The organism is Labilibaculum euxinicum, from assembly GCF_009795715.1.
Lineage (GTDB): Bacteria > Bacteroidota > Bacteroidia > Bacteroidales > Marinifilaceae > Labilibaculum > Labilibaculum euxinus.
In genome coordinates this window covers 115343-230685 of sequence record NZ_WTCR01000008.1, presented here as the reverse complement: position 1 = coordinate 230685, position 115343 = coordinate 115343, and the positions used below count along the sequence as shown (strand labels likewise).

Genomic DNA, 115343 nt, shown 5'->3' with positions numbered 1-115343 from the left:
GCTCTATCCTCGAAGGCCAGTTTTTTAGCTTCAATAAAAGTATGCAGGTAATCACTGCTTCCAAATCCCATTTGTGCGATGTCATATTCTTCGAGAATATTTAGCATTTGAAGAGCCGCTGTGCCTTGTCCGTTGGGTGGTAGTTCCCAAATATCATATCCCCGGTAATTTATAGATATGGGATCAACCCATTCCGATTTGTGCGAGGCCAAATCATCGTAAGAAAGAAAGCCACCTTGCTCTTTCATATATTTTGCAATGGTTTTGGCAATATCACCTTTGTAGAATGCATCGCGGCCGTTTTTTGCTATTTTCTCCAATGTATTTGCCAAATATGGGTTCTTGAAGATGTCACCCTTTTCAGGCATTTTTCCATTTGGCATGTATGTTTCCGAAAATCCTTTGTATTTCATTAATCGATTGGCACTGGCATTCATATAGTAAGCAATAAGTTCGCTTACCGGAAAGCCATTTCTGGCATATTGAATTGCTGGATTTAGAATTTGTTCCATATCCATTTTCCCAAACCTGTTATGCACGGTAAACCATCCATCAACACAACCGGGAACTGAAACGGGCAAGGCTCCAAATGATGGGATAGCAGAGTAGTTATTTTCCTTGAAATATTCCAGACTTAGCGATTTTGGGGAACGTCCGCTTCCATTTAAACCATATAATTTTTTAGTTTTTGCATCCCATAAAATGATGAAAATATCCCCGCCAATTCCATTTCCGGTAGGCTCCATTAGTCCTAAAGTGGCATTGGCTGCAATCGCGGCATCAATTGCATTTCCTCCGGCTTTTAGTATATCGAGTGCAACTTGAGTGGCTAGTGGCTGACTGGTGCAGGCCATCCCGTTTTGTGCGATAACTTCAGATCTTGTTGCAAAATTAAGTCCGGTAACCCGGTCTTGAGAAAATATTGCCAATGCGAAGAGTGATAGTAAGCAGAGGAGAAAAGACTTTTTCATTTTACAGGGATTTTTATGGATTAGTTATTGCTTGAGAATACACTTAAAGATAGGAAAGATTATCTTTGAATAGGAATTATGGATATGGCAGGATGGTTTAAAATAGGTTTCGTAATTTTGTTTGCTTTTGCAGGTTCGGCATCAGCAAAGGAGTTGTGCAGTATTCGCTCATTTTCACAACAAGACACTGTCGTTTTCCTCGATACCAATTTGCATGTAAATCTCGACGAGGTTAAAATTTTGCGTTACAAAAAAAAGAGAAGAAAACACTATCAAAATACCCGGCAGTATTGGCGGATGGTTCGAAATATTCGTATCGTTTATCCTTATGCCGAGGCAGCCAATGAAACCATCGGGAAGCTTACCAAAGATCTAGAAGGAATTGACAACAAAAAAGAACGCCGTAAACTCATCCGAAAAGAATACAATGGCTTGATGAAAGATTACAAAAAACCTCTGATGAAACTCAAAATTTCGCAAGGCAAATTGTTGATGAAATTAATCGATCGGGAAACCGGAAACACCAGCTACAATCATTTAAAAGAGTTGAAAGGATCGTTTACAGCAATATTTTGGCAATCGGTGGCTGTGATGTTTGGTTCATCGCTAAAAGCAGAATACGATCCTTTTGGCAACGATTGGATGATTGAAGAAATACTCGACAGAATGAAACGCGGCGAATTGCTGCCTCCGGGAAAATTGCCTGTGAGGAGAATCAATTAAAATTAAAAACCTTCTGAAACCCCCGGGAAGAGCGTTTACTTTTGCGAAGGGAGGGTCACAGGGCCGAAGGGCGACTCACTTTTGCGAAGGGCGGGTCACAGGTGCGAAGATTTGGATAATTCTTCCGAAGGGCGGGTCACAGGCACGAAGGAAGGTCTGCTTTATGCGAAGGGAGCCTCACAGAGACGAAGGGCCAATAGAATGGCGATTCTTCGCAGTTAATACTCATGGTTTCGTGAATTGGAAGCAACCTTTTGTATGGTTCTGCATCAGACAATTAAAGCTTAATGTTATGAGAAAGAAAGTATTGAAGAAGTACAACAAATTAATTGCCGTTCTTTTATCCATTATGGGCATAGGGGGTACAATTTCCTTTACCGGATGCGATGGTGGTGGAAATGGTGCTGTTGAGTATGGAACTCCTCATGCAACCTTTAAAATTTACGGAACAGTTACTTCTGAAAGTAAGGTGGCGATACCTAATATTAAAGTGAAAATGCAGTACGATTCTACTTATACGGATGAAAAGGGAGAATACGCCATACAGGTTGTTGAATTTCCTCAGGATCAAAATTTCACAGTTCGGTACGAAGATATTGATGGCAGTACTAATGGCAGTTACCTTTTAAAAGACAGTATTGTAGAGTTTAAGGATCCTCAGTTTGAAAACAGTACAGGATCTTGGGATCTTGGGGAAACGAAAAAGGAAGTAAATATTGAACTATCAGAGGACAAATAATGAATTCGAAACTCTCGTTACGCAAAAAAATAGCTCTTGAACTTTTTAGAAAATACCGGGACAATGCAAAAAAGCTGCATCAGCTCAATTATATATTTTGGGAATGTACCTTGCGCTGCAATTTGAATTGTTTGCATTGCGGCAGCGATTGTAAAAAAGAAGCCTTGGTAAAAGATATGCCCATTTCCGATTTTATTGGTGCTATTGATGATGTATCCGGCATTGTAGAGCCAAATAAAACCATGATTGTTTTAACAGGTGGAGAACCGTTGGTTCGAACTGATTTGGAAATTTGTGGAAAACAATTGTATGAGAGGGGATTTCCTTGGGGAATGGTTTCCAATGGATTTCATCTTACTTCCAAAAGATTGCAATCTCTTTTGCAAGCTGGTTTGCGTGCCGTTACCATTAGTTTGGATGGATTGGAGAATTCGCACAATTGGTTGAGAGGGAATCCAAAAAGTTTTGAAAATGCAGTAAAGGCTATTGGGCTTTTGGCCGAAGCGGAAGATCTTAAATTTGATGTAGTTACCTGTGTGAATCAAAAGAATTTTAATGAGTTAGACCAGATCAAGGAGTTGCTTTTATCCAAAGGGGTTAAAGAATGGCGGCTATTCACGGTTTTCCCAATAGGGAGGGCAAAGGAAAATAGCGAATTGCAATTGAACCCGGTACAATTTAAAAGTTTGTTCGATTTTATTGCCAGGGAAAGAAAAAAAGGCGACATCAAATTGAACTACGGTTGCGAGGGTTTTTTGGGAAATTACGAAGGCGAAGTTCGGGACAACTTGTTTTTCTGCCGGGCGGGTATTAATGTAGCCTCTGTTCTGATAGACGGTTCTATCTCGGCATGTCCAAATCTTCGGGATAACTTTTCGCAGGGAAATATCTATCAAAATAGCTTTAAGACAACCTGGGAGAATGAATATTCTATCTACAGAGATAGAAGTTGGATGAAGACAGGCGAATGTTCCGATTGCAGTTCGTTTAAATATTGCGAAGGGAACGGTATGCACTTACGTGATGAAAAAACCGGGAAATTGTTATTCTGTCATTTAAATAGAATAAAAGAAGGCGAAGAAGCCTGTAAAATGTAGCTTTCCTTAACGTTTAGTGCTTAAATATTCCTCCATTCTGCGATCAAACATCTGGTTTTTCTCTAAGTAGTCAGCAAACTTATTGTGCCCCGATTCCTCGATAAACTTCTTTAAATCTTCAAAGGCTTGTTCTTTTTTTTCTTCGATATTCATTCTGTACAGGTTCATGTATTGCTCAGCCTTTCTTTCCCAGTTATATTTTTCAATGATGATTTTTTTGAGCAGGAAAGAAATTAACAGGCTTGAGATAAGTAAAATAAAGCTGGAGATTTCAGGAAAAAGAAGTACAGGCAGTATTAGGAAAAAAACCGGTAAAAAGGAGGCAATGCAAAATATCCCTATAATTATGTTGTTGTAGTACTCAGAAAAATGAATCAATTTCTTTTTTTGTGATGAATAGAAAATCAACCAATTGGTGAAGAGATTCAGAGCCATGCTGTACAAAAGAATTGCTGCCTCACCGGCAGAATTTAAGGAGAAGAAAATAGCAACAAAGAGGATTAAATTGGAAAGGATGAAAGGATAGATGTGATTTTCGGCTGCATCTTTGGTATTGCGATTTTTCATAGTAGGAAATATGATGTTGGCCAAAAGCTTGCCGCTATAAGCCAACACCTAATTTATAATGCCATAATTGTTTTCACTACATTGTCTGCTCCATCACCAATTTGAGCAATTGTTGCATCAAGCATATAGCAAGGAGTTGTCACAATTTTATTCTCTTTATCAAATACAATTTCACCGTGAGTTGTTGTAACATGAGTTGCCCCCATTTTAGAAATTGCTTCAGCAGTTCCTTCGTCTTCGCCAATGGTAACTTCTACATCTCCCAGAACTTTTACAATAAGGGCAGGAGAGATGCATAAGGCACCGATTGGCTTTTTTGCTTTGTGCATTGCCTTTATAGCCGATGCAACATCAGGATTTACCTCACATTCGGCACCCGCGAAAGCAAATGTGCATAAATTTTTTGCTACGCCAAATCCGCCGGGAAAAAGAATGGCATCAAACTCATCGGCTGAAAATTCTTTTAGATCTTTGATATTTCCCCGTGCAATTCGAGCAGCCTCGACCAATACATTTCTTGTTTCGGACATTTCTTTACCTGTAATATGGTTAATTACATGATATTGATTGACGTTTGGAGCAAAAATCTGGTAGCTTCCTCCGTTTTTTGAAATAGAATATAAGGCTAAGGTTGCTTCATGAATTTCAGAACCATCATAGACACCTGATCCTGCTAGAACAACTGCAAATTTTTTCTTTGAATTCATTTTTAGAAACTTTTAATTTTACGGTTTATGATGTTTGTTTTAAATAAACGAATATCTGTTCTTTATATTTCATTGCGGAATTAGCCTGAACTAATTCCATTTTTATAAATACAAATTATAAGAATGAAGACGAAACGTATATTTGTTGCAATAAAGATAGATAATACACATCAAATTAATGAGCTTTTTCGTCAAGTTGGAGTTGATTTAGATGAAGAAAGAATAAAATGGGTCGATAAAAACGGACTTCACATTACGCTTCTTTTTCTGGGAGAGACCGGTATGGAGGAAATGGCTGCGATTATGGATAAATTGAAGATGATTGGAGCTGATTTTGATGTTTTTAGGTTGAATTTAAAATCGCTCGGCGCTTTTCCTTCAATAGAGCACCCAAGAATTTTATGGGCTGGCATTAATTCGACTTCGAGCTTATATGAACTGCAAATGAAAATTTTAATTCAACTTAAAAATGAAAAAGTAACCGACGATTATAAATATACTCCTCATCTCACCATTGGCCGAATTAAAGGAGGAGTTGAAAATCCGGAAAGGATAAAAGAATGCTTACTGAAATGGAAAGATTGGCAGGATAGTGAGTTGCTAATTACTGAATTTGTTTTGATGGAAAGTCTTTTAACACAACAAGGACCTGTTTATAAGGTTTTGGAAATTTTTAGCTTGAAAAATCAGAATGTGTGAGTTGTTTTTCATTTGTAAAGTGTTGAAATAAATAATTACAAACGGCTTTTAAATTTTCCTTTCATCAGGATTTTTTAAATTAATGATTAAATGTAAATTTGGGCTACTTAAAAATATTCGAATATGATTACGATAGAAACATTGGTGTTTAATCACTGGCAGGAAAACACATACATATTGCATGATGAAACAGGGGAGGCAGTCTTGATTGACTGTGGTGTTTTTTTTAAAGACGAAGGCAGAAAGCTGATTGATTTTGTTGAAAAGAAAGGGCTGAAACTGGTAAAACAGTTGAATACACATTTGCATATCGATCATGTTTTGGGCAATCAATTTATGAAAGATCAGTTTGGATTACTTACTGAAGCTCATAAGGATGATGAATTTTTGTTGGCTGAAGCTCCTAATTACGGAGTTCGATTAGGATTGGAAAATGTGGTGGAGCCACCTCCTATTGGTAAGCTGATTAAGGAAGGTGACATTATTAAATTTGGAAATTCGGAGTTGAAAGTGATTCATGTTCCCGGACATTCGCCTGGTCATGTGGTGTTTTACAATGAGGAACAAAAATTTTTAATTGCGGGTGATGTTTTATTCCGCGAAAGTATTGGGCGAACAGATTTACCTTACGGAAATTACGAGCAATTAATTGAAGGAATCAGAACTAAACTTTTGGTTCTTGACGATGAAGTTTGTGTTTATCCCGGGCATGGGCCGGCAACTTCTATCGGACACGAGAGATCTAAGAATTTGTTTTTAAAAGGATTGAGTTAAATCAATTAAAATATTCTAAACCCCATTTTAATATGGGGTTTTTTTGTATCCAAAACAGACTTCGGAACAGGTTGTAAATGTGATAAAAATCATGTTTGTATCGTTCTATAAAACAATTTGTTAAGATGAATTGTTGTTGGATATGAGAATGTTGGATAACTGTGATTAAATTCAGGGTTCAACCTCCTCGTAAATTTAAATCTTTTACTACTTTTACGGACACAAATATTTTATAAACAACACCTAATTTAAACAACAATATGGCAACTGAAAAGTTTGTTTCCCGTCACATTGGACCTCGTAATGGCGATATTAAAACAATGTTGGAAACTGTTGGTGCTCCTTCTCTGGAAGCCCTGATTGATGAAACAATCCCTTCAGATATTCGTTTGGAAAAAGCATTAGACCTTCCAAAAGCATTATCAGAATACGAATATTTTTCGAAGATTAAAGGAATTGCTGCTAAAAACAAAGTATTCCGAACATTCATAGGACAAGGGTATTACGATACCATTACTCCGGCCGCTATTCAGCGAAATGTATTGGAAAATCCAGGATGGTATACCCCTTATACACCTTATCAGGCAGAAGTATCACAGGGTAGATTGGAAGCTTTATTGAACTTCCAGACTATGATTTTGGATTTAACCAAAATGGAACTGGCTAATAGTTCTCTTTTAGATGAAGCAACTGCTGTGGGAGAGTCAATGTATATGATGCAGGCTCTTCGTTCCCGCGCTAAGAAAAAGGCTGATTCAAATCAGTTTTTTGTTGATAAGAATGTTTTTGCTCATACTCTTGACGTTTTAACTACTCGTGCAACTCCTCTGGGAATAGAGCTTGTTGTTGGTGATTTCAATACATTTGAATTTACTGATCAGGTTTTTGGAGCCATAGTTCAATATCCGGCTTCAAACGGTAGTATTCAAGATTATGCAGCTTTTGTTGAGCGTGCTCATCAGGCTGAAGCATTGGTTGCTGTATCTGCTGATTTAATGAGTTTGGTGTTGCTAACACCTCCAGGTGAGTGGGGTGCTGATATTGTTGTCGGTTCATCTCAACGTTTTGGTGTTCCAATGGGATATGGCGGACCTCATGCAGCATATATGGCTTGCCGCGAAGCTTACAAAAGAAGTATTCCCGGACGTATTATTGGTGTAACCAAGGATGCTCAGGGAAACAATGCTTTGCGTTTGGCTTTGCAAACCCGCGAACAGCATATTAAACGTGAAAAAGCAACCTCTAATATCTGTACAGCGCAAGCCTTGTTAGCTACAATGGCTGGTTTTTATGGTGTTTATCACGGTCAGGAAGGTTTGAAGAGAATTGCAATGCACATTCATTCTGCTGCAGGCATTCTTTCCGAAGGATTAAAATCCTTGGGTTATCAACAAACTGTTGACAACTTCTTTGATACTTTGCAGGTTATAGTTCCTGCCGGGGTTTCTGTTGAGGAAATTCACAAAGCTGCATTGCAGGCCGAATTCAATTTCTATTACATTAACGATACCACAATTGGTATTTCAATTGACGAGAAAATTAGCGCAGAGGAATTAAGTGCTGTTCTTACCATTTTCTCAAAAGCAGCAGGTAAAAATGAAGTTGTTGTGGAGGGTATTGAAGATAAAATTTCATTCGATTCAAAATATGCAAGAACAAGTGAATTTCTAACTCTGGATGTATTTAAACGTTACCGTTCCGAAACCGCTTTGATGCGTTACATTAAAAGCTTGGAAAAGAAAGATATTGGACTGAATACATCTATGATTTCTTTGGGATCGTGTACAATGAAGCTGAATGCTGCAGTGGAAATGCTGCCAATTAGCTGGCCGGAGATTGGTGGAATTCATCCGTTTGTTCCTGCTGATCAGGCTTTGGGTTACAAGGAAATCATTGAAGATCTTGAAAAATGGCTTTCGGTTATTACCGGATTTGCAGGTTGTACTTTACAACCAAATTCAGGTGCTGCCGGTGAGTATACAGGATTAATGGTGATTCGCGAATATCATATATCAAGAGGTGAAGGCCATCGAAATGTGGTTTTAATTCCTTCATCAGCACATGGAACAAATCCTGCCTCGGTTACAATGGCTGGAATGAAAGTTGTGATTGTAAACTGCGATGAAAACGGAAACGTAGAATTTGAGGACTTAAAAGCGAAAGCAGAAAAGCATAAAGATGATTTGTGTGCATACATGATCACCTATCCGTCAACACATGGTGTGTTCGAAACAGGTATTAAGGCGATGATGAATCTGATTCATGAAAACGGAGGACAGGTTTACATGGATGGAGCGAATATGAATGCTCAGGTTGGTCTAACAAATCCGGGTACAATTGGTGCTGATGTTTGTCATTTAAATCTTCATAAAACATTTGCAATTCCTCATGGTGGCGGTGGACCTGGTGTTGGTCCAATAGCTGTGGCTGAACATTTGGTGCAATTCTTGCCTTCTCACAAATTTGTGAAAACCGGTGGCGAAAATGCAATTACTGCAGTGGCAGCAGCTCCGTTTGGATCTGCAAGTGTATTGCCAATTACCTATGGATACATTGCCATGTTAGGCGCTGAAGGCTTGGAGCAAGTTACAAAAACGGCAATTTTGAATGCCAATTACCTAGCTTCCTCTTTTGAGAAATTAGGTTTCAAAATTTTATATAAGGGAGCAAAAGGGCGCGTTGGTCATGAAATGATTTTTGACTGCCGCGAGTTCAATAAATCTGTAGGAATTACCGATACCGATATCGCTAAGCGATTGATGGATTATGGGTTTCACGCTCCAACATTATCTTTTCCTGTTCATGGTACATTAATGGTTGAACCAACCGAAAGTGAGCCATTGGAAGAGATGGATCGTTTCATTGAGGCATTGGCGAAAATCAATGAAGAAATGAAAGAGATTGAAGATGGTGTTGCTGATGTTTCTGACAATGTATTGAAAAATGCACCACACACACATAGGGTATTAACTGCTGATGAGTGGAATCATACATACAATCGTCAAAAAGCAGCTTATCCATTAAGTTGGGTTGCTGATAATAAATTTTGGCCTTCGGTTGCTCGTGTTGATGATGCTTTTGGCGATAGGAACCTAATGTGTACATGTGCACCATTAGAAGCTTATTTGGAAGAACATATCGATGTTGACTAAGTAATATCAGATAAATATTTTAAAATCCGGTGAGTTAATTTTCATCGGATTTTTTTTTATAATCAAGATCGAAATTTAGGGCACAAAAAAGGAGGCTGCCCCGGCCTCCTTTTTGTTCTATTACTAACCCTAAAATTTAACTATGAAAATAATGAATTGAATAAATTCATTAAATCTATGTGTGTTTACGTTAGGGTTTTGAAAAAGTTTTGGTTAGTAAGAGCTTAGAGTTTAAATTTTGTCTGATTGATTTTCATAAAAATGACTCTTTCCCTTTTGTTGCAAGTCTTTCCTTGAGACGGGAAAAAATGGAAAAAAAATGAAAAAAGGACAGTTTTCTCTTCATTTAACTAAATATTGTAATTGTCAGTAATTCAGATGTTTAAATTAATTTAAAATTCATTTTCAATCACCATACTCAAAATATCTTTTAAATCTATATTCATAGCGGCAACTTGTTGGGGTATAAAACTAGTTGCTGTCATTCCCGGAATAGTATTCGCTTCTAAAACGAAAATTTCATCTTTTCGAAGCATATAATCAACCCGAACAATCCCTTTGCACTTTAAAGCGTCATAAATTTCCGAAGATAAATTTTGTATTTGAAGTGTAAGCTCTTCTGAAATTCTCGCTGGCGTAATTTCATCAGCCATTGTGGGATCGTATTTGGCTTCGTAATCGAAGAATTCCTTTTTAGGCAATACCTCTGTTACTGGGAATACAAGGGATTCCTTTTTTGTCTTCACTAAACCACAGGTGAATTCCAATCCGTCTATAAATTCTTCGATGATAACTTCTTTTCCTTCACCAAAAGCTTTGGCAATGGCTTCATCCAGCTCATCAACTTTTTTAACTTTCGAAATGCCAAAACTAGAACCATCTGCATTTGGTTTCACAAAACAAGGCATGCCCAGATTTTCATTTATTGCTTGGGTCGAATAGTTTTGGTCTATTTTAAGAAGAATCGACTTGGCAACCTTAAAGCCCAACGATTTTAAATAGGAATTACAAGCATGCTTATTAAAACTAAGCGAACTGCTAAAAACATCGCAGGTTGAATGGGGAACAGCAAGTAATTTTAAATATCCCTGCAAAATTCCATTTTCACCGGGAGTTCCATGAATTCCAATATACGCGAAATCAAACTTTACCTTACCTTCTTCAGTGCTAAAACTAAAATCATTTTTATCGATCGGATAATATCGATCGTCGATTTTTACATTCCAATCTGTTCCTTTTAGTATTACTAAGTAAGGAGTGTATTTCTCAGCATCCAGACATGAGAAAATATGATTTGAAGTTTGCAGGGAGATTTCAAACTCAGCAGAATCTCCACCTGCAATTACAGCGATTGTTCTTTTCATTGGGTATCTATGGTTTTATTGTTCTTCTTCTTCCTCTATAGGTCTGTTAGAGGTGTAATCTCTCCATTTCTGGATTAAAGTGGCCATGTCATCAGGTATTTCCGAATCAAATGAGATATATTCTCCGGTTACGGGATGATTGAAGCCTAATGTTTTAGCATGTAAGGCTTGGCGCGGACAAATTTTAAAACAGTTCTGAACAAATTGTTTGTACTTGGTAAAGGTGGTTCCTTTTCTGATATCATCTCCTCCGTATTCAGCATCGTTGAATAGGGGATGACCAATACTTTTGAAGTGGGCACGGATTTGATGTGTTCTTCCGGTTTCTAAAATACATTCTACCAAATTTACATAGCCAAGTCTTTCCAAAACTCTGTAATGGGTTACAGCATGCTTTCCATGTTCACCATCAGGGAAAACATCCATAACTTTTCTGTTTTTAAGATTTCTTCCAACATGACCGGTTATTGTTCCTTCGTCGTTTTCAAGATTTCCCCAAACCAATGCTCTGTATTTACGGTCACTGGTTTTATTAAAAAACTGTAATCCCAGTTTGGTTTTAGCATCTTCGGTTTTGGCAATTACCAATATCCCGGATGTGTTTTTATCAATACGATGTACCAACCCCGGACGAGGATCTTTTGCATTAAATAAGGGAAGGTTTTGCAAATGAAAAGCCAAAGCATTAACCAATGTTCCCGAATAGTGCCCGTAGGAAGGATGTACAACCATTCCCGGTTCTTTATTAATGATTAAAAAAGCATCATCTTCATAAACAATATTTAAAGGAATATCCTGAGGAATAATTTCAATTTCTCTTGGCGGATAACTCAACACAACGGTGATTACATCCTTTGGTTTTACCTTGTAGTTACTCTTAACAGGTACACCGTTTACCAAAATGTTTCCATTGTCAGCAGCATCTTGAATTTTATTTCTCGATGAGTTTAACATTCGGTCAACTAAAAATTTGTCTATTCTAAGAGGATTTTGTCCAGGATCGGCCTCAAAACGAAAATGTTCGAATTGTTCCTGGTTTGCATCCAAATCTTCGTCAACATTGAAATTATCTAATGGTTCTTTTTCAGTCATTTTTTTCAGTTGTTTTAGTAAAGCAAGTTGCTTAAACTTAGTTGCAGCAGAGAATCAGCGCGTTGTAGTTTTACCGAATCCCGTGTTAGCCAGATATCAATTTTAGAACCAGGTTGAATCCTTTGATCATTATCAAAAGAAGGATATTGTTTCCAAACTTTGGATTGAATAGAATCAAAATGGTTGGTAATTGATTGATCGAATTGTATTCTTCCCAAATTCATATTGGATAGAATGATTTTTTCTTTTGCCTGAGATTTCGTTTTCCCAATTAAATTTGGAGCAATAGTTCCATTGTTATCCCCTTTTCCCAGAACTAAGTCTATGCTTGCGCCTTTATCAATCATACTGCCGGCAAATATTGTATCGCCGTTGTATTTTGGAAATAACACAAGGTTAAAAAATTGATTTTCGGCATATTCTAGTTTTCCAATCTGAAAACCATTGGTTATTAATAATTCATAGGCTTGCCGGAATGAATTATCGACCAAATTAGGGAAACGAACCTGTTCAGGTTTGTTGGCATTAATGGTTAAGAATAAACTTCTCTTTCTTTTTACAACCGCACCAGCTAAAGGTCTTTGGTCAAGAACCGTGCCCGGAGCAAATTTTGGGTTGTATATGGAATCGTAGATAGAGAAAACCAATTGTTCAGTTTCCAGTTTATTTCCGGCTTCTTCAATACTCATACCATATAAATCCGGAACTTCAAGTTCTTCTCCGTGATGGGTGTACCATCTTAAACTAATTAGAGTGATCCAAATTAGAACTATTGTAATTAATAAAGCGATTCCAATCTGTATTAGAAATAGCTTACTCTTAAAGAAATTTACTGATTTCATCCTCATTAGGGGCTTTAGTATTCTTTATAAACAACTACCTGCAAAAGAAAATATTGCTTGAATTACTTTTCTTTTGCTTTCTACAAAAATAGCAGAGATTTTTTAGATTATAGAAAAAAATGGAGCAAACCAGAACTAATTATTTGATTTGAGATTAATCCATAAAAAAAGAGCTCCCTCGGAACTCCATCTTCATCAATAATAGAATATTGTCTATTCTATAAAATACAAAAAAGTAAAGAATATAAAATCCTTTACTTTCTGTATATCGTCAACTTAATTTAAAAATTAAGCCTTGTGTTTGTGTTCACTAGAAACAGATAGTTTTTTTCTGCCTTTGGCTCTTCTACGAGATAATACAGCTCTACCGTTTACTGAAGCCATTCTCTCTCTGAATCCGTGCTTGTTTCTTCTCTTTCTATTTGAAGGTTGAAATGTTCTTTTCATCGCGAAAAATTTTTATCGAATAAAGTTATTATATGCGTTGATTTCGGATTGCAAAAATAGGGTTTTTTTTAATCTAACAAAAAGATCAGCCCTTTTATTTTCACTAAATATCAAGATGTACTACTTTTTTTGTCTCAAAGAACTCTTCCGAGAAATAATTTGAGCACTCGTAAACACTGATTCTACTTCCATATTCGGAGATTTCATCCTTAAAATCACCACCCTTTAAATAAATTATTCCATTGGGTAAACTATTTTGATCTTTCCCCTTACTATTTTTAAGAACCATGTTTACAAATTTTGGAAATGCCGTAACAGCTCTGCTTACAATAAAGTCAAATTTATTTTTAACCTGTTGTACGCGAATGTGTTCGGCCTTTACGTTGTTCAGCTTTAGAGCATTCGCAACTTCAGTTACAACTTTTATTTTTTTCCCGATCGAGTCGATTAAATAAAAACTGCATTCAGGAAATAAAATAGCCAGCGGAATTCCTGGAAAACCACCACCTGTTCCAACATCCATTATTTTTGTGCCGGGAGTAAATTGAATCACCTTGGCTATTGCTAAAGAATGTAAAACGTGATGTTCATAGAGTGAATCCATATCTTTTCTGGAAATAACATTAATTTGCTCATTCCAAAAAGTATATAATTCTTTTAATCTGAAGAATTTTTGTTCCTGTTCTTCAGTTAAATCGGGAAAGTATTTTTTGATGATTTCCATGCCAAATGTAAATTTAAACTTGGCAAATATAGACTAAATTTTGAAGATGCGAATGAAAAAGAAGTGCGGATTCTCTTTAGTTTTTTTTCTTATCAATCTTTATCTCAGTATCTTTTAGAGTGTTAAAAAGTAATTCCCGTGCTCTAAATAATTGTGCTTTTACAGTGCCAATAGGCAGATTTAATTCTTTCGCAATTTCCTCATAGGAAAATTCTTCAAAATAGCGCAGCTCTATTAACCTTCGGTAGCGTTCTTTTAAACGACCTACCTCGTTGCGCATTATTCGGGCTTTCTGATCCCTAATAAACTCTTGTTCCGGATTTAGTGTATTGGATTCCAGGGATATACTTCTCTCATTTTCAGAGTCATCTTTCCCATCAATAGAAATAGTATTGCCTTTCTTTTTTCGGAGAAAATCAATACAGTTATTGGACGCAATTTTAAACAGCCAGGTGCTGAATGCATATTTTGGAGAATACTGTTTGATGTTTCTAAATGCTTTCCCAAATGCTTCAAACGTTAAATCTTCTGCATCATTTTTGTTGTTCACCATTTTTAGCAACATGAAGAAGATCGCGTCTTTGTATCTTTTGAAAAGCTCCTCATATGCTTTTTGAGTACCATTAATAGCAGATAAAACAAGCCTGTAGTCGTATTGAGCTTTTTCCGAGAGGTTAGGATTTATTTCCATTGGTTGCTTTTACTGAGAATGAAATTTGTAGACAAAAAATATATTTTTGAAAATAACACAAAAATCTCATATAAGTACGAAGATAAAAATAAATTTTCTTCCTTCAAATGCCTGGTACTTATTTTAAATAAGGTTCCAATCAGTATTATTTTTGTTAAATATATAATTGCGACGAAAAAGTATAAGTGTGTAAAGAGTAACGCGTAAATACTGATACTATAAAAGATCATTTTGCTTATTGGTTCTAAGTCAGTAAGTAAACGAATTTTGAAGGGAAGGTATTTTCGGCATTTGTAATAATGCCTGTTGATTCTGATCCATTGGTCAAAAGCACAAATTGAAGACAGGTTAATTTTGGCTTCGGGTTGAAGACACACGGATGCTCCGGAAAGTTTAGCAAGTTGAAAAACCATTAGGTGATCATATCCGGCCTCAAAGTGGGAATGCTTTACAAAACCTTTGTTTGCAAAGAAATCGGATTTTTTGTATCCCAAATTATCACCATTTCCGGAATGAGCGTTTCCTGAAGAAGCAAAACCTGCACTTTTGATATTTTTTGAGAGTAAATCGAATTTCAGAAAATTATAAAAAAAGCCCTTTTTGTTCTCAAAATTAGCATAGCCTATGTGTACTCCTTTGTCCCATGAGTTTACGAATTCCTGCAGCCATTTGCTGCTTGAGGGTTTACTGTGGATATTGGTGAAAATTATTTTTTCATTCTTAGCGGCTTTAATCCCGATACTTAATGCCAGCTTTTTGTTGTGTTGAAATTTATCATCCAAAGGTATTTTTGTAGAGCGAAGATGAGGGTATCTTTTTTGAAACTCTTTAATTATTGTCTCGGTTTCATCTTCACTACCATCATTAACCAAAATTAACTCAAAGTCGGGATACTCCTGTTCCAGGAATAGTGAAAGGTTTTCTTGTAAATAACATCCCTCATTTTTCACGCATATAACAATAGAAACAGGTTCTGTTTTTATGTTGTGATTGGTTTTTTTCTCTTTTTTGAATAATTGGATGTAACGAAGTTGATATAACATCTGTACGCAAAAAGCAACCAAGAGAACAATGAGAATAGCCCATTGATTAAAAGAAGTCGGTAGAGTAATTATTGTTTCCAAATTTAGGCATGTTTTTGTGCCTCAAAAATAAGAGATTCTTATCGATAAAAAAATTTTGATATGCAGATTGATTTATGTTAGTAAAGACGACTTGTCTATGTATCTGATATTCTTGCTTTAGGAATCATCAGTTTACCTTCGGACAAGGTAAGTGATTCAGAAATAAGATTAATTAGTATCTTTGCTGCCTGATTTTTTTACGAATTGGTTGAGATACCTGATTGTAAGTAAATATAAATAGGTCATATGGATTTTAAATTACTGAATACAGATACTAAGTCTTCGGCGAGGACAGGGGAGTTAACTACGGATCATGGGAAAATTCAAACGCCCATTTTTATGCCGGTAGGAACACTTGGTTCTGTAAAAGGTGTACATCAGAGAGAGTTAAGAGATGATATTAATGCCGAAATAATTTTAGGTAATACCTATCATTTGTATTTGCGTCCTGGTTTGGATGTGTTGGAGAAGGCGGGTGGCTTGCATAAGTTTAATGGTTGGGATCGGCCTATTTTAACAGATAGTGGTGGATTTCAGGTGTTTTCTTTGGCTGAAAACAGGAAGTTATCAGAGGAAGGTGCAATGTTTCGTTCACACATTGATGGCTCGAAGCATTTCTTTACTCCCGAAAATGTGATGGATATCCAAAGAACCATTGGTGCTGATATTATTATGGCATTTGATGAATGTCCTCCCGGAACATCTACTTATGAGTATGCAAAAACTTCACTTGAGCTTACTCAAAGATGGTTAGAGCGTTGTGTGAAAAGATTTGATGAAACAGAATCAAAATATGGTTATTCGCAAACTTTATTTCCGATAATACAAGGTTGTGTTTACAACGATTTGCGGATTAAAGCAGCTGAACATGCAGCATCTCTAAATCGGGAAGGGTATGCAATTGGCGGTTTGGCAGTTGGTGAGCCGGTGGAAGATATGTATTCGATGATAGAGGTTGTTAATCAGATTCTGCCTAAAGATAAACCGAGATATTTGATGGGGGTTGGAACTCCTGTTAATATATTGGAAGCCATTTCGAGAGGTGTTGATATGTTTGATTGTGTAATGCCTACCAGAAATGGAAGAAATGGTATGATTTTCACAAGTGAAGGAATTATCAATATTAAAAACAAGAAATGGCATGATGATTTTTCACCAATAGATCCTAATGGAACATCATATGTGGATCAGGCCTATTCAAAAGCTTACGTTCGGCATTTGATTCATTCGGGGGAGTTGTTGGGTTCTCAAATTTGCAGTATTCACAATCTGGCTTTTTATTTATGGCTGGTACGCGAAGCAAGAGAGCATATTAATGCAGGAACTTTTGCATCATGGAAAGAAATCATGGTTAAGAAATTAGCTGCCCGTTTATAACTGTTAAAAAAGCTTACAATAGATTCAGCTCGATTGGTAATTGAAGAATAAGTTATACTTTTATTCCGAAATTTGTTATTCTGCAATTTTCGGGAAATAAGGAATTTAAAATTCAGGTTTTGAGAAAATTAGATTTATACATTATCCGAAAGTTTTTGGGAACTTTCTTTTTCGCTATTGTTCTGATAATAAGTATTTCGGTTATTTTCGATTTTTCGGAACATATCGATGAATACATCGATAAGGAAGCTCCTCTCAGGGCAATCATCTTCGATTATTATCTAAATTTCATTCCATATTTCGCCAATCTTTTTAGTGCGTTGTTTACTTTTATTGCAGTAATTTACTTTACCTCTAAAATGGCATATGACACTGAAATAATTGCCATTTTAAGCAGTGGGGTAAGCTTTCGCAGATTGATGTATCCTTACTTTATTTCAGCACTAATTATTGGAATATTTTCGTTTCTTCTAAGTAATTATATAATTCCTCCAGCCAATCAAAAAAGGCTGAATTTTACAGCGACCTATATCAGTAAGCAATTCAGAAATAACGAACGTAATATTCACAGACAAATAGAACCGGGTGTTTTTATTTACATGATTAATTACGAAACAGCCAGTAATACAGGATATAAGTTCGCGTTGGAGAAATTCGAAGGAAAGGAGCTGGTCTCTAAATTGACATCCAGATCGATTCGGTGGAATAAGGAGAAAAATAAATGGACTATAAATGATTATTTTATTCGAAGAATAGACGGGGATAAAGAGTCATTTGAAAATGGAAGGACGAAGGATACAACCTTTAACTTTGGACCGGAAGAGTTTGGCTCTAAAAAAAATATTGTTGAGGCAATGAATTTACCGCAATTGAACGCATACATTGAACAACAGTCCATGCGGGGTGACAGCAATATTGAAGCTTATAAGATTGAGAAATACAAGAGGATGGCGAATCCGTTTTCGACTTTTATTCTTACGCTTATTGGTGTATCACTTGCATCACGCAAAATTCGTGGAGGAATGGGTTTGCATTTAGGAATTGGACTACTGTTAAGTTTTTCATTTATACTTTTTATGCAGATATCTATTGTATTTGCAACAAACGGAAGTATGAATCCCATACTTGCTGTTTGGTTGCCTAATATTGTTTTTTCATTCATAGCGGTATATTTGTATCGAATCGCGCCAAAATAGAAAAAATCTAAATAGTTTTTTGTGAATTGATTTGATTATCAAGCTAAAGAGCTTATTTTATATGTGGCTAAATATGGGGTGGAGTTGAGTAGAGTTTTTTTCTACCCTAAAATTTAGTAATGTTGTATCTTGGAATTTCATGAACTGATGAAATTCAACATATATATGAAAGTATATATTTTCTAACTAAATGTACAAATTATGTCATTGAAACGAAACATTCTTGATCTTAGAAAGAGAAAAGAAAAAGTGCTTCAAGGTGGCGGGGAAAAAGCCATTCAGAAGCAAGTTGCGATGGGGAAATTGACTGCCAGAGAAAGAGTAACATCTATTTTAGATGAAGATTCTTTTCATGAATACGATATGTTTGTTGAGCACGAAGCTCGCGACTTTGGTATGGAAAAGAAAGAACTTCACGGTGATGGTGTTATTATTGGTACCGGTACTATTTATGGTGAGCCGGTGTGTATTTTCGCACAGGATTTTACCGTAGCCGGAGGTTCTCTGGGTCTGATGCATGCACGTAAAATTACGAAAATCATGGATCATGCATTAAAAATGCGTGTACCATTGATTGGTATTAATGATTCGGGGGGAGCCCGTATTCAGGAAGGTGTTAATTCGCTGGCAGGATATGGTGAAATCTTTTTCCGAAACACTCTTGCATCCGGAGTAATTCCTCAATTGTCAATTATTCTTGGTCCTTGTGCCGGAGGAGCTGTTTATTCTCCTGCACTTACCGATTTTGTGTTTGTGGTAGAGAACATTTCTAAAATGTTCATTACTGGTCCTGAGGTAATAAAAACAGTTTTGGGTGAGGAAATCACCATGGAAGAACTGGGTGGTGCTAAAGTTCATAGCGAAATCACTGGTAATGCTCATTTTTATGCTCTTAGCGAATACGAATGCTTCGAACAAATTAAGAAGCTGTTAACTTTCATTCCATGGAACAATACTAAAAAAGCTAAGGCATTTCCTCCTAAGCCACCAAGACCAGAATACAAAATTGAAGAAATTGTTCCTTCTGATCCTACTCAGCCATATGATATCCGAAACGTAATCAAATCTGTTGTTGATGATTCTGATTTCTTCGAAAGTATGGAGAATTTTGCACGAAACATTGTAGTTGGTTTCGGTAGAATGAATGGTGAAACAGTTGGTTTTGTTGCTAATCAGCCATTAGTGCTGGCAGGTGTATTGGATTGTGATTCTTCAGATAAAGCGGCACGTTTTATTCGTTACTGTAATGCTTTTAATATTCCAATTGTTACTCTAGAGGATATGCCGGGTTATTTACCAGGTGTAGATCAGGAGCATATGGGTGTTATTCGTCACGGAGCTAAGATTCTTTATGCGTACAGTGAAGCTACAGTACCTAAAATTACTGTAATCATCCGTAAAGCATACGGTGGAGGTTATATTGCAATGAACTCCCGCCATATGAAGGCTGATTTTATGTTTGCATGGCCAAATGCTGAAATTGCTGTTATGGGACCTGATGGAGCAGCTAACATTATCTTTAAAAAGGAGATTATGGCAGCTGCAGATCCTGAAGCTATGAGAAAAGAAAAAGTAGCTGAATACAGAGAGAAGTTTGCTAATCCTTATGTTGCAGCAGCCAAAGGTTATATCGATACAGTTATTGAACCACAGGAAACACGTAACATGTTGTTGCATTCAATTGAGGTTTCAAGCAATAAAGTTGATAGCAGACCTGCGAAAAAACACGGTATTCCTCCATTCTAAAAAGTATTCGATATGGGAAATTTAAAAGAATTCAACGTTGATGGTACTGTTTATACAACAGAACTAACCAAAAAGTTTGAGAATAGAAAGCCTTGGATTAGACCTAATCCGAAGCATATTAATTCATTCATTCCAGGTACAATTGTTGAGATTTTAGTTAAAGAAGGGCAGGAAGTTAAAGAAGGTGAAAACCTGATGATTCTTGAAGCTATGAAGATGAAGAATCAGATTAAAATGCCTTTTGATGGTAAAATTGCCAAGGTTTATGTAACTGAAGGAGAAAAGGTTCCCAACAGATTATTAATGGTGGAAATTGAGTAATCTTTCTGAATTGAAATAAAAATGAGCCTGTTCGTTATGAATAGGCTCATTCTGTTTTAAGGTTTTTACAGTCTGCTTTTCCAGCAAAAATATTCACTCCAGATTTCAGGGCACATGGGTTCAACTTTAAAAATTCCGAATAATGAAGATCCACTGCCCGACATTGAAGCATAAACTGCGCCCATGTTGTATAAATCATTTTTAATGTTTTCTAATTTGGGGTGATTTGGGAATATGCTGTTTTCAAAGTCATTAAAAATTAAGTTTTTCCAATTTTGGATGGGTTCAGTTATAAGTTCTTTTAATGATTTGTTGGGTTGAGAAGGTGTAACGCTCGAATAAGCTTCGGGTGTGCTGATGTGGATATTCGGTTTTACCAGAAGTATATGATATCCGGAAAGATCAATAAGTATCTCTGAGAAAACATCTCCTTTCCCTTCCGCGAAAACAGGTTTGTTGGCAATAAAAAAAGGACAGTCGCTGCCAAGTTGTCCTGCCAGATTTTTCATTTCATCAAATGAAAGTTCTAGTTTATATTTCTCATTTAGCATCTTAATCATGAAGGCGGCATCCGATGATCCTCCTCCTAATCCTGCACCAAATGGAATATTTTTGTGCAGATGAATATTGGTTGAAGGGATATTGTATTTCCTGTAAAGCAAGTCAAATGCTTTGCAGACAATGTTATCCTTATCGTCTATTTTTATTGGAATGCCTGATGAACTGAAGTTGTAGATTGTTTCCTTGTTCGAATCTGCAATTTCCAAACCATCTGTAAGAGGAATGGGGTAAAATATAGTTTCTATGTTGTGAAATCCGTCAGATCTTTTTTCAACTATATTTAATCCGAGATTGATTTTAGCATTTGGGAAGCGAAGCACAAGTAATAAGTTTTATGATTGAATGGTAAAAATACTTGATTTATAAGAGCAAAAAAAATCAATTTGTAGTATTTTTATTTTCTATCTTTGACACTGCATTCTATATTTTTTTTAGAACTTTTTTTGAGCTTGAAAAAATGCTTAGTGTGCTGATTTTAAAGGAAAAGTAAACTGTTAGAATTTAATATTTTATGGCTGGGGCAAATAAATATAACAATCAACCGAAGAATAAAGTAGATCTTGATTATGGGAAAGTTCCTCCGCAGGCATTAGAGCTTGAGGAAGCTGTTCTGGGAGCATTAATGCTTGAAAAAGATGCGATGATTTCGGTTGGGGATATTCTAAATGCTGATTCCTTTTACAAGGATGCTCACCAAAAAATATACAAAGCTATACTGTCGCTTTCAATTAACGAGGAACCTGTTGATATACTAACGGTTACTGAAGAGTTAAAGCGACATGGGAATTTGGATGCTGTGGGTGGGCCTTTTTACATTACCCAACTTACAAATAGGGTTGCATCTGCTGCTCACATCGAATTTCATGCGCGAATTATTGCTCAAAAGTTTATTCAGCGCGAATTAATTCGGGTTTCATCTGAAATTCAGACTCAGGCTTTTGATGAGAGTGTTGATGTTGCTGATTTGCTGGATAGGGCACAGCAAGATGTTTTTGAGATTGCAGAAGGAAATATCAAAAAAGAATCCTCGCATATTCGTCCATTGGCTGATGAGGTAATCAACCAAATTGTGGAAGCAGGGAAACGAACCGATGGTTTAAGTGGTGTTCCTTCCGGCTTTACTGCATTGGATCGAATTACATCCGGATGGCAAAAATCCGATTTAGTGATTATTGCGGCTCGGCCATCAATGGGAAAAACAGCATTTGTTTTGTCGATGGCTCGGAATATGGCGGTTGACCACAAAGCACCAATAGCTATTTTCTCACTCGAGATGGGTGGTGATCAGTTGGTGAAACGTTTAATATCAAGCGAAACAGAATTAGGTTCTGAAAAGTTGAGAAACGGGCGTTTGGAAGATTTTGAATGGGAACAGTTACATGTTAAAATTAAAGATCTGGTTGAAGCTCCAATATATGTGGATGACACACCTGGTTTGTCAATTTATGAGCTGCGATCTAAATGTCGTCGTTTAAAGGCGAAACATGATATTAGTTGTATTGTGATTGACTATTTGCAGTTGATGACAGCTGGTTCGGATATGCGTGGCAACCGAGAGCAGGAGGTGAGTTTAATATCACGGCAATTAAAGATCATCGCAAAGGAATTAAACGTTCCGGTAATTGCTCTTTCTCAGTTGAATCGTGGTGTTGAACAAAGAACAGGGGATGCAAAAAAACCAATGCTTTCCGATTTGCGTGAATCCGGTGCGATTGAGCAGGATGCCGATATGGTGTTGTTTATTCACCGTCCGGAAAGATATGGCATAACTGAGGATGCTGAAGGAAATTCATTAATTGGTATTGCCGATATTATTATTGCAAAACACCGTAATGGTGCTGTCGGAGAAATACAGCTTCGTTTCCGAAATCAGTTGGCCCGATTTACCGATTTGGAAGGTGAATCATTAAACCCATTCGCCACACCGGGTTTGGAGGATGTGAAAACATTCAGTTCCAGCATGAATCAGGAATCTTCCGGTTTTGATGATTTTAGTGCAGGATTTGGCGGTGGCAGTGATTTTGATGATGCTGCACCATTTTAATGACCTTATGAAACGTCTTCTCAAATAGAATTTGTTATTTTGTTTTTATGATAGAAGATAGATTGTTCCCGAAAATATTTTTTCGAAAAATAGTTATTTTACTGTTTTTCGCCTTATCTGCATATACATCCTTTTCTGCAAGTTTATTAATTCAGATGGATGATACTCAGAAGAATCATCTTAAAGCCTATGGTATTGCTTTTTGGACTCTGGAAAAGGATTATCAGATTCATTGGCTGTTGAATTATCGCGGAGGATCTTTTTTGCTTCCTTTCCAGAAAGAAATTCAGGATGAGTGTCAGATTCGAGGTGTCAGTTTTTCTGTTCTCAGCGATGTTTCTGCTCAGCAAATATTGACAGAAATATCAAGCGATGAGTTGAATATGGATGCCGTTAAACTGGAAAAATCACCTTTGATTGCAGTCTATTCACCAAAAGGGAAGAAGCCTTGGGACGATGCAGTAACCCTGGCACTTAGCTACGCCGAAATTCCTTACGATATTATTTATGATGATGAGGTGATGACCGGGAAGTTGTCGAAATATGATTGGCTGCATTTGCATCATGAAGATTTTACAGGGCAGTTTGGTAAATTTTATACCTCATACCGAAATATGAAATGGTATAAAGATGAGGTGCAGTCCAATATGGAGATGGCTAACCGATATGGTTTCCCGAAAGTTTCCGATTTAAAAAAAGCAATATCTGTTAAAATAAGAAATTTTGTTGAGGCTGGTGGATTTTTATTTGCAATGTGTTCTGCCACTGATACTTTTGATATAGCACTGGCCTCGGGAGAACATGATATTTGTGATGCTGTGTTCGATGGAGATCCTATTGAGCCGGATGTTCAGTCTCAACTGGATTTTTCAAAGACATTTGCCTTTCAGAATTTTACGCTTGAAAAAAATCCTAATGTATATGAGTTTTCGGATATTGATGTGACTTTAACAAGAAAGCTAAGGCAGGATGAAGATTATTTTTCTTTGTTTGAGTTTTCTGCAAAATGGGATCCGGTACCAACCATGTTGTGTCAAAATCACAAAAATTTGATAAAAGGTTTTATGGGACAAACCACTGCTTTTAAGTTGGAGTTGATAAAACCTAGTGTACTTATTATGGGAGAGAATAAAGCTGCTGGCGAGGCGCGGTACATTCATGGAAATTTTGGGAAGGGAACCTGGACTTTTTATGGGGGGCACGATCCTGAAGATTACCAGCACTTGGTTGGAGATCCGCCTACTGACCTTAATTTGAAAAAGAATTCGGCTGGTTATCGCCTAATACTGAATAATGTTTTGTTTCCGGCAGCAAAGAAGAAAAAGAGAAAAACCTAGGGAGAGTCGAAAAGTCTGAAAAGTTGAAAGGTCAAAAATTTGGGATCTTCTTTTTCCTGACCAAATCGAGTGGGTTCAGATAGAGTATAAAAAGAAAAGGCTGCGTCCCCTAAACGCAGCCTTCGTATTTCAACATCGGTTATATACCAGTTTCAATATATTATTAACCATTTGTAATCTATTAACCTTAGTAACTTCACTAACCCTTTAAAAGTATTTATGAATGTCACAGTACAAACCGATGTTGGCAACAAAACTTGTTTGCATATCAAGTTTTGCTGATTACCTCTGCAAATATAAATGATATTTGCTTACTATTGATCTGCTAATTGGTCTTTTTTATTGTGAATTGTTGAATAACATTAAAATTTGATTGCAGATTGTAATGCAAATATGTTGGTTAGCATGTTACAGTATCCTTTTGATTTCTGATAAATCATTGATTTCGAATGTTGGCTCGTCTTTGTGATTGATTTTGTGTGGGTTGAAATAAATTTGATCCATTTCAACCTTTTTTGCACCGGCAATGTCTGTAGAAAGATCATCCCCGATCATTATGCTGTTTTTTGCAAAAGCGCCGGCCCTGTTAAACGCATATTCAAATATTTGCTGGGTTGGTTTATTGGCACCGGCATCTTCCGAAGTTATAACCTCCAGGAAATAACTGTCCAGTTTTGAATTTTTTAGTTTCTTAGCCTGAACTTCAATAAAACCATTGGTAATAATATACAGTTGGTATCCTTTGTTTTTTAAATATTCAAGAATCTGATGCGCATTTGGGAAGGTAGCCGTTTGTAAAGGGCTAATTTCGATAAAATCATTTGCAATTTCTTTTGCCAAATCAAGATCATCAAGTCCTGCTTCTTTTAATGTCAGGTAAAATCTTCGGTACATCAAATCCTCTTTTTTTATTCTGTTTTGATAATAGGCATTCCACAATTTGCCGTTGTGATATTCATATCGTGATTTGAAAAACAGGAAACTTCCAAATATTGATTGCAATTGGTAATCCCTAAAGAGTAGATTTAGGCTTGCCTCGGAATTTTTATTAAAATCCCAAAGAGTGCGGTCAAGGTCGAAAAAAATATGTTGGTACTTTAAATTCATGTTTGATGATTTGTATGAACTACAAATATAGCAGGGGATTTTCAGATTGATTTGCTTTTAATTCAATACAAACAATTTTTATTGCTGTTTTTAATTGCTTGACAGTTTTAAAAATACTTTTAATGTAAAATAAGAAAAATATACCAGTCGTGTTTATCTTAGGGGTTTATAGTCTTGTAACTTTCTGTCAGTCAAATCAGATAAAATAATATGTAATGAGTATTGAAAACAGAATTAATCTTTAAATTGATGGTGTAAAACGTGAAGCCATCGAAACCGGGATTGCCGGTATAAAAACAGAATTAATGCCTTTGTTGGTTGCATTATCTGTTGAGAAAAAGCGAAATCTGCCAATTGTAGGCGAACGATTAATTACTTTTGTAGAGCGGGCAACGCAAAGGGTGAATCAAAACTTGAAATTTGTGCCTCCTTATTTAAATTTAGACGACGTTAAGGTTGATTTAGAGGCCTGGGTTTCTGAATAGTTTAAGTAAGGAATTGGAGAATTTACTGAGTATGTTAAATGATACTGTGGCCCTAAGTGACAGCGAGGCTTACATGGCAATGCTTTCCTATTACAATTTTCTTAAGCAGGCAACAAAAGATGCTGTGCCTGGTGCAAAGCCAATCTACGATAATTTGAAGCATCATTTCACTTCTGCTAAAAACAGTACCAGTACAAATATAAACGAAGATTAAAAATTAATAACCGGGTTTGACACATTAATGCAAAGAGGCTGTTTCGTAGTTATGAGACAGCCTCATTTTTATGCTCATATTACAGCTGTCCCACTATTTTTCAGTGTGCTTGTGTTCACTGTGTTAAAAAAAATGATCTAGAGTTCTAAATTCTATATTTGTTTGATGTGAAAATTCTTGACCACCGAATATACTGGTAATCACAGTGGAAATGAAAATGGATTGTTTCCTTACGTTATTTTTGTTCTTAAGCTCTTTTACTTACGGTCCTTTGCCTTCTTTTCGTTTACCTGCGTAATTGTTTTTTTTTCTTGGTGTAATTTTGTGCCCTTCGTGGTCAAATCTTTTTTTGATGTTCTTCGTACTTCGTTTTGCTAATGCTTTTTCCTCTTTGTACCCCTTTGCAGTTAATTCCTTATTTCTTTGTAGTTAAATTTTCGGGTACGGAATAGTGACGCAGGTCTTGTTAATAACAAGTGAGCCCTAAAATAGTTGAATTTGGACATTATTAGACCAAATTAGGGGTAAAATACCCCTCGCCCGGTATTTTTTATCTCATAGTTGGTATTTTTTACAGCTTGCTAGGGCAATTGTATAGCGGGCGAAGTATGTTTAAGCCTTTAATCGATCTTTTTATAGAAAAAAAACTGTCGTTTAATTTAAAATATAGAAATTAAGATTAAAAACTCTTCCTTTTTTCAATTCTGTTGAATACCTTTGCGTGCTTTGTACGGGCTTGTCAATGAGTTTTCTGGAGGAATAATGTGTTGAAATAAATCCACATTTTCTGTTATTGATTAATGACGATTAAATGATGTCTTAATTCTTGTTTTTTGTGATTAAAATAGTTTAAATTGGGATGGAGACTTGGTGTATAAGTCAAATTAAAGGTAATTGCAGCTCAAAATTTTCTTTTTTGTTAAAAAAAATACAACACTTTTTAACATTTGCCGTATCAGAGTTTATATTTCGGAAAAATTTATGTTTTTTATAACAGCTAAGTACTAATTGTGCATTAAACCCATACGTTTGATAAAACATTTACACATAAAATTCTTTTTACTACTATTTATTCTTTGTTCGCAGGGTGGTTCTCTCTTGGCAAAGGATATTCTAATGGGGAGTACTTCTTCTATTAATGTAAATACGGGAGATTATTTTTATGATGACGGTAAAAATAGGAATTATGCTAATGATAAAGACTATACTATCGTTTTAAAGTCCGCACCAGGAACTCAAATTCAAGTTGTTTTTGAGAGCTTTGATGTTGAAAGTGAAAGTAGTTGTGGTTATGATTGGTTAAATGCTTTTGACGGAAATGGTACTACCGCTAGTTCTTTAATTGGAAAATATTGTGGAACAACAAATCCTAGTCCTGTACTATCAACAGGAAGTGATTTGACATTTCAATTTCATTCAGATGGATCAGTTAAAAAGTCAGGATGGAAAGCTAGAATAGAGGTTGTTGTCCCAAGTGTTGTAGGTCAGGGCTTTTGGTTTAAAGCAGATGCTGGTGTCAACGGAAATGTTACGTCTTGGACAGATCAAAGTGGTAATGGACATACCGCCAACAATTCAGGAAATGTTTCGAAAATAAATAATCGTTTGAATTTTAATCCGATTCTAAACTTTAGTGGAGTAAACAGGCAATTTCCAGTTTCAGGTACAGCTTCGGTTCAAACTTTGCTTGTCGTGAATAAAACTCCTGCCACTAATAATGATTTGTCAGGATTAATTGGTGCGAACGGCGATAAGGGGGTGCGTTTGGCAATCCCTGGTCAGTCTTGGAAGGGGGATAATAATAGGGATGACTGGGTGAATACCACTCAAGTAGGGACGGGGCGAATCAATGGATTGTCTGATCGCAATATGGTTCATAATTCACAGTGGCACATCGCTGATCTTACTCGTTATCAGGCTTTGTCAGGCGATTATTATTTAGGTGGTTATTATAGCAATCGCCCATATTCTGGGGAGATTGCTGAAGTTTTGGCTGTTTCATCTGCTGTTACCAATCCAGTACAAATTGAAACTTATTTAGCCATTAAATATGGCATTACTTTAGGAAATACAACAAATCCGGTTGATTATGTGAATGCTTCCGGAGCAAAGGTTTGGAATGGATCTTCCAAGTATCAAAACAATATTGCTGGTATCGCTCGGGTCGATTCTCCTTATGCATTGCATCAAAAAGTATCTTCTACCAATAACACAGCATCCACGAGTGGTTCCAATGTTACGATGTCCACGATTAACGATTTCACAAAGTCGAATCAGGATGCTTCAAGAACGGACTTGGCAGATGGGGATTATTTACTATGGGGTGACGATGCAGGAGCAAGCGCTTCATGGCAGGATAATGGCGATTATCAAACTGTTGCGCGCAAATGGAAGTTGGAAGAGACAGGAAGTTTAGGGACTACTTATTTTCAAATTAATTTAAAATCTTACCCCAATGCTGTTGGTAATTATCTGTTGATCGTTGATAATGATCAGGATGTTGCGAATGGAATAATCAATAGCTATGTCCTAGCCAATACAACCGGCGATTTATATTCTACGTCTTTCACACCTCCTAATGGAACGAGTTATTTTACTATTGGATATTATTCCGGATCAAACATTACTGTTGCAGACTGTTTGGGGGCAAAAACTATTTGTGATGCAGTTTACGATGAACCCTCGCCTGAAATTGAGGGGCAAGGATTTGTTTTAAATGAACTTCCTGCTGTCACTAATACTTGTATGCCTGATGAGAAGAATGGTATTTGGTATTCTTTCACCCCTCAGAATGATGTGGATGCGGATTTGAAGTTTAGGATTACACCTAAACAGTTAAGCGATGATTATGATTGGGTGATTTTTGATGTGACCAATGTAAACTGTGAAGATTTGAGAGCCAGAGGAATGGATGCTGATGTTTTTGTAAGTGGAAATACCTATGGTTCAAATTGGAATAATGGAGCTACTGGGGCAGATAGTGATATGGGCGGTTCAGGAAATTGTAATGGGCCAGGAACTAATAATGGGCCAAAATGGAACAGTGATGTTAGGGTGAAACCGGATCATCATTATGTTCTTTATGTTTCGAATTGGTCTGAGAGTAATAATGGATATACAATAAGTTTTGATCAAGGAGGGTCGGCAATTATTTATGATGATATCCCGCCTGATTTGAGTGGTGTTGTGCAGGCATGTTATGGTACGAATGAGTTAAAAGTTGACTTTACAGAAATAATACCTTGTGGGAGTCTTGATAAAAATGATATTACTGTAACTATTGGAGGGGTATCTTATAACGTTATCGATGTAACTTCGGCAAATTGCGATTCAGGAGGAGTTGGAAGTACTTCGTATGTTTTTATTTTGGATCGGACAATCTTAGATGTTGGGGCATCAAGCCTTCAAATAGAAGCTTCGGGGATTGCAGATATGTGTGGGAATGTGAATTTGGTTACAAGTAATATGTCATTTAATGTTTATGAAGTTGTAGCGGCTCTTTCTTCAAATAAAAACCCAGTTTGTATTGGTGAGATAATTACTGTTACTGCTGATGCTTCAGGAGGGTCGGGAGCTTATACTTACGAATTTTACTTGAATGATAATCCTCTTGTAAGTAATGCCCAATATAGTATTTCTGACAATCAATTGTCGTCAGGTGCATTTGTTGATGGCGATGTTGTGAAAGTAAAAGTGACAGATGAGAATGGCTGTTTTGTAACAAGTGCGGAAATAAATTTGACGATTAATTCTTTGCCTGCAGAGCCAACGGGGGCTGGAGCTCAATCCTTATGCAGTACCAGTACTGTGACAGATTTAAGTGTAATACCGCCATCAGGAAGTACTATTAATTGGTATTCTGCAGCTAATGGAGGAACTGCTTTGGCTGATACCGAAGTTTTGGTTAACGGATCAACTTACTATGCCGAATCAGAAAATACGACAACAGGTTGTTTGAGCTCAAGTCGTCTGGCTGTAAGTGTAACGGTAACCGATAATGAAGATCCAACGGCAATTTGTAAAAATATAACGATTCAGTTAGATGCGAGTGGTAATGCTAGCATTACAGCAGCACAAATAGATAATGGATCAAGCGATAACTGTGGTATAGCGTCAATGTCATTATCAAAGACAGATTTTAATTGTGATGATGTTTCTACTAATCAGGTTGTAGCCTCAAGTAATGGTTATTCTGTTAATATAAAAGTGTGGCCTATTTCTGTTAATCCTGTTGGCACTACTTGTGATTATGGTTATAATTATACCGTAACACTTGGGTATGATATAAGCTTCTCAGGTTCAGGTATTCCAGTAGGGTTGTATACCCTACAAGGAACTTTGGGTTGCGGTGGTTTTTTTAGTTTGCCTAACGGTGGTGGAAGTGGAACAGTCGAGACAACAAATGCATGGAGGGGTGCTTCTGATTGCGCAACAATTACACCAGAGATTTTGGGTTGTACTGATGCTACCATAGTAATTGAAGGGCCAGGTATTCCTAATCAAAATATATCTTTACCATTATCATCTCCTAACACTGTTGAACTGACAGTTGTAGATAATTCAGGGAATACCTCAACATGTAGTGCAAATGTTTTTGTTGAAGATAATGCAGCACCAACAGCGATATGTAAGGATATTACAATTCAATTGGATGCAACAGGAAATGCAAGTATTGTAGCCAGTGATATTGATGGAGGATCAAGTGATGCCTGTGGAATATTAAGTATGACTGCAAGTATGACCTCATTCGGTGTGGCTAATGTTGGGGAAAATACGGTAACATTAACAGTGACGGATAATAACGGTAATGTATCTATTTGTGATGCAACAGTAACAGTTGAAGATGATGTAGCACCAACGGCAATCTGTAAAGATATTACGGTTCAGTTAGATGTAAGTGGTAATGCTAGTATTACAGCAGCACAAATAGATAATGGCTCAAGCGATGCTTCAGGGATTTCAGATTTAAGTGTAAGTCCAAGTACATTCAGTTGCTCAAATATTGGAGCTAACACAGTTACTTTAACGGTAACAGATAATAATTCTCAAGTATCAACATGCACAGCAACAGTGACGGTTCAAGATGTAACCAATCCATTAACCCCAACATTAGTGGATGTAACAGGAGAATGTGGTGCTACCGCAACGGTACCAACCACAACAGATGCATGTGCTGGGACAATTACAGGAACGACAAGTGATGCATTAACTTATAATACTCAGGGAACACACGTAATTGCTTGGACATTTGATGATGGCAATGGCAATTCAATTGTTGTGAATCAGAATGTAATCATTGCCGATAATAAAGCACCAGTTGCTGATTTGGCATCTTTGCCAAACGTAACAGCCCAGTGTGAAGTAACAAGTTTAACAGCACCAACAGCAACCGATAACTGTGACGGAGCAATCACCGGAACACATTCAGAAACGTTCCCGATTACAGCATCAAAAACTGTAGTTTGGACTTATACTGACGGATCAGGAAATACCAGTACACAGACTCAAAATGTAGTAATTAATGATACAACAGATCCTGTAGCTGACGCAGCAAGTTTATCAGATGTTACAGCTCAGTGTGAAGTAACAAGCTTAACAGCACCAACAGCAACCGATAACTGTGACGGAGCAATCACCGGAACACATTCAGAAACGTTTCCGATTACAGCATCAAAAACTGTAGTTTGGACTTATACTGACGGATCAGGAAATACCAGTACACAGACTCAAAATGTAGTAATTAATGATACAACAGATCCTGTAATTCCAATACTTTCAGATGTAATTGGAGAATGTACTGCAACAGCCATAGTACCGACTACGACAGATAATTGTGCAGGTGTTTTGACAGGAACAACAAGTGATCCTTTAACATACAATACTCAAGGAACTCATGTAATAGTATGGACTTTTGATGATGGAAATGGAAATTCAATTGTTGTGAATCAGAATGTAATAATTAATGATGTAACAAGTCCAATTTTAACTGATTTATCAGATCTAAATATTATCGATTGCGCAGAAGATGAAAGTGTAATTCCTCAAGTGAAATCATTTACAGGCTTAGATATACAAGCAACTAGATATTCAGATAATTGCACAACAAGTTTTACTGTTCAATATCGAATTCAATTACCGGATTCTTCATTTGCAAATGCGTTTGGTAGTGCAGCAACAGGAGCAGCTTCAGTTTCTGATCCATCCGGGTTTGAATTTCCTGAAGGAATCTCAACGATTAACTTTAGAGTATTGGATGCTAGTGGGAATATTTCAAATGTGAAATCATTTACGGTTACGGTTAATCATAAACCAATACCATCAGGAATAATTTATTAAATTTTAAATATAGTCAACATGAAAACAAATTTTACAAAACTATTTAGCGTATGTTTTTTCCTTTTTCTTGGATTTGCAGCTTCGGCGCAGACAGATACAAGAAGTGTTGGAGAAAGCAAAGCTTATACTGTTACTCCCGAAAGTGGAAGTAATGGTTTACTGTGGACCCTATCAGGTACCTCAGGAACAGATTGGAATATTACTGCAGGAGCATTGAATTCAGGCTCAATTACAGTTTTATGGATGAAGCCAGGTACTTACAATATGACTTTCACAGAAACAGAGAGCCATACAGGAGTTGATTGTTCTACAACAAAAACCTTAACAGTTACTGTTAACGCAGATTTTAGTGTTGCTATTGCAGATGCTTCAAGTGCTGCAAGTTGTGCTACAGGATCAACGGGAACAACAGATGTTACTTTTGTTCTTACGAAAACAAATGGATCAAATGATTGGACTTTCGACTATACAACTGTTGGTTTGACATCAGAAATTACAGGAAATGATGTTGCAGTATCCGGAGGAACACATAATCTGGTAATCTCTTTGGCTAATACAGCTGACGGTAGCGATCAAACATTTAAAGTTCAAATTTCTGACGTTAAGGATAGTTTTGGTAACCCAGCAGGTGATGATGATACAAATAATGTAACCATCTATGGTGTGCCAAATACGGGTAATATTTCATTTTAATTAGCATAAAATAAAACGATATGAAATCTCTTTTAAAACTTTTAATGGTTTTCGTAGGAGTATTATTAATTACTAATACTCAGGCACAAAATACGGGTACGACTCCATATGCTGGATCAACTCATACATATACTATTACAAAAAGTAGTATTGCAGGCACAACCTTAGCTTGGTCTGTAACTTCGGGTACTCCAGGAACAGAGTATAGCTTTATTGGCGCAACGGATGGTGTTACTGCAAATGTAGAGTGGAAACTAGCTGGTACATATATTTTACAAGTAGTTGAAACAAGAACAGATGTTACTCCGGCTTGTCCTACAACCCGTCAGATTTCAGTTACTGTAACTGCAAATACATTTGATGTTGTAGCTGCTTTAGTTACTTCTGCAACAGATTGTGCTACTGCATTTAACCCGGTTGTAGATGTTACTGCTGATGGCGATAATTCGAATGATGTATTTGGAACAACTTCAAGAGAATATACAGTTAGTATGACTGGTGGTGATATAGCTAAAACATGGTCGTTTGATTATGCAGTTAGCGATATTGCTACATCAGATAACGTAACTGGCGTTCTTGTAAATGGAGTTGCTGCTTTAACAGGTACAATTAATGTTCCTGCGAATACTGCATCTCAAACAATTACTGTTGAATACAATACCAATAAGAATACTGCTGGTGTGAATGGACAAGATCCAAATATCTCAATTGCTCTTACTATTTCTAATGGTAAAGATGAGTTAGGAACTCCTGACAGTAATGCAGCAAATGATGTAGCAACTTATACTGTAAATGCTGTTCCAGCAACTACAGGTATTATAACTGACTAATAGTAAACTCTGATAAAATTAATATATCATGAAAAGATTATTAAAAATAACTCTGGTTCTTGCAATTTCTTTAATTGCATTTGGAACATACGCACAAGATGCAACTCACGCGGTAGGTTCTATTCATAAGTTTAAAGTAAATGTTGATGGTAGTAATGTGCATCTGGCAGATCACGTTGGAAATACATACACCTGGGCTGTTTACCAAAACGATGGTACAACACCAGCCGTTAGTGGAACAGATTACTTATTCACGACTGCAGGTGCAGGTGCAGGTGTAGATGCGAATACTGTAAACATTCAATGGTTACAAGCTGAAACATATTTTGTAGAGGTTATGGAAGCTAATTTAGCTGGTTCCTGTACAACCTTAAGACGTTTGGAGATTTTGGTTTCAGCTGGTGCACTTGATTTAGCAGTTATTGCATCTGATAATGCAGGAGCTGTTATTACTGGTGGTGCTTTAACTGATTGTAATAGTGGTAGTGGGGCAATAATTGATAATGCAACGAATGATTTTGGTTCTACAACTCGTTACTTTACTGTTTCAATGGATACTGACGGACAGCCTTGGACAACTGGAGCATGGGGATTTGATTTCACAACTTCAGCAGCATCAACTGTTACTTCATCAGCTGGTGGTACTGTAACTGGTTCCAGCGTAGCCGTAGCATTGGGAACTTCTAAAGTTGTATTGACTGTTGTAACAGATAATACTCCGGGCGTTTCTCCAGCTAATGATATTAGCTTGAACATGGTTGCTTCAAATGCGTTTATTACAACGGGAGCCGGAAATACAAATGAGCCTGGTACTAATTTAACCAATAATACATCAGAATCGTTTGTTATTACAGCATCACCTGAAACTAGTGTGATTGCTATTGACTAAATATTGTAAAGTTTGTTGACTTACATATAGAATCCTTCCCGAACTAAGGTTCGGGAAGGTAATTCAAACATAAAAATAGAAAGATTTGTTTAAAGGTATACTACATAGAATTCTGATTGTCATTGTATTTACAATGATGGCTTTGGCTTCAGCTAAGGCACAGAGTCCGTATGTAATATTGCCTGGTAGTACGCATAAACTTACTATTACTGATCATGTTGGGAATACTTATGAATGGAATGTTTATAAGGTGAACAACTGGACAGATCAAAAAGACGCTTTATTGGCGGATAATGATGGATTGGGAGGAGATGATGACTTTTTATTTATTGGGGGAGAATTTGAAAAAGCAGAAGTTGACATTACCTTTTTTAATGAAGGAAAATATTACGCAATTGTGGAGGAATTTAATGCAGGAACTAATTTTTGTTCTTCTCGAAGAGCCATACCTGTTGAGGTATTTGGTACTGAAGCCACTATTGCCTTTAAAGATCTAACATCGGACGATTGTGCTGATTTAGATCCACAATTTGCTACAGAAATGGTAGCAATGTTCGGTTCAGGTACTCAATTGCCGGAATCACAATACCCGATTACAGTGAACTATCGCTTAGATGGGGATTCTGCTGATCGAACTGCAATTGTAAATTTTGCAGATAAAATGCTCCATGTAGCGGGTGTTATTGAAGATGAAAATATTGACACTATAAATACTATTACCATAAAGAGTGCAACCAATAAATATGGAGGTACGTTAAATGTGGTAACAGAAAAAGAAATTCATACAAGAACAATTAATAAGAAACCAAAAATATCGATCATAAATTTAAATTAAACTACTATGAAACTGACTAAAATATTTGGCTTGCTATTTATCAGCTTAATTGCATTTGCAGGAACTGTTAGTGCACAGGATCAAACTGTAACTATTAACACATCTCATACTTATAATGTTGATCCTGTTGCAGGAGTGACTTATACTTGGGCTACAACAGGTGGTACCAGCACTGATCTGGTTGCGCAAACAGGAAATTCTATGACACTGATTTGGGATGTTGCGGGAACATATGATGTAACAGTTTTTGGGACTGATGCAAATGGCTGTTTGACTGAAACAAGAACATCTCAGGTTTTAGTTGTTGGTGCAGCTTCTGTAATGTTTGCTAATTTACCTGCAAATGATGCAGTTGTAAGTTGTTCTCCATTATTGGGTGGTACTTTAACAGTTAGCGATTTCGATGTTGTATTCACCGGTGGTGTAGCTCCATTCGAATTGACATATGAGATTACTGCTATTGATAATTCAAAAGAAACTAAGGTGGTTACAATGGGTACTGCAGGTGACGCAACTCCTTTAACAGGACAATTGTCAATTTCAGATTTTGAAAATCTAACTGCTGGTGATCAAACAGTAAGCATTCAATTGATAAGTGCAAAAACTGCTGATAATGGAACTGTTGCTGTTGATACTGATCTTGCTGATAACACAAGAAGTGTTACTGTTCATGGTAAGCCAGTTATTTCAGGTACTATTACACTTAACTAGAGCTTAGTTTAGAAGTTTTATTTAAATAATTAAAAGAATAAAATTAGATGTTGAAAACCTTACTACATAAAACACTGCTTACTGCAATAGCCATCCTTTTGGGAGGATGGGCTGTTGTGGCACAGCAGTATGTGGTTAAGGGAACAACACTTAATTTTAAGGTGGATGAAGTTACTGGCTATGAATATCATTGGTCAGTAACACATACATCTAGCGGTTCAGTAGCATATCTTGCATCAAAAACATTTGAATCCGGTGATTATGTATTCGCTAACGAAGGTGATTATGAGGTGAAAGTATATCCGGAGGATTTAGGGACACATTGTTTTGGTGATCCTTTAACCATGATCGTGGTAGTTGATGGCGCAGCTCCAACCGCTGAGTTTGATGATTTAGAAGTACCCTATGTTTGTTCTGCAAATAATGGCGGAGATGCAAATGGGAAAGTGAATATTACCGTTAATTATAATGGTCCTAAACCATGGACATTTAAAATTTCAGTCGATCGTGCACCTGCAGTAATGCCTGTTGGAGCAGAGGAACTGTATGTGAATACTTTTGAGTTTGAACTTGAAATTCCAAATACAACGGGTAAAACACACAGAGCGGAGATTTTATTAGTTGAGGCGAAGACTTTATCAGGAATACCGGTAACAGAAGATCTTGCTAATCAAACTTTGGAGGTTGATGTAATGGCTTTACCAAATACTTTATTTGGTGATTATGCTCCGGTAATTCAGGCTGGAACAATTCAGTCTTATACTGCAACCATCGAGAAGAATGAAAATTATGAACTTTTTGTTCCAGGCGGAGCAACAGTCCTAAATGAAAAGACGAAGAAGCTAAGCGATAAGTTCCATAGTGAATTAAGTTTTGATGTTCAATGGGGAAATACGCCTGGAGATTATCAGATAAAATTGTTGGAGCGTACAGCTTTTGATTGTGCCGGAGATACAATTTATGCAGCTATTAGTGTTGTTGAATCTTTCGTAGTTAGTTTGGGTGGAGATATTCAAATTTGTGAAGGAGAGACTGCAGCTTTAACTCCGGCCATCGACTTTGATGGAACTTATACTTACCTATGGTCAGATGGATCAACAGGTTCTTCATTATCCGTAACTGAGACGGGAACATATTCTGTTACAGCAACTGATTCCGAAACAGGTAAATCATCATCGGCAACAGTAAATGTTAATGTGTTAACAGCTCCGGTTGTTGATTTGGGAGCGGATTACGAATTGGCTGATGCTGAAACAAAGGTGTTGGATGCAGGAAATCCGGGATTAACCTATTCTTGGTCGACAGGAGAGACAAGTCAGACCATAAGCGTGAATAACAGCAATACGTATAGTGTTAATGTAACCAGCTTAAATGGTTGTGTTGGAACTGATGAAATTATTATAAGCAGCGCAAGTGATGTATTTGCTATTGATTTGGGTGCCGACAAGAATATTTGTGATGGGGAAGAAGTGATTCTAAATCCAAATCCAAGCATCTCGCAAAACTATGCTTACCTATGGTCAAATGGAGCAGGAACCTCAACACTTACCGTGAGTGAGTCCGGAATTTACTCGGTAACGGTAAGAGATGATGAAGGCAATGAAAAAACCGATGAAATTGAAGTAATTGTGCATGCTTTACCAATTGTTGATTTAGGTGGAGATATCACATTATACGATGGTGAAACCACGACTTTGGATGCAGGAGTTTCAGGATCAGGTTTGGTTTACGAATGGAGTTCCGGAGAGTCAACCCAGACAATATCGGTAAGTGAGGAAAATGTATATTCTGTGAAGGTTACAGATGAATACTCATGTTATAATACAGATGATATTAGTGTTGTTAGAAAAGACGGTCATAAATTCTCTGTAGATTTAGGTGGTGATATTCAGATTTGTGAGGGTGACAGAGTGTATCTTGAACCAATTATTGATAGAACATTTACTTCTGATCCTATTTATAAATGGATACCGTCAGAGTCAACTGAAAAGGGAATCCTTGTCAATCAATCAGGTAAATATTGTGTTGATGTAACGGATCCATTTGGTAATACAGAAGGAGATTGTATCGAATTAACGGTTAATCCTTCTCCTATTGTGGATCTTGGTGAAGACCTTATTGTTCAAACCGGAGAAAATGTAACTCTTGATGCTGAAAATAATGGTAGTTTCTACCGTTGGTCAACAGATGATATTTCTCAGACTATAAATGTGAGTCAGGCCGGAGAATATTGGGTTGAAGTAACCAATCAACAGAGTTGTATGGGAAGGGATACGATAAATGTAATTTATCCGGAAGGTGATCAATTTGTTGGATTAGCCAGCGGATTCTCTCCAAATGGAGATGGTAAAAACGATGTTCTGTTTGTTCGGGGTAACAATATAGGTTCAATGAATTTGATTGTTTATAACCGATTAGGACATAAAATCTTTCAATCGAACAGACAAGATGTAGGATGGGATGGTACCTATCGTGGAGTAAAACAAGATATGGATGTTTATGTTTTCTTCCTGCAAGTGACCTTCCTTGATGGTAGTTCTGTACAAAAGCGCGGAAATGTTACACTACTGTACTAATATAGTTGATGAATAAAATGGATTATTACTGTTAAATTTCATCATATTAATTATATTTATGCCAAATAATTTGTCGCAAAAAAATAAATGTAATATAAAATATTTCACAGTGGGTAATAGGCTATTATTACCCATTTTTATATTTTTGCTTGGGGTATTTCGTTTTGCTGGTTGAAAATCTTTGCTAATCGGCTGAAAGACCCGTAAAATTGGATATGAGGAAGAGTTTAATTGTTTTTATACTGATATCGTTATTCGGGGTCTGTCAAGTCTTCGCACAGCGTGTGCACTCTTCTCAATTCTATTCTATACCATTATTGTTAAATCCAGCTCTTACAGGAAATTCTGATTATAATCTTAGGGGTGGGATGAATTATCGTAACCAGTGGAATAGTGTAACAACACCTTTTGTTTCTCAGGCAGTTTTTGTAGATGGTAAATTATCGACTCAACTATTGAGTTCTTCCTGGCTTGGTGTTGGAGGTATGATTTTCAATGATAAAGCGGGAGAAGGTAGTTTAAAAACTACTCAGGTTATGTTTTCCGGATCATTAAATAAAAGTCTGAATGCAGGGAATACATTGTTTTTACATGTGGGACTTGGTTTGGAATTAGTTAATAAATCGGTTGATTATAACAAATTGGTTTTTGATGATCAATGGGATGGCACACTTTTCGATCCAAATTATCAAACAGGAGAACCTTTAGGAACACAATCTTTATTTTATACTGACTTTTCTGCTGGTACTATGGTTACATTTTTTAAAGGGAAATCAAAATATTTTATGGGGATGGCAATTAGTCATATAAATCAACCCAATGAATCCTTTTACGCAATCACCAATAACCTTAAAAGACGATTTGCATGGCATGGAGGAGTAGAGTCCAGATTATCTTCGAGATTATATGTCAAGCCTGAAATTATGCATACTACCGAGAGTAGTTCAAACGAGTGGATTGCCGGAACCAATTTTATGATGTTGTATGGAGAAAAAGGCACCATTCTTCATTACGGATTATGGTATCGTTTTACTCAGGATATTATTCCAGCATTCGGATATGAGAAAAACCGCATGAAATTTATGATTAGCTACGATATTAATGTCTCTGATTTACAGGCTGCATCTTCTAACAGAGGTGGTTTGGAGATTTCTCTGACTTATAATTACAACTATTCCAATCCCAGGGAAATCCGAAAGTTGAAACGTCGTCAGAAAGTCAAAAAATTGGGTGATAAGGCAATCTCTTGTCCTAAATTCTCACACGAAGACTAATGACAGTTAAGAATTATAAATTCATAATGTAGTTCTTATAGCTAAATCATGAATGGGGAATTGCAAAGCTTTTAGCCTTTGTTTTACTGTCGGTCCTTTTTTATGTATTCTTTCTTCTTTTTCTCAACAAGCTTACCTCCAATAACAATTACAATTTCACCTTTCACAGTTTTCGAACTGAAATGAGCGATTAGTTCAGCGAGAGTGCCACGTACATTTTCTTCATATAGTTTGGTTAACTCACGGGATACAGATGCTTTTCTATCTTCTCCCATTACTTCAGCAAATTGCTCTAAGCTTTTCACCAGGCGGTGTGGAGATTCATAAAAAATCATTGTTCTTGATTCTTCCGCCAGTTCGTCTAATTTAGACTGACGCCCTTTTTTTTGCGGTAAAAATCCTTCGAAACAAAATTTTTCATTTGGCAACCCGGAATTCACTAAAGCAGGGACAAATGCTGTTGCTCCTGGTAAACATTCAACATCAATTCCATTATCAAGACAATGTTTCACCAAAAAGAACCCGGGATCTGAAATAGCCGGTGTTCCTGCATCAGATATTAAGGCAATGGTTTCACCGGCTTTAATTCGGTTAACGATGTTTTCGGCCGTTTTGTGTTCGTTAAATTTGTGATGAGAGTGTAAGGGTTTTGAAATTTCGAAATGTTTTAATAAAAACCCAGATGTTCTTGTGTCTTCAGCAAGAATTAAATCTACTTCTTTTAATATTCGTAAAGCTCTTAAGGTAATATCTTCTAAATTTCCAATTGGAGTTGGAACAAGGTATAGTTTCGACATGTTTAAAATTTTCTTTTGGTGATTTCGATGAATTGGGTTACGGTAGGATCCTCCAGATCCCACTCTTTTTCAGCTTTTATCCAATTCATAACAGATTCAAAAGTACCTGCTTTATTTATGAAGGAAATAGCTGTATTGTATTCATCTATATTGTTTTCGAAAAGCTCACGGGCAAACAAAAAGCGATCATTAATTCCAATAGCCGACTGAATATCTTTCAGTTTTTGAGATGGAAGTTTCTCGCCAATCAGTTGAATAGGTTCCGATTGAACGTTTTGGGTTACAATTTCTGATTCTATTTGTTCTTTTTCTTCAATTTCAGGTTTTTCAGGACTGATATTGTCAATTACCTGTTGTTTTTCAGAACTTGTATCAGAAAACTCAATTTCTTTTTTGATTGGTTCAGGCGAAGCAGAAATAATTTCTTCAGGAACATTTGGTGAAACAGTCTCTGTTGGTTTTAATTCACAATTCTTTTTCAGGATATTAAAATCCTGACTTAAACCCAGTATTCTGGAATCAAGTAACTCAATACTATCACTTAAATCCTCAGGCTTATTAGTGAAATGTTCCAGTAAGTTTTGAATTTCTTCGGTTTTACTTTTAAGCAGTTGAATGACTAGTTTATTATCCATAACCAGAATTTTAATATGCAACAGAATTCTATGTACTAATTTACAAAAGTAAAGCTAATTTTTTTTGTATTGATTGGTTGAGTGGTTTTTTCGGTTCAAACAAAATATTTTTTAGGGAGGTATTGTTTAAAAGTTTATTAGCTCAGTAATGCAAGTATGAAAGTGTTTTCCTATTTTTGTCTATCTATGTAAAATAACCTAAAGTTTATCACATGTTTCTTGAGAATGATATTAACAGAGCTGGCAGTAATGGTTGGATCGAAGTAATAGTTGGTTCTATGTTTTCGGGTAAAACCGAAGAATTGATTCGTCGGTTGAACCGGGCAAAAATTGCCCGTCAGAATGTTGAAATATTTAAACCTCATATTGATGTGAGATACTCTGAGGACGAAGTAGTATCGCACAATTCCAACTCCATTCGGTCAACCCCCGTTGAAACATCAGCAAATATATTGTTGCTTGCCAGTAATGTTGATGTGGTAGGTATTGATGAAGCTCAGTTTTTTGATGCCGGCTTGTCTGACGTTTGTAACGAATTGGCCAATCAGGGTATTCGGGTGATTGTTGCCGGCTTGGATATGGATTTTAAAGGCAATCCTTTTGGCCCGATTCCTAGTATTATGGCTACTGCAGAATATGTTACCAAAGTTCATGCAGTTTGTATGCGTTGTGGAAATCTGGCCAATTACTCACATCGTTTGGCCGAGGCTGATAAATTAGTGTTGTTAGGCGAAAAGAGTGAATATGAACCGCTTTGCCGAAATTGTTACCAGAAAATTTACAGAACATCTTCAACAAAATAAGTGGATGTATTATGACTGTTGCGCAATCATATACTATTGAATCGGTAGCTTCTATCACAGGAGGTGTTTGTTATGGGAAAGAAAATCTCATTGTTAAAACCCTTTCGATAGACAGCAGGTCGTTACAACTTCCGGGAGAAACACTTTTTTTTGCTTTAGTTGGTGCGCGGCACGATGGTCATTTATACATCAAAGATTTGTATCAAAAAGGGGTACGCGCATTTGTTGTGAGTAATTCTGAAAGTACAGATTTAAAACAGTATCCTGAGGCCGGCTTTGTTTTGGTTCACGACACGCTTATTGCCTTGCAGAATTTGGCCGAAAATCACCGAAAGAATTTCTCTTTTCCCGTAATAGGAATTACCGGCAGCAATGGAAAAACCATTGTAAAAGAGTGGCTGTATCAGTTGTTGAATGAATCGTATTCTATTGTTCGTAGTCCCAAAAGCTATAATTCTCAGGTGGGAGTTCCGCTTTCTGTCTGGAACATGAACAGTGAGGCCAATTTGGCTATTTTTGAGGCTGGTATTTCTCAACCGGGAGAAATGGATCAACTCTCAAAAATTATTCAACCTACCTATGGGATTTTTACTCATTTTGGGGATGCACATCGCGAGAATTTTAAGGATGAAGTTCAGAAATTAGAAGAGAAGATAAAATTATTCTCTTCCTGCGATTCGATTGTGTATTGTGCCGATAATAAACTTGTAGATGAATCTTTAAAGTCCCGGTATGGACAGAATAGAGAATTGATTTCCTGGTCAAGAAATCAGGCTGCCAATTTGATGGTTGTTTCGGAAGAAATAAAAGGGAACCGAACATTCATTAAAATCAAATATAAGAAGGAAACAAAAGAGATAAATTTGCCTTTTAGTGATAAAGCCTCAATTGATAATGCAATTACCTGCTGGCTCTGTTTGCTAAACCTGAATGTTGATGATGAAACCATAAAAGAACGATTCCCGAAATTAGAACCAGTTGCCATGCGATTGGAAATCAAAGAAGGAATAGGTGATTGTACACTAATTAATGATTATTACAATTCAGATTTGGGTTCGCTTGGAATTGCCTTGGATTTAATGAATCAGCAGCAAAAAGATAAGAGCAAAACCATTATTTTATCAGATATTTTTCAATCGGGTTATACAAATCATCAGCTTTACAAGGCGATATCCAAATTGCTCGAACAGAAGAAAATAAATCGTCTGATTGGTATTGGGGAAGGTATTTCGTCGCAATCTAAACTATTTACCTGCAATGCTTCTTTTTATCGCTCAACCGATGTATTTCTGGCAGATTTGAATCGAAATCAGTTTAAGGACGAAATTATTCTGATAAAAGGAGCAAGAAATTTTCATTTTGAGAGAATTTCAAATGCGCTTCAATACAAAGCACACCAAACGGTTCTGGAAGTGAACTTAAATGCCATGGTTCACAATCTGAACTACTTCCGTTCCTTATTAAAACCAAGTACCAAACTGGTGGTAATGGTGAAAGCTTTTTCTTACGGAAGCGGATCAACCGAAATTGCTAATTTACTGCAATATCACCGGGTTAATTATTTAGCCGTTGCCATAGCCGACGAAGGTGTTGAACTAAGAAACGCAGGAATCACGATCCCAATTATGGTGATGAATCCGGAGCCTCACAGTTTCGACACCATGATTGAGTATCGCCTTGAGCCAGAAATATACAATCAGACTATTTGTCTTGAATTTGAAAAAGCATTAAAGCGAAATGGAGTAAGAAACTATCCTATTCACATAAAACTGGATACAGGAATGAATCGTTTGGGTTTTGTTCATCACGATATTGATACTTTGTTGTCACTGATTGTGAACAATGATCATTTCTTTATCAGTTCTGTATTTTCCCATTTGGCGGGTGCAGATGAGCAGCAACACGATGATTTTACGACTAGGCAAATTGATTCGTTTACCCAATGGAGCGATCAAATATTGTCGCAGTTTTCGTATCCTATCGATCGGCATATTTTAAATTCAGCCGGTATCGAACGTTTTCCGCAAGCACAATTCAATATGGTTCGTTTGGGAATTGGTCTTTATGGAATCAGTGCCATACATCAGGAAAAACTGATGAATGTGAGTAGTTTAAAAACTACAATTTCGCAGATAAAAGAAGTGTCGAAAGAGAATACCGTAGGTTACGGACGAAAAGGGCAATTACAGACCGATACGCGCATTGGAGTTATCCCAATAGGTTATGCCGATGGTTTCAATCGTAAACTGAGCAACGGCCTTGGAAAAGTAATGGTGAATGGGCAATTGGTGCCCGTTGTTGGCAATATTTGCATGGATATGAGTATGATCGATTTGACCAATACCGATGCTAAAGAAGGAGATTCCGTTCTAATTTTTGGCGACGATTATTCGGTAAGTAAATTGGCCGAACAATTGGATACCATTCCCTACGAAATTCTCACCACCATTTCGCGACGGGTAAAACGTGTTTATTTTCAGGAATAAAAATATTTTGGGTGTTCCCCTCGTTCCTCGTGGCGGGCTTTTCACTCCTATTCCTCGCTCATTCTTCGCTGTGGGGTATCCGTTATAATCCCTAACACACAGGGTTCGAATATTTGTTCAGCTTTTGTTGCACCTGCTAATTACTACTGCAAAATAAAAGCCATCCCTAACGAGATGGCTTGCTATATTTTAAGAAGCAGCTCTTATCCAAGTTTACTAACCCGGTCTAATCTAACCTTATCTAAAATCTTAATTTTCCGGCCATCAATTGAAATGATTCCTTCGCTTGCAAAAGTGGAAAGTGTACGAATTGCATTTGATGTTGTCATATTCGATAGGTTAGCGATATCTTCTCTCGAAAGATAAACCTTAATGGTTGCTTCATCATCTTCAAAACCATAAGTATCACGAAGAAAAAGCAGCGATTCAGCCAATCTTCCTCGAATGTGTTTCTGAGTAAGGGTGATTGTTCTGTTGTTTGAAAATCCTAATTCGGTAGAAAGCGAACGTATAATGCACAAAGAAAGGTCAGAATTGGGTTTAATAAATTTCAGCATCAATTCGTAGCTAACTGTACAGGTTATAGAATCTTCAATTGCAACAGCCGAAGCAATGTTGTTTTCTTCGGCAAAAAGTGCACGGTATCCAATAAAACCAATAGGTTTTGCCATTCGAACAATTTGCTCGCGACCGCCTACGCCTTCTTTAAATATCTTTACTTTTCCTTCAGACAAACAAATAAGCCCAATTGGTCTTTCACCTTCTTTGTAAATGTATTCACCTTTCTTAAAAAAAGAACAGGTCATGTTCGCCATTAACTCTTCTTTTTCAGAAGGAGTTAGAACATTAAATACTGAACTCGAATTATTAATTACTTCCCCACAAATAATCTCTCTGGATTTTCTATCATTCTCAATCATATACAAGGTGGAATATGGATTTAAAATACGTTGTATGTTTTAAAACACTTCAAAAGTATATAAATGAAATGAAATGTGAAAATGAATACAGAAATAATTCATTATTTAAGTGATGTTCGACAACATGCTGTTAAGTAGGTGTTTATACCCATTAATTAGTGTTTTGCTACTAAGGGGATTTTCCGGCCAAAGCCAAAAGCCTTCGATGAAACGCGTAAAATAGGCGGAGTCTGGAATCTTTTGTATTCATTCATATTGACTAACCTAAGGGCTTTTTGAACCGTTGCTCTTTCAAAACCATCTTGAATAATTTCTTCTGAAGACATATTTTTTTCTATATATCGAAATAAAATGCCGTCTAACACATCGTAATCTGGTAAAGAATCCGAATCTTTTTGATCGGGACGTAATTCGGCTGATGGTGGTTTTACAATTGAGTTTTCTGGAATTACCTCTTTATCTTTATTGATGAACCAGGCCAATTTGAAAACATCGGTTTTGTAAACATCTCCAAGTACCGATAAGCCACCATTCATGTCTCCATACAATGTGCCGTATCCAACTGCCGATTCACTCTTATTTGATGTGTTTAGAAGGATGTGTCCAAATTTATTCGATAAGCCCATAACTAATGTTCCTCTTATGCGAGCCTGTATATTTTCTTCAGCAACATTAAAAGGGAGATCGCCGAATATTGGACCTAAGGATTTTTGAAATTCCTGAAAAATATTCTGAATTGGGACAATATCGTATTGAATGCCTAAGTTCTCTGCTAAATCTACCGCGTCTTTTATGGAGTGATCCGAAGAGAATTCGGAAGGCATCAGCAGAACCCGCACATTTTCTTTACCAAGAGCTCGTTCTGCCAAAACCACTGTTACTGCCGAATCAATTCCGCCTGAAAGCCCCAGTGTTGTTTTGGTGAATCCCATTTTTCCGAAATAATCTTTCAGACCTAAAACCAAGGCATCATGAATTTTTTCTATGTAATTTACATTTCTGGCTTCTGCTTTTTGATTTTCAATTGCTTCAAGATCAACTATCTGATAGTCTTCCTCGAAATAATTTAATCGTTTGGCTACTTCTCCCTTCGAATTCATAACCAAAGAGTCACCGTCAAAAATTAATTCGGTGTGCGCTCCAATCTGATTGACGTAGAATATTGGAAGTTGATATCTTTCCGAAGTTGCCTTCAAAATATTGGTTCGCAAATCCTGCTGATTATAGGAAAATGGCGATGCTGCAATGTTTACCACAAAATCAGGATTGAGTTTGCTTAGCTCTTCCATTGGTGAAATTGTGTACAATGCTGATTTTGCAAAGTTGTTGTCTACAGGTTGGGTTTCCCATAAATCTTCACAAATAGTGAGTGCAATTTTTTTTCCTTTCAATTCAACCAAAGAGAATTCTGTATTGGGTTCAAAGTACCTGTATTCGTCGAAAATATCGTAATTAGGCAACAGAGTTTTATTATGAATACTCTCAATTTTCCCGTTGGAAATGAAATAAGCAGAGTTGTATAAATTTTTCCCTTTCGGATGAGGATTTACTGATGGCCCTCCAATTACGGCAGCAATATCAATGCAATGCTCCGCTACTTTTTGAAGTGCCGATTTAGATTTCTCAACAAATTCCTTACGTTCCAGTAAATCTTTTGGCGGATATCCACAAATGGCTAACTCTGAAAACAGAACCAAATCTACGCCGCTTTTGCGTGACTTATTGATTGCTGAAATAATTTTTTCAGTGTTGCTCTCGAAATTACCAATATGATAGTTTAATTGGGCTAATGCTATTTTCATACTTAAAAGATATGATTCCCGAAATATTTCAGGATGAGAAGAAAGATCATTTAATCTGCTGTCTCATTTTAATAATTGAATACTTTAAAGCTGTATTTGTTTTCAGCTTAGCAAATTTAGTGATAAAAATATGGAATAGGTATTCCTTCTGTCAGCAAAAACAAAACCGTGGCAAAATTAATTAATCCTTGTATTTATTAAGGCATTGTAAGGAAAAACCAATTTTTGAACCGGGCTTAACTTATTTTTAATATTTTTGAGAAACACAAAAACAAATACCTACAATTAAATCATAAGAATGCAGTTAAATCACTACAAAAATACAAGTGCGAGTATTTTAATCTTGTTGCTGGGTTTTCTTTTTTCATGTAATTTGGACACTAAAAGTCCTGATGTTTCAAATATTGATTTGGAAGTGAAAATTCAAAGATTTGAGCAAGAGCTTTTCGCGGTAAAACAGGAATCAGATTTAAATAAGTTAAGACAGCAATATCCTGATGTATTGCAATTGTATAGTAATAAAGTGATTGGTCTGGGAGATTCAGATGATTCTGATTATATGGTTTATTTGAATAAGTTTTTAACTGATTCAACAATGAACCAGGTTGCTGATAGCGTTGCAAAAAAGTTTCCGACTCTGGATAAAGAAGAAAAGGAATTGACAAATGCTTTTAAATATTTAAAGTACTATTTTCCGGAAAAGCAGATCCCAAATTGTTATTCTCAAATTTCAGGATTTAATCAGTCGATTGTTGTTGCCCAAAATTTGATTGGAATAAGCTTGGATAAGTATTTGGGAAAAGATTGTGCATTTTATTCCTATTTGGGAACGCCAATGTATGCAAGAGAAAATATGATTCCTGAAAGAATTGTTCAGGATGTTGTGCTTGCTTACGCTTTAACTGAATTTCCTTTTACTCCGCTAAAAGATGATTTAATCAGCAATATGATTTATCAGGGAAAAATAAGATACTTTTTACAAGCCATGATGCCCCAAAAGAGTGAGGCCGATGTGATGAAATATTCGCAAAATGAATTGGAGTGGTGTGAGGAGAATGATGAGTTGATGTGGGGATATATTATTGAGCAAAAACATTTGTTTACAAGCGAATACCGCACAGTAATTAAGTATATAAACGATGGGCCTTTTACTCCGGGAATGCCACAGGAATCACCTTCCAGAACCGGTATTTGGATTGGATGGCAAATTGTAAAAGAATACATGGCAAAACATCCCGAGGTAACTATAAATCAGTTAATGACTAATAAAGATTATGCTGCAATCTTACGGGAATCTGCTTATCAGCCTTAAAATGATCAAAAATGAAAATAGCTTTGATTCAATTTGCACCTGTCTTTGGTGATCTGAAATCAACGATAGAGTCTTTAAAGGTATTGTTATTTAGAGCAAAAGAAGCCGATTTAGTTGTTCTTCCGGAACTGGCCAATACCGGCTATAATTTCGATTCGAAAGAAGAAGCTTTTGAGCTGTCGGAAACAGTAAATGACAGTGTTTTTCTTGATTTTATTCAGGAATCGTGCATGCAGTATAATTTTACCGTTGCCACTGGATTTTCTGAGAAGGATGGTGATCAATTGTATAATTCAGCTGTTTTGATGAATGCAACAGGGCTTGTTGGAACCTATCGGAAACTTCATTTGTTCATGAATGAAAAAAATATTTTCGAGAAAGGAAATTTAGGTCTTCCTGTTTTTATTGTTGATGATGTTAAAATAGGAATCCTGGTTTGTTTCGATTGGATGTTTCCTGAAGTTTGGCGTAAATTAGCTTTGCAGGGAGTCGATTTAATTCTTCATCCTTCAAATTTGGTATTGCCATATGCACAATCTGTAATTCCTTCCTATGCATTGGTGAACAGAATTTTTATTGCCACAGCAAATCGAATTGGAACGGAAAAAGAACTTTCTTTCACAGGTCAGTCTATTATTGTGAATCCAAGAGGAGAAGTTCTTGCTAAAGCTGATAAGCTGGAGCAGATTTTGTTTGTTGATATTGATCCGAAATTGTCCAGAGATAAAATGATTACGAAGAACAATGATGTTTTTAAAGATAGAAGAACTGATATTTATGAATAAGAGCCAGAAATGAGTGTGTTAAAACGAAATATTGAAGAGGAAAAAGCAAGAATCCGAAAGGAGATAAGAGCTGTAAAGCAAAATTATTCTTTTGAGCAGAAAAAAGAGTTGAGCTTACCTATTTTGAAACGTTTGGAACAGCTTCCGGAATTTATCCAAGCCAAAACAGTAATGCTTTACTGGTCGATGAAGGATGAGGTTTATACTCACGATTTTGTTTGCAAATGGGCCAACGAGAAAAAAGTGATTTTGCCTAGTGTAAAAGGAGAAACATTGGATTTGAAACTTTTTGAAGGAGCGGATCAGCTGATAGAAGGTGAACATTATGGGATTCCTGAACCTGAGGGGGCTGTGTTTATGAATGAGGACGAAATTGATCTGATTTTGATTCCTGGAATTGCTTTTGATCGGGAAAAGAATAGGATGGGTAGAGGAAAAGCCTATTACGACAGGTTGTTACAGTCGTTAAGTTCTTTTAAGGTTGGTATTTGTTTCGATTTCCAGATTTTGGATCATGTACCAATTGATGAGCATGATATTAAAATGGATGAAATTGTATTTCAATAAAAAAGCCAGTGATTATCTCACTGGCTTTTTAATATCGCTAAATTACGATTATTCTGCGTGAATAGCTTCCACAGGACAAGCGTCAACGCAAGTACCACAATCAGTACAAAGATCAGCGTCGATTACATAATGCTCATCACCCATAGAAATTGCTTCAACAGGACATTCTCCTTCGCAAGAACCGCAAGAAATACAGTCGTCGTTAATTACGTAAGCCATTTTCTTTAAATTTTTAGTGTTAATACTATCACAAATGTAATATCATATTTTTAATGGAGAAACAATTTCGCCGAGAATTATATTATTTTGAAACAGATTAAATAATGAAGAATAAGCTTAGGTAAATAATTTGCACTCTCTATTGTGCAGAATTAAAGATGTTTGTTTTTTTAATTGGTTGATTTTAGCTTATTACGAGAACTATTTGTTTAAATATGAAATCGCTAACCACGCCATTGTACTCATTGATGTTCGTAAAGAATCATCATTTGCTTCGAAAGTTGAAGTGTGCAAAGAGCCGTTTTTTTCCGATTGGACTCCAAAACGATAAAAAGTAACAGGATATTTCTGTGAATAGAAGCCAAAGTCTTCGGTGGTCATTCTAATATCCATATTTACAACTTTTTCTTCGCCCAGTAATTCAATCGCATTTATTTTAGCTTCATGAGTGAGGTCTTCGTGGTTGACTAAAAATGGATAGCCATGACGAATGTCTACTTCGCATACCGCACCCATTCCTTTGGCTGTTGATTGAGCTATGTCTGCAATTAATTGTTTGGCCTTAGCTCTCCATTCTTCATTCATGGTACGAAAAGTTCCTTCTATTTTCACTTCATCCGGAATGATGTTGGTCGCTCCGTCAGCAATCATTTTTCCGAAAGAAAGCACGGTTGGGATTCTTGCATCGCAATGGCGGCTGACAATTTGCTGCAATGCTACAATTATATGGGAGGCTATAAGAATTGTATCTGTGCATTTGTGTGGCATGGCGGCATGTCCGCCTTTGCCTTTAACGGTAAGATATATTTCATCACCGGATGCCATATACATACCAGATCTAAATCCTATAGTTCCAGCAGGCATATCCGGTAAAACGTGCTGACCAATTATCCATTCCGGCTCAGGTTGTAAAGCTCCTTCTTCCATCATTAATTTGGCACCACCAGGTAATAACTCTTCTCCAGGCTGAAAAATCAGTAAAATAGTACCTTCCCATTCACTTTTGAATTCCGATAGGATTTTGGCTGTTCCAAGCAGACTCGCCATGTGCATGTCGTGTCCGCAGGCATGCATAACACCTTTGTTACGAGAGCAGTATTTATTATCCGGATTTTCATTAATGGGCAAGGCATCCATATCAGAACGAAGTGCAATAACCTTCTTAGCAGGGTTTTTTCCTTCAATTTTCCCAACAATACCGGTTTTGACAAAGCCATACTTATAGGGAACTCCTAACTCACTCAAATAATTTTGAATAAATTTAGATGTTTCAAATTCTTCGAAAGAAAGTTCAGGATGAGCGTGCAGATGAGCTCTTATTTCTTTTATTTCATCATTAATCTGTTCTGAGAATGCTAATATTTTGGTTTTTAGTTTTGTCATTTGTGGTTATTGGTTAATTTACTTCAAATCAATTTCTTGTTTGGTTGATTAGTGTCGCGTGGTAATATTTAGGTATTTGAAATCTCACCTCAATCAAACACAAATCTACTAAATAGTTACAACAGATAGAAAGGTAAGCAATTTTGAAAGAAAATAATTTTGAACAGATAAACTTGGTTCGGTTTTTGTTTTTGGATACTGAAGAAATTCACTAATATTTTAGTATCCATAATCTTGAAAAATAAATAGAAAATATGTTATGGTTGCCTTTTGATTTGACTTAACAACTATTTAACGATATTTAGGTTTTCTTTTAGTGAAAAATAATTAATTTTGTTTGTTTGGCTAAATTTTCAAGGATTTTTTGAACTCTTTAAATTGTTTGCCGTAATATACAAGATCATTGTAAATTAAAATAATTAATTGTTATGAGTAGAAAAGTATTTTATTTGTTGGTTGTTGCTATTCTAGGAAGCACATTGTCTGTGTCTGCTCAGGATGCTGCGCCAGTAATGAAATTTGACACAAAGGAGTACGATTTCAAGACTTTTAAGGAAGAAGATGGATTAACATCTTACTCGTTCGAATTTATTAATACCGGAAATCAGCCGGTTATTATTAACCAGGTACGGTCCTCCTGCGGATGTACATCTCCGGAATGGAGTAAGGAACCTGTTGCGCCGGGACAGAAAGGCTTTGTGAAAGCAACTTTTGATCCTAAGAATCGTCCGGGGCCATTCAATAAGTCGATAACGATAACTGCAAATACGAATCCAGCAATTACTATATTAAGAATTAGTGGTAATGTAATTGCCAGAGAAAAAACTGTGGCTGATTTGTATCCAAGAGAAATGGATGGACTGCGTTTGCAGAACAATCATCTTTCTTTTACTAAAGTGAAAAATACAGAGGTAAAAGATGCTTCAATGGAAGTTTATAATGATAGTGACAAACCAATAAGTATTGGATTTAAAAGAGTACCTGCTCATTTATCTTTGAAGATGGTTCCTGAAACATTGCAACCAAAACAAAAGGGTCAGATTATTGCGACTTACGATGCCAGCAAGAAAAATGACTGGGGATTTGTGATCGATTATTTAGATGTTTTAATCAATCAGGAATATAAATCGGGTAACCGGCTAACTGTTAGTGCTAATTTGGTTGAGGATTTTTCAAGTTTATCGAAATCGGAATTAGCTAATTCTCCAAAAGTTGAATTTGTAAAGGATGTATTTGATTTTGGAGAATTAACTCAAGGTGAAAAAGCAGAATATTCTTTCACAATGAAGAATATGGGTAAATCTGATTTGATTATCAGAAAAACCAAAGCTTCATGCGGATGTACAGCTATTGCCCCGAGCACTAAGATTGTTAAAGCAGGTGAAGCATCGGAAATTAAAGTGGTATTTAATTCCAGAGGAAAAAGAGGCCGTCAAAATAAAATGATCACTGTGATTACTAACGACCCTGTTGATTCGGAAGTAAAACTTCGTATTTCGGGAAATGTTGTAATGCCTAAAACGAATTAAGCGAGATTCTAAAATTAAGTTGTGAAACGTCCATGCAAAGGTGTTTTGACACACAGAGGGATGATTCCAGAATGGTAATTCCGAGCTTTCGTGACTATATAGCAACTAAAAACAAATTATAACCATATGAAAGGCTTTTCCATCAGGAAAAGCCTTTTTTGTTGCTGACAAACATATGCACTTTTCATGATGTTTACTAAATCATTACTTTGTAAATTTATAACTTCGCAAACAGAAACGAAAGGAAATTTCTTGTCATGACAGATAAAAATAAAAGAGATCATATCGAAAATGCACCTGATTACAAGGCGCTCAAAGTAAACAAAGGGATAAGTAAACCACCGTCTATTAATCCAAAGATCGCAGAAAGGCTTATCATGAATAAGCGTAAAAAACATTCTGTTGAGGATTATGTGCAGGGAATTTTAGATGGGAATATTGGGATGTTAAGTCAGGCAATAACTCTTATCGAAAGTTCAAAACATGAACATCAGTCCGTAGCTCAGGAGATTATTGAAAGGTGTTTGCCTTATTCTGGAAAGTCCGTCAGGATTGGAGTAACAGGAGTTCCTGGAGCGGGGAAAAGTACCTTTATTGAAGCATTTGGAAAACATGTAACTGGACATGGGCATAAATTGGCAGTATTGGCAATTGATCCAAGTAGTGAAAGGAGCAAGGGGAGTATTTTGGGAGATAAAACGCGAATGGAAGAGTTGGCTGTTGATCCCAAAGCTTATATCCGGCCTTCACCTTCGGCCGGATCTTTGGGTGGAGTTGCACGTAAAACCCGCGAAAGTTTAATTCTTTGTGAAGCCGCTGGTTTCGATACAATTTTGATCGAAACAGTTGGTGTAGGACAGTCCGAAACAGCTGTACATTCTATGGTAGATTTCTTTTTACTGATTAAAATTGCCGGTGCCGGTGATGAATTGCAGGGAATTAAGCGGGGAATTATGGAGATGGCCGATGCGATCAGCATTAATAAGGCTGATGGGAATAATATTCACAAAGCTCAATTGGCAAGAGTTCAATTCGAAAATGCCCTGCATCTATTTCCTCAATCACCTTCGGGGTGGATTCCTAAAGTTCTTACTTGTTCGTCTATCGAGAAAACCGGTATTGATGCGATTTGGGATAATATTTTGGAGTATTGCAGTCATACGCAGCAAAATGGATACTTTGATCAGCGAAGAAGCGAACAGGCTAAATATTGGATGTATGAAACTATTAATGAACAGTTACGTGATAGGTTTTATCATTTAGAATCAATAAAAGGGCAAATTCCTGATTTTGAGAAGAAGGTTTTGAAGGATGAGATGAGCTCTTTTGTTGCGGCACACAAACTATTGGATGCTTATTTTAGTGATGTAAATAATAAAGAATAAAGCACTTGGTTTACTGAAAAACTTTTCTTTTTATTGTTTTATTTGGTAGTTTTAATGTCTAATAAAAAAACAGATCAAAATACTTAATCACATGAAGAAAATTTTTATCGCAATTGCAGCGATTGGCCTTTTTTTAGGCTCTTGTACATCTAAAGATCAGTACAAATTAACTGGGAAAGTTGAAGGTATGACTGAGGGGAAAGTTTATCTTTCTAAACTTCAGGATAATAAATTGGTGAAAACTGATTCAACAGTAATGACCGCAACAGGTTTTTCTTTCGAGGGAACTGTTGCATCTCCGGATCTTTACTACATTGAACTGGAGGGACAGCGAGGCGCAATTCAATTGTTTCTTGAGAATACAGCAATTACTGTTGATGCTAATGTTGAAAACTTAAGGGAAGCTAAGGTTACAGGTTCTTTAAATCAAGATGTTTTAACAAATTTTGGTGCGTTACAGAAAGGATTTCAGGAAAAACAACAAGCTTTATACTCTGAATATCAAAAAGCAGCGGAAGTAAAGAATCAGGTTGCTATGGATTCTATCGAAGCAGAATTTAATAAATCAGAAGCTGATAAATTTACTGCAAGTAAGGAATTTTTAAAGTTGAATGGAAACACTGCAGCGGCAGCATTCGTTGCGTACAGAATTGCATTTCCGCTTGAAGCTGCCGAAATGGAAGAAGTTTACGCTGTGTTAGGTGAGAACGCTCTTAAATCATCTTACGCAGGATTGCTTAAGGATAAGATTGAGGTGTTGAAAAAAGTTACTGTTGGGCAACCTGCTCCTGATTTTACTTTGAATACCACAGAAGGAAAACCACTTAGCTTATCTTCTTTTAAAGGTAAGGTTGTTGTAATTGACTTTTGGGCATCATGGTGTGGACCTTGCAGAGGAGAAAATCCTAATGTGGTTAAGATGTATACAGAGCTTCATCCTAAGGGAGTTGAGATTTTAGGTGTGTCTTTAGATGATAAGAAAGAAAAATGGTTAAAAGCGATTGAAGACGATGGATTAGTTTGGAATCATGTATCTGATTTGAAAGGTTGGGAATCTTCTGCCGCTAAATTATATGGTATTAGTGGAATTCCAGCTACAGTAATCGTTGATCAAAACGGAGTTATTGTGGCAAAAAATCTAAGAGGTGAGGAATTAAAAGCAGCCATTGAGAAATTGGTTCAGTAGGTTTTTAATAAATAAAAGCATTTTTGACCCGGAAGATAATTAAATTTATCTTTCGGGTCATTTTTTGTTAAATGAGTTGGTTTTCACTAAATTCAAGTTCTGAATTCATTCGGGTGTCTGTGTGATATACAATGAAAATTTAAACGGAAAATCTTTGTGGAAACAAAAAAACATCTACTTTTGTTATTTAAAGTAGATCTAAATAAAACAATATCCCCAAAACTTAGAAATGAACTTAGTAAATAAATTTATTCTGGTCTTGCTTGCAGGAATTACAATGTCTTGTCAGTCAGGTAAAGTCGAGAAGGACAGAAATTTGATATCGGTAAGTATATTGCCTCAAAAATATTTCATTGAGCGGATTGCAGGTGATGATTTTAAAGTGAATGTTTTGATTCCTCCGGGAGCCAGTCCGGCAACTTATGAGCCAACGCCAATGCAAATGAAAGATGTTGCCAAATCAATTGCTTATTTTAGAATTGGATATATTCCCTTCGAAACTGTTTGGCTGGATAATTTATTGGAAGGAACTGAAAATATTAAACTTATTGATCTTTCGAATGGCATTGAATTGATTAAAGGTCAGGAGAAGCATGGAGATCATTTTCATGAAGGTGGAATCGATCCTCATATTTGGTCATCACTAAAATCAGTAAAAATACTTAGCAAGAATTTGTATCAGGAACTAATTAAAATGGCTCCTGAAAAGAAGGATATTTATGAGAAAAATTATCAGCAGTTTCTTTCTGAAATAGAAGAATTAGATCAGGTAGCTGAAGATTCATTTAGGAATAAAAAAGGAATGTCGTTTATGATTTTTCATCCAGCTTTGACCTATTTGGCAAGAGATTATCACTTACATCAAATATCTGTAGAGATGGATGGTAAAGAGCCATCTCCAACTCATATGAAACATTTGGTAGAGGAAGCTCAGCGATTAAGTATAAAACATGTTTTTGTTCAGAAACAATTTAATGTTGAGAATGCCAAAGCAATTGTTGCCGAGATTGATGGTGATGTTGTTGTTATTGATCCTTTGGCGGAAGATTGGCTGACTGAAATGAAAAGAATCATTACTATACTTAAAGACTGAAATTGTCGGAAATGAAAAAAATTCTGGAATTAAAATCACTGACTGCAGGATACGATGAAAAGATTGTATTGAAAGGGGTGAATTTGGTGGTGAAAGAAAATGATTTTTTGGGAATTATCGGTCCTAACGGTGGAGGTAAAACAACGCTGTTAAAGGTAATTTTGGGTACTATAAAGCCTGTTGAGGGAGAAATACTGCCGGATGGTAATGACAGATGTATTATTGGTTATTTGCCTCAAATCAATCAAATTGATAATAAGTTTCCAATTCCTGTTAAAGAGGTTGTTCTTTCAGGATTAATGTCTCATAAAAAGATATTTGGAAGATATAATAGTGAGAACAAGAGGCGTGCAGATGAATTAATGACGCAAATGGGTATTATTCATTTGAAGAATAAAAATATTGGAGAGTTGTCTGGCGGACAATTGCAGCGTGTATTTTTGTGCCGGGCAATTATTGCAGATCCGCAGTTGTTGATTTTGGATGAGCCGGATACTTATGTGGATAGCAATTTTGAAGGAGAGTTGTATGAAATTCTTCATCATTTAAATTCTCATATGGCCATTATTGTTGTCTCTCATGATGTTGGAACAATATGTTCTCATGTAAAGTCAATTGCCTGTGTGAATGAAACACTATGTTACCATGATTCGAATGTGATATCGCAAGAGCAGTTGATGGCCTATAATTGCCCGATTGATTTAATAACACATGGCGAAGTTCCTCACCGAGTACTAAAGCATCACAAGTAAGATATGAACGAACTAATAGAGTTATTTCAATATAATTTCTTTCTAAACGCTGTTGGAGCAGCAATTCTGGCGAGTATTTCCTGTGGAATTATCGGTTCTTATATTGTCGCACGAAGAATTGTTTTTATCAGTGGCGGAATTACACATGCCTCTTTCGGAGGAATTGGCCTTGCCTGGTATTTAGGATTGAATCCGGTATTTGGAGCCGCGGTTTTTGGTGTGTTATCAGCTTTGGGAATTGAATGGATCTCGAAAAAAACTGACGTGAGACAAGATTCTGTTATTGGAATTTTATGGGCTTTTGGAATGGCTTTGGGTATCCTTTTTATTTACATGACACCTGGTTATGCACCCAATTTAATGAGTTTTTTATTTGGGAATATTTTAACTGTCGGAGTCTTGGATTTATATCTGCTTTTAGGTTTATGTGTATTCACAATTGCTGTATTTTTCTTCTTGTTACGGCCGATTTTATTTGTTGCCTTCGATGAAGAGTTTGCACGAACGCAGAAAGCTCCGGTTCAGTTTTTAAATTATTTACTGATATCATTGGTGGCTTTGGCCATTGTTTTAAATATTAGAGTGGTTGGAATTATTCTGGTGATTTCGTTTTTAACAATTCCGCAAACCATAGCCAATATGTTTACGAATGATTTTAAGAAAATGATCTTCGGATCGATAGCATTTGGATTTTTGGGATCGTTTATTGGCTTACTGGTTTCTTATCGAATTAATGCACCATCAGGAGCAACAATTATTTTTTCGTTTGTGATCCTGTTTGTGATAGCGAAACTTGTTCAATTAGTAATGATTTCGGTTAGGCGGAAAAATTTGGCCTAATTCAGTTGAAGAGGGCAGATCTTCTGTATTAAAAAAGAATATATAAATTAGTAAAACAAAATTTGTACTAATATAAACAACAAAATAAAATGAGTTACGATTTAATAGTAGTAGGAAGTGGTCCAGGTGGTTACGTAGCCGCCATTCGCGCTTCACAATTGGGTTTGAATGTTGCAGTTGTTGAACGCGCCGAATTGGGTGGGATTTGTTTGAACTGGGGTTGTATTCCAACCAAATCTTTGCTGAAATCAGCACAAGTATTTGAATATATGAAACACGCCGGAGATTATGGATTGACTGTAGAAGGCGAGGTTAAACCTGATTTTGAAAAGGTGGTTGCCCGTAGTCGTGGTGTGGCTGAAAAAATGAGTGGCGGAATTCAGTACCTGCTTAAAAAGAACAAAATTGAGGTGATCAATGGTTTTGGAAAATTAGTAGGTAACAAAACGGTTGAAGTTACGGCTGAAGATGGAACTAAATCCAATCATGAAGCAAAGCATATTATTTTGGCAACAGGAGCGCGTTCCCGCGAATTGCCAAATCTTCCACAGGATGGAAAAAACATCATCGGATACCGCAAAGCATTGACTTTGGAGAAATTGCCTAAATCAATGATTGTAGTTGGTTCCGGAGCAATTGGATCTGAGTTTGCATACTTCTATTCTACTATGGGAACTCAGGTTACTTTAGTAGAATTTTTGCCGGAAATTCTTCCTGTTGAAGATGAAGAGGTTTCGAAGCAAATGGGACGTAGTTTCAAGAAGAATAAAATTAAAGTCATGACCAATTCTACAGTTGAATCGGTAGAAGGGTCAGATGGCAATTTAAAAGTGAATATTAAAAATAAGAAAGGCGAAATCGAAGTTCATGAGTGCGAAATCGTGCTTTCAGCAGTGGGAATTGCGCCTAATACCGAAAATATTGGTTTGGAAGAGGTAGGAGTGGCTGCAGAAAATGGCAGAGTTCTTGTCGACGATTATTTCAGAACCAATGTGGAAGGTGTTTATGCAATTGGCGATATTATAAAAGGACCTGCTTTGGCTCACGTTGCGTCGGCCGAAGGAATTTGCTGTGTTGAGAAAATCGCCGGAATGAATGTTGAACCAATTGATTATACAACCATTCCCGGATGTACATATACAGTTCCTGAAGTTGCATCGATGGGATTGACCGAAAAAGCAGCGAAAGAAGCCGGATACGAGTTAAAGATTGGTAAATTTCCTTTTTCAGCATCAGGAAAAGCAAGTGCTGCCGGAGCCAACGAAGGATTTGTTAAACTTGTTTTTGATGCTAAGTACGGTGAATTGTTGGGAGCTCATATGGTGGGCGCTAACGTAACCGAAATGATTGCAGAATTGGTTACTGCCCGCAAGTTGGAAACAACAGGTCATGAATTGATTAAGTCGATTCATCCGCATCCAACCATGTCGGAAGCTGTCATGGAAGCCGCAGCTGCCGCTTACGATGAGGTAATTCACATTTAAGAGATACGAAAATAATGCTGGATAAAAAGCCATCCTTTAGTTTATAGGGTGGCTTTTCTGTTAAAACCAGGCGTTTTTTTAGTTTCGTTTTTTTAAGTTTGTGAGAATTAATTTAAAACTTCAACCGACTAACTACAAAAAAATGAAGAAATTTTTATTGGTACCTATTCTTGCAATGACATTCAGTACCATGTCAATAGGACAAAATAAGGGAACTGTAGATGCTAAAATGTTGAACGAGATTCGTTCAAGTTTCAAATTGGATGCTTCGAGCAGAGCAATTCAAAATGCAATTACCAATTCGGAAAGTATTCGAGAGCTGTCTCTCAATCATGAAAAGATTGGAAAAACAGATCATTTTTTCAAATACAGAGTTGATGTAAAGGGAATTACGAATCAGGAAAGTTCAGGCAGATGTTGGATGTTTACTTCTATGAATACAATTCGTCCGGAAGTAATGAAAAAATTTAATTTGAATTCATTCGATTTTTCTCACAACTATAACTATTTCTGGGATTTGTTCGAGAAATCAAATTTGTTTCTTGAGAATATAATTGCAACTGCTGATCGTAAGATGGATGATCGGGAAGTTGTTCTTTATTTTAAAGGTCCTGTTGATGATGGCGGCGTTTGGAATTCTTTTTTTAATGTAGCTAAAAAATATGGTGTTGTTCCGGCGGAAGTAATGCCGGAAACAAAGGTGAGTAATAAAACCCGCGAAATTACCAGCTTAATAAACGAAAAATTAAGAGGAGAAGGATATAAACTTCGAAATATGATCGCTGGAAAAGCATCGGTGAAAGATATTGCATTGGCAAAAATGACCGCTTTAAAATCAATTTACCGCATGTTGGCTTTAAGTTTGGGCGAACCTCCGGTAAATTTTTCATGGAGATTTAAGGATGCTGATGGAAAAATCAGCGAAAGCAAAATGTATACTCCTAAAGAATTCTTGGCTGAAATTAATCCTGATTTTGCGAATACTGAATTGGTGATGATCATGAATGATCCGACCCGTGACTATTATAAAGTATACGAAATTAAGAATTACAGAAATGTTGAGGAAGGAATCAATTGGACGTATTTAAATCTTCCGAATGATGAAATTAAAAAGTTTGCAATGGCTTCTATCAAGAACAATGAAGCAATGTATGCATCCTGCGATGTAGGAAAACAACACAACAGAAAAGCGGGTGTAATGGATTTGAATACCTACGATTATGCTTCTTTACTGGGAGTCGAATTCGATATGGATAAAAAAGCCAGAGTTTTGACTCGTCAATCCGGTTCTTCTCATGCAATGGCATTGATTGGCGTTGATGTGGATGAAAATGAAGTGCCTGTGAAATGGGAATTTGAAAACTCGTGGGGAAGTACCTCAGGAAATAATGGATATTTAACTTTCACAGATGAATGGTTCTCGGAATATATGTTTCGTGTGGTAATCAACAAAAACTATTTGGACGAGAAAGCGAAGGAAGCACTTAAAACAACCCCGATATTACTGCCGGTTTGGGATTATATGTTTTAGACTCAGCCCAAAATAAATTTATAGTAAAAGAACCTCAAAACTGAGGTTCTTTTTTGGTTTGTGACTTGTTTGTAGTGACAAGGAGTTATGTTGGGCTAATGAATAACATTTAGATTTAATAGCTGACCTATTTTTTGAGCTTCCAGTTTGGCTTCCAATAAATCTTTACATCTTTTAAAAGGAATTCTTCGATTGCGGTTTTTCAGAAATAAAACTACAAAGCAATCATCTGTCTTCAAATTCGTTTCTTTTTGTTCGGGAATATAGGAATCTCGCAGAATAATAGATGAGATTCCGGCAACACGGTCAATATTTTTTAAACTTCTCCACGAGCCCGATTTAAATAGCCCAAAGTAGGCGTAGTAGAATTTGTATTTTTCATCGTCCTTGTCCAGGTAGATTCCAGAGTAGGAAAATGCCATAAACGATCCGATTAGAACTAATAATAGCGTGAGAGGGAGGATGGATGAATAAATTCCCACAAGCATGATCATCCAACCAAGTATCGATCCCGCTTGCCCAAATAGTTTATCGAGTTTGTTGTGAATCATCTTTTTGGTTATTTAGTTTAATTACTATATAACCGTAATTGATACCAATTTACCCTACTTCTGTTTTATCCTTATTTTTTCAGGGTGAAAACCCGGCTCCGAATATTGATTTGGGAGCAGTAATTTAATTAATAAGTTTTTCTTATTGATATATGATTTTTAATAATCTGAATGATGTGATATTTGTATCAGAGAATTAGAAATAATATTAATAAACTAAAAATAAGAAAACATGAAAAACAGTAAAAGTAACCTGGAAGTAGTAGAATTAAATGCAAAAGAAAGAGAAGTAGAGCAATTGCAAATATTGTTGGCCAATTATCAATTGTATTATCAGAATTTACGCAATTTTCATTGGAATGTAGGAGGAAACGATTTTTTTGAACTGCACGCCAAATTTGAAGAATTGTATGTTGATGCCAGCGATAAAGTGGATGAAATTGCAGAGCGGGTATTAACATTGGAAGGTCATCCTTTGGGAAATTTTTCCGATTACGTTGCCATTTCAACCATTCAGGAAGCCAACTCAAATTGTTCAGGTACCGATATGGTGAAACAAATTATTCAGTCGCACAATATTTTAATCGGGAAAGTAAAAGAAGTATTAATTCAGGCAAATGAAAATGAGGATGAAGGAACTTTAGATATTCTGCCAGCCTACGTTTCTTATTTTGAGAAGCTAAACTGGATGTTTAAAGCATATTTGCGCTAAAATAAAATGCCTCCAATTATTATTGGAGGCATTTTTTATGTTTTATTCAAAATCCAGAACAATAGGAGAATACATGTAGTTTTCCATGTAATCTTCCATTTTATTGGTGATTTTATTCGTAAATACAATTCGTTGTGATTTGGGAAGATTATCAGATAGGCGATTAATATCCGAAACAATTTGTTCTTTAACAATCATCTCAGCATCATCAATGGCAACTATCTTTAAATTGCTTAGATTGATTCCGCTAAACGAGTACAATTCGTTGAATTTTCTTGCTGTTGCAATAACAATATCCGAACCGGCATAAATTTTATCACGCAGGTTGTGTAAATTCCCCGCATCACCTTCACTAAATATCCTCAGGCTGGTATTGTGACTTAGTGCCAGAAACTGTTCTTTCAGTTGAATTGCTTTCTCTCTATCCGAAACAACAACAATGGCTCTGGGTACATCCTCAAATTCAGCTTTAAGTTGCTGAATAATACCAATAATTATGGTATGGGTTTTCCCGGATTCATCAGGAGCTTTAACAAATAAATCAACACCGCTTTTTATTTTTGAGATGCAACTCTTTTGAACTTCTGTTGGAGTTTCAAAACCATATTCTTCAATAGCTTCTAAAAGCTGTGGATCTAATTTTTTTAAAAACATTGGGTGATTGTATTTTTTGTATTCAATGCAAAATTACTAAATATCCCATCATTAGAAACTTTATAGTGATATTTGAAAGAAAGAGGCACGCGGGATGCCTCTTTTCGGTTCTATAATTGCTTGGCAAGTTTCATTAATTGGATAAATTCACTTCGGTAGCCTTCTTTGTCTTCGCCTTTTGATTGTTGAGCCAGATCAATCAGCATACCGTAAGAACAGTTTCCCTTAAATTTTGAATCTCTTAACAGAAGTCCGAAACCGGCAACAGAAGCTGAGAATTTGAAGTTGTTGGATAGTTCCCGCCTGTCAATTCGTGTATTGGAAATTATTTTTTCCAATAACAGACTCTTTTTACCATCTGGTTTTTTGTAGCGGAATTTTACTGTGGCCAGTTCATTTCCCGTATATGCATTGGCGTTTAAACTTGTGTTCTGATATTTTAATTCCTGATCCTGTTTTTTCTTGTTCTTCATTAACTTGATCTCGTAAAGAGCCGTTACGCTGTGACCAGATCCCAATTCTCCGGCATCTTTTGTATCATCTTCAAAATCCTCACTAGCCAACATTCTGTTTTCGTATCCTACCAATCTGTATTCTGCCACAACAGCAGGATTGAATTCAATCTGGATTTTTACATCCTTGGCAATGGTGAATAAAGTGCCGCCAAATTCATTCACCAATACTTTTTTTGCTTCCAAAAGATTGTCAATGTAGGCATAGTTGCCATTTCCTTTATCGGCAATAATTTCCATTTTATCATCTTTGTAATTTCCCATGCCAAAGCCTAAAACAGAAATGAAAATTCCTTTTTCACGTTCTTTTTCAATCAATCGCTCCATTTCAGCATTACTCGATTGACCAATATTAAAATCACCATCGGTAGCTAAAATAATACGGTTGTTTCCTCCTTCAATAAAATTTTCACTTGCTGCTTTGTATGCTTGTTTTAGTCCCGATGCTCCGGCAGTAGAACCACCTGCATTTAAGCGGTTAAGTGCATTTAAGATATCTTCTTTTCTTGATCCTGATGTGGAAGGAAGAACCAAGCCTGAATTTCCGGCATAGACAACTATTGCAACTCTGTCATCTTCCCTAAGCTGACCGACCAAAAGCTTAAATGCTTTTTTTAGCAATGGTAATTTGTTTGGAGAATCCATCGAACCTGAAACGTCAAGAAGAAATACCAGATTGGATGCCGGTAGATTTTCGGTTTCAATTTTTTTGCCTTGTAAACCAATGTGCAGCAATAAATTTTCTGAGTTCCACGGACATTCAGCCACTTCGTTTGTGATAGAAAAAGGATGCTCGTCATTGGGTTGCGCATAGTCGTAATTAAAATAATTCACCATTTCTTCAATTCGAACGGCATCAATTGGCGGTTTGGTTCCTTCTGTTAAAAATCGACGAACATTACTGTACGAAGCAGCATCAACATCAATTGAGAAAGTAGAGAGTGGATTTTTAACTGCTTGTTTGTATCCATTTTCATGAATGGCAGAATAAGCTTCTGTGTTGAAGTCTTCTTCCATTTCGCAATCCATCATTTCTAATAGTACAGGATTACGCTTTTTGAATTTCCTGCCTTTTACACGCGCTCCGGCAGCACTTCCCATAATTGCTTGTTGTTTACTTATTCCATAAGCGCATACAACCACTTCATCCAGGCTAATGTTTTCTGCCTTTAGGATTACATTAATGATACTTTGTTGCTTCACCTTAATTTCCTGTGCAATCATCCCAATAAATCCAAAAATTAATATGTCATTTTCATTGGCTTCTATCGTGTACTTTCCTTCAATATTAGTAACAGAACCAATACCTGTTCCTTTAATTATTATACTAACACCTGGCATTGGGACATTCGATTCATCGCTTACAGTTCCGCTTATGCTTTTCGCAGATAAATTTCCTATCAGAAACAGGCTGATAAGTGTTATTAGAATTGCTTTTGTTCTCATGGCTATCTTTTTTTAATGAATACTTATTTTTTGCTTATTTACCTGTAGGATGCAATCGGAAAACAAATTCCATAAAAAGTTTTCATCTTTTTTTCTTTTTTGTTAACTCGCGGTAGTGAATGAATTGTTTATTAAGTGAATATTTTTAATGTTTCGACTCAAAAAAAATCCGGAAAGTAAAGAAGATCTGCAGTTGCTTCAAGAGTATAGGAAGCAAGGCGATCTGGATGTGCTTGGACAACTTTTTGAGCGGTACATGCACTTGGTATATGGTGTAGCATTAAAACATTTTAGCGATCGGGAATTGGCGAAAGATGCAGTAAATCAAATTTTTGAACGTCTTATTGTTGAAATCCCTAAATTTGAGATACAGAACTTTAAGAGCTGGTTGTTTGTTGTGACAAAGAATTTCTGTTTAATGGAAATTCGAAAGGAAAAATCACATCGAAACAGATTCGAGAAATTTTCTGCTGATCAAAATATGGAATCTGCCGAATTTTTGCATCCTATAGATGAAATGACAAATAGTTCTTTGGAAGATAATCTGAAACATTGCATTGAACGCTTAAAACTGGAACAAAGGCAATGTGTGGTGTTGTTTTATTATCAGGAAAAGGGATACAAAGAGATTTCGGAAGAACTGGAGTTTCCTGAGAAAAAGGTAAAAAGCTATATTCAGAACGGAAAGCGAAACCTGAAAATTTGTTTGGAACAGATAGAATCGAAGCATGAGGTTTAAAAGTAGATTGACATATCGAAACTTTATAGACTACTTCAGTAATAAACTGGAGAAGAAGGAGAAGCATGCGTTCGAGAAAAAGATGATGCAGGATGCTTTTGATAGTGAAGCTTTTGATGGCTTGTCGAAAATAAGCAGTCAGGAGCTTGAGCAGGATTTTGCAGAATTAAAAAATAAAATACACGCAAGAACACAGGAAAGAAAAAGAAGAATTCCGATTTGGTTTCCTTATGCGGCCAGCATTGTAATTTTGATCGGTTTAGGTTCTGTTCTGATGTATTTAAATCAATATTCAGTTCAGAATGAGATGATTGGTAGTCAGATGGAAAGTGAAGTAAAAAAAGCAGAAGTTCCTGTTGTTCAGCCTGAACTCCCTGCAAAGGAATCTGAATTGCCGGATATTATTGATACACTTAAGGAAGATTCAGAACTTGAGTTTTCGGACAGCGGGGATTCTGAAGTACAAGAATTTGCTGTAGTTGAGGATGAGGAAATTGATGAGGAGATTTACACTTACTCTAAACCGGAGATTCTTTCTGAAGCACCTGCTGCGAATAAAAAAATGTCGGTAAATAGAATCACCAAAAGTGCTGATGCTGATTTAGAAAGCACACTTGAAATAGAAAAAGCCTTGTCAGGGAAAGTGGCTGGACTTGAAGTCTCTAAACAAAAAAAACAGGAGGAACCGCTTGCGTTTCACGCAGATAGTTCAAAGAAAGATATCAATAGGATGATAAACGGAGTGGTTTTAGATGAGGATGAAGTGCCAATTCCAGGAGTGCAGATTTTTAGTAAAGAGACAGGAGAAGGTGTTGTCACAAATATGGACGGTCAATTTCAGATTAATGCCAATGATACAAATAAAACTTACAAACTGACTGCTTCATTTATTGGTTACGAGCAGAAAGAAATAAATGCTCAGGCCGATTCAACATTACTGGTGATATTGGAATCAGATGAAGTTTCAATGGATGAGGTTGTTGTGGTTGCATATGGTTCGGATGGAGATCAATTGGAAAATTCAAACAATTCCTGGGAGAAGGCAAGACCCGCGAATTCAGCATCAATATCGAATTTTAAAAAGGTACTGATTGAAAAATTGGATTACTCCAAATTTGAACATTTGCATGGAGCTTATAAGCTGAAATTGTCATTCATTGTTACCGCTTCGGGTACTGTTGATGAAATTGTTTTTAAAGACAAACCGGATTCTGTATTGGTTTCTGAAATTGAAAACTTACTCCGTAGCGGAGAAAACTGGGAGCCTGCCAAATCGAGAGGAATTCCTGTTTCTTCAAAAGTGAGAATGGTACTTAAATTGCATTTTGAGTAGAGGTTTGTACTTTTTTCCTTTTGTTGGTAAGATAAACACCTAAAAGAATACATGCCATACATGTCAGATGCAGAATCGTAATGGTTTCGCCATCAATAACACCCCAGAAAATAGCAAAAATAGGAATGATGTAGGTTACCGATGAGGCGTAAATTGCAGAGCTGTATCTGATTAAGCTATTCATTAACAGCATGGCAAGAGCAGTTCCAATTATTCCTAAAGCCGCCAATGCAAGAAAATGAATTGGCCAGTTTGGTGACTGAAGCACGGGTTCGAAATCTGTTGTTGCCAGATATATTAAAGCCGCAGGACCCGTAAAAAAGAAAGCCAAAGAGGTAATCTGAATACCCGTTAAATGAGATAATTTCGATTTAATTTCGTTGATATTGATTCCGTAAAATACGGTTGCGAGAACAATTAGCAAGGCATAGCTGTTCACATTTCCCAAAGCTAACTCCTTACCTGAAGTGATTAAACCCAAAGCACCAATTAGTCCGATCACCAGACCGATAACCTGCAGCCATTTGAATTTTGTTTTGTGAAGAAGTATTCCAATGGCTAATGTGAATATTGGAGTAAGAGAATTCAACATGCCAGCCAATGCACTGTCAATTTGAGTTTGTGCCTTGGTAAACAGAAAAGCCGGGATAAAACTTCCAATAAAGCCAGCAATCAAAAGACTTTTTAAATCCTTCTTTTTCAGAAACTTTAAATTCTTGATTGAATAAGGCAAAAGCACCAGCGAGGCCAAAAGCATGCGGATTCCTGCTGCCTGTTCGCTGCTAAAACTTTTCAATCCTATTTTCATCAGAATAAAAGAAGATCCCCAAATAAAGGCGAGCAGTAATAAAATTAAGAATTGAAACCAAGCTTTGTTCCAGTGCATAGTGTAGTGTTTTTAGGATGCCAAAAATACTAGAAATTAGTCATATAACAAGTAGTTGGGATGGCTAATATAAAATGAGAGGAAAAAAACTAATTCTTTAAAAATAAACCCCCGATAGCATTCTATCGGGGGTTTGTGTGTAAAAAACAGATTGAGGTTTTGCGCAAAAACCAACAATTGATCGTCGTTTAATTTTGTAAGACATTGTGGTAGTAACTTAATCTCACCTCTTTATTCCGTTTTTTGGTAAAAGGTAACCCTTAAACAAGAATTATTTTTTTAATTGGTTTACAGTCAACTTTATTTTATTCAGAGCTTCCTCTACTACAGATCGGGGACAACCAATATTTATGCGCAGATATCCTTCTCCTTCGGGGCCAAATTTAGTGCCGTCGTTCACGGCCAATCCTGCTTTGTTAATCAACAAATCATGCAGGTCTTTGGTCGAAATTCCCAGCGACCGGTAATCCAGCCAAAGCAAATAAGTTGCCCCGGGTTCAACCAGTTTTATCTCGGGAATGTATTCCTGCAGATACTTTCTTAGAAAATCAACATTGCCTTTTAAGTAGACCATTAACTCATCCAGCCATTCGGCACCTTCCTCGTAACCCGCCTGCATCGCAACGTGTCCAAATAAATTTCCCAAATCCAAATGCAGAGCCGATACCATTCTCTTGTATTTTTTTCGAAATTCAGGATTCGCAATAATAATTACAGAACTTGCCAGACCTGCAACATTAAAAGTTTTCGAAGGCGCAATACAGGTAACTGTTCTTTGGTTTAAATCCTCGGACAGCGAAGCCAGCGGAATGTGTTTGTATCCTTCAAAAATTAAATCCTGATGAATTTCATCAGAAATAATAAAGAAATCATAAGTTTTGGCAAGATCTCCAAGTTGAAGCAATTCTTTTTTGGTCCACACTCTGCCAACAGGATTGTGCGGATTACATAGGATCAATGCTTTTAATCCCTGTTTCGCCAATTCTTCCAGCTGATTAAAATCCATTTCGTAACCCGTCTCTGTTCTTATCAAAGGATTGTAAACCAGCTCTCGTTTGGTGTCATTTACAACATGATAGAAAGGATGGTAAACCGGAGGTTGAACAGCTATTTTATCACCTTCGTTGGTCAAGCTCATCAGCAAAAGCGACAAACCGGTAACCACACCCGGACTAGTTGATATCCATTTTTTACGAACAGACCAGTTGTGTCTGGTTTGAAGCCATGTTTGAATACTTCCAATACAATCATCGCTGCGAAACGAGTAGCCGTAAATCTCATGATTGGCTCTTTTAATTATGGCATCTGAAATGCAGGGTGGAACTTTAAAATCCATATCGGCTACCCATAGGGGAAGAAGATCTTTTTTTCCAAAGAAAGCATCAAGTTTATCGTACTTTAAGCAGTCTGTATTTTTTCTATCAATAATTTCATCAAAATTGTAACGCATATTTTCTTTTTTAAGAGGAGTGAATTTAGAAAAAAGGCTCAACTAAAAAAAGACTTTTAGGAGTAAGATTTTTGATGACAAAGAAATCGTTCCGGGTATTGTTTTCTTTTGGATAAATGTAAAAGTGTGGTCGGAGTATTTTTTACGGTAATTTACTGCCTGATTCTGCAAGTAATACAACAATACCTGATCCGTACACACCAATTTCCCAATAATGCCTCTTAGAGCATCCCGCAGGACAATCGCCCCAGCCATAGCTGTAAATCAGGTGAATGAAATCGGAAGTGTAATCTATAATTTCAATTTGAGATCCATCGCCTATGCATAAAGTTGATTTCGCAGAAAGTATGAAAGGGATTTTCTTCAGTTCAGAGGCCAATGCCAAATGATTAATCCCGGTTTCTGATCGATATTTGTATAGATTGTTTCCAAGGGAATCAAGACTGATGTTGTACTCGTAGATGTAATCATCCAGTTGCCTGTGATCTGAATAGCCATTACGGTACCAGGAATTGATATTAGTATTTATAGTGTCGGAGCTTAGTATGCCTTCGTGCAGTTGAACGGGGCAAAGAGTATGAATCTGATATTCTCTGATTTCATAGGCCGATTGCAGTAAAGAATCTAAAAAGACCATTTGAAGAGCTGATATGACTGGTGCTACATGCGATTCATCAATCTCGATATTGTTTAATTCCCGGGTTTCTTCATTTAAGTACAGGTTTAAACAAAGAAGTTTGGCATCGTCCAAAAGAATTTGAAAAGTTGAGTCAGAAACTCTGGAGTCCTGAATGATATCAGTAGGAAAATCGATTGTAGTTTCACCATCACATGCAACAAAGAATATGCCGGCCAAAAAGGAAGAGAGAATAAAAAGGTAGTTTTTCATTCTATTTGATTTTGGAAAAAGGTTCGTAATAGCCTTACGTGTTGTGATGCAATAGCTTATCTGTTATACAACGGATTCGAAATGAATTTGTTGCATTTTATCTGAAAAAAATGAATAAATAGTTGATTTAAATTATTTAGAATCATTCTTGATCAATGGTGGTTTTTTGATGATGTAAACAGGTGTTTTTCCGGAACATTTCTGATTGAAATACAGTAGAATCTTATACTTTTGATAACCAATAAAAAATCAGGCATGACAACATATACTTCATTAAAAAATACTTGCATTATTATCGTTATTCTGGGAGGAATCTACATGGCGGCTCAATTGTTTAATTATTCGAAGATAGATGATCCAACAACAGAGCATATTGGAAGCGAATACATGAGTAAATACAATGTATATGCTTTAAAAACACCCGATAAAATGACTTTTGCCGGTGAAAATGTACCACTGGAAAGGTGGGATGTGAAAGAATCTTTCGATAGAGAATTGTTGGTGAATACCTACTGGCAATCACAAACACTTCTCTTCATTAAAAGAGCCAATCGTTATTTTCCCATCATCGAACCCATTCTGAAAGAGCAGGGGGTACCCGATGATTTTAAATATTTGGCATTGATAGAAAGCGGTTTGGTTCCTACTGCAGAATCATCGGTAGGTGCTGTAGGGATATGGCAATTTATGAAGGGAACAGCTAAAGATTATGGTTTGGAGGTTGAAACAGAGGTGGATGAGAGATACAATGTTGAAAAATCGACCATCGCGGCCTGTAAGTATCTGAAGAAGTCGTATGATAAGTATGGAACCTGGAGTTTGGTTGCAGCATCCTACAATGCGGGCAGAAGGTTTATCGATAAACAATTGCGACTGCAGGATGCAGGGGATTATTTTGATTTGCTTTTAGGGGAAGAAACAGGTAGATATGTATTTCGTATTATGGCTATTAAACGAATAATGGAGAATACAGATGAATTTGGATTTAGATACAGGACATCCGATTTGTATCCAAATATCCCAACCCGTAAAGTGAAAGTTTCGGGAAATGTTGATGATTTTGCTGTCTTTGCAAAGGAAAACGGGGTTAATTATAAGATACTAAAGCATTTTAACCCTTGGCTTCGAAAAGCTTATCTAACAAATTTATCTAAAAAAGAGTACGAAATTACACTTCCTGCCAAAGGATATATTAATTTTGCATTTTCTGAATATAAAAGTCCTTCAGATTCTGTTGCAGTAAAGTAGCAAATTAAAGGGTGTAAAAGGAGATTGTAAATTGAGTATCAAAGACAGCAAGAATAGAAATGGGGAAGAGCGCCTGGAAACTGAAAGCATTGAGGTTTTTGGTGCCCGTGTTCATAACCTCAAAAATATAGATGTAAGCATCCCAAGGAATCAACTTTCGGTAATTACAGGATTAAGTGGAAGTGGAAAATCTTCTTTGGCTTTCGATACAATTTATGCCGAAGGTCAGAGGAGATACATAGAAACTTTTTCGGCCTATGCCAGACAGTTTTTGGGTGGAATGGAGCGTCCGGATGTAGATAAAATTACTGGTTTGAGCCCGGTGATTTCCATTGAGCAAAAAACGACCAATAAAAATCCTCGTTCCACAGTCGGAACCATTACCGAATTATATGACTTTCTTCGACTTCTTTATGCAAGAGCAGGTATAGCCTATTCTTACGAAACGGGCGAGGAAATGGTGAAGTATACCGATGAGCAGATTATCAATTTAATTCATGAAAAGTTCAGCGATAAAAGAATTCTTATTCTGGCTCCAATTGTAAAAGGCCGTAAAGGTCATTATAAAGAGTTGTTTGAGCAGATCAGGAGTAAAGGATTTCTCTATGCGCGTGTTGATGGCGAAATTGTTGAGCTGTACCATGGCTATAAAGTCGATCGATACAAAAATCATGACATTGAAGTTCTGATTGATAAGTTGGTGGTTGAGGAAGTTGGTGATAAGCGTTTAAAGGAATCTGTGCAAACCGCAATGAAACATGGAAAGGGAATTACCATGATTCTGGATAAGGATACTGATGAGGTAAGATTTTATAGTCGTTTGCTGATGTGTCCTACCACTGGAATTTCATACAATACTCCGGCACCGCATAGTTTTTCATTCAATTCTCCGCATGGAGCTTGTCCCAAGTGTAAAGGTCTGGGGCGGGTAAATGCCATCGATATGGATAAGATTATTCCGGATGCGAATTTGAGTATTCGTGAAGGTGGAATTGTTCCTTTGGGAAAATATAAAAATTCATTGATATTTTGGCAGCTCGAAGCGATTGGCCGAAAATATCATTTCGTGATGGATACGCCTATAAAAGAAATACCCGATGAGGCGCTAAGCATTATTTTGGATGGTTCCAGTGAAACATTCAAATTGGAAAATACACCATTGGGCGCATCTTCCAATTACTTTCTTAGTTTCGATGGAGTGATTAAGTACATTTCAAATCAGGAAAGTAATGTAACATCGAAAAAGGCTAAAAAATGGGCCGAGCAATTTATCATCACAAAAGTTTGCGAATCCTGTAATGGCAATCGTCTAAAAAAAGAATCCCTTCATTTTAAAATCCACGATAAAAATATCTCGGATGTATCAACGATGGATCTGGGCTTGTTGAGTGAATGGTTTCAGGATTTGGAGCAACACTTAAATGAAAAGCAACAAATAATAGCACAGGAGATATTGAAGGAAATACGGTCGCGCTTAGGCTTTCTGATTGATGTTGGGTTGGAGTATTTGTCTCTCAACAGAAGTTCTGTAACTCTTTCGGGTGGAGAATCGCAGCGCATTCGACTTGCTACCCAAATAGGTTCTCAGCTGGTTAATGTGCTCTATATTCTCGATGAGCCAAGTATCGGTTTGCATCAAAGAGACAATCAGCGACTGATTTATTCACTGCAGCAATTGCGTGATTCGGGGAATTCAGTAATTGTTGTTGAGCACGATAAGGATATGATTCTATCGGCCGATTATGTGGTTGATATGGGACCATTTGCAGGAAAGCATGGAGGAGAGGTTGTGGTTGCCGGAACGCCTGCTGATATACTAAAAGGTGGTAGTTTAACTGCTCACTACTTAAATGGCGATAAGAAAATCATCATTCCTGAAAGCAGACGGGAAGGGAATGGAAAAACAATAAGCCTGAAAGGTTGTACAGGGAATAATCTGAAAAATGTAAATATTACTTTGCCTTTGGGTAAATTTATTTGTGTTACCGGTGTTTCGGGAAGTGGCAAGTCAAGCTTGATAAACGGAACGCTGCAGCCAATTTTATCTCAGCATTTTTATCGGTCGGTTGCAGATCCTTTGCCATACGAAAAAATTAGCGGGATAAAGAATATCGACAAGGTTGTAGAGGTGAATCAATCGCCTTTAGGTCGCACACCAAGATCCAATCCGGCTACGTACACCAATTTATTTGGTGATATCAGAAAGTTATACGAGAAATTGCCGGAGTCGCAGATTCGTGGATACAAGGCCGGACGATTCTCATTCAATGTGAAAGGCGGCCGATGTGAAACCTGTCAAGGGGCTGGTGTTAGGTCTATCGAAATGAATTTTCTTCCGGATGTTTACGTGCATTGCGATGAGTGCAACGGAAAGCGTTACAACAGGGAAACTTTGGAGGTGCGTTACAAAGGAAAATCGATTGGTGATGTTCTGGATATGACCATTAATCAATCAGTGGAATTTTTTGAACACATTCCTGCTATTCAAATGAAACTGAAGGTTCTTCAGGATGTTGGATTGGGATACATAACTCTTGGACAGCCATCTACAACCCTTTCGGGAGGTGAGTCGCAAAGAGTGAAACTGGCAACAGAGCTGGCCAAAAGAGATACCGGGCAAACCATGTACATTCTCGATGAGCCAACTACGGGTTTGCATTTCGAAGATGTGAGAGTTTTGCTTGAAGTGTTGAACCGATTGGTGAATAAAGGAAATACAGTTGTAGTGATAGAGCACAATATGGATGTAATTAAAGTTGCCGATCACGTAATTGATATTGGAGTTGAAGGGGGGCGGAATGGTGGCGAAATCTTGTTTGAGGGTACACCCGAAGATTTGCTTGCATGTAAGAAATCATTTACCGCTCAGTTTTTGAAAGATGAAATGAAATAATTTACAATTGAAATTTAATGAAAACAAAAGGATCTCTAGGTGGAGATCCTTTTGTTTTCATTAAATTGGGATTGTGTGAAGCTTAACAAAAATTAACTGGACAGCTTTTAAATGTGCCATCCTAATTGTTATCTTTAAAAACAGTATAATCATAACCGGGTACATTGTAAATTTAGAATTCTATGGGAAAATTGATTGATATTTATTTTGAAGATTTAAAAGAGAAAAGATCTTACCCTATTGGCACCGATCTTCAGACAATACTTGCAGATATCAAACCACAACTTAATGGGGAAGTGCTTGGGGCAATGGTTAATAATAAGCTTAAAGAGTTAAGCTACGAAATTTACAAGCCTAAAAATGTAAAGTTTGTGGATGGAACACATCCGGATGGGCGTAGAATGTACGTCCGTTCATTGTGTTTCCTTCTTTACAAGGCAGTTCATGATTTGTATCCAAAAGCAGGTTTCAGGGTCGAGCATTCAATTTCGAATGGCTTGTATTGTCGGATAACAGATAAGAACATATTGCTTACGCCTGGTGATATTGAAAATATTAAAGAGAGAATGATTGGGATCATGGAGGCTGATCTGCCTTTTGTTCGTGAAGAAATTGAAACAGAGAAAGCAATAGAATTATTCGAAGCTCAAGGCTTGAAAGAGAAAACCAGTCTGTTTCGCACCCGGGGAAATCTATTCACATCCGTTTACCATTTAGGCGATAGTGTTGATTATTTTTATGGTTTTTTGGTTCCGTCTACAAGCAAACTGAAGGTGTTTGATTTATTGCCCTTTGCTCAGGGAATGTTGCTTATGACTCCTGGAAGAAGAAATCCGTTGGAAACGGAAACCTTTATTCCTCAGGAGAAAATGCTAAAGATATTTAGTGAATACAAACGTTGGGGAAATGTTTTAAATATTTCTAATGTTGGTGATTTGAATGGCTATGTTGAGAATAACAATATTTCAGAGCTGATAAAAATATCGGAGGCTTTGCACGAGAAGAAAATTTCTCAAATAGCAGATAAAATCAGAAAGAAAAGAAAGCATGTAAAGCTCATTTTAATTTCCGGACCTTCATCATCCGGGAAAACAACTTTTGGAAAAAGGTTAGCCATTCAGCTTAAAGTTGCTGGGTTGCATCCTGTAAATTTGTCTTTGGATAACTACTTCGTTAATCGGGAGAAAACTCCTAAAGATGAAAATGGAGAGTACGATTTTGAGGCGTTGGAATCTTTGGATGTTCGCCTGTTTAATGAGAATTTGGTCGATCTTCTGAATGGTGTAGAGGTTGAATTGCCAAAGTTTTCATTCGAAACTGGTACTCGTTATTTCGATGGGGAAAAGTTGAAAATTAATGGCAAGCAGGTTTTAGTTGTGGAAGGAATTCATGCTCTGAATCCAAAATTAACTCCTCTTATTGCCGATGATTCAAAATTTAGAATTTATATTTCTGCATTAACCTCAATTTCTATTGATGGTCATAACAGGATTCCATCAACAGATAACCGTCTGATTCGCAGGATTGTTCGGGATCATAAATATCGAAATTACAGTGCTTTTGATACGATTAGTCGCTGGCCGAGTGTTAGGCGTGGTGAAGAAAAAAATATTTTCCCGTATCAGGAAGAGGCTGATGTGATGTTTAATTCAGCTCTTCAGTACGAATTGGGTGTTTTAAAGAGATATGCAGAACCAATATTGAAAGAGATTCAGCCCAATCAGGCAGAATATTCGGAAGCAAACAGACTATTAAAGTTCTTTAGTTACTTTCTTCCAATTAGCGATGCTGAAATACCTCCTACTTCCTTAATGAGAGAGTTTCTAGGTGGAAGTACTTTTGAATATTAGTTTGTTGATAACTTTTTGCCTGTTCATATTCATTCCTGTTTTAGTTGTTAATATCCTTACTGACTAAAACGGGAATTTTTAGTTGTTAACAATTATATTGATCTAAAATAGGGGCGTTTGGAAGTTATTAACAATTAATCAACACTGTTGATAACTTGTTAATACTCCGTTGAAAAGTAAGAAAATGGATTTTGTCTGGGTTTTTAGAACCGGGGTGCAAATATAGGATAAAAAGAAGGAGTTCTGGAAGGAAATATCTTGTTTTTTTAATAAAAATTGATGCGTTGAGCTAACTACCTCTTCATCATACGGTCTATCTCAATTTTGTGATCGCGTTGTTTTAAACTTTCCCTTTTGTCGTAGTGTTTTTTTCCTCTGCAAAGCGCAATTTCCATTTTTGCAAAACCTTTTTCGTTCAGGAAAATTCTCAAAGGAACAATGGTTAAACCACTTTCTTTAGTTTTTCGATCCAATTTATCCAATTCTTTTCGGTTAAGAAGGAGTTTTCGTTCCCTTTTTTCTTCGTGATTATAATATGAACCAAATTTGTATTCGGAAATGTGCATTTCTTTTACGTAAAGTTCATTTGCGTTAAAGTAGCAAAAGGAGTCTCCTATGTTTGCTTTCCCTGCACGTATGGACTTGATTTCGGTTCCAAATAGTTGAATTCCTGCTACAAAGGTTTCGATGAATTCGTATTCGAAGCTTGCTTTTTTATTTCTGATATTTATTTTCTGCATTGTAAATTCTTTATTGCCCGACAAATTTACGATTTAAATTGTAACCGGAAGCGTGAAAATAACGGAAAACATTCGTTCAAAGATTAGTGGGAGAACTAAAATAAGCAAACAGGCTACAATTGTAAAGCCGGGTTTTTTATTTTCGGCTATAGGAAGCAGAGGTGATATTCCCAACCATAAAACACGAATAAAATACAATTCAAAAACCAGACATATCTGATTAAGAAAAGAGTAAGGTGAAAATAATTTTGCAAAACTGTGAAATAAGCAGAAAACTGCTCCACTGTATACAATTAGTTGATAGATAGTTGATGTCTTAATTTGTAATTGGAAGTTAGGAGCCAATAGTTCAATCATTTTTCCGGCCGTTAAAAACCCCAGGTTTAAGGAAATAAAAGAAACAACAAATTGAGAAATTCCAATGCTAAGACTTCCTGTGTGGATGAAAGCTCCGATGGAAGAAAGAAGCGAACTGACGGCAATTACCGGAAATGCAAAATATATAAAAATAGATTTCACATTGGGTGTTTCCAGAGCAATAGCTTCCCACTCCTTTTTTGGTTCAATAAGCAGATTAAGCCATCTGGAGAAAGAGTATATAGTATTTTGTATGCGAAAATTCATTACTGTAATTTCTTAATATTGATTGATATCAAAATTAAACAAGCTTTTTTAATTTGCTGTACTTTTTTGCAAAATTGTAGGCTTCTGTTACAGCTATTTTATTAAAATCCCATAAGGCTGGCTATTCCAATAAAAAAAGCCCCTAAAACGGCATATATAGAAAGTAAACCAATCAGTATAAATGTAAAATAACCCGATTTTTTATCATCAGGAATAGATAGTATGGGAGATATTCCTTTGTATAGGATGTAAAAGCTAAAAAGGCTTAAAATGGTCAGGTAATTTATTGTGGGAAATAAAAATGCCAGTGAATTGAATAAAATACCAGGGATAAAGGAGAAACCAATAAGAGTGAAAGCTCGGTTAAATCTATCCTTTTTATCTTCGAATTGTGCAAATTTACTAACAAGAAGTGTGGAAATGTAGATGGATAGAATGGAAAATAAAAATGTGGCACTTGCCGAAAATAAGTGCATATTAATATGTTGAGATGGATTTTGATCGAACAATTGATAACCTGAAAAATTACAAATGGCCATTAAGAATAGTAAGGGGAGCAAAAGGCTTAAGAATAATTGTTTTGGACTGTGGTCTTCAGTTGAGATTGATTTCCAGGTTTGTTCCGGCTGAATAAAAAGGAGTAGACTGTGTTTGTATGCACTTAGGTTTGTCATATTGAATGGAGTTATTGGTGAATTCAAAAAACTTAAAGTAATTTTACTGCGTAGTTTACATACACAGTCTTGTCTTATTGTAAGATAAACATTATCCGGATGAACAAAAACAGATCGTTTTAAGTTCGGAAAAAATATTTAAGATGCAGAATAACTTATTAGTTGTACTAGGAGCAACCGCTACTGGAAAAACAAGTCTGGCTGTAAAGTTGGCAAAGGAATTTAACGGCGAAATCATTAGTGCCGATTCGCGTCAGATTTACCGTGGAATGGATTTGGGTACCGGTAAAGATCTTGATGAATATATTTTGGATGGAACTCCAATTCCTTATCATTTGATTGACATTGCTGATGCAGGGTATAAATACAATGTTTATGAATTTCAGCAGGATTTTGTAAAGGCTTTTGAGCAGATTACCGCAAAAAAGAAAATGCCTGTTGTTTGCGGAGGAACGGGAATGTATTTGGAGGCAGCCTTGAAAGGTTATAAGCTGATTGCAGTTCCAAAAGATCAGGCCTTTCGGGATACAATGCTTGATAAATCGCTCGATGAATTAGGTACCATTCTTCGCTCTTACAAAGAAGTGCACAATAATTCTGATTTGGAAACTCAGAAGCGGGCAATTCGTGCTATCGAAATAGAACGCTATTATGCCTCACATCCGGAAATTGAAATGGATTATCCGGAGCTGAATCCATTGCTGATAGGAATTAAGTTCGATCGTGAAATTAGACGGGAGAGAATTACTCAGCGCTTAAAAGAGCGGTTAAAATCAGGAATGGTTGAAGAAGTTCAGGCGTTGATGCAATCAGGAGTTTCGGCTGAAGATCTGATATATTATGGGTTGGAATATAAATTTTTAACACAGTATGTTGTTGGCGATTTAACCTACAATGAAATGTTTAATGGTTTGGAAGTGGCAATTCATCAATTTGCCAAGCGCCAAATGACCTGGTTTCGAAAAATGGAACGCAGTGGCTCAAATATCCATTGGCTGGATGGTTTTATGCCCTTAGAGGAGAAAGTGCAAAAAGTAAAAGAACTGGCAGCTCTTTAATTCAGGTGTTTCTCAATTTCTGAGAATGTGATTCTTTTAACCTTTAATTTATCCCACTTGGAAAAGGGGAGGGGAATATTTGGTAATTCTTTAATTGCGTCCTCAATTACATAAACCGAAATGCCGCGTTTGGCTAAGCCAACAACAGCACAGTCTACACAAACATTGGTTGTAACGCCATACACAAAAACTTTTTTAGGTGCAATTAGTTCCAGTAATGCATTCGTGTTTTTATTTCCTTGAAATACATCGAAAGCATCTTTTCGAATTACAATATTTCTATTGATGATAAAATCACGGATATCTTTTTCTGAATACTTATTATTCCAAAATACTTCTGAAAATGGAGTTTCTGGTATTGTTTCGCTCACGTATTCGGCTCCGGAGGTATTGGCCATACAATGTGGTGGAAAACTTGTAATGAAATCAGGCTTGTTGGATAATTCTTTTGAATTGGCATAATGAAAATCAGCAGTGTTAACTACCTGAATATTATTGCTTTTTGCAAAAGCAGTTATTTGCTTTAGAATAGGTTTAATTTGCTCAGCACCTGGAACATATAGTTTCCCTGATGCACTCATGAAATCAAATTGAGTGTCAACATTCCAAAATAAAATATCTTTTGCAAACATAGCTGGCTCTTTTATTTAGATTTGTATTTACTACAATATTACAACAGCATAGAAAGATATCAAAATCAAAACATTAATTATTCGGGTAAGACATCTGAAAATTATCACCTTTTAACGGGAGAATTGCATGTAACAACGAATAATTTTCACTCCTTATTAATTCTTTTCTATTTTAATTTTGAAATTCATAGTTGAGAATATTTATGACTAACATAAAAAAGATATCACCTAGCCGGATTGCTTATCATATATTGTTTTGGGTGCTTGCCTTTACGTTTTGGCTGTTCACCATGTTTGTGGCAAGTAATTTTAAAAATATACTAAGATTAGAACCTGTCTTAATGACATTTGTGTTCAATCTGTGTTTTGCTGCTGCGGTTTACTTTAATCTGCTTATTTTGATTCCATTGCTGTTTAAGAGGCAACGGTTTTTTCCGTATGTTATTTCCTTGTTGGGAGTGATTTCTTTGGCGGCTTTTTTTATTGATTTTTTGTTGGTTTATCCTTTAGGACGATTTGTGCAGGGTGAACAGTTTTTCGAGGAGTTGACTTTTGTTGTATGGTTTAATTTTGCATTTTTTACATTTATTTATGTTGGGGTTACAAGCTTTTTATCCTTAATGAGGGAGTGGTTTGTTTTGCAAAAAATATCATTTCAATTAAAAGATATTGAAAAGGAAAAATTAGAAGCAGAACTGAAGGCACTAAAGGCTCAGATAAATCCACATTTTCTGTTTAATACACTAAATAACATTTATTCTCTTACGCTTGATAAGTCGGATAAAGCGCCCGGTTTGGTGTTAAAGTTATCCGATTTAATGCGGTATATTTTGTACGATTGTAATGACCGTTACGTTTTGTTGGAGAAAGAGCTGGAGTTTATAAAGAATTATCTGGATTTACAGAAAATTAGATTGGATGATAGTATTCCAGTAAAAATGGAAGTGAAAGGTGATGCAGCAAGAAGCAAAATTGCACCTCTGTTGTTCGAGCCTCTTATCGAAAATGCATTTAAGCATGGTTCTTACGGAAGGAATAATGGTGGTTTTGTAAATATTCTCTTTAATTTTGAAGATAAGAATCATATTGAATTGTCAATAGAGAACCGATCGGAGAATGGTTGGAATAAAGAGAATGAAAAGAATGGTGGTATTGGAATAAAAAATGTAATTCGTCGGTTGGAGTTGCTGTATCCTGAAAAACACCGGCTGGAAATTAAAGATGAGAATGACCTTTTTAAGATTAGCTTGCAAATTGATTTGTCCTAACTAAGTTTAGATTCTATGAAGTTGAAATGTTTAATAGTTGATGATGAGCCGTTAGCGCAGCGGGTTTTAGAAAAATATATTTCTGAACTACCTGGGCTTGAGTTAAAAGGGAAATGCAGTGATGCTATTGAGGCAATGGAAGTTTTGCAGGAGCAAGAGGTCGACCTTATTTTTCTGGATATTAATATGCCTCGCTTGAGTGGTATTAATTTTCTGAAAACCTATAAAAATCCACCCATGGTAGTGATTACAACGGCTTACACGGAGTATGCTTTGGAGAGTTATGAGCTGAATGTATTGGATTATCTGAAAAAACCTTTTTCATTTGAACGATTTTTACAGGCGGTTCAAAAAGCAGAGGAAAGAGTTAAAGGTGTGGCGGAACCGCAGGAAACAGATAAGGACGAGCGGGAATTTATTTTTGTTAAGGCTAATAAGAAAACCATTAATATTAGTCTCGACTCAATTTTATATGTTGAAGCTTTGGGCGATTATGTTAAGATTTTCACAAAGGAAGGACATGTTGTAACCTATCAATCACTGAAAGGAATTGAGCGTTTGTTACCATCAAATAAATTTTATCGGATTCATAAATCTTACATCGTATCCTTATCTAAAATTATATCGATAGAAGGAAACATGGTACATATGGAAAAGAGTACGATTCCAATTGGAAATAATTACAAACAGAGTTTCTTTCAAAGAATACATCCGGCATAATATTATAATCAAGTTCTGTTTTTCAAGAGGTCCTGTGGAATTTTTTTACAGGATCTCTTTTTGTGTGTAAAGCTGTGTTTGTATCTGATTGATTCGCAGTAAAAATGAAGTGTGTATTGTTCTGGAATAAGAGATGGGTTTAAACTTATAATTTCTACTATGTTTGAAGCATGGAAAACTGGAATTAAGAAGTGTAAATATATTGGGGATTTCATGCTTGTAATTCGCTCCCTTTTTGTTAAATTTAGACCTGAAAAAGTTGAATTTTAGATTTAAAAAAATTGAAAATCCATGAAAAAACTGACTAATTGCCGTTATATTGCTTTTCTTGTAGTAGTTGTCTTTGCTTTTAACTTTGTTGGCTGTAAGCCAGTTGATAAAAAGAATACTGAAGGGCAGACTGTGAAGCCTTTATTAAAGAAAGCAATTGAAAAAGAGGTGAAAGATGTAGTTTATCCTCTTCCAACCACTTTTGAGTTGACCTCGATGTTGAATCGTATTGGTGCTGATTATATATTAGGCCTTTCTAATTCATCAGAGAATGCTGATAAATATTTTACTGAAAAAGCCAGAGCCTTGAATCTTGGTGTGTATAGTGCAGATTTGAGTTATGCAAGTACATATCAGCGCAAGCAGGAAACAATGTTGTTTTTGAAAGCATCTAAAGCTTTAATTGATAATCTGGAAATTACCAGTGCTTACAATGAAACTCTTGTGGAAGAGGTTGAAAAGAATTTGGATGATAAAGATCAGTTGGTGAAAATAATCACAAATTCGTTTTACGATACTTATGAGTTTTTAAATAAGAATGCCAAAGGTAATCTATCATTAATGGTTGTTAGCGGTAGTTTTATTGAGGGATTGTATATTGCAACTCATATTTCTGAGAATACTTATTCTAATCCGGAAATTGTAAAAGTAATTTTTGATCAAAAAGAAGTTTTGGAGAAATTGCTGTCGGTATTGGAACCTGAGGCTAAGGATCCTAATATTGATTCTTTATTGATAGAATTAAATGGACTTAAACTTAGCTATGATAAGATTGTTGATGGAAGTATGGATGAAGAACAGCTTAAGGAAATTACCACTAGTGTTGCTAAACTTAGAGATTCTATCGTTCAGTAATTGTTCGATGTAACAAGATATGTGACTGCCTTTCGTTTCGGAAGGCAGTTTTTTTATGCCAAGATCATTGGTTCAACTATCCTTTTGTTTACGAAATAAATTGTATTTTTAAAATTAGTCTGGTAAAGGCAAACCATAAATTCTGAGAAAGTAAATGGGGGAATCGATTTTAAATGCACTAATGCACCTTTTTGCCATTGTTGCCAATGCCAAAGAAGAAGGTGTTTCGCGGGAAGGGAAAGTAATTGTAGAAGGTTTTTTGAATCGCTATGTGAATTTCGAACTCCAGGTTGAGTATCTGCGATTATTTGAGAACTATTCTGAATTCTATCGTCGTGAGATGGAGTATCAGGCAAGTGTGCATTCTCAGCAAGCCAATATTCTTTCATTAACAGAGGCCTCCAAGGTTTGCACCAAGATAAAAGCAGAATTGGTTCAGGAAGAACGTTTGATTGTTTTGCTGCGTTTGCTGGAATTTGTTTATGAAGACAAGATTGTCAGCGAAAATGAATTTGAGTTTATTAGTATTGTTGCGGAAAGCTTTAAAATACCCAGATCTGAATTTATCAATTGCCTTGCTTTTGTTTGGGGTGATACGCTCGATAAATTCGACAAAAGTAAGTTCCTGATCATCGATAATAAGGTGACAGAGTGGTCCGAGAATCTGTCTTGGTTCATGAAGAAAGATGTAAAAAAGACAGAAAACGATTTTAAGCATTTGTTCTGTGATAACTTGTATGGAAGAATTGTTGTTATGTTTGCGCAAAGTGTGAACTTGCTGGTATTCAAATACGAGGGAGAGCTAAATCTTTATCTGGAGGGAAACAAAATAAAGCCGGATAAAACTTACCAGTTAAGTAATGGTTCCATAATTAAAGGACCCAATATTAAATCAATTTATTTCTCGGATATTGCCGGTAAATTTTTGAAGGAAGAGTCGCAGCAGAAAATAATATTTTCGGCTAAGGAAATTGAATTTAAGTTCAGAAACTCAAATAATGGAATACACAAATTTAATATTTCGGAAGAGAGCGGACAGCTGATTGGTATAATGGGAGGCAGTGGTGTTGGTAAGTCCACATTACTGAATGTTTTGAACGGAAATTTGACTTTAAATCACGGTGAAATTCGGATTAATGATTACGATATTCATAGAAATAGATTGGCAGTTCAGGGATTGATTGGTTTTGTTCCGCAAGACGATTTATTGATTGAGGAATTGAGTGTTTTTCAAAATCTGTATTATAACGCCAAGTTATGTTTTAAGGATTACAGTGAAATTCAAATCTTGAAAAAAGTATTGAAGATACTTCAGGATTTGGATTTGTATGAGGTGCGGGATCTTAAGGTTGGGAATCCATTGAATAAATTTATTAGCGGCGGACAGCGGAAAAGGATAAATATCGGTTTGGAGCTGATGAGGGAGCCTGCTATTTTATTGGTAGACGAACCTACATCCGGCTTGTCTTCTACCGATTCGGAAATGGTTATGAATCTGCTCAAGAGGCAAACGTTAAAGGGCAAATTGGTAATTGCCAATATTCATCAACCCTCGTCGGGAATATTTAAAATGTTCGATAAGCTTTGGATTCTCGATCGGGGTGGTTATCCTATTTATAACGGCAATCCTATTGATGCAATTGTTTACTTCAAGACTCAGAATTCGCAGGTAAATGCTTCTGAGAGTGAGTGTGTAACTTGTGGAAATGTAAATCCTGAACAGATATTGCAGATTGTTGAAACCAAATTAATTGATGATCAGGGAAAACCAACTCGCGAGAGACGAATTCTTCCTGTGGAGTGGTATCAGAAATACAAGGACAATATAGAAGCCAATCATTTGCCCTTGCGTGCCGATAAAAAATTACCACAAAGTGATTTTAAGATTCCAGGAAAATTAAAGCAATTTTCAATTTTCTGGATTCGGAATGTTCTTTCGAAATTAACCAACAAACAATACCTGATTATTAATCTGTTTGAGGCACCATTGCTTGCAGTGATATTAGGTTATTTCACGAAATACACTACCGACGCAGGATATGTATTTGGTGAAAATAAAAATTTTCCGGTTTTTCTGTTCATGTCGGTTGTGGTTTCTATGTTTTTGGGATTAACCGTAAGTGCAGAAGAAATTATTCGGGACAAAAGGATTTTACAACGGGAGAAATTTCTGAACTTATGCAGGCTAAGTTATCTCAGCTCTAAAATCATCTTCTTATTTATTCTCTCTGCAATTCAGTCTTTATCTTTTGTATTGGTTGGCAACTATATTTTGGAGGTTGAAGGAATGCTTTTTTCCTATTGGTTGGTATTGTTCACAACGTCATGCTTTTCGAACATGATCGGATTAAACATTTCAGCAGGATTGAATTCTGTGATTACTATTTACATACTGATTCCTTTGATTCTGGTTCCTCAGCTCTTGTTGGGCGGGGCAATGATTAAATTTGATGATTTGCATGCCGGGATTACCGATAAGATTTACGTTCCAATTGTTGGCGATTTTATGACTACGCGCTGGGCTTACGAAGCTTTAGCAGTTACTCAGTTTAAAGACAATAAATTTGAGAAACACTTTTTTGAGTTTGATAAAGGAATTAGTGACGCTTCTTTTAAAAGTTCATTTTTGATTCCTAAAATTGAATCTGTTTTGCTGGAATGCGAACGAAGTATCGAGTTTGAAAAAAACTCAGACGATACGGAGGCTCAATTTGATATGCTTCGAAATGAGATTTCTCAATTGGGAAGAGAAGCAGGAATCAATATTTTCCCTGAGTTAAAGGAGTTGAATGTTCACGATTTTAATTTAAATGTTGCCGAACAAACCAAGAGTTTTTTGGATAAGGTAAAGCTATACTATTTGGGTTTGGCAAGCGAGTCTGGTTATAAAAAAGACTTTGAGTATTCCCGTTTGGTCGATTCTTTGGGGCGCGATGGTGTTTATGAGTTTAAGCAAAAATATTACAATACCGGTTTGGCTGATTTGGTTTTGAATAAAACGGAAATTAATAAAATGATTGAAGTAGATGATCAATTGATTCAAAAGAAAGATCCTATTTTAATGTATCCGGATTCGAGATTTGGACGTTCTCATTTTTATTCTCCGGTGAAACGAATCGGCAATTTTTATATCGATACATTCTGGTTCAATCTTGCTGTAGTTTGGCTGGGAACCGGTTTCTTGTTTCTATGCTTATGGTCTGATGTTTTAAGAAAAGTAATGAACTACATCGAAGGTATTAAGCTGGTTCATAAAGAGAAAAAAAGGAAGTAGTACTTAATTCGAATCGGCTAACAAAGTCATTAAACTTGTTGGAGTTTTACTTTACCACTCTTCGATTCAGATAATTAACAAAAAGCAAACTGCATGCAATCACAATCATCCCGATAATTGATAGTAAATCAGGATGTTCATCAGGAAGAACTAACCAGCTTAATGAAGCGCCAAAAATTGGGACGATAAATTTCCATGTATTTAAATTGGAAACTTTTACGTCAGGCCGTTGCAAAAGGCCAAACCAAATGGTGATGGCAAATGCCGAGACCATAGCTAACCAAGCTAATGAAAGATAGTATTCGCCTGGATGAATGGTATTCCAGGATGGATTTTCTATTGGAATAGAGATCAGCATCAGTGCGGTGCCTCCAATTATCATCGAAAGAGAAGCCAATACCCGGGGAGGCATGTCTTTTGCATCACGCGATACAATTACGTTGCCGGTACTTCCTACAATGTTATTGAGGATTAAAATTCCTACACCAAGTGGAATTGTTGTTGTTAGAACAAAATCAGCCCTACCCAGACTAATAATACACACGCCGGTTATTCCCAAAATAATGGCAAATATTTTTTTCCAGCTCATCTTGTCATTAGCAAGCATAAAATGGGCAAAAACAGCAGCGAACAAAGGTTGCGAACCAATTAACATGGCCGCCAAAGCACCCGGAACAAAACTAATTCCAGTATAGAACAATCCGTAAAGGAAAGTGGTTTGCAGCAAGGCTACCCAAAGAATGAACCGCCATCTTTTTTTCGATTCCAGGATTTTATACTTCAAATCTTTAATGAAGGGCAGAATAATTAATCCCGAAAGGAGAAATCGAATACCAGCAAATTGAAGAGGAGTTGTATATTTTAAACCTATTTTAATTGCTGTAAATGGAGTTGCCCAAAGCAAGCACGCAAAAATGGCCAATACGGTAGTTGAGAATAGGAATTTCTTCATGGGGCACGGTAAATTTTCTGTAAACTTAGGGATTTTTAGTTGATCTCTGAGAAGAAGTGTGTTTTAATATTTACGTAGTTTATTGTGTTGTATAAATAATGAAACCGATACGTTTAATCTATTAATACAATATAAAATAGTGTATAAATAGTAGTTATTACTAATTATCAGGTGTAAAAATAATTTTAATGATAAGATGATGTAATTTATTAGTTGTAAAATATATGTATCTTAATGGTTTATTATTTTAGTACAGAAAAATAATCCGATGAATCAACAATTATTAGCACATGCCAAAGCAATTGAGGTAGGAATGATTGCAATTGCGATAGTAGACTTCTGGAAAATGAAGAAGCCAAAAATAAATGATCACCTGCAACTGAATCTGGAAGAGTTGAACATTCAAAATAAGATTCTTCAAGATTCATTTGGAACCGTGCGTAATGGCGCTTATACTTTGGAGATGAAAAAGCTGAATAGTCAAATAGCAAGTTTATTTGTTGGCTTAAAGTATATGATAAAGGCTTACTTACATCATCCCGATAAGGAGATTGTAAACAGTGCGGGGAAAGTTTGGGGGCAACTTGCAGTCATTGGTGTAGATACTCACAAGAAAAATCTGGAAAAAAAAATTTCTGGTTTGCAAATATTAACTGAGAGATTGTTATCAGGAAAACTAAAAACTGATGCCGATAAACTAAAGGGAACCGAGAAGTATTTAACTGTTTTACACCTGAGCCTCGATCAATTGAAAGCGCTTTACAGGCTAACCAATACTGAGCAGGTTAAACGTAAACAAAGAGTGCAGACAACGGCACAGGCTCATAAGGTGCATCGAATATTAAATGATGATATTTTTCCTTTTTTATTCACTTTCCGACAGGTAGAACCTGATCGTTACGACAGTTTTGCCCGATTCGTCGAATTTGAGTTGAAGAATACCAATGCTGTTATCAGAGCGCGCAGAACGCGTTGGGCAAATAGGAAGAAAGAGGATGAAAGAATTTAAATTCTATTCCATTGTTCATTTTTTGTTGTTTCTATTGAGCGGTAAATGATGATTTTTAAATTTGAATGGAAATAAAAATCCCCATCAAACGAAAGTCTGATGGGGATTCTGTATTGTAATTTTCTTCAAATTTTATTTTGCTTCTTTCACATACTTGTCAAGCCAGTTGGCGAAAGTGCGCTGCCATAAAATTCCGTTTTGAACGCCCAAAACCCAATGGTTTTCTTCAGGCAAATGAAGAAACTGAGCAGGAATTCCGCGCAGGCGTGCTGCATTAAATGCCTGCATTCCCTGCGATTCAACAATGCGGTAATCTTTTCCGCCGTGTATAACTAAAATCGGAGTATCCCAATTCTGAACAAATTTATGTGGAGAATTAGCATAAGAGCGTTGAGCAATCTTGTTGTCTTTTTCCCAGAATGGACCGCCAAGATCCCAGTTTACGAACCACATTTCTTCGGTTTCTAAATACTGAGCTTCCAAATTGAACATGCCGTCGTGAGCAATAAATGCTTTGAATCGTTTCTCGTGGTGTCCGGCCAGCCAGTAGGCCGAGAATCCACCATAAGAGGCGCCAACGCAACCCAAACGGTTTTCGTCAACAAACGGTTCTTGCTTAACAGCATCAATAGCACTTAAGTAATCTTTCATGTTTTGTCCGCCATAATCGCCTGAAATTTGTTCATTCCATTCTTGACCAAAACCAGGTAATCCTCTTCGGTTGGGTGCCACTACAATATAGCCATTGGCTGCCATCATCTGGAAATTCCAACGGTAACTCCAAAACTGCGAAACGGTTCCCTGCGGACCACCTTGGCAATAAAGTAACGCAGGATATTTTTTGCTGGCATCGAAATGAGGAGGATAAATTACCCAAACCAACATTTGTTTGTTGTCGGTGGTGGTTATCCATCTTTTCTCAACCTTGCCCATTTCAAGTTGGTCAAGAATATTTTTATTCACAAATGAAATCTCTTTTGTTTCTCCCGTTAGCGGATTTACATTGTAGATTTCAGCAGGTTTCGACATCGATACTTTGGTTGCAATAAGAGCATCGCCGGCAATGTGAACTGTATGGTAATCGTGAATGCCTTCTGTTATTTGTTTGATTTTACCATCGGCAAGGTCAAGCTTGTAGATTTCCTGCACGGCATGCCATCCCGAAATAAAATATATACTTTTGCTGTCGGCAGTCCAGGTTAACGATTGAGCATTCTGATCGAAATCTTTTGTGTAGAAAGTTTTTTCGCCGGTAGCCAAATCCATTACGAATAAGCGGTTTTTATCAGCTTCGTAACCATCTCTTTCCATGCTTTCCCAAGCCATTTTGCTGCCGTCAGGCGAGAATACAGGGTTCATATCGTAGCCCATCATTCCTTGCGTCATGTTTTTGGTTTCGCCGGTAGCAATATCGAAAAAGTAGATGTCCGAATTCGTTGATTTTGCATATTCTACACCATGTAATTTACGTGATACATAGGCCAGGGTTTTTGAATCAGGAGACCAGGCTATTTGTTCGGTTCCACCAAATGGTTTTACCGGAGCCGACCATTTTTCACCAGGCATAATATCTTTTCCTGATGTGATTTTTTCACTGTAATCAGCAAGGAAAATGTGAGTGTATGTATCTACCCAGCTGTCCCAGTGGCGGTAGTTCATGTCGTTAATTACGCGGGCATTTGCTTTTGGAAGATCCGGATATAAATCTTTTACCGCTTTTTCCAATTGTACTTCTTTCAGATAGAATATTTTACTCATGTCAGGTGAGTAATTGAATGCATCAATGCCTCCCTCAATATCCGAAACCTGAACAGGATTGGTACCATCAGGATTCATTTCCCACATTTGAGTTGTTCCGCCGGCAGAACTAATGTATGCGATTTTTTTGCCGTCAGGTCTCCAGATTTCGTTGAATTCCTTTTTTTCTGTGTTTGTTAACTGAACAGGCTCACCACCTTCAACAGGAAGAGTGTATAGATCGCGGTAAGAGCGATTTTCTTCTTTGTTGAAATAGTTTACTCCGTATAAAATTGTTTTTTCGTCAGGGGAAATGTTTTCTCCGCCAAGGCGCCCGAATGACCATAAAACTTCTGGAGTCATTACATCCGACTCTAGTTTTGTTTCCGGTGTTTTGTAAGACGAATCGTTTTTTGATTCCTCAGCTTTTTGTTGACAGGATGATAATCCTGTCACAATTGCCAAGCCTAACAAAAGTTGTTTGTTTGTCATGATTGTATAGGTTTGTTGTGTTAATTTATTTCAGCACCGTAAATGTAAGAAATACGAAGAACATTTAATAATCGATTTGTTCATACTAAAGACATGATATATCGTATTTTCAAATAGCTGGGAATGTATTAAAAAAAAGACCCTCAATAAAATTTGAGAGTCTTTCTATATATTTTTTTCAGACAAAATTATACTGCAGCTACAGGATTATTGATTGCATCAATAATTTTAGCTTCTAATTCTTCAGCCAATTCAACATTGTCAATAAGAAGTTTTCTTACTCCTTCGCGACCTTGTCCTAATTTAGTTTCGCCATACGAGAACCATGATCCACTCTTTTTAATTACGTTGTAAGTAACTCCAAGATCGATGATTTCACCTGTTTTGGAAATTCCTTCACCGTAAATAATGTCAAATTCAGCTTTTCGGAATGGAGGAGCAACTTTGTTTTTTACAACTTTAACACGAGTATGATTGCCATTTACTTCATCACCATCTTTAATCTGTCCGATTCTTCTGATATCCAATCGAACAGAAGAGTAAAATTTAAGAGCATTACCACCGGTTGTTGTTTCAGGGTTGCCAAACATCACACCAATTTTTTCACGCAATTGATTGATGAAAATACAGGTTGTGTTGGTTCTGTTGATGTTAGCTGTAAGTTTACGCAATGCCTGAGACATCAAACGGGCTTGCAATCCCATTTTCGATTCTCCCATTTCACCTTCAATTTCAGCTTTAGGAGTTAAAGCAGCAACCGAGTCAATAACAATTATATCAATTGCAGATGAGCGGATCAGCTGGTCGGCAATTTCTAAAGCCTGTTCTCCATTATCAGGTTGAGAAATCAATAGGTTTTCAGTATCAACACCTAGTTTTTCAGCATATGAACGATCAAATGCATGCTCTGCATCAATAATTGCAGCAATACCACCTGCTTTTTGAGCTTCAGCAATAGCGTGAATGGCCAGAGTAGTTTTACCTGAAGATTCCGGTCCGTATATTTCAATAATTCTTCCTCTTGGAAGTCCGCCCACACCTAACGCCATATCTAAGGATAGAGATCCTGTTGAAATGGTTGCAATATCTTCAACGGCATTGTCCCCCATTTTCATAATGGCACCTTTACCGTAGGTTTTATCAATTTTCTCCATGGTTAACTGGAGTGCTTTTAGCTTTTCTTTGTTGATTTCTACAACTTCTTTTGCGCTCATAATATATTTTCAATTATTTATTTTCTACACTAAGTCCATTTCAGATAGAATCTGATTGGTATGATCTTTTGTTTTTACTTTGGTAAATACTTTCTCAATAATTCCTTCTTCCGAAATTACAAAAGTAGTTCTCAAAACTCCCATATAAGTTTTTCCGTATAACTTTTTCTCACCCCAGGCACCATATGCTTCTAAAATTTCTTTTTCTGTATCAGCAATTAAATTAAATGCTAAGTTATACTTTGCAGCAAATTTTTGGTGCGATGATATTTTGTCCGGACTTACGCCAATTACTTCAAATCCTTTTTTTGTCAGATCATCGTAGTTTTCGTTTAAATTACACGATTCCGCAGTGCATCCGGGAGTATTGTCTTTCGGATAAAAGTACAGAATGACTTTTTTGCCTTTGAAATCAGAAAGTTTTATTTCTTTCTCGTTTTGATTTAAACCAGTGAATTCCGGTGCGTTATCTCCTTCTTTTAAGTTTGTCATGGATTTAGAATTTGAATTGCAAATATACCTTTATATGCATAGAGGTACGAATTTTTAGCATTAAAATTATCAACCACTGAAGTTAAAAAAAAAAGCTTCCAAAACATGAGGAATGGATTTCTTTTTTATTTTTCCAACTCGTTATTTTGTTAATCTTAATCTCTGTTTTGTAATTTCGTACTTACACATTATATATTATCTTTGTTATAAAATAATTACTATCTTAACTTTTTGTTAGATCCTGCATGTTACAAGAGGTTTTTGTTGATGCAAATGATACGTTGCAGGAGGTTTATTGTTTTTTGGTTGTTAATTGGAGGGAAGCATTCTTTGTTTTCCCAATTTCCATTTTCAAGAAATTGATTCTATGAATAATAAAATGAGATTACACTACAGTTTACTTTTTCTTTCTTTTTTCTTCCTCCAGTTTTCAGTTGCGCAAAGCTTTAGTGGAGGGAAAACAGAACAGCAGATTGAGCAGGAGGCTTTTACATTCTTCGACGGGGAGAATTTTATTAATGCATTGCCGTTGTATCAGGAATTAATAAATGTGTATCCGCAGGATCCGGAATACAATTATTATCTGGGAGTTTGTCAGGTTGAAGTGAATGAAAATGTAAAGGAGGCTATTCAGCATCTTAAGATTGCATCAACGAAAAATGTAAATGCATCGGTTCCATACTATTTGGGACGGGCTTTTCATATGAATTATGAGTTTAATTCCGCAATAAGGTATTATCGGAAGTTTCGTGAATATTATAAAAAGAAATCAATTGGTATCGATCGGTTAATTGAGATGTGTCAGAATGGTTTACCTCTGGTAAATTCTTATTATGTGGTTGATGTAAAAAATAAAAAGGTAGTAAACAGGAATGAATTTTTTAGGTACTACGATATTGAAGGTTTTGAGGATCGGTTGTCAAAGAAAGATAAATCTCTTACATCCAGATATGATGGTGACGGAGATAGAGAGGTAGCTTGTTTGGCAAATAAAGGACAGTATATTTACTTTTCAAGTTATGGAAAAAATAAAAAGACTGGACGGGATTTGTATCGTGCCAAACGCTTAAGAAACGGTGGATGGGGAGAATGGGAAGCACTGAACTCTCTAAATACTGTTTACGATGAAGTATATCCGTTTATGTCGAATGACGGAAGAACTCTTTACTTCTGTTCTCAAGGTCACACAAGTATGGGGGGATTTGATATTTTCAGATCAGTATACAATGAAATATCTGACACTTGGAGTGAACCTCAAAATATGGGATTTCCGATTAATTCGACATCTAACGATTTGTTTTTTGCAACTGATTTAAACGATGAGTATGCATGTTTTACTTCAAGCAGGGAGAATGGAAAGGATGAAGTAACTATCTACAAAATAAAATTATCTGATTATCCGGAACAAAAAGTAGTGATGAACCCTGATCTGTTATCCAATATTGCGATATTAAATGTGGGGAGTAGTAGTGTCGACGGAAATTTATTTGAACAAGGTGCGGAAGAGCCTTCTTATTCGATGAAATATAACAAAGAAGATTTCCCATATTTTAATTTTCCGGTTACCAGTGAATTGACGTATCATTATTTGAACGAGTTTAAATCGAGCGAGGCCAGGGAGATTTTTATTGAAGCTAAGAATGACCAATTTAATTCGGATAGTTTAATTGACGGTACCGAAGACTTAAGAAGCCAGTTGAATGGCTTGGAAGGAATGCCTCATACTATTCTGTCCAATAAGATATCTAAATTGGAACAAAAGTCGTTTGAATTGAGTAAGCAGGCCGAAAATAAATTATTGAAGGCTCAATCTCAGGAATCTGATTATCTGAATAAAAATATTATTGGAACTGTTACTGCTGAGGTGCATGCTCCTTCCAGGAAAGGACAACTGGTAATGAGTTCGGAAATAATTCCTTCCACAAATTCAAGGTCTGGTGCTAAAGTTGTTAATAAAACTGAGGATGGATATGTTTATCATTTGCAGGTCGGTGTATTCTCTAACAGAGCAGAATCAAGCTTCTTTTCAGGTTTAGATGACGTGAAGGAAGAAATTGTTGGGAATGGGAAATTGTATAAATACATGGTTGGAACTTACTCTACATTTGCTGCAGCTAAGAAAAAAATTCCTGAAGTTCGTCAATTGTTTCCCAATGCTTTTGTTGTAGCTTATAAGGATGGTGTTAAAACCAGTTTAAGTGAAGCTATTAAGGCAACCGATCAGGATTATAAGCCTGAGCCTCAACCTGTGGCTGCTATTGTCAATACAAAAGCAATCCAGACTGTTACAGATGATCAGGTTAATTTTAGAGTTCAGGTGGGAGCATATTCCGGTGAAGTTCCTGAGGATGTTAAATTAAAATTGGAAAATTTCTCAAAGTACCCAATAGACTATTCCAAAGATTACAGAGGGTATACGATTTGCACTGTTGGTAATTTTGATTCTTACAGCAAAGTGAGTAAATTGAAAATGGAACTTCGCGAGGCCGGTTTAGGGGATGCTTTTACTGTAGCATTTTCAGGTAATGATAAGATAACCATTCAGCAAGCACTCGAAATACTTAGACAATAAATAGAGGAGATTGGTAATGTTGGGGATTGATAAAACACATACAGATAAAGAAGAGAGCGATGTAATCAGCGATCTTTTAAACCGCAATACATTGATGCTGATTAATGATGATTTTCACACTTTTGATTTTGTTGTGGATGCGTTGGTTGATGTTTGCAGACATGATCCTGATCAGGCAGAACAATGCGCTTATATTACTCATTACAAGGGGAAATGTGATGTAAAAAAAGGAGATATGAGTACCATTAAACCTATGAGGGATAGATTAGCAGAGAAAGGATTGAAAGTGAATATTGTTTAGCTTCAGATAAATTAGATTTATAGCAAATGACAGCATTAATTATTGTACTTCTTATCGTATTCGGTATCGTTCTTTTACTGTTGGAGTTTTTGGTCATTCCAGGAATTACGGTGGCAGCCATTGGTGGGATTTTAATGATAGCCGGAGGTATTTATATGTCTTATCACCATTATGGGAATTCAGTAGGACACCTCACTGTTTTGTCTGCTGTTGTTTTTAGTGGGATATCTTTGGTTTTAGCCTTAAAGTCACAAACGTGGAATAAAATAATGCTAAATACAGAAGTCGATTCTAAAGTTCAAAAATTGGATGATGAAAATATTACTATTGGTGATCAGGGGATTTGTGTTTCACGTCTTGCACCAATGGGAAGAGTGAAGTTGGATAATATAATTGTTGAAGCAAGATCAACGGGAGCTTATGTTGATGAAAAGACAAAGGTTGTTGTTGTAGGTATTGTTGATAAGATTGTAATTGTAAAACCTATCTAAAATAAATCAAATGGAAATTGGTGCATTAATAATGTTAATTGTCGCCGTTGGGGTTGGAATATATATACTATTCTATTTCGTCCCAGTAGGTCTTTGGTTTTCGGCTCTATTATCAGGAGTTAAAATTTCTTTACTTCAGCTCGTGTTTATGAGATGGAGGAAAGTTCCGCCAAAAGTGATTGTAAGTGCCTTAATTGAAGGTACAAAAGCAGGCTTGATTTTGAATCGGGATGAACTGGAAGCTCATTATTTGGCTGGAGGTCGTGTCGCTCAGGTAACGCATGCTCTGGTGTCAGCTTCAAAAGCTAATATCGATTTGACATTTAAAATGGCTACGGCTATTGATTTGGCCGGTAGAGATGTGTATGAAGCCGTGCAAATGAGTGTTATTCCTAAAGTCATTAATACTCCTCCTGTAACAGCCGTTTCTAAAGATGGTATTCAGTTAATAGCTAAGGCCAGGGTTACTTTGCGTGCGAATATCCGGCAATTGGTTGGAGGAGCAGGTGAAGAAACTGTGTTGGCAAGGGTAGGAGAAGGAATCGTATCTTCAATTGGGTCAAGTGAATCTCATAAAACGGTTCTTGAAAATCCTGATTTTATTTCACGTGTAGTGCTGGAAAAAGGATTGGATGCTGGTACCGCTTTTGAAATTTTATCGATTGATATTGCTGATATTGACATAGGAAAAAATATTGGAGCAGTTTTGCAAACAGATCAGGCTGAAGCTGATTTGAAAATAGCGCAGGCAAAAGCCGAAGAGAGAAGAGCCATGGCTGTTGCTCTTGAGCAGGAAAATAAGGCATTGGCACAGCAAATGCGGGCAAAGGTGATTGAAGCGGAGGCAGAAGTTCCCCGGGCAATGGCCGAAGCTTTTCGAAATGGTCAATTGGGGATTATGGATTATTACCGAATGAAGAATATTGAAGCAGATACTAACATGAGGGATAATATTGCAAATCCATCTGATAAAGGGAAAAAGAAATAGATGAATTGATATAATTTCAATTGTAACCGGGGAGTATTCATGTACTTTCCGGTTTTATTTTGGGTAATTTGAAAAAAAAATGAAATGAATCTCATTGATTTATAATTTACTATAATCCAAAGCGCCGAAATCTTCTATTAATGGGAGGTAAATATTTTGCACATCTGAATTTTTTACATACTTTTGCTACCGCAAGATCAGGAGAGGTGGGTGAGTGGCTGAAACCACCAGTTTGCTAAACTGACGTACGGGAAACTGTACCGGGGGTTCGAATCCCCCTCTCTCCGCAATTTTTTCTATAAAGATGGAAAATGGAGTTGGCGAAATTTTTTTCCCCCTCCGCAAATTTTCGGGGTGTAGCGTAGCCCGGTTATCGCGCCTGCTTTGGGAGCAGGAGGTCGCAGGTTCGAATCCTGCCACCCCGACGAAAATTTTTCAGAGGAGTTTAAAAACTTCTCTTTTTTTATCTAAATAGAGTACCGGAATGAAAGTTTCGGGGTGTAGCGTAGCCCGGTTATCGCGCCTGCTTTGGGAGCAGGAGGTCGCAGGTTCGAATCCTGCCACCCCGACAATATTTTAGAGGAGTTTTAAGGCTTTTCTTTGTCAAATAGAATACCGGAATTAAGTTTCGGGGTGTAGCGTAGCCCGGTTATCGCGCCTGCTTTGGGAGCAGGAGGTCGCAGGTTCGAATCCTGCCACCCCGACAAGAAAGAGAAATCATTTGGTTTCTCTTTTTTTGTGCAAAATATTTTCAAATCGCATATTGAGTATCTATTGACTTTCTTACATTTGCATCCAACTTACACAACAACAACAAAACGTCATAATGGAATCAATAAAAGAGCTTTATCGCATTGGGTACGGGCCTTCGAGCAGTCATACAATGGGACCGCGTAAAGCAGCAGAACAGTTTTTGCTGCGCCATCCTAAAGCAGATAAATATGAAGTGACTTTGTTTGGCAGTCTGGCTGCGACAGGGAAAGGGCATTTAACAGGTGTTGCAATTGAAAAGGTATTTGAGGAGAAAGATCTAAATTTGATCTGGCAGCCTGAAGAATTTTTGAAGAGGCATCCTAATGCGTTGCGTTTCAAAGCTTTTTCTGCATCAGATGAATTGATTGAAGAATGGACTGCCTACAGTATTGGCGGTGGAGCAATAATAGATGACAATAGCGAGGTGTCTGCCCAAAAAATATATGGGTTGACTACAATGGATGAAATATTAGAGTGGTGCAAAAGCAATAAAAAGCAACTTTGGGAGTACGTGGAATTGATGGAGGGAGACGGTATTTGGGACTATCTGGATGAGGTTTGGACTGCAATGAAAAAGGCTGTAAAAAGAGGAATGAACAAAGAAGGTGAACTTCCGGGAGGTTTAGAGCTGGAGCGCAAGTCTCATTCATATCGATTAAAAGCGAAAACTTTAAGCGGGCCGATGAGAAAACGATCCATGTTGTATGCATTTGCCTTGGCTGTTTCAGAAGAAAATTCTAGTGGAGGTGTAATTGTAACTGCTCCAACATGTGGAGCCTGTGGTGTTTTACCTGCAGTTCTTTACTATCATAAGAAATTCTATAAGTTTGGGAAAAAGGATGTGTTGAAAGCTTTAGCGACCGCGGGCTTAATTGGAAATTTGGTCAAGACCAATGCTTCGATTTCGGGAGCAGAAGTTGGTTGTCAGGGAGAGGTGGGAACAGCTTGTGCCATGGCTTCCGGAGCTGCTACTCAGTTGCATGGAGGAACTGTATATCAGGTTGAATATTCTGCCGAAATGGGTTTGGAACATCATCTGGGGCTTACTTGTGATCCCGTTCTTGGTTTGGTTCAAATACCATGTATTGAACGCAATGTTTTTGCGGCAGCGCGCGCATTAAACCACAATACCTACGCGTTACTTTCAGATGGCCGTCACAGAATTAGTTTTGATCAGGTAACTGAAACAATGATGAAAACCGGACTTGATTTACCATACACGTACAAAGAAACATCTTTGGGAGGATTGGCTTCATTAAAGGTCTTTAATTATAAATAAAACACGAATAAAATGAGCTTGATTCTATCATAAATCAAGCTCATTTCTTTTAATGGATCTAAATTTATTTTAGATCTTTTTCTCGTCTTGCTTTAAATTCCGATCCGTCTTTCCATTTCGGAAATTCATCTTGATTGGCAAGTTCCCAGCCAACGCGAAAAAGTAACCGGGCATCTTCGGCAACACCATCTAAATTCCACCATTCTTCGTATTCATCAAAAGGTTTGTGGTAATTGTTGCTTAGCCACTCTTTTTCTTTTGCAGACATGTATTCTATGCCTTTTTCTCTGCTATCGTTGTTGCCACGAGCAAATAATGCGGGAACACCTACGCGGGCAAAGCTGAAATGATCCGATCGGTAATACATTCCCGATTGAGGATTAGGATCAGGCAGGATATGTCTATCTTGTTTTTCTGCTTCGATTCTTACTATGTCTTCCAGATCTGATTGTCCATATCCTGTAATCATTACATCTTTCATGCGCCCATAAGGCAGCATCAGATCATTGTTAATATTTGCAACAGTTTTGTTTAGCGGAAAAATTGGATTGTCTACATAAAACCCGGAACCATTTAATCCTGACTCTTCTGCAGACGGAGCTAAAAAACAATTGACCGGCGAGGTTGATGAGGCATGGCTTTAAAAGCTCTGGCAATTTCAAACATCCAGGCAAGAGAGGTTCCATTGTCAACAGCACCATTGTAAATTGAATCTCCATTCATTTTTGGACCAATTCCAAGATGATCCCAATGTGCAGAATAAAAAACATATTCATCTGCCAGATCTGTTCCTTTTATTATTCCGAGTACATTGTGTGTAACGTCAAAATGCGCTGAATTTTTAAAAGCAACACTTAATTTTGTGCTTAAATTAAAACCTGTAAATTCTTTTTGCTTGGCTAATTGAGTCTCAGTGTCCAGATTCTTATCTGCATCAGCAAATAATTGTTTGGCAGCATCAAAAGTTATCCAGCCTTCAACTAAACATCTTGATTGATAATTATCCTTAGCTTGCTGATATAATTTCGGAACCGATGCGGAGTTTAAAACTACTGACCAAGGGTATCCAACTGGTCTGTCTTGATGAATAATCAGTATTCCTTCGGCCCCTTGACGGGCTGCTTCCTCGAATTTATAGGTCCACCGGCCATAATATGTCATTTCATTGCCCTTAAAGAAACTTTTATCAGTTGAGCCAAAACCTGGGTCATTCACCAAAACAATTACGGTTTTTCCTTTAACATCCAGATCTTTATAATCGTTCCAGCCGTATTCCGGAGCTACAATCCCGTAGCCTGCAAATACTAAGTCAGATTCTGCTAATGCGATTTCATTCTGAATGCGTCGGGAGAAGGTGACAAAATCCTCGCCGTAGGTTAGTTTTCTTATTTTGTCAGGTGATTTTAAACTAAGAAATTGGGGAGCCGTAAGTGATATCTCGACTAATGGAACGTCCTGAAAATAGGATTCCTTGTTGATTGGATCAAGCCCTATTTCTTTATACCACTGTGCGATATAGTTAATTGTTTTTACTTCACCTTCAGAAAATGGTTTTCGTCCTTGATATTCATCAGATCCCAATTCTTTGATGTAATTGATCATTCTCTCTGTTGAGATAACCGATTCTGCATTTTTTAAACTTTCATCGGAAGAACTGCACGCCATTGTTAGTGCGGCGATTGTTAGTGTTAGTAGTGTTTTTATTTGCATGTTGTTTGTTTTGCTTAAAAGTAGGAAACAAAGTTTAAATAATTGTAATGCATAACATATATTGTTTCTGTCTTTTTTAATGTGATTCAGCTTACAATTTATGATTGTGATTCAAGCTATCTTGCATTTTAATAAGAAACTTAGAATACGTCTTGCAATTTTTGTAGTTTTAAAAAAAAGTAAAAATTATTTTGAAGCCAAAACGAAAATATCGAACTGTTGAAATGTTGCTAAGAATAGTAACAGCTATTATATTGATTCAAACATTACATTTTAAATTTACAGGTCATCCGGAGGCTGTTCATATCTTTTCTGCAATTGGGATGGAACCTTGGGGACGGTTTGGTATTGGAGCAATTGAATTGATTACGGGCATTTTGTTTTTTTTACCTAATTTATGGAAAGCAGCAGCTGTAATAACCTCAGGATTGATGATTGGGGCAATTGGGATTCATTTATTTACCTCGGTAGGTATTGTTGTTGAATATGATGGTAGTTCTGATGGAGGTCAGTTATTTGCAATGGCGGTTGTTGAATTACTCTTTAGCTGTATATTAATGTATAGGGCTAATTTGCCGGAGATGTATAAGGACTATTTCTCTAAAGAAGATTAGATTAATGATGGAAAAGCTTTCATATCAGGAGAAATGTGCTTGTTCCCGTAGTAGTTTTTGTAAGTATGTGGAGCGTCAGGAATATTTTACTGTTTACGAAAAAGAATATCTGGTAAAGATTATCGTGAATGATAATTTGTCTGGAGTGTTATACGTTAGTTCTGTTTTAGTTGTTTGGAGTTTTATTGCAGGAATAATTGATGCAGTGCTTTTTCCTGGAATTATTGCTTATGCCATTTTTCATGGAGTTGTCGATTATAAAGTTCTTACTCCGCCGGTTTTATTTCTGCTTGTTAATTTTTTAGTCAAGCTAATTTACATTGCAAGTAACTTAAAAGACAGAGTAAAGCGCAATGATATATTTATTTCAGCCTTGCCGTATGCTGGTTCTGCTTATCTTCTGAAAAAATTTCTGATTGATGATAAATTACTATCGAAAGCTGTAGTTCTTTACTTGAAAGAGAAAAAGCTGCAGGCTAAAGATTATTTTCTAAACTTGATTATTAAAAGAAATAAGTAATCGAATAGATGCTCTTTATAATACACCCTTTGCTCCAATTCTTTATAATTCCCTTTAATTTATATCTAAAGAATAAATAACGTGCTGTAAATTTATTTTATAGTAAATAAAAAGTGGAATTTATCCCCACATAATTGTGTAGTCTACAATTTTATGATGAAGTGTTTATTAATGCTTGTATTTATTTAAGATTTGTAATTTTCACAAATAGAGTGTTTTGCGGTGTCGCTTGTCGCTGTATGTCATTTGTGGCATAGAAATTTCATAATAGATCATGTTATTATATTTTAATATTTATATAAAAATTGATTAGTTATGAAAAGAGTTTTGATTGTATCAGCAGTAGCATTAATGTGTAGTGTAAGTATTCCAACATCAGTTTCGGCAGCAAATTTAGTTTCAGGGACAAGTTTTGTGCAGGAAGATGTTAAATATGAGGAATTAAAAGCTGAAGAACTTCCTAAAATGGTTCAGACAGCAATTACGGAATCATATTCAGATTATGCGATTCTTAAATCATTTATTGGAAATGATGGATCGTACAAGATTATCTTATCAAAACCAGAGGGAAATATTGCTGTTTATTTCAATGCGAAAGGAGAATTTGTAAAACAGGAAGATCTGGCGGTTTAAGGAATAGATTCATTTAAGCAATTTACCCAAATTTTTAATGCTTATACCTCTATCGAAGTTGTATTTCAATATTTCGATAGAGGTAATCTTGTTGTCTTTTAAATATCAGAGGAGTTACATTTTACAAAACAAAATTGATCAGTATTGTAAAACGTCTATGACAAGGATATTTTGATACGCAGGGAAATTATTTCAGTATGGCAAGTTCTCCCGAAAAAATTTCGGGACAGGCTATATGGCAAAAATATACAATTATAATGATATGAATAGTATTCTTATTGTGGATGATGATGCAACACTTTGTTTGATGCTGAAAAAATTTTTTGAGAGAAAAGAGTTTTTTGTTACTACTAGTTTTTCATCGGTTGAGGCAAAAAAAAAGATTCAGTCGAAATTTTATGATATCGTACTTACTGATTTGAGGATGCCGGAGGTGTGTGGTATGGAAATCATAAGTTTTGTGAAGAAAACAACTCCAAAGACTGTAGTGGTTATGATGACAAGTTATGCAGATATCTCATCTGCAATAAAATCGATTAAATTGGGAGCTTATGATTTTATATCGAAACCATTTGGACCCGATGAAGTTTTGAATATTGTTAATAAGGCTCTTTTACATCAAAATCCCGTTGTAAAATCGAAATCGCAAGTACCATCAGGTATTCAGGATTATTATCAGGGCAAAGGAAAATTATCGAAGCAATTACTAAAACATATTGATTTAATTGCACCAACTCTGATGTCAGTATTAATTGTAGGTGAGAGTGGTACCGGAAAGGAAATTGTAGCGAAAATGATTCATGAAAAAAGTGATAGGTCTCAAAAACCATTTGTTGCCGTCGATTGTGGATCTATTTCAAAGACGCTGGCTTTGAGTGAATTTTTTGGACATGAAAAAGGTGCTTTTACAGGTGCTGTTACTGATAAAATCGGACATTTTGAGGCTGCAGATGGAGGTGTTCTGTTTTTGGATGAGGTAGGAAACCTTAATCATTCTACGCAAGTTCAATTATTGCGTGCTTTACAAGAAAGAAAAGTAAAGCATGTAGGCAGTAATAGAGAGGTGTCGGTTGATGTTAGGATTCTGGCTGCAACAAATGAGGATTTAAATGAGTCGAAGCAGATTGGTGCTTTTCGGGAGGATTTATATCATCGCTTAAATGAGTTTCAGATTAATGTTCCTCCTTTAAGAGAAAGAAAGTCTGATATTATGCATTTTGCAGAATTTTTTTTGAATATGGCAAATAACAGCCTTGGGAAATCGGTAGTTGGTTTTGATAAAAGTGTAGAATATGTTTTTACTAATTATGCTTGGCCAGGTAATTTAAGAGAAATGAAAAATACCGTTCAGCGTGCAACACTTCTTACAAAAAGGGAGTTAATTACTTTAAATGAGTTGCCGTCTTCTTTTTATGAAAATACTCAGGAGTATCTAAATCCTTTATTTGAATCCGAAGGTGAGAGGATTAAAAGAGTTTTAAATATTTCGGATTATAATAAAAGTAAGGCTGCACGCTTGTTAAATATGGATAGAAAAACCCTTTACAGAAAAATTAAGATCTATAAATTATGAAGTAGATGGTAAAGCTTATCTGAATTTTATCTTTATTTGTTTATTGATATTTTTTTTAATCTGAGAATAGAAATGAATAAGGTAATTATAACAATTGGTTTTATTATGGGATTGGTTTTTTCAGGAATGGCGCAAGTTCAGGATTCCAGAGGGTATATAGTGAAAGTAGGAGATATGGCACCTGATTTTGAAATGAATTTGACCGATGGAAGTAAATTAAAGTTGTCTGACTTAAAAGGAAAAGTTGTGATGTTGCAGTTTACGGCTAGTTGGTGTGGAGTTTGTCGCAAAGAAATGCCGTTTATCGAGAAGGAGATTTGGCAGAAGCATAAAGAGAAGGATTTTGCCTTGTATGCTTTAGATTTGGACGAGCCACAAGAAAAGGCTGAAAAATTAATAGCCGCAACAGGAATAACTTATCCGGTTGCATTGGATGAAGGGGCAGTAATATTTACTAAGTATGCACACAAGGAAAGTGGTGTGACTCGTAATGTAATTGTTAATAAAGAAGGCAAAATTATTTATCTCACCAGATTGTTTAATCAGGAAGAGTTTGAAGGGATGAAAGTGGTGATCGAAAATGAATTAAAAAAATAATTTGTTTTTTAAGGAAAATGCAACAGGTGAAATTAATTGCATTTTTTTAGCGTTTATACTTCCATGTAAGGAGCAAAATGGATTTTCTTTTGCTTAAATGAAATGCATCTAAAAAGAAAAAGGGCGGTGACTAGCCGCCCTAAACTACTACTTAAATTTACTTATGAATTAGTACAATCAATCACCTAAGTGTTTAACAGACTTTCTTCACCAACAAAGATAATGTATGATGTTAATTTTTATTGTTAAAACACATCCTTTTTTATGAACCAATGATTTTGATAAATGAATCGCCATTTATTAATGAATAGTTATTTCTTTTTTTGGGAGAGGAACTCTAATTTTTTTTGCATTTGCATTATTGTGATTCATTTCAGGTCTTAGTTAGTATAAAAAATAAATCAGAAAGTCTGATATGTTAAGATGGATTAAATTCATCAATAGGTTTATCATTAATTACTCCACTCAGCCCTGTTTAGTTCTTCGTAATAAAATCTTTTAAAACCCTAATTCCTCTTGGATAGCTAATTTGTCCCCGATTGCCTTTGTGAATATATTTTCTCTTTTTCTTAATTTTTAGTTACAGATATTTAAATCACTAAAATATTAATTTGTTTTACTTTCACAATTGAAAAATGCCTAATTTTATGCCTATCTTAAGGGGATCAAAAAGATTTTGATTTAGTTTAATTATTTAGCAGTAATAGTTTATGGACAAGGATTTTATTCATATTATAGAGAAGGTAAGGGCTTATTTGTTCAAAAATGGTTTAAGCGGCTTTTCTTTTGATAAAGTTAAAGATTTTGGGGTGTCGCCATCTGATGTATCCAAATTTGTTGATTCAGTAGAGGAGTTGGTAGAAAAAATTCTTGAATACGAACGAAAATCGTTTGAGTCCATTTTTACTCAATACAATTTTGAAGGTCAGAATGCGATTGATATATTATTTATCGTAAGTCAGGAGATGAATGATCGTTTCGAAAATTTAACACCATCCGTTACAATGGAATTTGAGAGTCATTTCCCGGAAGTGTATAAAAAGCATATGGATGAGCGGATGGAATTTATTTTTGATAAAATTAAAATAAATGTTGAAAAAGGAATAGCTCAAGGCATGTATCGCGATGATCTTAGCAGCGAGATTGTTGGACGGATGTATCTGGCGAGACTTGAAGACATGCATAATCCTGAACTATATCCTCCGGAGAGATTTAAGTTTGGTACAATCTACGATACAATGATTGATCAATTTGTAAAAAGCATTGGTACCGAGGATGGAATTAATTATTATCGTCAGCGTAAACAATTACTGGGTGTTTTAAGTTTTGGACGATAAAATGATATTTGCAGGAATAAGTTCTTCTGTATTTTGGACTATTTATTCAGGCGATTGCTTCCAAAAATATTTGGGAGCGACAAACAAGAAATTATAATCACATGAAAATTTCATTAGCACCTCTTCAGGGATATACTGATTGGGTGTTCCGACAAGCATATGAAAAATGCATTGGGGGCGTAGATGAATTCTATACCCCTTTTCTTGTTCTTCAAAATTCAGGAGAAATAAGAACCTCGCACAAAAGAGAAGTAGAACCTTTTTTGGAGAGAAATAATCGATTGGTGCCTCAGTTTTTAAGTGGATCTGTTGAGGAGTTTCAATTTTTTGAGACGTATCTTTCAGATTTAGGTTATGAAAAAATGAATTGGAATTTAGGTTGTCCTTTTCCTATGGTTACCGGGAAAAAGAAAGGATCTGGCTTGTTGCCATATCCTGAAAAGATAAAGGATATTCTGGAACGTGGATATTCCGGGAAAATTGACCTGTCGATTAAAATGCGGTTGGGTTTGGAAGATAAATCGGAGATACTTTCGGTTTTGGATGTGATGAAAAACTTTAATATTGATGAAATTATCGTTCATCCTCGCATTGGCAAGCAAATGTATAAGGGAAGTGCCGATCGGGATTATTTTCAGCAAATACAGGAGGGTTTTAATAAAACAATTGGTTTTAATGGTGATATTGAGACACTTGATGACTTTGAGAGCTTGAGTGCTCAATTGCCAAACCTAAATCATGTAATGATAGGAAGAGGAGTTCTGAAAGATTATTGGTTGCCGGCAAAAATAAAGGGAATAGAAATTCCATCTGCAGATATTCGTAAAAAAGCATTGCGTAAAATGTACGATGAAATTTTTTCTACATATACTTCATTTTTAAGTGGGGATACGCAAATCTTACAAAAAATGAAGCCGTTTTGGGAGTATTTCTCCAGTCATTTTGAGAATGAGAGAAAAGTTTACAAAGGAATCAAGAAATCGGGAGGCTTAAAAAAATATCACGAGGCTGTTTTGTTTGCATTCCAACAAAATGTAAAGGAGTAGAAGAATGAAATTTTCAATCGAATTAACGGATCAATTCCTTCATGTTGAGTTTCAGAATCCGGTTAGGATGGTAAGTTCTGCAATTTTAAACGGAGGTTGCCAAATTGTTGACCATTTTTTGAATACAAAGGTTGATGCTAATTTTAAAGGAGAAAGAACTGATTTTGAATCTCCGGATATTACACTTAAAGGAATAGCTGACTCCCAAAATTGGGAAGGGAATTGTGTGGGAATGATGACTGCGGCCTTAATGAGTTCATTCCGAAGAATTCGAGTTGAAAAGCAGGGGGTTTGGATAGAGGTTTTTGTTACATCCGGAGTGTCAAATGCCCGCAGGGCAGGAGATGAGGCCGATTATCAATTCGTGAATGAGGAGTGTCAAAAAATAGGAACTATTAATATTCTGGTTACTACTAATGCTAATCTTTCTGATGCAGGTATGGTTGAATGCATTATGATGGTGGCGGAAGCCAAAGCAGCTTGTCTGCAGGATTTGAAAGTTCTGAGCCCGGTTAGTGGATTATTGGCAACGGGAACAGGAACTGATTCCACGGCAATTGCATGTGGTACAGGTCCTATAGTTCAGTATTGTGGCAAACATGTTTTGTTTGGGGAAATGTTGGCAAAAACAACTTATGAAGCCATCTATAAATCATTATCGGTGGCTAAATAATTGGTAATAAATTGAGCTCTTTCTGCTGCTGAATATTTAGGAAGTTCAATAACAGTAAAACCCAATTCTTCATAGGTGTTTTTTAAGAAAACAGATATTTCCTTTGCATCTTCAAATGATTCAGGTCTTTCTGCATCGTTAATAAAAATCTCTTTCCAAGGAGGGGCAAGAAATACAGTTTTGTTGTATTGGTCGGATTTCTTAAAATATTTTAATGGAACAGTCAAGCCTCCTCGTCTTACGTAGGCAATAATGTCAGGTAACCCACGATCAAAAAAACACTTTCCTTCGGCTTTGCATTCAGTAAGTTGATAACTCATGCGCTCATAACAAATTTCAGCAAATTCGGATAGATTCTGCCAGGGAACTTTGTCTCCGCCAATTTGATGTTGTTCCTGAATAACAATCCTTGATATTTCTTCAAAACACTGATAGCCTTGTTCTGATAATTTATTTAACAGGGTCGATTTTCCTGATCCCGGACCACCAGTAATTATGTATCGATTATGGTACTTGTTCATGTTCAGTTAATCTTCTTTTAAATGAGCGTAAAATAGATCCATATCGATGTTTTCTCTTATTAAATCAGCCAGTTTGTCGTATTGGTTTTCTTTAAATTCCTGATAATTAAAATCACTTTCTTGTTCCAGATTGAATCCGGATAACAGATGTTGAATCACAATTTTGTTGTCCAGAATACCATGAATATAACTTCCCCAACAGTTCTGGTTTAGAAAATAGCCATCAGTTTTTCCATTGGATAAAATGCATAGTGGTATGTTATTTTGGACAGCAATAGTTTCTCCCATATGAATCTCATATCCAAAGCAGTCTTGATTTGAATCCCTGAATTTGAAAGCGCATTGTTCTGTGAGTTTTTCATTAGTGATCGTTGTTTCTATTGGCAGAATCCCAAGACCTGCAATGTTTTCAATGTTGCCTTCAATTTGAAGTGGATCGCTAATCTTTTCACCCATCATTTGATAGCCACCACAAATACCAATTACTTTTTTCCCATTTTTGTGTGCTTTAACAATAGACAAGGCAACACCGTTTTGTTTTAGTTCCTGAAGATCGGAAATGGTGTTTTTGCTTCCCGGAAGAATTATGATGTCGGCAGTTTCTATTTCTAAAGGATTGTTTGTATAGAAAAGATGAACTCTTGGATCGTGTTCCAGAACGTCAAAATCAGTAAAGTTGGCCATGCGTGGTAAAATAACAACAGCACAGTTGATTTTTTCTTTACTGGATGTTTTTGATTTTTTTCCGAGACTAACAGAATCTTCTTCCTCAATATGGATATCTTTAAAATAAGGAAGGATTCCGATAACAGGTTTGCCGGTAAGATCTTCAATAATCTTTTTCCCGTCTTCGAATAGTTTTATGTCTCCTCTAAATTTATTGATAATAATTCCCTTGATTTGCTTTCGCTCGTTTTCATCAAGTAACTGAATACTTCCATAAACACTCGCGAAAACACCACCTTTATCTATATCAGCTATTAAATAGGTAACTGCATTGGCTTCAACAGCCATTCGCATGTTGGTGATGTCACGGGTTTTTAAATTTAGTTCGGATATGCTGCCCGCTCCTTCCAATACTACGGGATTGTATTTTTGGTTCAATCGATGAAATGCAGATTTCGCTTCTTCAAATAAAGCATGCTTATTATTTCCCATAAAATATTCGACCGCAGTTTGAGTACCAATAGGTTTTCCATTCAAAACAACTTGTGAACTTTTATCATTTGTAGGCTTTAATAAGACAGGATTCATATCGGTATGACAAGCTAATCCGCAGGCTTCAGCTTGAACAGCCTGCGCTCGGCCAATTTCAAGTCCTTCCGGTGTTGCGAAAGAGTTTAGTGACATATTTTGAGCCTTGAATGGAGCCGGTTGATAGCCATCTTGCTTAAGAATCCTGCAAAACCCTGTGTTGATAATGCTTTTTCCAACATCCGATCCTGTTCCGACAAACATTAATGGTCTTAATTTAATCATAAAGTGTTTATTTTTAATTCAACTAAAGAAGATAGTTGATATTTAAAAAGAGCAATTTCAACTGGCTTCCAAAATTAGTCTTTTTTTATCGAGTTGTTTTTGTTGTAAAACAGTAAATTTGGGAAATTTAGTGAAGTTTGACTAAAATAAAATGTAAGGTTGAGGCCTGAGTGAATTGGTTCTAAATATTGTTGATTTGTAGTTTTAGATTTTATTTGCTTATGAATTAGTAATAATTTTGCTAATATTGTAATGAATTGTAACAAGTGGTCTCTTTATAATATTAAACTAGCTCCATGACAATGTGGCTTATGTAGAATGTTTAAATTTTTTGGAACCATTGACTAACTATTTAAATCTAAATCATAACTACTAATGAAAGTTCAAATTGATGCTGTAGATCAGAAGATTCTATCTTACTTGATTAAAAATGCAAGGATTCCATTTTTGGAAATAGCCAGAGAGTGTGGAATTTCTGGTGCAGCAATTCATCAAAGAGTTAAAAAACTGGAAGATGCAGGGATTATTGATGGATCTAGATTTATTGTTAAACCACGAGCTTTAGGATATGAGGTGTGTGCCTTTGTTGGTATTTCTCTTGATCATGCACATCAATATAAAATGGTTGTTGAGAAAATTGATGCTATTCCTGAAATTGTAGAATGTCATTTTACCACTGGTAACTTTACATTTTTGGTAAAGATGCTTTGCAGGGATAATCAACATTTGATGGATATTTTAATTAATACACTACAGAATATTCCCGGGATATCAAAAACGGAAACATTTATTTCTCTGGATCAAACAGTTGACCGGGAAATTAAACTGTAATAATAATTTATTGAATTAGGAGGCTTTCAGTATCGGAAGCCTTTTTTTTGTATCTATAAATAGTTGTTATCGTTTACCAAATAACTCTCTTTTTTGTATCTTTCGAATTCATTTTACAAAACACTTAAAATACAAAGCAATATGTTTCCAAAAGAAGTATATATTAAAAGACGTAACCAATTACGTGAAATAATGAAAGACGGAATTGCATTGGTATTAGGTAATCCTGAAGCGCCAATGAATTACGCCGATAATGTTTATCATTATCGTCAGGATAGTACATTTTTGTACTTTTTTGGTATCGATCATCCTGGTTTTGCCGGTGTTTTTGATATCGATAATAATAAAGATTACATTTTTGGTAACGATGTTGATATTGATGATATAATTTGGATGGGACCACAGCCAAGTGTTGTAGATCAAGCTGCACGTTTTGGTGTTGAAAACACAGCTCCGTTTAATGATTTGAAATCTTTTGTTGCTGAAGCAATAAAAGAAGGTCGAAAAATTCATTTCTTACCTGTCTACCGTGCCGAAAATAAAATCTTGATTCATGAAATGATTGGCACACCATTAAATGCAATTAAGGAGAATGCATCTGAAGAATTTGTTAAAGCTGTTATTTCGCTTCGAGAAATAAAAGATGAGTACGAGATTAAGGAATTGGAGCGTGCGGCTGCAATTGGTTATGAGATTCATACCACAGCAATGAGAATGGCCAAAGATGGAGTTTATGAAAGAGAAATTGCCGGAGAATGTGAAGCCATAGCATTAAGAGCGGGAGGACTGCTCTCATTTCCAGCTATTGTTTCAAGAAGAGGAGAAACCTTACACAATCACGAGCATGGTAATCTGCTTAAAGCGGGAGATTTATTGCTTGTGGATAGTGGTGCTGAAACCGATTCTCATTATGCTTCTGATAATACCCGAACAATTCCTGTGGGAGGAAAGTTTAGTCAAAAGCAGAAAGAAATATATGAGATTGTGCTGGCTGGAATCAACAAAGGGAATGAGTTGATTCGTCCATGGGTTACTTATCAGAGTATTCATCTGGAGGTTTGTAAAGTACTTGCCAAGGGCTTAAAAGAGGTTGGTTTAATGAAAGGTGATGTTGAAGAGGCTGTGAAAGCTGGAGCTCATGCCTTATTTATGCCGCATGGGCTTGGGCATATGATGGGCTTGGATGTGCACGACATGGAAAATTTCGGTGAGAATTTGGTTGGATACGATGAAAAGGTACAACGGATTGATCAGTTTGGAACTGCTTATTTGCGTCTTGGAAAAGAGCTAAAGCCAGGTTTTGTAATCACTAATGAGCCGGGGATTTATTTTATTCCGGCGTTAATGGACAAATGGAAGCAGGAAGGATTGCATTTGGACTATATCAATTACGATAAAGTTTATGAATATCGTAATTTTGGAGGTATTCGCTTGGAAGATGATGTGTTGGTAACTGAACAAGGAAATCGTTTGATTGGAAAGAGGATTCCAATTAGTATAGAGGAAGTAGAGAATATAATGCGTTAAATACACGTTGTAAGAATATTTTAAAGGCAGCATTTCTGGAGAATGCTGCCTTTTATTATTATCGTTAATTCGTTTAATTTTACTTAAACTTACTTTTTTATAATAATCATGTAACAAAAACCATCTTTTATCAGTTTAAACAGATACTTTGCGGAACTTTTTTAGCCCCACAAGGAAATGATAAATTGATTTACTGAATTGTGTTGTTTAAATCTGTTTAAACTATCCATTTGGCTGATTTTGTGAGTTGTTTTGATTGATTAATTTATGTTGCTTTTTCAATGTAGAGTGTCTTTCATTGCAAATTAATTTCGTTTTAACTTTGAATCTTAATGACATGAAGAATGGTAAAATTTCTACCCTATTAATGAAAGTATTTAAGTTAGTCTTTGTTGGTTTATTGTTTATTTTTCCATTCAGTGGAATGGCTCAGTATGACTATGAGCATTATGTGCCGCCGTTTTATTGTTCTGCTCAGGTGGGAAAACAAGAACTTTTCTTGTCAACCAATTCAGAAAAAGACCTTAAGGTTTTTATTGAAGATGGACAAGGTAATACAGTAGCAGGTCCGTTTACAATTAATCGTAATCAAAGCAAAACTTATGTTTTTAAAACTCCGGGAGGAGATACGTATAGTTCGCATAATTCGAGTACTTATCCTGATGGGTGTAGTTATTCGTATGGAATTATAGGTCCAAAGGAATTAAACAAACCTTTAAATGGGCAGGGGTTAAGAATTTACTCGTATGATGGTCCTTTCTTTGCAAATATAAGGCATGGCTTTAGTAATGGTGGGGAATATGGAGCATTAACGCATGGAGGTTCTCTTTCGGCAAAAGGAGCTTATGCCAAAGGGAAAGATTTTTATTCCGGGCATTTGTATAGCCACACAATTAATTATTCAGATCCTTCGTATAGTGGAGGTTATCCTATTCGAAGCCACTTTATTTCAGTGATGGCTGTTGAAGATGGGCAGACAACCGTTAATTTTTCTGGAATTAAATGTAAGTACATTACAAAATACGATGGTGCAAATGTAGTTTTAGAATCAATAGATCCTTCTGATGTTATAACAGGAACACTAAGCAAAGGGCAGAGTTATGTTATTGGGGTAAATTTGCACGCTAGTCAATTTAGTGGCGAAACTGCCATGGTGCGAAACGGAATGAATGGGACGCATATTACATCAACTCAAAAAATTGTTGTGAATTGTGGTTCATGGACAGCAGGGGCGAAGCCATCTCAAGATATTGGTTTCGACCAGATTGTTCCGGTGGATCAGGTGCGAGACAAATACATAGTAATGAAAGGAGAAGGAAAGGCTGAGCCAGATCCTACTGCTTATTATGCTGGACAGGAAAGAACTATTGTTGTGGCAACCCAGCCAAATACCGAAGTAATGGTAAATGGAAACAATAAAGGTACACTGGCTAATGCTGGTGATTTTATCATTTTGGATGACATTGTTAATCCTAAAGCACTACCAACACTTTACATTGATACAAAAGGTAAAGATGTATATGTTTACCAAACCATGTGTGGTACAAATCAAGACTGGACAAATATTGGGCTTAATTTTATTCCTCCTCTTACAGGATTGGGAATCAAGGAGGTTGTGATTCCTCAAGCTAATTACATTACTACCGGTGCCGGAGGTCTTATAAATCCAACGGTTACGGTTTTGTCGCAAAAAAATGTAGATGTACAACGTAATGGAACATCTTTAAGTAATCCTCAGGATGTGCCTGGAACAACCGAATGGGTATATTATAAAGTACCTAATATAAACGGTGATTGTCGTTTTACAGGGAGTAAAGCTATAAATGTTGCTTGGACAGCCAGTTCGAATACTCTTGGTGCTGCAGGATACTATTCTGGTTTTACAAAGGCAGTATCTCCAATTCATCCTGTGTTAAATATAGATAAAGAAATAAGTCTGGTTTGTGAAAGTTATGATGAGAATATAAGTGTTGCTCTTGTAGAACCATTCCCTGACTTTTATGAATGGTATGTAAATGATTTTACGGGGGACCCAATTATTGAGAATGGACCGCTGGTTGTGCCAGCTCCGGATGTAGAAACGATCTATTCTGTTTTGGGATATTACAGAGATCCAAGTTTGGATATTTTATTTAACGGTGATTTTTCAGATGGTTTTAATGGGTTTGAGTCTGATTACGATATAGTTACCAGTAATCTTGTTGACCCTGGGAATTTCGCACTGGCATCCACCCCTGTAGCAGAAAATCCTGTTTTAGCTGACTTTGGAGCAATGGACGGAGGAAGAATGTTCTTAGGATATTCTGACAGACAAGGAGAGGTGGTTTATCAGGTGAATGAATTGCCTGTAGAAGAAAATTTCAGTTATATTTTTAAGTTGCACGGGCGTTTGGCAAAAGAGAACTCGACTTATAATCAGTCGCTTAAAGTGCTTGTTAACGATGAGACAATTATTGAAGATTTTAAAATAGATAAATCTACAGAGTGGCAATCAGTTTCAGCTCTTTGGAAACCGGGAACAGCAAGGAAGGCAACAATTAAGATACTTAATCATAATCTTGATACTCAGGATGCTTTTTTTGCTTTGGATAGTATATCATTCGTTCAGGCAGTTCAGGATACTGCAAAATTCACCGCGAAAGTTGTTCCAAATTTCAGTTATGGAAGTGATGGCGATATTGTTCATTTTTGTAAAGGTGTACAGAATTCATTGGATGTTTCAAATGGAGATATTACCTGGTACGACTATTCATGGTCTAAAGGTGGTGTCGATTTGGTTGATGGAACAGAATTTAGTGGAGTTAAGTTACCTGAATTAGTTTTTGCTAATCCTCAGAAATCACAAGAGGGGGAGTATATATGTACTATTGGATTTAAACCGGAATATCAGGACTGTGGAACCTCAGGAGCTACAGTGGATGTTACATTAAATGTATTAATTGATGAGGAAGCAACAGTAAGTATTGATAC

Annotated in this window: 97 protein-coding genes, 4 tRNA genes and 1 pseudogene (2 of these 102 running past the window's edge); 67 read left to right on the top strand and 35 right to left on the bottom strand. The window is 36.3% G+C overall.

Annotated features, from left to right (window positions below):
• Positions 1 to 971, bottom strand: partial view of a gamma-glutamyltransferase gene (ggt, locus tag GQR60_RS12590; protein ID WP_124993261.1) — the 5' portion only. The gene continues 718 nt to the left of window position 1, outside the view; only the first 971 of its 1689 coding nucleotides appear in the window; it begins with the start codon at positions 969 to 971; its stop codon lies off the left edge, out of view.
• A gap of 84 nt (positions 972 to 1055) precedes the next feature.
• On the opposite strand from ggt, the gene GQR60_RS12585 reads away from it, so the two are divergent.
• The 3 genes from GQR60_RS12585 (at position 1056) to GQR60_RS12575 (ending at position 3530) form a co-directional block, all read left to right on the top strand.
• Positions 1056 to 1694, top strand: coding sequence for a DUF4294 domain-containing protein (locus tag GQR60_RS12585; RefSeq protein WP_160463476.1), 639 nt, complete (start codon positions 1056 to 1058; stop codon positions 1692 to 1694).
• Between the two features lie 292 nt (positions 1695 to 1986).
• On the top strand, positions 1987 to 2433 hold the full coding sequence (locus GQR60_RS12580; protein ID WP_160463475.1) for a radical SAM-associated putative lipoprotein: 447 nt from the start codon (positions 1987 to 1989) through the stop codon (positions 2431 to 2433).
• Complete coding sequence (locus GQR60_RS12575; RefSeq protein ID WP_124993257.1) at positions 2433 to 3530, top strand: TIGR04133 family radical SAM/SPASM protein; 1098 nt, start codon at positions 2433 to 2435, stop codon at positions 3528 to 3530. The genes GQR60_RS12580 and GQR60_RS12575 overlap by 1 nt, the downstream gene beginning before the upstream one ends.
• 6 nt (positions 3531 to 3536) lie before the next feature.
• Here GQR60_RS12575 and GQR60_RS12570 read toward each other — a convergent pair whose 3' ends face one another.
• Together GQR60_RS12570 and elbB are read right to left on the bottom strand one after the other, a co-directional pair.
• Positions 3537 to 4097: a hypothetical protein gene (locus GQR60_RS12570; protein ID WP_124993256.1), complete on the bottom strand. Its 561-nt coding sequence runs from the start codon at positions 4095 to 4097 to the stop codon at positions 3537 to 3539.
• Positions 4098 to 4150: 53 nt separating this feature from the next.
• Positions 4151 to 4804 carry an isoprenoid biosynthesis glyoxalase ElbB gene (elbB, locus tag GQR60_RS12565; protein WP_124993255.1) on the bottom strand — a complete coding sequence of 218 codons (654 nt, stop codon included), beginning with the start codon at positions 4802 to 4804 and terminating at the stop codon, positions 4151 to 4153.
• Positions 4805 to 4927: 123 nt separating this feature from the next.
• Between elbB and thpR the strand changes: the two genes are divergently transcribed.
• The 3 genes from thpR (at position 4928) to gcvP (ending at position 9429) form a co-directional block, all read left to right on the top strand.
• Positions 4928 to 5503: an RNA 2',3'-cyclic phosphodiesterase gene (thpR, locus tag GQR60_RS12560; protein WP_124993254.1), complete on the top strand. Its 576-nt coding sequence runs from the start codon at positions 4928 to 4930 to the stop codon at positions 5501 to 5503.
• Positions 5504 to 5626: 123 nt separating this feature from the next.
• Complete coding sequence (locus tag GQR60_RS12555) at positions 5627 to 6277, top strand: MBL fold metallo-hydrolase (protein ID WP_156196723.1); 651 nt, start codon at positions 5627 to 5629, stop codon at positions 6275 to 6277.
• 260 nt (positions 6278 to 6537) lie between these two features.
• Positions 6538 to 9429 carry an aminomethyl-transferring glycine dehydrogenase gene (gene gcvP, locus GQR60_RS12550; protein WP_124993253.1) on the top strand — a complete coding sequence of 964 codons (2892 nt, stop codon included), beginning with the start codon at positions 6538 to 6540 and terminating at the stop codon, positions 9427 to 9429.
• 392 nt (positions 9430 to 9821) lie between these two features.
• Here the strand turns inward: gcvP and GQR60_RS12545 are convergent, their stop codons facing one another.
• The 7 genes from GQR60_RS12545 to GQR60_RS12515 form a co-directional block, all read right to left on the bottom strand.
• Positions 9822 to 10793, bottom strand: coding sequence for a D-alanine--D-alanine ligase (locus tag GQR60_RS12545; protein ID WP_124993252.1), 972 nt, complete (start codon positions 10791 to 10793; stop codon positions 9822 to 9824).
• 15 nt (positions 10794 to 10808) lie between these two features.
• Positions 10809 to 11885: an RluA family pseudouridine synthase gene (locus GQR60_RS12540; protein ID WP_124993250.1), complete on the bottom strand. Its 1077-nt coding sequence runs from the start codon at positions 11883 to 11885 to the stop codon at positions 10809 to 10811.
• 14 nt (positions 11886 to 11899) lie between these two features.
• Positions 11900 to 12727 (bottom strand): PASTA domain-containing protein, encoded by an 828-nt coding sequence (locus tag GQR60_RS12535; RefSeq protein ID WP_160463474.1) that lies wholly within the window; start codon positions 12725 to 12727, stop codon positions 11900 to 11902.
• Between the two features lie 288 nt (positions 12728 to 13015).
• A complete protein-coding gene (rpmH, locus tag GQR60_RS12530) occupies positions 13016 to 13174 on the bottom strand; it encodes a 50S ribosomal protein L34 (RefSeq protein WP_124993247.1) in 159 nt (52 codons plus the stop codon).
• A gap of 103 nt (positions 13175 to 13277) precedes the next feature.
• A complete protein-coding gene (gene rsmG, locus GQR60_RS12525) occupies positions 13278 to 13898 on the bottom strand; it encodes a 16S rRNA (guanine(527)-N(7))-methyltransferase RsmG (protein WP_124993245.1) in 621 nt (206 codons plus the stop codon).
• 76 nt (positions 13899 to 13974) lie between these two features.
• A complete protein-coding gene (locus GQR60_RS12520; RefSeq protein ID WP_124993244.1) occupies positions 13975 to 14589 on the bottom strand; it encodes an RNA polymerase sigma factor in 615 nt (204 codons plus the stop codon).
• A complete protein-coding gene (locus tag GQR60_RS12515; RefSeq protein WP_124993243.1) occupies positions 14580 to 15713 on the bottom strand; it encodes a glycosyltransferase in 1134 nt (377 codons plus the stop codon). Before GQR60_RS12515 ends, GQR60_RS12520 begins: the two co-directional genes overlap by 10 nt.
• Positions 15714 to 15959: 246 nt before the next feature.
• On the opposite strand from GQR60_RS12515, the gene tgt reads away from it, so the two are divergent.
• From tgt to GQR60_RS12495, 4 genes are all read left to right on the top strand, one after another.
• On the top strand, positions 15960 to 17090 hold the full coding sequence (gene tgt / locus GQR60_RS12510) for a tRNA guanosine(34) transglycosylase Tgt (protein WP_124993242.1): 1131 nt from the start codon (positions 15960 to 15962) through the stop codon (positions 17088 to 17090).
• Positions 17091 to 17209: 119 nt separating this feature from the next.
• Positions 17210 to 18286 (top strand): LptF/LptG family permease, encoded by a 1077-nt coding sequence (locus GQR60_RS12505; RefSeq protein WP_124993241.1) that lies wholly within the window; start codon positions 17210 to 17212, stop codon positions 18284 to 18286.
• Between the two features lie 201 nt (positions 18287 to 18487).
• On the top strand, positions 18488 to 20032 hold the full coding sequence (locus tag GQR60_RS12500; RefSeq protein WP_101311116.1) for an acyl-CoA carboxylase subunit beta: 1545 nt from the start codon (positions 18488 to 18490) through the stop codon (positions 20030 to 20032).
• Between the two features lie 12 nt (positions 20033 to 20044).
• The gene (locus GQR60_RS12495; protein ID WP_124993240.1) at positions 20045 to 20353 is read left to right on the top strand and encodes a biotin/lipoyl-containing protein; all 309 of its coding nucleotides are present in this window, start codon (positions 20045 to 20047) and stop codon (positions 20351 to 20353) included.
• Between the two features lie 65 nt (positions 20354 to 20418).
• Here the strand turns inward: GQR60_RS12495 and ispE are convergent, their stop codons facing one another.
• On the bottom strand, positions 20419 to 21234 hold the full coding sequence (gene ispE, locus GQR60_RS12490; RefSeq protein ID WP_124993239.1) for a 4-(cytidine 5'-diphospho)-2-C-methyl-D-erythritol kinase: 816 nt from the start codon (positions 21232 to 21234) through the stop codon (positions 20419 to 20421).
• Between the two features lie 191 nt (positions 21235 to 21425).
• On the opposite strand from ispE, the gene dnaB reads away from it, so the two are divergent.
• Positions 21426 to 22958: a replicative DNA helicase gene (gene dnaB / locus GQR60_RS12485; RefSeq protein WP_124993238.1), complete on the top strand. Its 1533-nt coding sequence runs from the start codon at positions 21426 to 21428 to the stop codon at positions 22956 to 22958.
• 47 nt (positions 22959 to 23005) lie between these two features.
• Positions 23006 to 24295: a hypothetical protein gene (locus GQR60_RS12480; RefSeq protein ID WP_225441411.1), complete on the top strand. Its 1290-nt coding sequence runs from the start codon at positions 23006 to 23008 to the stop codon at positions 24293 to 24295.
• Between the two features lie 408 nt (positions 24296 to 24703).
• Here the strand turns inward: GQR60_RS12480 and GQR60_RS12475 are convergent, their stop codons facing one another.
• Complete coding sequence (locus GQR60_RS12475) at positions 24704 to 25402, bottom strand: YjjG family noncanonical pyrimidine nucleotidase (protein WP_124993237.1); 699 nt, start codon at positions 25400 to 25402, stop codon at positions 24704 to 24706.
• Between the two features lie 305 nt (positions 25403 to 25707).
• Here GQR60_RS12475 and GQR60_RS12470 point away from each other — a divergent pair, with 305 nt between their 5' ends.
• From GQR60_RS12470 to GQR60_RS12425, 10 genes are all read left to right on the top strand, one after another.
• Positions 25708 to 25887 (top strand): hypothetical protein, encoded by a 180-nt coding sequence (locus GQR60_RS12470; protein WP_124993236.1) that lies wholly within the window; start codon positions 25708 to 25710, stop codon positions 25885 to 25887.
• A 31-nt stretch (positions 25888 to 25918) separates the two neighbouring features.
• Positions 25919 to 26101: a hypothetical protein gene (locus GQR60_RS12465; RefSeq protein WP_124993235.1), complete on the top strand. Its 183-nt coding sequence runs from the start codon at positions 25919 to 25921 to the stop codon at positions 26099 to 26101.
• 1029 nt (positions 26102 to 27130) lie between these two features.
• Positions 27131 to 32437 (top strand): CUB domain-containing protein, encoded by a 5307-nt coding sequence (locus GQR60_RS12460; RefSeq protein WP_124993234.1) that lies wholly within the window; start codon positions 27131 to 27133, stop codon positions 32435 to 32437.
• A gap of 18 nt (positions 32438 to 32455) precedes the next feature.
• The gene (locus GQR60_RS12455; RefSeq protein ID WP_124993233.1) at positions 32456 to 33130 is read left to right on the top strand and encodes a hypothetical protein; all 675 of its coding nucleotides are present in this window, start codon (positions 32456 to 32458) and stop codon (positions 33128 to 33130) included.
• 20 nt (positions 33131 to 33150) lie between these two features.
• Positions 33151 to 33960, top strand: coding sequence for a hypothetical protein (locus tag GQR60_RS12450; RefSeq protein ID WP_124993232.1), 810 nt, complete (start codon positions 33151 to 33153; stop codon positions 33958 to 33960).
• A gap of 28 nt (positions 33961 to 33988) precedes the next feature.
• Complete coding sequence (locus GQR60_RS12445; RefSeq protein ID WP_124993231.1) at positions 33989 to 34849, top strand: hypothetical protein; 861 nt, start codon at positions 33989 to 33991, stop codon at positions 34847 to 34849.
• An 85-nt stretch (positions 34850 to 34934) separates the two neighbouring features.
• Positions 34935 to 35684, top strand: coding sequence for a hypothetical protein (locus GQR60_RS12440; RefSeq protein ID WP_124993230.1), 750 nt, complete (start codon positions 34935 to 34937; stop codon positions 35682 to 35684).
• Between the two features lie 6 nt (positions 35685 to 35690).
• Entirely contained in the window at positions 35691 to 36395 is a 705-nt protein-coding gene (locus GQR60_RS12435) for a PKD domain-containing protein (RefSeq protein WP_101311387.1), read from the top strand.
• A gap of 50 nt (positions 36396 to 36445) precedes the next feature.
• On the top strand, positions 36446 to 38971 hold the full coding sequence (locus tag GQR60_RS12430; RefSeq protein WP_160463473.1) for a T9SS type B sorting domain-containing protein: 2526 nt from the start codon (positions 36446 to 36448) through the stop codon (positions 38969 to 38971).
• Between the two features lie 215 nt (positions 38972 to 39186).
• A complete protein-coding gene (locus GQR60_RS12425) occupies positions 39187 to 40245 on the top strand; it encodes a PorP/SprF family type IX secretion system membrane protein (RefSeq protein ID WP_124993228.1) in 1059 nt (352 codons plus the stop codon).
• Positions 40246 to 40328: 83 nt separating this feature from the next.
• On the opposite strand, the gene rsmI is transcribed toward GQR60_RS12425, so the two are convergent.
• Both rsmI and GQR60_RS12415 read right to left on the bottom strand, forming a co-directional pair.
• Positions 40329 to 41042: a 16S rRNA (cytidine(1402)-2'-O)-methyltransferase gene (gene rsmI / locus GQR60_RS12420; RefSeq protein ID WP_124993227.1), complete on the bottom strand. Its 714-nt coding sequence runs from the start codon at positions 41040 to 41042 to the stop codon at positions 40329 to 40331.
• Positions 41043 to 41044: 2 nt separating this feature from the next.
• Positions 41045 to 41677 carry a hypothetical protein gene (locus GQR60_RS12415; RefSeq protein WP_124993226.1) on the bottom strand — a complete coding sequence of 211 codons (633 nt, stop codon included), beginning with the start codon at positions 41675 to 41677 and terminating at the stop codon, positions 41045 to 41047.
• A 212-nt stretch (positions 41678 to 41889) separates the two neighbouring features.
• Between GQR60_RS12415 and GQR60_RS12410 the strand changes: the two genes are divergently transcribed.
• Together GQR60_RS12410 and GQR60_RS12405 are read left to right on the top strand one after the other, a co-directional pair.
• Positions 41890 to 42480: a thymidine kinase gene (locus tag GQR60_RS12410; RefSeq protein ID WP_124993225.1), complete on the top strand. Its 591-nt coding sequence runs from the start codon at positions 41890 to 41892 to the stop codon at positions 42478 to 42480.
• Positions 42481 to 42491: 11 nt separating this feature from the next.
• Entirely contained in the window at positions 42492 to 44966 is a 2475-nt protein-coding gene (locus GQR60_RS12405) for a bifunctional UDP-N-acetylmuramoyl-tripeptide:D-alanyl-D-alanine ligase/alanine racemase (protein WP_124993224.1), read from the top strand.
• A gap of 203 nt (positions 44967 to 45169) precedes the next feature.
• On the opposite strand, the gene GQR60_RS12400 is transcribed toward GQR60_RS12405, so the two are convergent.
• Together GQR60_RS12400 and GQR60_RS12395 are read right to left on the bottom strand one after the other, a co-directional pair.
• A complete protein-coding gene (locus GQR60_RS12400) occupies positions 45170 to 45886 on the bottom strand; it encodes a Crp/Fnr family transcriptional regulator (protein ID WP_124993223.1) in 717 nt (238 codons plus the stop codon).
• Between the two features lie 155 nt (positions 45887 to 46041).
• Positions 46042 to 47688, bottom strand: a complete 1647-nt coding sequence (locus GQR60_RS12395) for an NAD+ synthase (protein WP_124993222.1) — start codon at positions 47686 to 47688, stop codon at positions 46042 to 46044.
• Positions 47689 to 47986: 298 nt separating this feature from the next.
• On the opposite strand from GQR60_RS12395, the gene gldB reads away from it, so the two are divergent.
• From gldB to GQR60_RS12380, 3 genes are read left to right on the top strand one after another with little or no spacing between them, the layout of a single operon-like run.
• Entirely contained in the window at positions 47987 to 49000 is a 1014-nt protein-coding gene (gldB, locus tag GQR60_RS12390; RefSeq protein WP_124993221.1) for a gliding motility lipoprotein GldB, read from the top strand.
• Positions 49001 to 49011: 11 nt separating this feature from the next.
• Entirely contained in the window at positions 49012 to 49785 is a 774-nt protein-coding gene (locus tag GQR60_RS12385; protein ID WP_124993220.1) for a nitrilase-related carbon-nitrogen hydrolase, read from the top strand.
• Between the two features lie 9 nt (positions 49786 to 49794).
• On the top strand, positions 49795 to 50352 hold the full coding sequence (locus tag GQR60_RS12380; protein ID WP_124993219.1) for a 5-formyltetrahydrofolate cyclo-ligase: 558 nt from the start codon (positions 49795 to 49797) through the stop codon (positions 50350 to 50352).
• 48 nt (positions 50353 to 50400) lie between these two features.
• On the opposite strand, the gene GQR60_RS12375 is transcribed toward GQR60_RS12380, so the two are convergent.
• Together GQR60_RS12375 and GQR60_RS12370 are read right to left on the bottom strand one after the other, a co-directional pair.
• A complete protein-coding gene (locus GQR60_RS12375; protein WP_096429549.1) occupies positions 50401 to 50571 on the bottom strand; it encodes a DUF362 domain-containing protein in 171 nt (56 codons plus the stop codon).
• Between the two features lie 201 nt (positions 50572 to 50772).
• Positions 50773 to 51954, bottom strand: a complete 1182-nt coding sequence (locus tag GQR60_RS12370) for a M20 metallopeptidase family protein (protein WP_124993218.1) — start codon at positions 51952 to 51954, stop codon at positions 50773 to 50775.
• Positions 51955 to 52382: 428 nt separating this feature from the next.
• Here GQR60_RS12370 and GQR60_RS12365 point away from each other — a divergent pair, with 428 nt between their 5' ends.
• The 8 genes from GQR60_RS12365 (at position 52383) to GQR60_RS12330 (ending at position 61754) form a co-directional block, all read left to right on the top strand.
• Positions 52383 to 53483 carry a DUF1573 domain-containing protein gene (locus GQR60_RS12365; RefSeq protein ID WP_101311401.1) on the top strand — a complete coding sequence of 367 codons (1101 nt, stop codon included), beginning with the start codon at positions 52383 to 52385 and terminating at the stop codon, positions 53481 to 53483.
• Between the two features lie 257 nt (positions 53484 to 53740).
• Positions 53741 to 54868 carry a methylmalonyl Co-A mutase-associated GTPase MeaB gene (gene meaB / locus GQR60_RS12360; RefSeq protein ID WP_124993217.1) on the top strand — a complete coding sequence of 376 codons (1128 nt, stop codon included), beginning with the start codon at positions 53741 to 53743 and terminating at the stop codon, positions 54866 to 54868.
• Between the two features lie 91 nt (positions 54869 to 54959).
• Positions 54960 to 56054, top strand: coding sequence for a TlpA disulfide reductase family protein (locus tag GQR60_RS12355; RefSeq protein WP_124993216.1), 1095 nt, complete (start codon positions 54960 to 54962; stop codon positions 56052 to 56054).
• Positions 56055 to 56283: 229 nt separating this feature from the next.
• Positions 56284 to 57147, top strand: coding sequence for a metal ABC transporter solute-binding protein, Zn/Mn family (locus GQR60_RS12350; protein ID WP_124993215.1), 864 nt, complete (start codon positions 56284 to 56286; stop codon positions 57145 to 57147).
• Positions 57148 to 57158: 11 nt separating this feature from the next.
• Positions 57159 to 57899, top strand: a complete 741-nt coding sequence (locus tag GQR60_RS12345) for a metal ABC transporter ATP-binding protein (protein ID WP_124993214.1) — start codon at positions 57159 to 57161, stop codon at positions 57897 to 57899.
• A 3-nt stretch (positions 57900 to 57902) separates the two neighbouring features.
• The gene (locus tag GQR60_RS12340) at positions 57903 to 58739 is read left to right on the top strand and encodes a metal ABC transporter permease (protein ID WP_191991620.1); all 837 of its coding nucleotides are present in this window, start codon (positions 57903 to 57905) and stop codon (positions 58737 to 58739) included.
• Positions 58740 to 58828: 89 nt separating this feature from the next.
• Positions 58829 to 60223 carry a dihydrolipoyl dehydrogenase gene (gene lpdA, locus GQR60_RS12335; protein WP_124993213.1) on the top strand — a complete coding sequence of 465 codons (1395 nt, stop codon included), beginning with the start codon at positions 58829 to 58831 and terminating at the stop codon, positions 60221 to 60223.
• Positions 60224 to 60365: 142 nt separating this feature from the next.
• Positions 60366 to 61754 carry a C1 family peptidase gene (locus GQR60_RS12330; RefSeq protein ID WP_124993212.1) on the top strand — a complete coding sequence of 463 codons (1389 nt, stop codon included), beginning with the start codon at positions 60366 to 60368 and terminating at the stop codon, positions 61752 to 61754.
• 95 nt (positions 61755 to 61849) lie between these two features.
• On the opposite strand, the gene GQR60_RS12325 is transcribed toward GQR60_RS12330, so the two are convergent.
• Complete coding sequence (locus tag GQR60_RS12325; protein ID WP_124993211.1) at positions 61850 to 62305, bottom strand: hypothetical protein; 456 nt, start codon at positions 62303 to 62305, stop codon at positions 61850 to 61852.
• Between the two features lie 232 nt (positions 62306 to 62537).
• Between GQR60_RS12325 and GQR60_RS12320 the strand changes: the two genes are divergently transcribed.
• Positions 62538 to 63017 carry a Dps family protein gene (locus GQR60_RS12320; RefSeq protein WP_124993210.1) on the top strand — a complete coding sequence of 160 codons (480 nt, stop codon included), beginning with the start codon at positions 62538 to 62540 and terminating at the stop codon, positions 63015 to 63017.
• Between the two features lie 42 nt (positions 63018 to 63059).
• Here GQR60_RS12320 and GQR60_RS12315 read toward each other — a convergent pair whose 3' ends face one another.
• Together GQR60_RS12315 and GQR60_RS12310 are read right to left on the bottom strand one after the other, a co-directional pair.
• Positions 63060 to 63671, bottom strand: coding sequence for a DEAD/DEAH box helicase (locus tag GQR60_RS12315; protein ID WP_124993209.1), 612 nt, complete (start codon positions 63669 to 63671; stop codon positions 63060 to 63062).
• 110 nt (positions 63672 to 63781) lie between these two features.
• Complete coding sequence (locus GQR60_RS12310; protein WP_124993208.1) at positions 63782 to 65629, bottom strand: vWA domain-containing protein; 1848 nt, start codon at positions 65627 to 65629, stop codon at positions 63782 to 63784.
• A gap of 148 nt (positions 65630 to 65777) precedes the next feature.
• Between GQR60_RS12310 and GQR60_RS12305 the strand changes: the two genes are divergently transcribed.
• Both GQR60_RS12305 and GQR60_RS12300 read left to right on the top strand, forming a co-directional pair.
• Positions 65778 to 66368: an RNA polymerase sigma factor gene (locus tag GQR60_RS12305; protein WP_124993207.1), complete on the top strand. Its 591-nt coding sequence runs from the start codon at positions 65778 to 65780 to the stop codon at positions 66366 to 66368.
• A complete protein-coding gene (locus GQR60_RS12300; RefSeq protein ID WP_124993206.1) occupies positions 66358 to 67701 on the top strand; it encodes an energy transducer TonB in 1344 nt (447 codons plus the stop codon). The genes GQR60_RS12305 and GQR60_RS12300 overlap by 11 nt, the downstream gene beginning before the upstream one ends.
• On the opposite strand, the gene GQR60_RS12295 is transcribed toward GQR60_RS12300, so the two are convergent.
• From GQR60_RS12295 to GQR60_RS12285, 3 genes are all read right to left on the bottom strand, one after another.
• Positions 67682 to 68587, bottom strand: coding sequence for a DMT family transporter (locus GQR60_RS12295; RefSeq protein ID WP_124993205.1), 906 nt, complete (start codon positions 68585 to 68587; stop codon positions 67682 to 67684). The two genes, GQR60_RS12300 and GQR60_RS12295, sit on opposite strands and share 20 nt — an antisense overlap.
• Before the next feature lie 271 nt (positions 68588 to 68858).
• Entirely contained in the window at positions 68859 to 70037 is a 1179-nt protein-coding gene (locus GQR60_RS12290; RefSeq protein WP_124993204.1) for a MalY/PatB family protein, read from the bottom strand.
• A 142-nt stretch (positions 70038 to 70179) separates the two neighbouring features.
• Entirely contained in the window at positions 70180 to 70926 is a 747-nt protein-coding gene (locus GQR60_RS12285; RefSeq protein ID WP_124993203.1) for a hypothetical protein, read from the bottom strand.
• A 255-nt stretch (positions 70927 to 71181) separates the two neighbouring features.
• On the opposite strand from GQR60_RS12285, the gene GQR60_RS12280 reads away from it, so the two are divergent.
• The 3 genes from GQR60_RS12280 to GQR60_RS12270 all read left to right on the top strand — a co-directional run bounded on the left by GQR60_RS12280 (position 71182) and on the right by GQR60_RS12270 (position 76917).
• Positions 71182 to 72174, top strand: a complete 993-nt coding sequence (locus tag GQR60_RS12280; protein ID WP_124993202.1) for a lytic transglycosylase domain-containing protein — start codon at positions 71182 to 71184, stop codon at positions 72172 to 72174.
• 37 nt (positions 72175 to 72211) lie between these two features.
• On the top strand, positions 72212 to 75067 hold the full coding sequence (gene uvrA, locus GQR60_RS12275) for an excinuclease ABC subunit UvrA (RefSeq protein WP_455428444.1): 2856 nt from the start codon (positions 72212 to 72214) through the stop codon (positions 75065 to 75067).
• A 182-nt stretch (positions 75068 to 75249) separates the two neighbouring features.
• Positions 75250 to 76917, top strand: coding sequence for a nucleoside kinase (locus tag GQR60_RS12270; protein ID WP_124993201.1), 1668 nt, complete (start codon positions 75250 to 75252; stop codon positions 76915 to 76917).
• A gap of 293 nt (positions 76918 to 77210) precedes the next feature.
• Here GQR60_RS12270 and smpB read toward each other — a convergent pair whose 3' ends face one another.
• The 3 genes from smpB to GQR60_RS12255 all read right to left on the bottom strand — a co-directional run bounded on the left by smpB (position 77211) and on the right by GQR60_RS12255 (position 78955).
• Positions 77211 to 77657 carry an SsrA-binding protein gene (gene smpB / locus GQR60_RS12265; protein WP_124993200.1) on the bottom strand — a complete coding sequence of 149 codons (447 nt, stop codon included), beginning with the start codon at positions 77655 to 77657 and terminating at the stop codon, positions 77211 to 77213.
• A gap of 33 nt (positions 77658 to 77690) precedes the next feature.
• Positions 77691 to 78281, bottom strand: coding sequence for a YIP1 family protein (locus tag GQR60_RS12260; protein WP_124993199.1), 591 nt, complete (start codon positions 78279 to 78281; stop codon positions 77691 to 77693).
• 101 nt (positions 78282 to 78382) lie between these two features.
• Positions 78383 to 78955, bottom strand: coding sequence for a Yip1 family protein (locus GQR60_RS12255; RefSeq protein ID WP_124993198.1), 573 nt, complete (start codon positions 78953 to 78955; stop codon positions 78383 to 78385).
• Positions 78956 to 79098: 143 nt separating this feature from the next.
• Here GQR60_RS12255 and miaA point away from each other — a divergent pair, with 143 nt between their 5' ends.
• Positions 79099 to 80013: a tRNA (adenosine(37)-N6)-dimethylallyltransferase MiaA gene (gene miaA, locus GQR60_RS12250; RefSeq protein WP_124993197.1), complete on the top strand. Its 915-nt coding sequence runs from the start codon at positions 79099 to 79101 to the stop codon at positions 80011 to 80013.
• On the opposite strand, the gene GQR60_RS12245 is transcribed toward miaA, so the two are convergent.
• The gene (locus tag GQR60_RS12245) at positions 80010 to 80645 is read right to left on the bottom strand and encodes a cysteine hydrolase family protein (RefSeq protein WP_124993196.1); all 636 of its coding nucleotides are present in this window, start codon (positions 80643 to 80645) and stop codon (positions 80010 to 80012) included. The two genes, miaA and GQR60_RS12245, sit on opposite strands and share 4 nt — an antisense overlap.
• A gap of 203 nt (positions 80646 to 80848) precedes the next feature.
• Here GQR60_RS12245 and GQR60_RS12240 point away from each other — a divergent pair, with 203 nt between their 5' ends.
• From GQR60_RS12240 to GQR60_RS12225, 4 genes are all read left to right on the top strand, one after another.
• The gene (locus tag GQR60_RS12240; RefSeq protein ID WP_124993195.1) at positions 80849 to 81913 is read left to right on the top strand and encodes a sensor histidine kinase; all 1065 of its coding nucleotides are present in this window, start codon (positions 80849 to 80851) and stop codon (positions 81911 to 81913) included.
• Between the two features lie 15 nt (positions 81914 to 81928).
• Entirely contained in the window at positions 81929 to 82633 is a 705-nt protein-coding gene (locus GQR60_RS12235; RefSeq protein WP_225441409.1) for a LytR/AlgR family response regulator transcription factor, read from the top strand.
• Positions 82634 to 82924: 291 nt separating this feature from the next.
• Positions 82925 to 83758, top strand: a complete 834-nt coding sequence (locus GQR60_RS12230) for a hypothetical protein (protein ID WP_124993194.1) — start codon at positions 82925 to 82927, stop codon at positions 83756 to 83758.
• Positions 83759 to 83912: 154 nt separating this feature from the next.
• Positions 83913 to 87032 (top strand): ATP-binding cassette domain-containing protein, encoded by a 3120-nt coding sequence (locus GQR60_RS12225; protein ID WP_124993193.1) that lies wholly within the window; start codon positions 83913 to 83915, stop codon positions 87030 to 87032.
• A 46-nt stretch (positions 87033 to 87078) separates the two neighbouring features.
• On the opposite strand, the gene GQR60_RS12220 is transcribed toward GQR60_RS12225, so the two are convergent.
• Positions 87079 to 87984 (bottom strand): DMT family transporter, encoded by a 906-nt coding sequence (locus GQR60_RS12220; RefSeq protein ID WP_124993192.1) that lies wholly within the window; start codon positions 87982 to 87984, stop codon positions 87079 to 87081.
• A 268-nt stretch (positions 87985 to 88252) separates the two neighbouring features.
• Between GQR60_RS12220 and GQR60_RS12215 the strand changes: the two genes are divergently transcribed.
• On the top strand, positions 88253 to 88993 hold the full coding sequence (locus tag GQR60_RS12215; protein ID WP_124993191.1) for a DUF6261 family protein: 741 nt from the start codon (positions 88253 to 88255) through the stop codon (positions 88991 to 88993).
• Between the two features lie 132 nt (positions 88994 to 89125).
• Here GQR60_RS12215 and GQR60_RS12210 read toward each other — a convergent pair whose 3' ends face one another.
• The 3 genes from GQR60_RS12210 to bcp form a co-directional block, all read right to left on the bottom strand.
• Complete coding sequence (locus GQR60_RS12210; protein WP_124993190.1) at positions 89126 to 91222, bottom strand: S9 family peptidase; 2097 nt, start codon at positions 91220 to 91222, stop codon at positions 89126 to 89128.
• A 188-nt stretch (positions 91223 to 91410) separates the two neighbouring features.
• A complete protein-coding gene (gene recA, locus GQR60_RS12205; protein WP_124993189.1) occupies positions 91411 to 92436 on the bottom strand; it encodes a recombinase RecA in 1026 nt (341 codons plus the stop codon).
• Between the two features lie 24 nt (positions 92437 to 92460).
• Positions 92461 to 92928, bottom strand: a complete 468-nt coding sequence (gene bcp / locus GQR60_RS12200; RefSeq protein ID WP_124993188.1) for a thioredoxin-dependent thiol peroxidase — start codon at positions 92926 to 92928, stop codon at positions 92461 to 92463.
• Between the two features lie 367 nt (positions 92929 to 93295).
• On the opposite strand from bcp, the gene GQR60_RS12195 reads away from it, so the two are divergent.
• The 9 genes from GQR60_RS12195 to GQR60_RS12155 all read left to right on the top strand — a co-directional run bounded on the left by GQR60_RS12195 (position 93296) and on the right by GQR60_RS12155 (position 99312).
• Positions 93296 to 95500 carry a PD40 domain-containing protein gene (locus tag GQR60_RS12195; RefSeq protein ID WP_124993187.1) on the top strand — a complete coding sequence of 735 codons (2205 nt, stop codon included), beginning with the start codon at positions 93296 to 93298 and terminating at the stop codon, positions 95498 to 95500.
• Positions 95501 to 95516: 16 nt separating this feature from the next.
• Positions 95517 to 95801, top strand: coding sequence for an ATP-dependent Clp protease adaptor ClpS (locus GQR60_RS12190; RefSeq protein ID WP_124993186.1), 285 nt, complete (start codon positions 95517 to 95519; stop codon positions 95799 to 95801).
• A 26-nt stretch (positions 95802 to 95827) separates the two neighbouring features.
• The gene (locus GQR60_RS12185) at positions 95828 to 96292 is read left to right on the top strand and encodes an NfeD family protein (RefSeq protein ID WP_124993185.1); all 465 of its coding nucleotides are present in this window, start codon (positions 95828 to 95830) and stop codon (positions 96290 to 96292) included.
• A gap of 10 nt (positions 96293 to 96302) precedes the next feature.
• Positions 96303 to 97280 (top strand): flotillin-like protein FloA, encoded by a 978-nt coding sequence (floA, locus tag GQR60_RS12180; protein ID WP_101311289.1) that lies wholly within the window; start codon positions 96303 to 96305, stop codon positions 97278 to 97280.
• Positions 97281 to 97480: 200 nt separating this feature from the next.
• A tRNA-Ser gene (locus tag GQR60_RS12175) sits at positions 97481 to 97567 on the top strand.
• Between the two features lie 63 nt (positions 97568 to 97630).
• Positions 97631 to 97705: transfer RNA gene (locus GQR60_RS12170), tRNA-Pro, on the top strand.
• 69 nt (positions 97706 to 97774) lie between these two features.
• Positions 97775 to 97849: transfer RNA gene (locus GQR60_RS12165), tRNA-Pro, on the top strand.
• Positions 97850 to 97909: 60 nt separating this feature from the next.
• A tRNA-Pro gene (locus GQR60_RS12160) sits at positions 97910 to 97984 on the top strand.
• Between the two features lie 122 nt (positions 97985 to 98106).
• Positions 98107 to 99312 carry an L-serine ammonia-lyase gene (locus GQR60_RS12155; RefSeq protein ID WP_124993184.1) on the top strand — a complete coding sequence of 402 codons (1206 nt, stop codon included), beginning with the start codon at positions 98107 to 98109 and terminating at the stop codon, positions 99310 to 99312.
• Between the two features lie 64 nt (positions 99313 to 99376).
• Here GQR60_RS12155 and GQR60_RS20110 read toward each other — a convergent pair.
• Positions 99377 to 100473 (bottom strand): annotated as a pseudogene (locus GQR60_RS20110) (M28 family metallopeptidase).
• 773 nt (positions 100474 to 101246) lie between these two features.
• Here GQR60_RS20110 and GQR60_RS12140 point away from each other — a divergent pair.
• The 8 genes from GQR60_RS12140 to GQR60_RS12105 all read left to right on the top strand — a co-directional run bounded on the left by GQR60_RS12140 (position 101247) and on the right by GQR60_RS12105 (position 108015).
• Positions 101247 to 101636, top strand: a complete 390-nt coding sequence (locus GQR60_RS12140) for a DoxX family protein (protein ID WP_124993181.1) — start codon at positions 101247 to 101249, stop codon at positions 101634 to 101636.
• Between the two features lie 7 nt (positions 101637 to 101643).
• Complete coding sequence (locus GQR60_RS12135; RefSeq protein ID WP_160463472.1) at positions 101644 to 102156, top strand: hypothetical protein; 513 nt, start codon at positions 101644 to 101646, stop codon at positions 102154 to 102156.
• Between the two features lie 315 nt (positions 102157 to 102471).
• A complete protein-coding gene (locus GQR60_RS12130) occupies positions 102472 to 102789 on the top strand; it encodes a hypothetical protein (protein WP_124993179.1) in 318 nt (105 codons plus the stop codon).
• Between the two features lie 235 nt (positions 102790 to 103024).
• A complete protein-coding gene (locus tag GQR60_RS12125) occupies positions 103025 to 104362 on the top strand; it encodes a sigma-54-dependent transcriptional regulator (RefSeq protein ID WP_225441408.1) in 1338 nt (445 codons plus the stop codon).
• A 72-nt stretch (positions 104363 to 104434) separates the two neighbouring features.
• Entirely contained in the window at positions 104435 to 104959 is a 525-nt protein-coding gene (locus tag GQR60_RS12120; protein WP_124993178.1) for a TlpA disulfide reductase family protein, read from the top strand.
• Positions 104960 to 105669: 710 nt separating this feature from the next.
• Positions 105670 to 106296 (top strand): hypothetical protein, encoded by a 627-nt coding sequence (locus tag GQR60_RS12115; RefSeq protein ID WP_101311281.1) that lies wholly within the window; start codon positions 105670 to 105672, stop codon positions 106294 to 106296.
• Positions 106297 to 106397: 101 nt separating this feature from the next.
• A complete protein-coding gene (locus GQR60_RS12110) occupies positions 106398 to 107342 on the top strand; it encodes a tRNA dihydrouridine synthase (RefSeq protein WP_124993177.1) in 945 nt (314 codons plus the stop codon).
• 4 nt (positions 107343 to 107346) lie between these two features.
• Positions 107347 to 108015, top strand: coding sequence for an adenosylcobinamide amidohydrolase (locus GQR60_RS12105; protein WP_124993176.1), 669 nt, complete (start codon positions 107347 to 107349; stop codon positions 108013 to 108015).
• Here GQR60_RS12105 and GQR60_RS12100 read toward each other — a convergent pair.
• Positions 107988 to 108536 carry an AAA family ATPase gene (locus GQR60_RS12100; RefSeq protein WP_124993175.1) on the bottom strand — a complete coding sequence of 183 codons (549 nt, stop codon included), beginning with the start codon at positions 108534 to 108536 and terminating at the stop codon, positions 107988 to 107990. The two genes, GQR60_RS12105 and GQR60_RS12100, sit on opposite strands and share 28 nt — an antisense overlap.
• A gap of 6 nt (positions 108537 to 108542) precedes the next feature.
• Positions 108543 to 110015, bottom strand: coding sequence for a cobyric acid synthase (locus GQR60_RS12095; RefSeq protein WP_124993174.1), 1473 nt, complete (start codon positions 110013 to 110015; stop codon positions 108543 to 108545).
• A 375-nt stretch (positions 110016 to 110390) separates the two neighbouring features.
• Between GQR60_RS12095 and GQR60_RS12090 the strand changes: the two genes are divergently transcribed.
• The 3 genes from GQR60_RS12090 to GQR60_RS12080 all read left to right on the top strand — a co-directional run.
• A complete protein-coding gene (locus GQR60_RS12090) occupies positions 110391 to 110846 on the top strand; it encodes an Lrp/AsnC ligand binding domain-containing protein (RefSeq protein WP_101311276.1) in 456 nt (151 codons plus the stop codon).
• 141 nt (positions 110847 to 110987) lie between these two features.
• On the top strand, positions 110988 to 112373 hold the full coding sequence (locus GQR60_RS12085) for an aminopeptidase P family protein (RefSeq protein WP_124993173.1): 1386 nt from the start codon (positions 110988 to 110990) through the stop codon (positions 112371 to 112373).
• A 367-nt stretch (positions 112374 to 112740) separates the two neighbouring features.
• Positions 112741 to 115343 carry the 5' portion of a T9SS type B sorting domain-containing protein gene (locus tag GQR60_RS12080; protein WP_124993172.1) on the top strand. 9655 nt of this gene lie beyond the right edge of the window, so 2603 of the gene's 12258 nt are visible here — the first part of the coding sequence; the start codon lies at positions 112741 to 112743; its stop codon lies beyond the right edge, outside the window.

Excerpts from the sequence above, each read along its gene's own strand:
- GQR60_RS12230 (WP_124993194.1), top strand. The coding sequence starts at position 82,925 with ATGAAAAAACTGACTAATTGCCGTTATATTGCTTTTCTTGTAGTAGTT.
- GQR60_RS12095 (WP_124993174.1), bottom strand. The coding sequence starts at position 110,015 with ATGATTAAATTAAGACCATTAATGTTTGTCGGAACAGGATCGGATGTT.
- rsmI (WP_124993227.1), bottom strand. The coding sequence starts at position 41,042 with ATGTCGAAACTATACCTTGTTCCAACTCCAATTGGAAATTTAGAAGAT.
- elbB (WP_124993255.1), bottom strand. The coding sequence starts at position 4,804 with ATGAATTCAAAGAAAAAATTTGCAGTTGTTCTAGCAGGATCAGGTGTC.
- GQR60_RS12455 (WP_124993233.1), top strand. The coding sequence starts at position 32,456 with ATGAAAACAAATTTTACAAAACTATTTAGCGTATGTTTTTTCCTTTTT.
- GQR60_RS12575 (WP_124993257.1), top strand. The coding sequence starts at position 2,433 with ATGAATTCGAAACTCTCGTTACGCAAAAAAATAGCTCTTGAACTTTTT.
- GQR60_RS12385 (WP_124993220.1), top strand. The coding sequence starts at position 49,012 with ATGAAAATAGCTTTGATTCAATTTGCACCTGTCTTTGGTGATCTGAAA.
- rsmG (WP_124993245.1), bottom strand. The coding sequence starts at position 13,898 with ATGGAAATCATCAAAAAATACTTTCCCGATTTAACTGAAGAACAGGAA.
- bcp (WP_124993188.1), bottom strand. The coding sequence starts at position 92,928 with ATGACAAACTTAAAAGAAGGAGATAACGCACCGGAATTCACTGGTTTA.
- GQR60_RS12305 (WP_124993207.1), top strand. The coding sequence starts at position 65,778 with ATGTTTCGACTCAAAAAAAATCCGGAAAGTAAAGAAGATCTGCAGTTG.
- GQR60_RS12580 (WP_160463475.1), top strand. The coding sequence starts at position 1,987 with ATGAGAAAGAAAGTATTGAAGAAGTACAACAAATTAATTGCCGTTCTT.
- GQR60_RS12400 (WP_124993223.1), bottom strand. The coding sequence starts at position 45,886 with ATGATTGAGAATGATAGAAAATCCAGAGAGATTATTTGTGGGGAAGTA.
- lpdA (WP_124993213.1), top strand. The coding sequence starts at position 58,829 with ATGAGTTACGATTTAATAGTAGTAGGAAGTGGTCCAGGTGGTTACGTA.
- GQR60_RS12270 (WP_124993201.1), top strand. The coding sequence starts at position 75,250 with ATGGGAAAATTGATTGATATTTATTTTGAAGATTTAAAAGAGAAAAGA.
- floA (WP_101311289.1), top strand. The coding sequence starts at position 96,303 with ATGGAAATTGGTGCATTAATAATGTTAATTGTCGCCGTTGGGGTTGGA.
- GQR60_RS12520 (WP_124993244.1), bottom strand. The coding sequence starts at position 14,589 with ATGGAAATAAATCCTAACCTCTCGGAAAAAGCTCAATACGACTACAGG.
- GQR60_RS12285 (WP_124993203.1), bottom strand. The coding sequence starts at position 70,926 with ATGAAAAACTACCTTTTTATTCTCTCTTCCTTTTTGGCCGGCATATTC.
- GQR60_RS12100 (WP_124993175.1), bottom strand. The coding sequence starts at position 108,536 with ATGAACAAGTACCATAATCGATACATAATTACTGGTGGTCCGGGATCA.
- GQR60_RS12295 (WP_124993205.1), bottom strand. The coding sequence starts at position 68,587 with ATGCACTGGAACAAAGCTTGGTTTCAATTCTTAATTTTATTACTGCTC.
- GQR60_RS12255 (WP_124993198.1), bottom strand. The coding sequence starts at position 78,955 with ATGACAAACCTAAGTGCATACAAACACAGTCTACTCCTTTTTATTCAG.
- GQR60_RS12535 (WP_160463474.1), bottom strand. The coding sequence starts at position 12,727 with ATGAAATCAGTAAATTTCTTTAAGAGTAAGCTATTTCTAATACAGATT.
- GQR60_RS12445 (WP_124993231.1), top strand. The coding sequence starts at position 33,989 with ATGAAAAGATTATTAAAAATAACTCTGGTTCTTGCAATTTCTTTAATT.
- GQR60_RS12415 (WP_124993226.1), bottom strand. The coding sequence starts at position 41,677 with ATGGATAATAAACTAGTCATTCAACTGCTTAAAAGTAAAACCGAAGAA.
- GQR60_RS12300 (WP_124993206.1), top strand. The coding sequence starts at position 66,358 with ATGAGGTTTAAAAGTAGATTGACATATCGAAACTTTATAGACTACTTC.
- GQR60_RS12310 (WP_124993208.1), bottom strand. The coding sequence starts at position 65,629 with ATGAGAACAAAAGCAATTCTAATAACACTTATCAGCCTGTTTCTGATA.
- GQR60_RS12235 (WP_225441409.1), top strand. The coding sequence starts at position 81,929 with ATGAAGTTGAAATGTTTAATAGTTGATGATGAGCCGTTAGCGCAGCGG.
- GQR60_RS12370 (WP_124993218.1), bottom strand. The coding sequence starts at position 51,954 with ATGACAAAACTAAAAACCAAAATATTAGCATTCTCAGAACAGATTAAT.
- GQR60_RS12470 (WP_124993236.1), top strand. The coding sequence starts at position 25,708 with ATGCCTTTGTTGGTTGCATTATCTGTTGAGAAAAAGCGAAATCTGCCA.
- GQR60_RS12495 (WP_124993240.1), top strand. The coding sequence starts at position 20,045 with ATGGGAAATTTAAAAGAATTCAACGTTGATGGTACTGTTTATACAACA.
- GQR60_RS12105 (WP_124993176.1), top strand. The coding sequence starts at position 107,347 with ATGAAATTTTCAATCGAATTAACGGATCAATTCCTTCATGTTGAGTTT.
- GQR60_RS12585 (WP_160463476.1), top strand. The coding sequence starts at position 1,056 with ATGGCAGGATGGTTTAAAATAGGTTTCGTAATTTTGTTTGCTTTTGCA.
- GQR60_RS12570 (WP_124993256.1), bottom strand. The coding sequence starts at position 4,097 with ATGAAAAATCGCAATACCAAAGATGCAGCCGAAAATCACATCTATCCT.
- tgt (WP_124993242.1), top strand. The coding sequence starts at position 15,960 with ATGGATTTTAAATTACTGAATACAGATACTAAGTCTTCGGCGAGGACA.
- GQR60_RS12380 (WP_124993219.1), top strand. The coding sequence starts at position 49,795 with ATGAGTGTGTTAAAACGAAATATTGAAGAGGAAAAAGCAAGAATCCGA.
- GQR60_RS12155 (WP_124993184.1), top strand. The coding sequence starts at position 98,107 with ATGGAATCAATAAAAGAGCTTTATCGCATTGGGTACGGGCCTTCGAGC.
- GQR60_RS12120 (WP_124993178.1), top strand. The coding sequence starts at position 104,435 with ATGAATAAGGTAATTATAACAATTGGTTTTATTATGGGATTGGTTTTT.
- GQR60_RS12405 (WP_124993224.1), top strand. The coding sequence starts at position 42,492 with ATGACTGTTGCGCAATCATATACTATTGAATCGGTAGCTTCTATCACA.
- gldB (WP_124993221.1), top strand. The coding sequence starts at position 47,987 with ATGCAGTTAAATCACTACAAAAATACAAGTGCGAGTATTTTAATCTTG.
- GQR60_RS12280 (WP_124993202.1), top strand. The coding sequence starts at position 71,182 with ATGACAACATATACTTCATTAAAAAATACTTGCATTATTATCGTTATT.
- GQR60_RS12540 (WP_124993250.1), bottom strand. The coding sequence starts at position 11,885 with ATGACTGAAAAAGAACCATTAGATAATTTCAATGTTGACGAAGATTTG.
- gcvP (WP_124993253.1), top strand. The coding sequence starts at position 6,538 with ATGGCAACTGAAAAGTTTGTTTCCCGTCACATTGGACCTCGTAATGGC.
- smpB (WP_124993200.1), bottom strand. The coding sequence starts at position 77,657 with ATGCAGAAAATAAATATCAGAAATAAAAAAGCAAGCTTCGAATACGAA.
- GQR60_RS12260 (WP_124993199.1), bottom strand. The coding sequence starts at position 78,281 with ATGAATTTTCGCATACAAAATACTATATACTCTTTCTCCAGATGGCTT.
- GQR60_RS12475 (WP_124993237.1), bottom strand. The coding sequence starts at position 25,402 with ATGAATTTAAAGTACCAACATATTTTTTTCGACCTTGACCGCACTCTT.
- GQR60_RS12225 (WP_124993193.1), top strand. The coding sequence starts at position 83,913 with ATGGGGGAATCGATTTTAAATGCACTAATGCACCTTTTTGCCATTGTT.
- GQR60_RS12410 (WP_124993225.1), top strand. The coding sequence starts at position 41,890 with ATGTTTCTTGAGAATGATATTAACAGAGCTGGCAGTAATGGTTGGATC.
- GQR60_RS12090 (WP_101311276.1), top strand. The coding sequence starts at position 110,391 with ATGAAAGTTCAAATTGATGCTGTAGATCAGAAGATTCTATCTTACTTG.
- GQR60_RS12480 (WP_225441411.1), top strand. The coding sequence starts at position 23,006 with ATGATAGAAGATAGATTGTTCCCGAAAATATTTTTTCGAAAAATAGTT.
- GQR60_RS12110 (WP_124993177.1), top strand. The coding sequence starts at position 106,398 with ATGAAAATTTCATTAGCACCTCTTCAGGGATATACTGATTGGGTGTTC.
- GQR60_RS12220 (WP_124993192.1), bottom strand. The coding sequence starts at position 87,984 with ATGAAGAAATTCCTATTCTCAACTACCGTATTGGCCATTTTTGCGTGC.
- GQR60_RS12190 (WP_124993186.1), top strand. The coding sequence starts at position 95,517 with ATGTTGGGGATTGATAAAACACATACAGATAAAGAAGAGAGCGATGTA.
- GQR60_RS12545 (WP_124993252.1), bottom strand. The coding sequence starts at position 10,793 with ATGAAAAGAACAATCGCTGTAATTGCAGGTGGAGATTCTGCTGAGTTT.
- GQR60_RS12395 (WP_124993222.1), bottom strand. The coding sequence starts at position 47,688 with ATGAAAATAGCATTAGCCCAATTAAACTATCATATTGGTAATTTCGAG.
- GQR60_RS12135 (WP_160463472.1), top strand. The coding sequence starts at position 101,644 with ATGGAAAAGCTTTCATATCAGGAGAAATGTGCTTGTTCCCGTAGTAGT.
- GQR60_RS12435 (WP_101311387.1), top strand. The coding sequence starts at position 35,691 with ATGAAACTGACTAAAATATTTGGCTTGCTATTTATCAGCTTAATTGCA.
- thpR (WP_124993254.1), top strand. The coding sequence starts at position 4,928 with ATGAAGACGAAACGTATATTTGTTGCAATAAAGATAGATAATACACAT.
- GQR60_RS12315 (WP_124993209.1), bottom strand. The coding sequence starts at position 63,671 with ATGTTTTTAAAAAAATTAGATCCACAGCTTTTAGAAGCTATTGAAGAA.
- GQR60_RS12330 (WP_124993212.1), top strand. The coding sequence starts at position 60,366 with ATGAAGAAATTTTTATTGGTACCTATTCTTGCAATGACATTCAGTACC.
- GQR60_RS12125 (WP_225441408.1), top strand. The coding sequence starts at position 103,025 with ATGGCAAAAATATACAATTATAATGATATGAATAGTATTCTTATTGTG.
- GQR60_RS12465 (WP_124993235.1), top strand. The coding sequence starts at position 25,919 with ATGTTAAATGATACTGTGGCCCTAAGTGACAGCGAGGCTTACATGGCA.
- GQR60_RS12195 (WP_124993187.1), top strand. The coding sequence starts at position 93,296 with ATGAATAATAAAATGAGATTACACTACAGTTTACTTTTTCTTTCTTTT.
- dnaB (WP_124993238.1), top strand. The coding sequence starts at position 21,426 with ATGGCTGGGGCAAATAAATATAACAATCAACCGAAGAATAAAGTAGAT.
- GQR60_RS12320 (WP_124993210.1), top strand. The coding sequence starts at position 62,538 with ATGAAAAACAGTAAAAGTAACCTGGAAGTAGTAGAATTAAATGCAAAA.
- GQR60_RS12215 (WP_124993191.1), top strand. The coding sequence starts at position 88,253 with ATGAATCAACAATTATTAGCACATGCCAAAGCAATTGAGGTAGGAATG.
- GQR60_RS12375 (WP_096429549.1), bottom strand. The coding sequence starts at position 50,571 with ATGGCTTACGTAATTAACGACGACTGTATTTCTTGCGGTTCTTGCGAA.
- miaA (WP_124993197.1), top strand. The coding sequence starts at position 79,099 with ATGCAGAATAACTTATTAGTTGTACTAGGAGCAACCGCTACTGGAAAA.
- GQR60_RS12185 (WP_124993185.1), top strand. The coding sequence starts at position 95,828 with ATGACAGCATTAATTATTGTACTTCTTATCGTATTCGGTATCGTTCTT.
- GQR60_RS12130 (WP_124993179.1), top strand. The coding sequence starts at position 102,472 with ATGAAAAGAGTTTTGATTGTATCAGCAGTAGCATTAATGTGTAGTGTA.
- GQR60_RS12140 (WP_124993181.1), top strand. The coding sequence starts at position 101,247 with ATGTTGCTAAGAATAGTAACAGCTATTATATTGATTCAAACATTACAT.
- GQR60_RS12425 (WP_124993228.1), top strand. The coding sequence starts at position 39,187 with ATGAGGAAGAGTTTAATTGTTTTTATACTGATATCGTTATTCGGGGTC.
- GQR60_RS12355 (WP_124993216.1), top strand. The coding sequence starts at position 54,960 with ATGAAGAAAATTTTTATCGCAATTGCAGCGATTGGCCTTTTTTTAGGC.
- GQR60_RS12115 (WP_101311281.1), top strand. The coding sequence starts at position 105,670 with ATGGACAAGGATTTTATTCATATTATAGAGAAGGTAAGGGCTTATTTG.
- recA (WP_124993189.1), bottom strand. The coding sequence starts at position 92,436 with ATGAGCGCAAAAGAAGTTGTAGAAATCAACAAAGAAAAGCTAAAAGCA.
- GQR60_RS12245 (WP_124993196.1), bottom strand. The coding sequence starts at position 80,645 with ATGTTTGCAAAAGATATTTTATTTTGGAATGTTGACACTCAATTTGAT.
- GQR60_RS12210 (WP_124993190.1), bottom strand. The coding sequence starts at position 91,222 with ATGACAAACAAACAACTTTTGTTAGGCTTGGCAATTGTGACAGGATTA.
- rpmH (WP_124993247.1), bottom strand. The coding sequence starts at position 13,174 with ATGAAAAGAACATTTCAACCTTCAAATAGAAAGAGAAGAAACAAGCAC.
- GQR60_RS12240 (WP_124993195.1), top strand. The coding sequence starts at position 80,849 with ATGACTAACATAAAAAAGATATCACCTAGCCGGATTGCTTATCATATA.
- GQR60_RS12290 (WP_124993204.1), bottom strand. The coding sequence starts at position 70,037 with ATGCGTTACAATTTTGATGAAATTATTGATAGAAAAAATACAGACTGC.
- GQR60_RS12085 (WP_124993173.1), top strand. The coding sequence starts at position 110,988 with ATGTTTCCAAAAGAAGTATATATTAAAAGACGTAACCAATTACGTGAA.
- GQR60_RS12500 (WP_101311116.1), top strand. The coding sequence starts at position 18,488 with ATGTCATTGAAACGAAACATTCTTGATCTTAGAAAGAGAAAAGAAAAA.
- GQR60_RS12555 (WP_156196723.1), top strand. The coding sequence starts at position 5,627 with ATGATTACGATAGAAACATTGGTGTTTAATCACTGGCAGGAAAACACA.
- GQR60_RS12340 (WP_191991620.1), top strand. The coding sequence starts at position 57,903 with ATGAACGAACTAATAGAGTTATTTCAATATAATTTCTTTCTAAACGCT.
- GQR60_RS12350 (WP_124993215.1), top strand. The coding sequence starts at position 56,284 with ATGAACTTAGTAAATAAATTTATTCTGGTCTTGCTTGCAGGAATTACA.
- GQR60_RS12325 (WP_124993211.1), bottom strand. The coding sequence starts at position 62,305 with ATGATTCACAACAAACTCGATAAACTATTTGGGCAAGCGGGATCGATA.
- GQR60_RS12365 (WP_101311401.1), top strand. The coding sequence starts at position 52,383 with ATGAGTAGAAAAGTATTTTATTTGTTGGTTGTTGCTATTCTAGGAAGC.
- GQR60_RS12450 (WP_124993232.1), top strand. The coding sequence starts at position 33,151 with ATGAAATCTCTTTTAAAACTTTTAATGGTTTTCGTAGGAGTATTATTA.
- meaB (WP_124993217.1), top strand. The coding sequence starts at position 53,741 with ATGACAGATAAAAATAAAAGAGATCATATCGAAAATGCACCTGATTAC.
- GQR60_RS12345 (WP_124993214.1), top strand. The coding sequence starts at position 57,159 with ATGAAAAAAATTCTGGAATTAAAATCACTGACTGCAGGATACGATGAA.